Origin of the sequence: Streptomyces sp. NPDC088400 (genome assembly GCF_044753355.1) — a bacterium.
GTDB lineage: Bacteria > Actinomycetota > Actinomycetes > Streptomycetales > Streptomycetaceae > Streptomyces.
Map to the genome: position 1 here is coordinate 710,976 of NZ_JBIVMZ010000001.1, position 114,251 is coordinate 825,226.

At 70.3% G+C, this 114,251-nt stretch carries 97 protein-coding genes, 2 tRNA genes, 2 pseudogenes and 1 riboswitch (1 of these 102 only partly in view); of the genes and pseudogenes, 56 read left to right on the plus strand and 45 right to left on the minus strand.

Translation table 11 applies throughout. The annotated features are described in order from the left end of the window. Nucleotides 1-231: 231 nt before the first annotated feature. The 4 genes from ACIQD6_RS03270 (at nt 232) to moeZ (ending at nt 6,125) form a co-directional block, all read left to right on the plus strand. On the plus strand, nt 232-2,190 hold the full coding sequence (locus ACIQD6_RS03270) for a glycosyltransferase (RefSeq protein ID WP_401878099.1): 1,959 nt from the start codon (nt 232-234) through the stop codon (nt 2,188-2,190). 301 nt (nt 2,191-2,491) lie between these two features. After that, the gene (locus ACIQD6_RS03275) at nt 2,492-3,544 is read left to right on the plus strand and encodes a hypothetical protein (protein ID WP_401877450.1); all 1,053 of its coding nucleotides are present in this window, start codon (nt 2,492-2,494) and stop codon (nt 3,542-3,544) included. 199 nt (nt 3,545-3,743) lie between these two features. Next, nucleotides 3,744-4,718, plus strand: a complete 975-nt coding sequence (locus ACIQD6_RS03280; RefSeq protein ID WP_401877451.1) for an NAD-dependent epimerase/dehydratase family protein — start codon at nt 3,744-3,746, stop codon at nt 4,716-4,718. Between the two features lie 228 nt (nt 4,719-4,946). Then, on the plus strand, nt 4,947-6,125 hold the full coding sequence (gene moeZ, locus ACIQD6_RS03285; protein ID WP_401877452.1) for an adenylyltransferase/sulfurtransferase MoeZ: 1,179 nt from the start codon (nt 4,947-4,949) through the stop codon (nt 6,123-6,125). Nucleotides 6,126-6,240: 115 nt separating this feature from the next. On the opposite strand, the gene ACIQD6_RS03290 is transcribed toward moeZ, so the two are convergent. Together ACIQD6_RS03290 and ACIQD6_RS03295 are read right to left on the minus strand one after the other, a co-directional pair. Then, nucleotides 6,241-7,842, minus strand: a complete 1,602-nt coding sequence (locus ACIQD6_RS03290; protein ID WP_401877453.1) for an alpha/beta hydrolase — start codon at nt 7,840-7,842, stop codon at nt 6,241-6,243. Nucleotides 7,843-7,984: 142 nt separating this feature from the next. Beyond that, nucleotides 7,985-10,771: a lysylphosphatidylglycerol synthase domain-containing protein gene (locus ACIQD6_RS03295; protein WP_401877455.1), complete on the minus strand. Its 2,787-nt coding sequence runs from the start codon at nt 10,769-10,771 to the stop codon at nt 7,985-7,987. A gap of 230 nt (nt 10,772-11,001) precedes the next feature. Between ACIQD6_RS03295 and ACIQD6_RS03300 the strand changes: the two genes are divergently transcribed. From ACIQD6_RS03300 to nudC, 5 genes and pseudogenes are all read left to right on the plus strand, one after another. Beyond that, nucleotides 11,002-11,460 (plus strand): MGMT family protein, encoded by a 459-nt coding sequence (locus tag ACIQD6_RS03300; RefSeq protein WP_401877456.1) that lies wholly within the window; start codon nt 11,002-11,004, stop codon nt 11,458-11,460. Between the two features lie 437 nt (nt 11,461-11,897). After that, entirely contained in the window at nt 11,898-15,347 is a 3,450-nt protein-coding gene (locus ACIQD6_RS03305) for an ATP-dependent helicase (RefSeq protein ID WP_401877458.1), read from the plus strand. 175 nt (nt 15,348-15,522) lie between these two features. Further along, nucleotides 15,523-19,174: pseudogene (locus ACIQD6_RS03310) on the plus strand (UvrD-helicase domain-containing protein); the annotation flags it as partial. 243 nt (nt 19,175-19,417) lie between these two features. After that, nucleotides 19,418-20,845, plus strand: a complete 1,428-nt coding sequence (locus ACIQD6_RS03315) for a dipeptidase (RefSeq protein ID WP_401877459.1) — start codon at nt 19,418-19,420, stop codon at nt 20,843-20,845. Nucleotides 20,846-20,906: 61 nt separating this feature from the next. Continuing rightward, on the plus strand, nt 20,907-21,851 hold the full coding sequence (nudC, locus tag ACIQD6_RS03320) for an NAD(+) diphosphatase (protein ID WP_401877461.1): 945 nt from the start codon (nt 20,907-20,909) through the stop codon (nt 21,849-21,851). Between the two features lie 157 nt (nt 21,852-22,008). Here nudC and ACIQD6_RS03325 read toward each other — a convergent pair whose 3' ends face one another. Beyond that, on the minus strand, nt 22,009-22,257 hold the full coding sequence (locus tag ACIQD6_RS03325; protein WP_401877463.1) for a mycoredoxin: 249 nt from the start codon (nt 22,255-22,257) through the stop codon (nt 22,009-22,011). Between the two features lie 205 nt (nt 22,258-22,462). On the opposite strand from ACIQD6_RS03325, the gene ACIQD6_RS03330 reads away from it, so the two are divergent. From ACIQD6_RS03330 to ACIQD6_RS03345, 4 genes are all read left to right on the plus strand, one after another. Further along, a complete protein-coding gene (locus ACIQD6_RS03330; RefSeq protein WP_401877465.1) occupies nt 22,463-24,670 on the plus strand; it encodes an ATP-dependent DNA helicase UvrD2 in 2,208 nt (735 codons plus the stop codon). A 183-nt stretch (nt 24,671-24,853) separates the two neighbouring features. Further along, complete coding sequence (locus ACIQD6_RS03335; protein WP_401877467.1) at nt 24,854-25,207, plus strand: hypothetical protein; 354 nt, start codon at nt 24,854-24,856, stop codon at nt 25,205-25,207. Between the two features lie 171 nt (nt 25,208-25,378). Next, complete coding sequence (locus tag ACIQD6_RS03340) at nt 25,379-25,747, plus strand: WhiB family transcriptional regulator (protein ID WP_401877469.1); 369 nt, start codon at nt 25,379-25,381, stop codon at nt 25,745-25,747. After that, nucleotides 25,744-26,067, plus strand: coding sequence for a hypothetical protein (locus ACIQD6_RS03345; RefSeq protein ID WP_401877470.1), 324 nt, complete (start codon nt 25,744-25,746; stop codon nt 26,065-26,067). Before ACIQD6_RS03340 ends, ACIQD6_RS03345 begins: the two co-directional genes overlap by 4 nt. Before the next feature lie 184 nt (nt 26,068-26,251). On the opposite strand, the gene ACIQD6_RS03350 is transcribed toward ACIQD6_RS03345, so the two are convergent. Continuing rightward, nucleotides 26,252-27,646, minus strand: coding sequence for an ABC1 kinase family protein (locus ACIQD6_RS03350; protein ID WP_401877472.1), 1,395 nt, complete (start codon nt 27,644-27,646; stop codon nt 26,252-26,254). A gap of 148 nt (nt 27,647-27,794) precedes the next feature. Then, the gene (locus ACIQD6_RS03355) at nt 27,795-28,940 is read right to left on the minus strand and encodes a ThiF family adenylyltransferase (protein ID WP_401877474.1); all 1,146 of its coding nucleotides are present in this window, start codon (nt 28,938-28,940) and stop codon (nt 27,795-27,797) included. A 224-nt stretch (nt 28,941-29,164) separates the two neighbouring features. On the opposite strand from ACIQD6_RS03355, the gene ACIQD6_RS03360 reads away from it, so the two are divergent. The 4 genes from ACIQD6_RS03360 (at nt 29,165) to ACIQD6_RS03375 (ending at nt 33,015) form a co-directional block, all read left to right on the plus strand. After that, nucleotides 29,165-29,788, plus strand: coding sequence for a M48 family metallopeptidase (locus ACIQD6_RS03360; RefSeq protein ID WP_401877475.1), 624 nt, complete (start codon nt 29,165-29,167; stop codon nt 29,786-29,788). 108 nt (nt 29,789-29,896) lie between these two features. After that, the gene (locus tag ACIQD6_RS03365; RefSeq protein ID WP_401877476.1) at nt 29,897-31,543 is read left to right on the plus strand and encodes a TerD family protein; all 1,647 of its coding nucleotides are present in this window, start codon (nt 29,897-29,899) and stop codon (nt 31,541-31,543) included. 13 nt (nt 31,544-31,556) lie between these two features. Further along, nucleotides 31,557-32,237: an AIM24 family protein gene (locus tag ACIQD6_RS03370; RefSeq protein ID WP_401877478.1), complete on the plus strand. Its 681-nt coding sequence runs from the start codon at nt 31,557-31,559 to the stop codon at nt 32,235-32,237. A 19-nt stretch (nt 32,238-32,256) separates the two neighbouring features. After that, nucleotides 32,257-33,015, plus strand: a complete 759-nt coding sequence (locus tag ACIQD6_RS03375; RefSeq protein WP_401877480.1) for an AIM24 family protein — start codon at nt 32,257-32,259, stop codon at nt 33,013-33,015. 226 nt (nt 33,016-33,241) lie between these two features. On the opposite strand, the gene ACIQD6_RS03380 is transcribed toward ACIQD6_RS03375, so the two are convergent. Together ACIQD6_RS03380 and ACIQD6_RS03385 are read right to left on the minus strand one after the other, a co-directional pair. Continuing rightward, nucleotides 33,242-33,769, minus strand: coding sequence for an NUDIX hydrolase (locus ACIQD6_RS03380; protein WP_401877481.1), 528 nt, complete (start codon nt 33,767-33,769; stop codon nt 33,242-33,244). Continuing rightward, nucleotides 33,766-35,223 carry a zinc-dependent metalloprotease gene (locus ACIQD6_RS03385; RefSeq protein WP_401877483.1) on the minus strand — a complete coding sequence of 486 codons (1,458 nt, stop codon included), beginning with the start codon at nt 35,221-35,223 and terminating at the stop codon, nt 33,766-33,768. Before ACIQD6_RS03385 ends, ACIQD6_RS03380 begins: the two co-directional genes overlap by 4 nt. Before the next feature lie 311 nt (nt 35,224-35,534). Here ACIQD6_RS03385 and ACIQD6_RS03390 point away from each other — a divergent pair, with 311 nt between their 5' ends. The 4 genes from ACIQD6_RS03390 (at nt 35,535) to ACIQD6_RS03405 (ending at nt 38,810) form a co-directional block, all read left to right on the plus strand. Continuing rightward, nucleotides 35,535-36,647, plus strand: a complete 1,113-nt coding sequence (locus tag ACIQD6_RS03390; RefSeq protein ID WP_401877485.1) for an SDR family oxidoreductase — start codon at nt 35,535-35,537, stop codon at nt 36,645-36,647. Nucleotides 36,648-36,733: 86 nt separating this feature from the next. Next, entirely contained in the window at nt 36,734-37,192 is a 459-nt protein-coding gene (locus tag ACIQD6_RS03395; protein WP_401877487.1) for a molybdenum cofactor biosynthesis protein MoaE, read from the plus strand. A gap of 177 nt (nt 37,193-37,369) precedes the next feature. Continuing rightward, nucleotides 37,370-37,540, plus strand: coding sequence for a hypothetical protein (locus ACIQD6_RS03400; protein ID WP_401877489.1), 171 nt, complete (start codon nt 37,370-37,372; stop codon nt 37,538-37,540). 181 nt (nt 37,541-37,721) lie between these two features. Next, nucleotides 37,722-38,810 carry a PDZ domain-containing protein gene (locus tag ACIQD6_RS03405; RefSeq protein WP_401877491.1) on the plus strand — a complete coding sequence of 363 codons (1,089 nt, stop codon included), beginning with the start codon at nt 37,722-37,724 and terminating at the stop codon, nt 38,808-38,810. Nucleotides 38,811-38,866: 56 nt separating this feature from the next. Here the strand turns inward: ACIQD6_RS03405 and ACIQD6_RS03410 are convergent, their stop codons facing one another. Further along, nucleotides 38,867-39,424, minus strand: a complete 558-nt coding sequence (locus tag ACIQD6_RS03410) for a PPA1309 family protein (RefSeq protein ID WP_401877493.1) — start codon at nt 39,422-39,424, stop codon at nt 38,867-38,869. 150 nt (nt 39,425-39,574) lie between these two features. On the opposite strand from ACIQD6_RS03410, the gene ACIQD6_RS03415 reads away from it, so the two are divergent. The 4 genes from ACIQD6_RS03415 (at nt 39,575) to ACIQD6_RS03430 (ending at nt 45,167) form a co-directional block, all read left to right on the plus strand. Then, on the plus strand, nt 39,575-42,511 hold the full coding sequence (locus ACIQD6_RS03415; protein WP_401878101.1) for a UPF0182 family protein: 2,937 nt from the start codon (nt 39,575-39,577) through the stop codon (nt 42,509-42,511). A gap of 42 nt (nt 42,512-42,553) precedes the next feature. Continuing rightward, nucleotides 42,554-42,627: transfer RNA gene (locus ACIQD6_RS03420), tRNA-Met, on the plus strand. Between the two features lie 193 nt (nt 42,628-42,820). Continuing rightward, nucleotides 42,821-44,875, plus strand: a complete 2,055-nt coding sequence (locus tag ACIQD6_RS03425) for a tetratricopeptide repeat protein (RefSeq protein WP_401877495.1) — start codon at nt 42,821-42,823, stop codon at nt 44,873-44,875. Between the two features lie 218 nt (nt 44,876-45,093). Then, nucleotides 45,094-45,167 (plus strand) — tRNA-Met (locus tag ACIQD6_RS03430). Nucleotides 45,168-45,310: 143 nt separating this feature from the next. On the opposite strand, the gene ACIQD6_RS03435 is transcribed toward ACIQD6_RS03430, so the two are convergent. Continuing rightward, nucleotides 45,311-45,727 (minus strand): Fur family transcriptional regulator, encoded by a 417-nt coding sequence (locus ACIQD6_RS03435; protein WP_401877497.1) that lies wholly within the window; start codon nt 45,725-45,727, stop codon nt 45,311-45,313. A 145-nt stretch (nt 45,728-45,872) separates the two neighbouring features. On the opposite strand from ACIQD6_RS03435, the gene ACIQD6_RS03440 reads away from it, so the two are divergent. Beyond that, the gene (locus tag ACIQD6_RS03440; RefSeq protein ID WP_401877499.1) at nt 45,873-47,324 is read left to right on the plus strand and encodes a catalase; all 1,452 of its coding nucleotides are present in this window, start codon (nt 45,873-45,875) and stop codon (nt 47,322-47,324) included. 138 nt (nt 47,325-47,462) lie between these two features. Here the strand turns inward: ACIQD6_RS03440 and ACIQD6_RS03445 are convergent, their stop codons facing one another. Both ACIQD6_RS03445 and hisN read right to left on the minus strand, forming a co-directional pair. After that, complete coding sequence (locus tag ACIQD6_RS03445) at nt 47,463-47,864, minus strand: cyclic nucleotide-binding/CBS domain-containing protein (protein ID WP_401877500.1); 402 nt, start codon at nt 47,862-47,864, stop codon at nt 47,463-47,465. 426 nt (nt 47,865-48,290) lie between these two features. Then, nucleotides 48,291-49,091, minus strand: a complete 801-nt coding sequence (gene hisN / locus ACIQD6_RS03450; RefSeq protein WP_401877502.1) for a histidinol-phosphatase — start codon at nt 49,089-49,091, stop codon at nt 48,291-48,293. Nucleotides 49,092-49,224: 133 nt separating this feature from the next. On the opposite strand from hisN, the pseudogene ACIQD6_RS03455 reads away from it, so the two are divergent. Next, nucleotides 49,225-49,683: pseudogene (locus ACIQD6_RS03455) on the plus strand (TetR/AcrR family transcriptional regulator); the annotation flags it as partial. Nucleotides 49,684-50,002: 319 nt separating this feature from the next. Here the strand turns inward: ACIQD6_RS03455 and ACIQD6_RS03460 are convergent. From ACIQD6_RS03460 to ACIQD6_RS03475, 4 genes are all read right to left on the minus strand, one after another. After that, nucleotides 50,003-50,326 carry a DMT family transporter gene (locus ACIQD6_RS03460; RefSeq protein WP_401877503.1) on the minus strand — a complete coding sequence of 108 codons (324 nt, stop codon included), beginning with the start codon at nt 50,324-50,326 and terminating at the stop codon, nt 50,003-50,005. Between the two features lie 139 nt (nt 50,327-50,465). Next, nucleotides 50,466-51,476, minus strand: a complete 1,011-nt coding sequence (gene rsgA, locus ACIQD6_RS03465) for a ribosome small subunit-dependent GTPase A (protein WP_401877505.1) — start codon at nt 51,474-51,476, stop codon at nt 50,466-50,468. 4 nt (nt 51,477-51,480) lie between these two features. Then, nucleotides 51,481-52,845, minus strand: coding sequence for a 3-phosphoshikimate 1-carboxyvinyltransferase (aroA, locus tag ACIQD6_RS03470; RefSeq protein ID WP_401877507.1), 1,365 nt, complete (start codon nt 52,843-52,845; stop codon nt 51,481-51,483). 171 nt (nt 52,846-53,016) lie between these two features. Further along, nucleotides 53,017-53,739: a M50 family metallopeptidase gene (locus tag ACIQD6_RS03475; RefSeq protein WP_401877509.1), complete on the minus strand. Its 723-nt coding sequence runs from the start codon at nt 53,737-53,739 to the stop codon at nt 53,017-53,019. Nucleotides 53,740-54,003: 264 nt separating this feature from the next. Between ACIQD6_RS03475 and ACIQD6_RS03480 the strand changes: the two genes are divergently transcribed. The 8 genes from ACIQD6_RS03480 to def all read left to right on the plus strand — a co-directional run bounded on the left by ACIQD6_RS03480 (nt 54,004) and on the right by def (nt 61,878). After that, nucleotides 54,004-54,819 carry an SOS response-associated peptidase gene (locus ACIQD6_RS03480; protein ID WP_401877511.1) on the plus strand — a complete coding sequence of 272 codons (816 nt, stop codon included), beginning with the start codon at nt 54,004-54,006 and terminating at the stop codon, nt 54,817-54,819. Nucleotides 54,820-54,966: 147 nt separating this feature from the next. Then, nucleotides 54,967-55,623 (plus strand): alpha/beta family hydrolase, encoded by a 657-nt coding sequence (locus ACIQD6_RS03485; protein WP_401878103.1) that lies wholly within the window; start codon nt 54,967-54,969, stop codon nt 55,621-55,623. A 268-nt stretch (nt 55,624-55,891) separates the two neighbouring features. Next, nucleotides 55,892-56,551 carry a sigma-70 family RNA polymerase sigma factor gene (locus ACIQD6_RS03490; RefSeq protein WP_401877513.1) on the plus strand — a complete coding sequence of 220 codons (660 nt, stop codon included), beginning with the start codon at nt 55,892-55,894 and terminating at the stop codon, nt 56,549-56,551. Continuing rightward, nucleotides 56,548-56,871, plus strand: coding sequence for a mycothiol system anti-sigma-R factor (gene rsrA / locus ACIQD6_RS03495; RefSeq protein WP_401877515.1), 324 nt, complete (start codon nt 56,548-56,550; stop codon nt 56,869-56,871). The genes ACIQD6_RS03490 and rsrA overlap by 4 nt, the downstream gene beginning before the upstream one ends. Nucleotides 56,872-57,182: 311 nt before the next feature. Next, complete coding sequence (locus tag ACIQD6_RS03500; protein ID WP_401877517.1) at nt 57,183-58,679, plus strand: HD-GYP domain-containing protein; 1,497 nt, start codon at nt 57,183-57,185, stop codon at nt 58,677-58,679. Then, nucleotides 58,676-59,971, plus strand: a complete 1,296-nt coding sequence (locus tag ACIQD6_RS03505; RefSeq protein ID WP_401877519.1) for an HD-GYP domain-containing protein — start codon at nt 58,676-58,678, stop codon at nt 59,969-59,971. Before ACIQD6_RS03500 ends, ACIQD6_RS03505 begins: the two co-directional genes overlap by 4 nt. Nucleotides 59,972-60,067: 96 nt before the next feature. Continuing rightward, entirely contained in the window at nt 60,068-61,072 is a 1,005-nt protein-coding gene (locus ACIQD6_RS03510; protein WP_401877521.1) for a tetratricopeptide repeat protein, read from the plus strand. A 149-nt stretch (nt 61,073-61,221) separates the two neighbouring features. Next, on the plus strand, nt 61,222-61,878 hold the full coding sequence (def, locus tag ACIQD6_RS03515) for a peptide deformylase (protein WP_401877523.1): 657 nt from the start codon (nt 61,222-61,224) through the stop codon (nt 61,876-61,878). A 10-nt stretch (nt 61,879-61,888) separates the two neighbouring features. Here def and ACIQD6_RS03520 read toward each other — a convergent pair whose 3' ends face one another. Beyond that, entirely contained in the window at nt 61,889-63,886 is a 1,998-nt protein-coding gene (locus ACIQD6_RS03520) for a transglycosylase domain-containing protein (protein WP_401877525.1), read from the minus strand. Between the two features lie 114 nt (nt 63,887-64,000). Further along, nucleotides 64,001-66,808: an ATP-binding protein gene (locus ACIQD6_RS03525; RefSeq protein WP_401877527.1), complete on the minus strand. Its 2,808-nt coding sequence runs from the start codon at nt 66,806-66,808 to the stop codon at nt 64,001-64,003. A gap of 433 nt (nt 66,809-67,241) precedes the next feature. On the opposite strand from ACIQD6_RS03525, the gene ACIQD6_RS03530 reads away from it, so the two are divergent. After that, nucleotides 67,242-68,102 carry an MBL fold metallo-hydrolase gene (locus ACIQD6_RS03530; RefSeq protein ID WP_401878106.1) on the plus strand — a complete coding sequence of 287 codons (861 nt, stop codon included), beginning with the start codon at nt 67,242-67,244 and terminating at the stop codon, nt 68,100-68,102. Between the two features lie 71 nt (nt 68,103-68,173). Here the strand turns inward: ACIQD6_RS03530 and ACIQD6_RS03535 are convergent, their stop codons facing one another. The 4 genes from ACIQD6_RS03535 to ACIQD6_RS03550 form a co-directional block, all read right to left on the minus strand. Beyond that, on the minus strand, nt 68,174-69,139 hold the full coding sequence (locus tag ACIQD6_RS03535) for a helix-turn-helix domain-containing protein (RefSeq protein WP_401877529.1): 966 nt from the start codon (nt 69,137-69,139) through the stop codon (nt 68,174-68,176). Nucleotides 69,140-69,296: 157 nt separating this feature from the next. Continuing rightward, the gene (locus ACIQD6_RS03540) at nt 69,297-69,767 is read right to left on the minus strand and encodes a DUF2809 domain-containing protein (protein WP_401877530.1); all 471 of its coding nucleotides are present in this window, start codon (nt 69,765-69,767) and stop codon (nt 69,297-69,299) included. Nucleotides 69,768-69,857: 90 nt separating this feature from the next. Beyond that, nucleotides 69,858-70,133: a DUF397 domain-containing protein gene (locus ACIQD6_RS03545; RefSeq protein ID WP_401877532.1), complete on the minus strand. Its 276-nt coding sequence runs from the start codon at nt 70,131-70,133 to the stop codon at nt 69,858-69,860. Beyond that, entirely contained in the window at nt 70,130-70,969 is an 840-nt protein-coding gene (locus ACIQD6_RS03550; protein ID WP_401877534.1) for a Scr1 family TA system antitoxin-like transcriptional regulator, read from the minus strand. Before ACIQD6_RS03550 ends, ACIQD6_RS03545 begins: the two co-directional genes overlap by 4 nt. A 177-nt stretch (nt 70,970-71,146) precedes the next feature. On the opposite strand from ACIQD6_RS03550, the gene ACIQD6_RS03555 reads away from it, so the two are divergent. Continuing rightward, a complete protein-coding gene (locus ACIQD6_RS03555) occupies nt 71,147-71,653 on the plus strand; it encodes an ATP-binding protein (RefSeq protein WP_401877536.1) in 507 nt (168 codons plus the stop codon). 102 nt (nt 71,654-71,755) lie between these two features. Here the strand turns inward: ACIQD6_RS03555 and ACIQD6_RS03560 are convergent, their stop codons facing one another. The 3 genes from ACIQD6_RS03560 to ACIQD6_RS03570 form a co-directional block, all read right to left on the minus strand. Beyond that, on the minus strand, nt 71,756-72,352 hold the full coding sequence (locus ACIQD6_RS03560; protein ID WP_401877538.1) for a hypothetical protein: 597 nt from the start codon (nt 72,350-72,352) through the stop codon (nt 71,756-71,758). Nucleotides 72,353-72,499: 147 nt separating this feature from the next. Beyond that, nucleotides 72,500-73,537, minus strand: coding sequence for a ribonucleotide-diphosphate reductase subunit beta (locus ACIQD6_RS03565; RefSeq protein ID WP_401877540.1), 1,038 nt, complete (start codon nt 73,535-73,537; stop codon nt 72,500-72,502). Then, nucleotides 73,537-76,008, minus strand: coding sequence for a ribonucleoside-diphosphate reductase subunit alpha (locus ACIQD6_RS03570; RefSeq protein ID WP_401877542.1), 2,472 nt, complete (start codon nt 76,006-76,008; stop codon nt 73,537-73,539). The genes ACIQD6_RS03565 and ACIQD6_RS03570 overlap by 1 nt, the downstream gene beginning before the upstream one ends. A 145-nt stretch (nt 76,009-76,153) precedes the next feature. Continuing rightward, a riboswitch (cobalamin riboswitch) is annotated at nt 76,154-76,296 on the minus strand. Between the two features lie 92 nt (nt 76,297-76,388). Between ACIQD6_RS03570 and ACIQD6_RS03575 the strand changes: the two genes are divergently transcribed. Beyond that, nucleotides 76,389-76,973, plus strand: coding sequence for a Uma2 family endonuclease (locus tag ACIQD6_RS03575; protein WP_401877544.1), 585 nt, complete (start codon nt 76,389-76,391; stop codon nt 76,971-76,973). Between the two features lie 73 nt (nt 76,974-77,046). Here the strand turns inward: ACIQD6_RS03575 and mctP are convergent, their stop codons facing one another. The 3 genes from mctP to ACIQD6_RS03590 all read right to left on the minus strand — a co-directional run bounded on the left by mctP (nt 77,047) and on the right by ACIQD6_RS03590 (nt 79,939). Then, on the minus strand, nt 77,047-78,678 hold the full coding sequence (gene mctP / locus ACIQD6_RS03580; RefSeq protein ID WP_401877546.1) for a monocarboxylate uptake permease MctP: 1,632 nt from the start codon (nt 78,676-78,678) through the stop codon (nt 77,047-77,049). Beyond that, complete coding sequence (locus tag ACIQD6_RS03585) at nt 78,675-78,887, minus strand: DUF3311 domain-containing protein (protein WP_401877548.1); 213 nt, start codon at nt 78,885-78,887, stop codon at nt 78,675-78,677. The genes mctP and ACIQD6_RS03585 overlap by 4 nt, the downstream gene beginning before the upstream one ends. Before the next feature lie 278 nt (nt 78,888-79,165). Beyond that, the gene (locus ACIQD6_RS03590) at nt 79,166-79,939 is read right to left on the minus strand and encodes a GntR family transcriptional regulator (protein WP_401878108.1); all 774 of its coding nucleotides are present in this window, start codon (nt 79,937-79,939) and stop codon (nt 79,166-79,168) included. A gap of 519 nt (nt 79,940-80,458) precedes the next feature. Between ACIQD6_RS03590 and ACIQD6_RS03595 the strand changes: the two genes are divergently transcribed. The 4 genes from ACIQD6_RS03595 (at nt 80,459) to ACIQD6_RS03610 (ending at nt 85,472) form a co-directional block, all read left to right on the plus strand. Further along, complete coding sequence (locus tag ACIQD6_RS03595; protein ID WP_401877550.1) at nt 80,459-81,733, plus strand: extracellular solute-binding protein; 1,275 nt, start codon at nt 80,459-80,461, stop codon at nt 81,731-81,733. A gap of 375 nt (nt 81,734-82,108) precedes the next feature. Next, complete coding sequence (locus tag ACIQD6_RS03600) at nt 82,109-83,089, plus strand: carbohydrate ABC transporter permease (protein WP_401877552.1); 981 nt, start codon at nt 82,109-82,111, stop codon at nt 83,087-83,089. After that, complete coding sequence (locus ACIQD6_RS03605) at nt 83,086-83,916, plus strand: carbohydrate ABC transporter permease (protein WP_401877554.1); 831 nt, start codon at nt 83,086-83,088, stop codon at nt 83,914-83,916. The genes ACIQD6_RS03600 and ACIQD6_RS03605 overlap by 4 nt, the downstream gene beginning before the upstream one ends. 5 nt (nt 83,917-83,921) lie before the next feature. Next, nucleotides 83,922-85,472: a glycoside hydrolase family 3 protein gene (locus tag ACIQD6_RS03610; RefSeq protein ID WP_401877556.1), complete on the plus strand. Its 1,551-nt coding sequence runs from the start codon at nt 83,922-83,924 to the stop codon at nt 85,470-85,472. A gap of 112 nt (nt 85,473-85,584) precedes the next feature. Here ACIQD6_RS03610 and nagB read toward each other — a convergent pair whose 3' ends face one another. Beyond that, nucleotides 85,585-86,367 (minus strand): glucosamine-6-phosphate deaminase, encoded by a 783-nt coding sequence (gene nagB / locus ACIQD6_RS03615; protein ID WP_401877558.1) that lies wholly within the window; start codon nt 86,365-86,367, stop codon nt 85,585-85,587. Nucleotides 86,368-86,652: 285 nt separating this feature from the next. Between nagB and ACIQD6_RS03620 the strand changes: the two genes are divergently transcribed. Beyond that, nucleotides 86,653-87,723 (plus strand): SIS domain-containing protein, encoded by a 1,071-nt coding sequence (locus tag ACIQD6_RS03620; protein WP_401877560.1) that lies wholly within the window; start codon nt 86,653-86,655, stop codon nt 87,721-87,723. 329 nt (nt 87,724-88,052) lie between these two features. Then, nucleotides 88,053-89,546: a sensor histidine kinase gene (locus tag ACIQD6_RS03625; RefSeq protein ID WP_401877562.1), complete on the plus strand. Its 1,494-nt coding sequence runs from the start codon at nt 88,053-88,055 to the stop codon at nt 89,544-89,546. A 196-nt stretch (nt 89,547-89,742) separates the two neighbouring features. Here ACIQD6_RS03625 and ACIQD6_RS03630 read toward each other — a convergent pair whose 3' ends face one another. Both ACIQD6_RS03630 and ACIQD6_RS03635 read right to left on the minus strand, forming a co-directional pair. After that, entirely contained in the window at nt 89,743-90,000 is a 258-nt protein-coding gene (locus tag ACIQD6_RS03630; protein ID WP_004937597.1) for a WhiB family transcriptional regulator, read from the minus strand. 328 nt (nt 90,001-90,328) lie between these two features. Next, complete coding sequence (locus ACIQD6_RS03635; protein WP_401877563.1) at nt 90,329-91,297, minus strand: diacylglycerol/lipid kinase family protein; 969 nt, start codon at nt 91,295-91,297, stop codon at nt 90,329-90,331. Nucleotides 91,298-91,417: 120 nt separating this feature from the next. On the opposite strand from ACIQD6_RS03635, the gene ACIQD6_RS03640 reads away from it, so the two are divergent. After that, the gene (locus ACIQD6_RS03640; RefSeq protein ID WP_401877565.1) at nt 91,418-91,864 is read left to right on the plus strand and encodes a hypothetical protein; all 447 of its coding nucleotides are present in this window, start codon (nt 91,418-91,420) and stop codon (nt 91,862-91,864) included. A 143-nt stretch (nt 91,865-92,007) separates the two neighbouring features. Here the strand turns inward: ACIQD6_RS03640 and ACIQD6_RS03645 are convergent, their stop codons facing one another. The 3 genes from ACIQD6_RS03645 to ACIQD6_RS03655 all read right to left on the minus strand — a co-directional run bounded on the left by ACIQD6_RS03645 (nt 92,008) and on the right by ACIQD6_RS03655 (nt 94,099). Further along, a complete protein-coding gene (locus ACIQD6_RS03645; protein WP_401878110.1) occupies nt 92,008-92,940 on the minus strand; it encodes an RNA polymerase sigma factor SigF in 933 nt (310 codons plus the stop codon). Nucleotides 92,941-92,975: 35 nt separating this feature from the next. Further along, complete coding sequence (locus tag ACIQD6_RS03650) at nt 92,976-93,389, minus strand: anti-sigma regulatory factor (RefSeq protein ID WP_328536767.1); 414 nt, start codon at nt 93,387-93,389, stop codon at nt 92,976-92,978. Nucleotides 93,390-93,838: 449 nt separating this feature from the next. Beyond that, complete coding sequence (locus ACIQD6_RS03655; protein WP_401877567.1) at nt 93,839-94,099, minus strand: UBP-type zinc finger domain-containing protein; 261 nt, start codon at nt 94,097-94,099, stop codon at nt 93,839-93,841. Nucleotides 94,100-94,134: 35 nt separating this feature from the next. Between ACIQD6_RS03655 and ACIQD6_RS03660 the strand changes: the two genes are divergently transcribed. Further along, nucleotides 94,135-95,736 carry a Na+/H+ antiporter gene (locus ACIQD6_RS03660; RefSeq protein ID WP_401877569.1) on the plus strand — a complete coding sequence of 534 codons (1,602 nt, stop codon included), beginning with the start codon at nt 94,135-94,137 and terminating at the stop codon, nt 95,734-95,736. 42 nt (nt 95,737-95,778) lie between these two features. Here the strand turns inward: ACIQD6_RS03660 and ACIQD6_RS03665 are convergent, their stop codons facing one another. Then, a complete protein-coding gene (locus tag ACIQD6_RS03665; RefSeq protein ID WP_401878113.1) occupies nt 95,779-96,690 on the minus strand; it encodes a 1-aminocyclopropane-1-carboxylate deaminase/D-cysteine desulfhydrase in 912 nt (303 codons plus the stop codon). A gap of 103 nt (nt 96,691-96,793) precedes the next feature. Continuing rightward, nucleotides 96,794-97,384 (minus strand): N-acetylmuramoyl-L-alanine amidase, encoded by a 591-nt coding sequence (locus ACIQD6_RS03670; protein WP_401877571.1) that lies wholly within the window; start codon nt 97,382-97,384, stop codon nt 96,794-96,796. Nucleotides 97,385-97,644: 260 nt separating this feature from the next. Here ACIQD6_RS03670 and ACIQD6_RS03675 point away from each other — a divergent pair, with 260 nt between their 5' ends. The 4 genes from ACIQD6_RS03675 (at nt 97,645) to ACIQD6_RS03690 (ending at nt 101,927) form a co-directional block, all read left to right on the plus strand. Next, nucleotides 97,645-99,051, plus strand: a complete 1,407-nt coding sequence (locus ACIQD6_RS03675; RefSeq protein ID WP_401877573.1) for a family 2B encapsulin nanocompartment shell protein — start codon at nt 97,645-97,647, stop codon at nt 99,049-99,051. Between the two features lie 195 nt (nt 99,052-99,246). Further along, nucleotides 99,247-100,365 (plus strand): family 2 encapsulin nanocompartment cargo protein polyprenyl transferase, encoded by a 1,119-nt coding sequence (locus ACIQD6_RS03680; protein ID WP_401877575.1) that lies wholly within the window; start codon nt 99,247-99,249, stop codon nt 100,363-100,365. Between the two features lie 481 nt (nt 100,366-100,846). Continuing rightward, nucleotides 100,847-101,428, plus strand: coding sequence for a dihydrofolate reductase family protein (locus ACIQD6_RS03685; protein ID WP_401877576.1), 582 nt, complete (start codon nt 100,847-100,849; stop codon nt 101,426-101,428). A 46-nt stretch (nt 101,429-101,474) separates the two neighbouring features. Continuing rightward, complete coding sequence (locus ACIQD6_RS03690) at nt 101,475-101,927, plus strand: DUF6304 family protein (RefSeq protein WP_401877578.1); 453 nt, start codon at nt 101,475-101,477, stop codon at nt 101,925-101,927. 80 nt (nt 101,928-102,007) lie between these two features. On the opposite strand, the gene ACIQD6_RS03695 is transcribed toward ACIQD6_RS03690, so the two are convergent. Then, nucleotides 102,008-102,778, minus strand: a complete 771-nt coding sequence (locus tag ACIQD6_RS03695; RefSeq protein ID WP_401877580.1) for a hypothetical protein — start codon at nt 102,776-102,778, stop codon at nt 102,008-102,010. A 140-nt stretch (nt 102,779-102,918) separates the two neighbouring features. Continuing rightward, nucleotides 102,919-103,581: a snapalysin gene (snpA, locus tag ACIQD6_RS03700; protein WP_401877581.1), complete on the minus strand. Its 663-nt coding sequence runs from the start codon at nt 103,579-103,581 to the stop codon at nt 102,919-102,921. Between the two features lie 191 nt (nt 103,582-103,772). On the opposite strand from snpA, the gene ACIQD6_RS03705 reads away from it, so the two are divergent. Continuing rightward, complete coding sequence (locus tag ACIQD6_RS03705) at nt 103,773-104,759, plus strand: LysR family transcriptional regulator (RefSeq protein ID WP_401877583.1); 987 nt, start codon at nt 103,773-103,775, stop codon at nt 104,757-104,759. Between the two features lie 53 nt (nt 104,760-104,812). On the opposite strand, the gene ACIQD6_RS03710 is transcribed toward ACIQD6_RS03705, so the two are convergent. After that, nucleotides 104,813-106,159, minus strand: coding sequence for a diacylglycerol/lipid kinase family protein (locus ACIQD6_RS03710; RefSeq protein WP_401877585.1), 1,347 nt, complete (start codon nt 106,157-106,159; stop codon nt 104,813-104,815). A 206-nt stretch (nt 106,160-106,365) separates the two neighbouring features. On the opposite strand from ACIQD6_RS03710, the gene ACIQD6_RS03715 reads away from it, so the two are divergent. Continuing rightward, on the plus strand, nt 106,366-106,764 hold the full coding sequence (locus ACIQD6_RS03715) for a RidA family protein (protein WP_401877587.1): 399 nt from the start codon (nt 106,366-106,368) through the stop codon (nt 106,762-106,764). Between the two features lie 77 nt (nt 106,765-106,841). Here the strand turns inward: ACIQD6_RS03715 and ACIQD6_RS03720 are convergent, their stop codons facing one another. The 3 genes from ACIQD6_RS03720 to ACIQD6_RS03730 all read right to left on the minus strand — a co-directional run bounded on the left by ACIQD6_RS03720 (nt 106,842) and on the right by ACIQD6_RS03730 (nt 109,402). Further along, a complete protein-coding gene (locus tag ACIQD6_RS03720) occupies nt 106,842-107,405 on the minus strand; it encodes an adenine phosphoribosyltransferase (protein ID WP_401877589.1) in 564 nt (187 codons plus the stop codon). A gap of 319 nt (nt 107,406-107,724) precedes the next feature. Beyond that, a complete protein-coding gene (locus ACIQD6_RS03725; protein ID WP_401877590.1) occupies nt 107,725-108,366 on the minus strand; it encodes a bifunctional 4-hydroxy-2-oxoglutarate aldolase/2-dehydro-3-deoxy-phosphogluconate aldolase in 642 nt (213 codons plus the stop codon). Nucleotides 108,367-108,436: 70 nt separating this feature from the next. After that, on the minus strand, nt 108,437-109,402 hold the full coding sequence (locus ACIQD6_RS03730) for a sugar kinase (RefSeq protein ID WP_401877591.1): 966 nt from the start codon (nt 109,400-109,402) through the stop codon (nt 108,437-108,439). Nucleotides 109,403-109,822: 420 nt separating this feature from the next. Between ACIQD6_RS03730 and ACIQD6_RS03735 the strand changes: the two genes are divergently transcribed. Continuing rightward, entirely contained in the window at nt 109,823-110,020 is a 198-nt protein-coding gene (locus ACIQD6_RS03735) for a hypothetical protein (RefSeq protein ID WP_401877593.1), read from the plus strand. Then, nucleotides 110,017-110,835, plus strand: a complete 819-nt coding sequence (locus ACIQD6_RS03740; RefSeq protein WP_401877595.1) for a class I SAM-dependent methyltransferase — start codon at nt 110,017-110,019, stop codon at nt 110,833-110,835. The genes ACIQD6_RS03735 and ACIQD6_RS03740 overlap by 4 nt, the downstream gene beginning before the upstream one ends. Nucleotides 110,836-110,973: 138 nt before the next feature. Here the strand turns inward: ACIQD6_RS03740 and sodN are convergent, their stop codons facing one another. Then, complete coding sequence (sodN, locus tag ACIQD6_RS03745; RefSeq protein ID WP_401877596.1) at nt 110,974-111,369, minus strand: superoxide dismutase, Ni; 396 nt, start codon at nt 111,367-111,369, stop codon at nt 110,974-110,976. A 150-nt stretch (nt 111,370-111,519) separates the two neighbouring features. On the opposite strand from sodN, the gene sodX reads away from it, so the two are divergent. Next, a complete protein-coding gene (gene sodX / locus ACIQD6_RS03750) occupies nt 111,520-111,936 on the plus strand; it encodes a nickel-type superoxide dismutase maturation protease (protein ID WP_401877598.1) in 417 nt (138 codons plus the stop codon). On the opposite strand, the gene ACIQD6_RS03755 is transcribed toward sodX, so the two are convergent. Next, nucleotides 111,840-112,469 (minus strand): CGNR zinc finger domain-containing protein, encoded by a 630-nt coding sequence (locus tag ACIQD6_RS03755; protein WP_401877600.1) that lies wholly within the window; start codon nt 112,467-112,469, stop codon nt 111,840-111,842. The two genes, sodX and ACIQD6_RS03755, sit on opposite strands and share 97 nt — an antisense overlap. 88 nt (nt 112,470-112,557) lie before the next feature. Between ACIQD6_RS03755 and ACIQD6_RS03760 the strand changes: the two genes are divergently transcribed. After that, a complete protein-coding gene (locus tag ACIQD6_RS03760) occupies nt 112,558-113,358 on the plus strand; it encodes a class I SAM-dependent methyltransferase (protein ID WP_401877601.1) in 801 nt (266 codons plus the stop codon). Nucleotides 113,359-113,468: 110 nt separating this feature from the next. Here the strand turns inward: ACIQD6_RS03760 and ACIQD6_RS03765 are convergent, their stop codons facing one another. Further along, a complete protein-coding gene (locus ACIQD6_RS03765; RefSeq protein WP_401878115.1) occupies nt 113,469-114,221 on the minus strand; it encodes an amino acid ABC transporter ATP-binding protein in 753 nt (250 codons plus the stop codon). Nucleotides 114,222-114,226: 5 nt separating this feature from the next. Beyond that, nucleotides 114,227-114,251: the end of an amino acid ABC transporter permease gene (locus tag ACIQD6_RS03770; protein WP_401878118.1), read on the minus strand. It continues 854 nt past the right edge of the window; the window shows 25 of its 879 coding nt (coding positions 855-879); its start codon lies beyond the right edge, outside the window; the stop codon is at nt 114,227-114,229.

A 114,251-nucleotide genomic window follows, 5' to 3' on the forward strand; every position in this document is an offset into this window, starting at 1 on the left:
CCACCCCCCTTGTTGGGGGGGTTTTTTCCACGCCCCTTACCCCCCCCGGTCGCCCCCCCCACACCCCCCCCCCCGCGGTTTATTTACCCGGCACCCCCCCCCCCCCCCCCCCGGGGGGGGGGCCCCCCCCACCCCCCCCCCCCCCACCACCGTCATGTCCGCTTACGGTCGTCCCGCAGCGAGTCGCCGGACCAACGGCGGCTGCCCACAAGGGAGATCGGGGGTGTGCTCGTGCGGATCGGACTGCTTACGGACGGTGGGTATCCGTATGCGACGGGTGAGTCCAGGCTGTGGTGCGACCGGCTCGTACGCGGGCTCGCGCAGCATGAGTTCGACGTCTACGCGCTGAGCCGCAGCGCCCGGCAGGAGGAGCGCGGCTGGATACAACTGCCGAGCCAGGTCGGACGGGTGCGCACCGCGCCGCTCTGGGGGCCGGCGGACGAGCTTCGTGGCCGGTGCCGTGACAGTGATGGCTGTGATGATCGTGGTGGTGACGGCGGTGGATGGGGTGGCGGTGACCGTGGCCGGGGCTACGGACGTCGTGATCGGCGCAGGTTCGCGGAGCACTTCAGGGAACTGACCTCGGCCATCTGCTCCGACGGGGCGGCGCACGCGGGGGGCTCGCCGGGGAGCGCGGGCGCCGGTGTCTTCGCGGCGGGGCTCTACGGACTCGCCGATCTGGCACGGGAGCGCGGTGGCCTGTACGCGGCGCTGCGGTCCGAAGCTGCCGTACGGATCCTGGAATCCGCCTGCCGCACCCCCGGCGCGCGCCGGAGTGTGCACACCGCGACCGTCCCCGACTTCCTGACGTTCGCCGATCAGCTGGAGCGCGTTCTGCGCCCCCTCTCGCTCGACTGGTACGGCGACGACGGTCTCGCTGCGGCCGATCTCTGCCATGCCGCGTCCGGTGGATGCGCGGCGTTGCCCGGACTGCTGGCCAAACGCTTCTTCGGGGTACCGCTGCTGGTCACGGAGTACGGCGTACAGCTGCGCGCGCACTTCCTCGCCACCGGCGGCGCCCCACGGGCGGACGAGTCGGCGGGCGCGGGCGCGGAAAGCGCGCCGGTGGATCCGGAACACGCGCCGGTGGATGACGTCTTCGACGCGCCGGTGCGCGCGCTGCTCGCCGCCTTCCACGGACGGCTGGCCGCCGAGGTCTACCGGCAGGCGGACGTCATCACTCCCGGCAACACCCACGCCAGGCGCTGGCAGGAGAAGTGCGGAGCCGACCGCGCCAAGCTGGTCACCGTCTACCCCGGGATGGAGGCGGAGCGTTTCTCCACGGAGCGTTTCTCCACGGAGCGTTTCTCCACGGAGCGTTTCTCCACGGTGGGGGACGCTGTGGGAATCACCGAGATCGACGGAGACGGACATGGCGACGAAGCCTGCGGCCGTGACCCGAGCACTCTCGTCTGGGTCGGCCGGATCGAACCCGCCAAGGACCTGATCTCGCTCCTGCACGCCTTCGCCGAGGTCCGCAGGGCGCAGCCGGACGCGCGGCTGCGGATCGTGGGCGCACCCGCGCGGTCGCCGGGGGCGTCCGCGTATCTCGCGCACTGCCAGGGCCTCGCGGCCCAGCTCTTCCCCGACGAGGCGGTCGACGCGTACGCCGTCGGCGAGAACCCGGTCTCCTTCGAGGAGATCGGCAGTCCCGAGGCACCCCACCTTCCCGACGCGTATGCGGCGGGCGACCTGGTCGTCCTCTCCAGAGTGGTCGAGGGCTTCCCGATCAGCCTGGTCGAGGCGATGTCCTGCGGCCGTGCCACCGTCTCCACGGATGTCGGCGCGGTGGTCGAGGTCATCGGCGGTACGGGGCTGGTCGTGCCCCCGCGCAATCCGCGGGCGCTCGCGGATGCCTGCGTCACGCTGCTGCGCGACCCCTGGCGCCGCGAACGACTGGGCGCCGCGGCGCGCGCCCGCGCACTGGAGCTCTTCACCGTTGAGCAGAACCTCGCGGCCTTCCGCGCCCTCTACCTGGAACTTGTCTCGCACGCTCCCGTACGACGCATGGCGGACGCCGTGGGCGCCGACGGAGAACCGCTGCCCTTCGCCGCCCCCGCCGAGATGTACGTCCCCGGCCGCTGGACCGCACGACGCCCGGCGGCTCCCAGGAGCACGCCGAGCTGGGCCCCCATGGCCGAGCGGGCCGGAGCGGGAGCCGGATCCGGAGCGGGGGAGAGCGATGTCTGACGGAGGCACCCCACCGATGACCACCCCGGCCCCCACCAGCCCCGGCCCTTGGGACCCCCGTTCCCAGGCCCTGCTGCCGGAGGAGGCCCCGGCCGCGACGCCCACGTCGGAGCCGCCGGCCGCGCCCTCGCCGACGCCGACTGTTCCACCTGCGGTGTGCACCCCGTCTGCCGCCGCTCGGAAACCCCTAGCCGGGAAACCCCTAGCCGGGAAACCCCTTGCCCGGCAACCTCTCGCCGGGAAGCCTCTCGCCCGGAAAGCCGCCGCCCGCCGGGGGCCCGCCGACCCCGTCAAGGCGCTGATGCACCGGCACCGGCGGTTGTGCGAACGGGCCGTCGATCCGCTGGAGATCGCCGCCGGTCTTGAGGCCCATGGCATCACCGACCGGACCGCCGCCCGCTTCCGGCACCGGGATGTCTTCTCCCTTGCCGAAGAGTTGTACGCGCGCGTCCCGGAGAGTACGGACGGGACCACCGCCGAGCGCCCGGCGCGGACACCGGCGACAACGCACGCCGGGCGCGTCGGATGGACCGGCCGGCCCGACTGGACCGGATGGGCGGCCCTCGCGTTGCTGCCCGGCGCCGTCGGCTCCCTCACCCTCGTCGGCCTGGGGCACAGTGGACAGCGGCAGCTCGTGACGGGCCTGGCGGGCGCCCTCGCGCTCTCCGGCGCGCTGTCCGCCTGTCTCCGGCGCGGACCGCTGCGCGCCGAGGGGCGCCCGGTCTCCGCCGGGGGCCTCTGGGCGTACTGGCTGCTGGCCTATCTGCTCTGCGGCGACGGACTGCTGGAGCAACTCGTCAGCGGCGGGCCCGACGGGCCGTGGCCCACGACCCTGACCCCCCTCGTCGCGCTGGCCTTCGCCATGGTCCCCGGCGCCTGGTGCGCCCACCTCTTCTCCGTACTGGCACGGCGCAGACTCGCCGGCAGCCGTGGACTCGCCGACTTCTCCGCCGGCGTGCGCCCCCTGCTGCTCACCCTCGTAGGGCTGTACGCCTGCGCCCTGACCGGACTGTCGCTGCTGGCGGCCCTCGCGTTCGAGGACGAGGACGGAGGCGGAACCGCCACCACCGTCACCCTCGGCACCTTGTTCCTGCTCGCCCGGCTGCTCACGGTCTACGGCCGCCCAGCGGCGGCGGTCATCGGGCTCGCCGGGGCCTGCGCGGTGGAAGCCCTGTCCTGTCTGACCGTCCTGGCGGGCCGCCTGCCCGGCTGCGAGGTCCTCGCCGCCCCCGTCGAGGCCGTGGTCCGGACATGGGGCGTCGGCGGTGTTCCCGCCCTCGCCTGCGGAGCCGCCTCGCTCGGACTCCTCATCCATGCCGCCGTCGCACTCTCCCGAGCCTCGGCGCACACCTGACCGCCTGACCACCTGATCACCTGACATACGACGAGCCGCCCGCGTACGCGCCTATGTACGCGCGCTCCCGCAACCGCCCCCGTAAGCCGTAACACACACCACAGCCGTAACTCGCACCACCTGCAACACCCCTTAAGGAGACGACGGACATGACCCCGCAACGCCCCGCACAACCCCGACGGCACAGAAGGGACGCGCGATGAGGGTCCTGCTGCTCGGTGCCAATGGTTTCCTCGGCCGTTTCGTGGCCGACCGGCTGCTCGCCGACCCCGCTGTGCACCTCACCGCGCTCGGGCGCGGCGACGACGCCGACGTACGGTTCGATCTCGCGGGCGGCAGCCCGGGAGCGCTCACCCGCTTCCTGGACGCCGTCCACCCCGGGGTCGTCATCAACTGCGCCGGAGCCACCCGTGGCGGCGCGCGCGAGCTGACCCGCCACAACACGGTCGCCGTCGCCACGGTCTGCGAGGCCCTGCGCCGCAGCCGCTGCGGGGCCCGGCTCGTACAGCTCGGCTGCGCCTCCGAGTACGGCCCGTCCCAGCACGGTTCGTCGACCGCCGAGGACGCCGTGCCGCGCCCCGGCGGGCCGTACGGGGTGAGCAAGCTCGCCGCGTCCGAGCTGGTGCTGGGCTCGGGACTGGACGCCCTGGTGCTCCGGGTGTTCTCGCCCGTGGGGCCCGGCACCCCCGCCGGTTCCCCGCTCGGCCGGCTCGCGGAGGCGATGCGCCGTGCCATGCAGTCCGGGGACGGTGAGCTGAAGCTCGGCGGGCTCGGGGTGCAGCGCGACTTCGTGGACGTACGCGACGTGGCGCGCGCCGTGCACGCCGCCTCGCTCTCCGCCGCGCAGGGCATCGTCAACATCGGCACCGGACGCGCCGTACGGCTCAGGGACGCCGCCGCCGTCCTGGCGCGGGTCGCCGGGTACGCGGGCGCCCTGCACGAACTCGACCTGCCCTCGGGACCGCTGCGCTCCGGCCATGGCGGTATCGGCGCGCCCCGGGGCGAGTCGATCGCGGAACATCTGGCCGCGGGCCCGTTCCCGTACCCCGACGGGTGCGGCAGCTGGCAGCAGGCGGACGTACGCACGGCCCGTGACCGGCTCGGCTGGCGGCCCCGGATCAATCTGGAGGAATCACTCGCCGACATCTGGATGGAGGCGGCGTGCCGCATCTGACCACCAGGGGCGACCGGCTCTCCACCATGGGAGAGCCGGCTCGGCTTCGGTGGTTCCGGCGGGGAGCAGCGAGCGGGACGTAACGCCGCATTCTGGGCGCTGCCCGGCTTCTGGGACGAAAACGTCTCGCGAGTCGGACCAGGTGTCTCGGAATGAGAAGGGCCGTGGCAGTGTTACAGGCAGAACAACCGTACTGAATGACCGACCAACCCCCTTGTTGAGGTCTCTGTGTCGCTGCCACCCTTGGTCGAGCCCGCTGCCGAGCTCACCGTCGACGAGGTCCGCAGGTACTCCCGTCACCTGATCATCCCGGACGTCGGGATGGACGGGCAGAAGCGGCTGAAGAACGCGAAGGTGCTGTGTGTGGGAGCCGGTGGCCTCGGCTCCCCGGCTCTGATGTACCTGGCCGCGGCCGGTGTCGGCACGCTCGGCATCGTGGAGTTCGACGAGGTCGACGAGTCGAACCTGCAGCGTCAGATCATCCACAGCCAGGCCGACATCGGCCGGCCCAAGGCCGAGTCCGCGCGTGACTCCGTCCTCGGTATCAACCCGTACGTGAATGTGATCCTTCACCAAGAGCGGCTCGAAGCCGAGAACGTGATGGACATCTTCTCGCAGTACGACCTGATCGTGGACGGGACGGACAACTTCGCCACCCGCTACCTGGTCAACGACGCCTGCGTACTGCTGAACAAGCCGTACGTCTGGGGCTCGATCTACCGTTTCGACGGCCAGGCCAGCGTGTTCTGGTCCGAGCACGGCCCGTGCTACCGCTGCCTCTACCCGGAGCCCCCGCCGCCGGGCATGGTCCCCTCCTGCGCCGAGGGCGGCGTGCTGGGCGTGCTCTGCGCGTCCATCGGCTCCATCCAGGTCACCGAGGCGATCAAGGTGCTGGCCGGTGTGGGCGACCCGCTGGTCGGCCGGCTGATGATCTACGACGCGCTGGAGATGCAGTACCGCCAGGTCAAGATCCGCAAGGACCCCGACTGCGCGGTCTGCGGCCCGAACGCCACCGTTACCGAGCTCATCGACTACGAGGCCTTCTGCGGCGTCGTGTCCGAGGAGGCCCAGGAGGCGGCGGCCGGCTCGACGATCACTCCCAAGCAGCTCAAGGAGTGGATCGACGAGAAGGAGAACATCGAGATCATCGATGTCCGGGAGCCGAACGAGTACGAGATCGTCTCGATCCCCGGCGCCAAGCTGATCCCCAAGAACGAGTTCCTGATGGGCACGGCCCTTCAGGCCCTGCCGCAGGACAAGAAGATCGTCTTGCACTGCAAGACGGGTGTCCGCAGTGCGGAAGTCCTCGCGGTGCTGAAGTCCGCGGGCTTCTCGGACGCGGTGCATGTCGGCGGCGGCGTGATCGGCTGGGTCAACCAGATCGAGCCGGAGAAGCCGATCTACTGAGATTCCGCGGGTCTCGCGCGTCTTTGACGCTGCGAGGTGAGGGGCCGGTCCACGGTGTGACGGTGTGGACCGGCCCTTCTTTGCTTCGCTGGTCTCTCTGACTGGCGGGTCCCTCCTACCGGCAGACCGTGCCCGCCGCCGGCACCTTGCCGTTCAGCAGAAAGTTGTTCACGGCCTTCTGCACGCACGGATTGCCGCTGTCGTACGAACCATGGCCCTGGCCGCGGTACGTGAGCTCGACTCCGACACCCTTGCCCAGCGCGTTGGCCATCGCCTTGGCGCCCGCGTACGGAGTCGCCGGGTCACCGGTGTTGCCGATGATCAGGATCGGGGCCGAGCCCGGTGCGCTGACCTGGGGGTGGCTCCACTTCCCCGGCACCGGCCACTTGGAGCAGGCCATCATGCCCCAGCCGAGGTAGTCCCCGAAGACGGGTGACGCCTTGCGGAACTCCGGGAGCTTCGCCTTGGTCTGCGCCAGCGTGTAACGCTCTTTGGAGTCGACGCAGTTGATCGCCGCGTTCGCCGCCTGGATGTTGCTGTACTGGCCCTTCTCGTTCCGTCCGTTCATCGCGTCGGACAGCGCGAGGAGCAGCCCGCCGTTGCCGCCGTCCGCCTCGTCGAGGCCCTGTTCCAGCAGCGGCCAGTAGTCCTTCGAATACAGCGACTGGGCAATGCCGTTGAGAGCCTGGCTCTGGGTCAGCTTGCGGGCGCCGATGCCCGTGATCGGCTGCTTGTCGATCCTGCCGAGCAGCCCGGTGATGAACGACTCGATCTCCTTCGGGGTGCTGCCGGGCAGTTTGCAGGCGTCGCCCCGGGCCACACAGGCCTTCGAGAAGTTGTCGAGGGCGAGCTGGAAGCCCTTCGCCTGGCCGAGCGAGCCCTGTTCGGAGTTCTGGGTCGGGTCCACGACGGCGTCGAAGACCGCCCGGCCGACGGACTTCGGATACAGGTGCGCGTAGACGCCGCCCAGTTCGGTGCCGTACGAGATCCCGAAGTAGTTGAGCTTGTCGTCACCGAGGACCTTGCGCATCAGTTCCATGTCCCGGGCGGCGTTGACCGTACCGACGTAGGGGAGCGCCTGGCCGGACCTCTTCTCGCAGGCCGAGGAGTAGGTCCCGATTCCCTTGACGAAGGACTGCTCCTCGGCGGGTGTGTCCGGGGTGGAGTCCTGTGCGTAGTAGGCGTCGAGCTGCTTGTTGCTCTCGCACTCCACGGGGTCGCTGCGTCCTACCCCGCGCGGGTCGAAGCTGACCAGGTCGTAGCGGGACCGGAGCTTCTCGTAGTCGCCGGCGAAGGACGGCAGCCCGGTGACCCCGGAGCCGCCGGGACCGCCGAAGTTGAAGACGAGTGATCCGATCCGCTTGGCCTGGTTGGCTGCCTTGGCTCGGATGAGGGCCAGCTCGATCGTGTCGCCGTTCGGCTTGGCGTAGTCGAGCGGGGCCTTCATGGAGGCGCACTCCCATGTGGCGCCGCCGGGCAGCGGGGACGGCGACGGACCGCCGCCCTCGGCGACCGACGGGGTCGGGCAGGCCTTCCAGTCCAGCCGCTGGGATGCCAGGTCCGAGGGCGTGTCCCGGCTGTTGGAATTCCCGCTGTTGGAGTGTCCGCTGTCGGGGCTCCCGCTGTCCGAGCATCCGGTGGCGGCCAGCAGTGCGGCGGCGGCGGTGACGGCGGCGAGGGCGTGGGCCGTGCCGCGCCGGGCGGAAGAGGTTGGCATGGCCCCATCGTGCGCCCCGGTGGCGCGGGCCGCGCGGGGCCGCGGGCCATGCGGGTGGTGGGGTTCCTGGCGCGTACGCGCCAGGAACGCTCCCGTACGCGCTACAACGCCGCCGTACCGGCTGCAAACGCCCCCGTACCCGCTACAGCGCTCCCTTGCGCGTGAGGTGACTGAAGCTCAGCCAGCCCGGGAGCACCGGCAGCCACAGCGTCAGCAGCCGGTACAGCAGCACGGCGGGCGCGGCGACCTCCTTCGGCAGCCCCACCGCGAGCAGGCCGAGCGTCAGCGCGCCCTCGACCGCGCCCACACCGCCCGGGGTCGGCGCCGCCGAGCCCAGTGCGTTGCCCGCCAGGAAGACCACCGCGATGCTCGCGTAGCTCAGCTGCTGGTTGCCGTTGTCGAAGGCCCGGATCGAGGCGTCCAGGCACATCACGAACACGCCCGTCAGCAGCAGCATCCCGCCGATGCCGGTGAGCAGTTTCAGCGGCCGCTGGAGTACGTCCAGCATGCGCGGCACCACGCCGGCGAACAGCGAGCGCAGCCGGGTCACGACGAACTTCCTCAGGAAGGGGATCGCGGTGACGACCAGGACCAGTACGGCGACCGTCAGAAGTCCCGCGATCACCGTCCTGGACGGGGTGAGCGACGCGGTCTTCTCCGTGCCGGTGAGATAGCCGAAGGACAGCAGCAGGAGGATGTGAGCGCCGAGTCCGAAGAGCTGGGAGGCGCCCACGCTGGCGACGGCGAGCCCGGGGCGTACGCCCGAGCGCTGGAGGAAGCGAGTGTTCAGCGCAACCCCGCCGACCGCCGCCGGAGCGACGATCTTCACGAAGGATCCGGCGACCTGTGCGACCACGGTCCGCCCGAACGGCACCCGCTCGGGAACGAAGCCCAGCAGGCTCATCGCCGCCGCGACATAGCTGAGCGCGGAGAACGCGGCTGCCGCGGCGACCCAGCCCCAGTGCGCGTCGCTGATGACCGTGCCGAAGTCCACCTGCGTGATCTGGGTGAGCAGGAAGTACGCGGCGACGGCGCCGGCGATGAAGCTGATGAGCGTACGTGGCTTGATGCGCTCCAGCCGGACCGGTTCGACGGGCGCCTGCGGCCTGATCAGCAGCACCTGCTGGCGCATCTGGGAGAGCAGATCCTCCTCGCGGGCCTCGTCGAGCGCCTCGTCTATAGCCCGTTTCTCCGCCTGTTTCTCCGCGCGCAACGACTTGCGGGCGGCCTTGCGGTCACCGTCTGAGGCGGCGGACTCGGCCACCTTGGCGCGCTTGTTGGTCTCGGACGCGGCGAGCACGGCTTCGCGCTCGCGCTGCGACCGCTCACGGGCGAGCCGTCGCAGCGTCGCGCGCGAGGAGCGGCTCAGCGCGATCGGCTGGAGCAGCGGCAGGGAGTCGGCGATGGAGTCGGGGCCGAGTACCTCGACCGCGGCGGCGACGGAGCGTTCCGCGCCCACGCGCAGGCCCATCGTGGTGAGCATCTGCGCGGTGTCCATGCGCAGCACGAGATCGCCCGCCGCGATCTCGCCGCCGCGCAACTCGGTGAGGATGACCTTGCCGGAACGATCCACCACGAGCGCGTCGCCGGTGAGCCTGCGGTGTGCGATGCGCCGTGACTGGAGCGCCTTCACCTGGCGCCAGGCGCTCCGTACGAGCTCGTCCGTGATCTCCGAGTCCGGCAGCGAGTCCAGCGACCTGGCGCCCAGGTGCTCGTACACGAGCATGACGGCGTCGGGCCCCAGCTCCGAGGTGGCGATCAGCTTGGGGGCGTTGGCCCCGGCGGCGATCGCCGCGTACGCGAGCAGCGCTTCCTGTTCGAGGGCCTGGCGCAGGGAGGGGATGGAGCTGCGGGTGGTGATGGAGCGCAGTGTCAGCTGCCGCCAGAGCCGGTAGAAGAAGCCCTGCGCCTGTTGTTCGCGGTCGACGACGGTGACATCGAGCGGTGGCCCGTTCTCCAGCGTGACCATATAGCGGCGGCCCCGGTCGCCCTGCTCGGCGGCGTCGGCGACGTCCTCGGCGCGCATCGCGCTGACCGGGCGGAAACCGACATGGCGTAGACCCGCCATCAAAGTCTGCCCGGTGGGCCGTACGTTGGGCGAACCGACCGTGTAGAGCGTGCCGTACGCGACGGTCCAGCCGATCAGCACGGTCAGCATGATCGAGAACGGTGTGGTGTAGCCGGCGACCAGCATCGCGAAGGCGTCGAGCAGCAGCACCACCCAGAGCACCACGCGCCATCGGGGTCTGCGGGCCATCCCCACGGCCGTCATATAGGCGATGACGGGGGCGAGATAGCCGTGTACGGGGTCGGTGAGCCCGGAACCGGCCTGCGGGCGGGTCAGGGCGTCCTGGATCGTGCCGGGGGCGGATCTGGCGACCCAGAGATCGGTGGCGAGGGTGACGCCGTGGGCCAGTACGGCGGCGAGCACGCCGTCCGCGATCCGCAGCCCGTCACGTTTGATCAGCCGCTCGATCGCGAACGCGACCGGGACGAGGAGCACGGCGATGCTGGACACCAGACCGGCCAGCTTGACGATCAGGTCGGGGGCCTGGCCCGTGCCCTTGCTGATGTCCTGTTCGAGGCCGGAGGTGGTGCCGTGGGCGAAGGCGGAGAGTCCGAGGACGACAGCGATGGCCAGGACACCGATGAGCAGACGCAGCAGGTCGGAGGGGCGGTGGACGCGGGCCGCGAGCAGCGGTTCGTCGCCGGAGACCCGGTCGGCGCGGGTCGAGCCGTCGCTGTTGTTGCCGGTGTGGCCGTCGCCTTCGTGTTCTCCGTCGTAGGGCTCGTCGGTGGCCGGTGGGGTGCCGTTCGGGGGCGGCCTGCCGCCCGAGTCCTGTTCCGGATCGTCGTCCCGCGGCCGGCCGGGGCCGGTGTCCGGGCGCGACTCAGCGCCAGAGGTACTCGCCGCCGCGGAAGGCCGCACGACCCGCTCCTCTGCCGAACCCGTCTCTTCTTGATCTCGTATCACCAGTCACCGCCGGGACGATGGTGGCACGAGCCGATGACAGAGGGGGGCATCAGGGTGCATTGCGGGGGCATCGGGCCGGTGAGGCGCCCTTCTCCGCAGATGTGTGTACGCAGGGTGAGTCGGCGGATGCGCTGCGATGCGGGGAGCCGGTCCGACTGTCCGTGGCGTGCGGCAGGATGGATCGGATGAGGGATGACGAGTCGACCGGGGAGCCGGTCACGGGGCCGGCCGGGGAGCAGTCGGCCGGAGAGCCGCCTGCCGGAGAGCAGTCGGCCGGAGAGCCGCCCGTCGGTGGGGACTCGCGGCTGCCCGAGTACGCGGAGCGGGTGCTGGACGTGGCCGAATTGATCCCGCCGGGCCGGGTGATGACGTACGGCGATGTCGCGGAGTGGCTCGGCGACGGCGGACCGCGGCAGGTGGGCCGTGCCATGGCGCTCTACGGCGGAGCCGTGCCGTGGTGGCGCGTGGTCCGTTCCGACGGTGTGCTGCTGGCGGGCCATGAGCTGCGGGCCCTGGACCACTACCGCGAGGAGGGCACCCCGCTGCGCGAGGCGGCGCGCGGCGCCGACGGCCATCTCCCGCGCCTCGACATGAAGCGGGCGCGGTGGGACGGCTCGGGCGCGGGCGATACGGCTCACATATGACAGCTTCCGCCATCCGGCCACGCTCCGGGAGGTCCGGCGGCGCCGCTGGGGACCGTACGGACGACGAGGCGGCGTCCGGAACACCGGACGCGGCGTGGTGCGTGGTGCCGTGCGGGACGGCGCGGCGCCTGGCGCCGTACAGCAGGCGGTGTCCGACGCCGTACGGGAAGCGGCGCGTGGGGGCGTATGGAGCGGAGCGTCTCGCGGACCGGCGTGCCGAAAGGCGTACGGACCGGCGTGCGGACCGGCACCCGGTGGGCGAGGCCGATGGTCTCCGTCGCGGCGGCCTCGGTCCCGACGGCAGCCACCTCGGCCGTCTCCGTCCCGACCGCTCGACGGCGTCCGGCCGCTCGACGGCGTAGCGTCGGCGGCGCGCGCCGCACGCGCCCAAGACAGCCCCGTCACCACCAGCACCCCTTCCAGGACCGGCGATCCACGTGAGCTCCTCCTCTTTCACCGGGCGTACCCCGCACCGTCGGGTACGGCAGCGGACCCCGGGCGCGTACCGACTGGTGCGTACTCCGCCGGTCCCGGTGGGTCCTCCTCTGCTGGACGCAGCGCAGCGCGCGGTGGTTGACCACGACGGCGGGCCGCTGCTGGTGCTGGCGGGCCCCGGTACGGGAAAGACCACGACGCTCGTGGAATCCGTCGCCGAACGGGTCGCCCAGGGGACGGACCCCGAACGGATCCTGGTCCTCACCTTCAGCCGTAAGGCGGCCGTGGAGCTGCGCGACCGGACGGCCGTCCGGCTCGGCGGCACGCGCGGGCCGCAGGCGACCACCTTCCACTCCTTCTGCTACGCCCTGATCCGCGCGCACCAGGAGGCCGAGCTCTTCACCGAACCGCTGCGGCTGCTCTCCGGCCCCGAACAGGACGTCGCCGTACGTGATCTCCTCGCGGGCCAGCTCGACCTGGAGCGCGAGGGGCGGGGGCGCGTGCGGTGGCCGGACGAGCTGCGGGCGTGTCTCACGACGCGCGGTTTCGCCGACGAGGTACGGGCCGTGCTCGCCCGCAGCCGCGAACTGGGCCTCGGGCCCGATTCGCTGGCGGCGTTCGCGCGGCGCACCGGCCGCCCCGACTGGTCGGCCGCCGCGTCCTTCCTCGCCGAGTATCTGGACGTCCTGGACATGCAAGGGGTGCTCGACTACGCGGAGCTGGTCCACCGGGCGGTGCTGCTCGCCCGGCGTCCGGAGGTCGCGGAGCGCCTCGCGGAGCGGTACGACGCGGTGTTCGTGGACGAGTACCAGGACACCGACCCGGCGCAGGTCCGGCTGCTGCAAGCACTCGCGGGCCGGGGGCGCACGCTGGTCGCGTTCGGCGACCCGGACCAGTCGATCTACGCCTTCCGGGGCGCCGATGTGAACGGCATCCTCGAATTCCCGTACGCCTTTCCCCGGGCGGACGGCCGTCCGGGCCCGGTCCGGGTCCTCACCACCTCCCGCCGCTCCGGAGCGCGCCTGCTGGCGGCGACGCGGCTGCTGACCCGCCGTATGCCGCTGCCCCGGCTGCCGGCCGAGAAGGTACGGGAACACCGGGATCTGGCGGCGGTACGTGAGGGCGGCCGGGTCGAGACGTACACCTTCCCGACCCCGTCGACGGAGCTCGACAACATCGCCGACATCCTGCGCCGCGCGCACTTGGAGGACGGCGTCCCGTGGAACGACATGGCGGTGCTGGTCCGCGCGGGAGGCCGCACGCTCCCCTCGATCCGCCGCGCTCTGACCTCGGCGGGCGTCCCGTTGGAGGTGGACGGCGACGATGTCCCGCTGCGCCATGAACCGGCGGTGTCCCCGCTGCTGACGGCGCTCCGCTCGGTGGCGGAGGCGGCCCTCGGACAGCCGTCCCGGGAACGGGTCCGAACTGCCGGAGACCGACCCGCCGGAGACCGTCCCGCCGGGGACCGTTCCGTCGAGGAAGACGCGTCGGCCGGGAGCGCCACCCCGGTCTCCGCGCCCCCTGCCACCTCGGTCTCCCCGCCTCCTTCCGGCCCGGCACCCGCGCCTCCTTCCGGCCCGACGCCCGACGTCGAGACCGCACTCACCCTCCTCACCTCCCCCCTCGGCGGCATGGACGCCGCTGACCTGCGGCGGCTCGGGCGGGCGCTGCGCGACGAGGAGCGGGCCGGGGGAAACCGGGTGCCGGAGGCGTCCGACGTACTGCTCGCCCGCGCGCTCGCGGAGCCCGAGCGGCTGGTGGCGCACGACCCGGCGTACGCCCGTGGCGCGCAGCGGCTCAGCGCGCTGTTGCGCAAGGCGCGCGAGCTGCTCGAAGGCGGCGGCACCGCCGAAGAGGCCCTCTGGGAGCTGTGGAGCGGCACCACCTGGCCGGGCCGGCTCGAACGCTCCGCTCTGCGCGGCGGCGCGGCCGGCCGTAACGCCGACCGCGACCTCGACGCCGTATGCGCCCTGTTCGATGCCGCAGCCCGAGCCGAGGCGCGTACCGGCGGCCGGGGCGCGCTGAACTTCCTTGAGGAACTCGACGCCCAGGACATCGCCGCCGACACCCTCAGCCGGCGGGCGGTACGCCCCGATGCCGTACGCCTGATGACGGCGCACCGTTCCAAGGGCCTGGAATGGCGGCTGGTCGTCGTCGCGGGTGTGCAGGAGGGCCTCTGGCCCGACCTGCGGCGCCGGGGCTCCCTCCTGGAGGCGGACAGGATCGGCCGCGACGGCCTCGCCGAACCCCTCACTCCTGGCGCCCTCCTTACGGAGGAGCGCAGGCTCTTCTACGTAGCGGCGACCCGCGCGCGCGAGCGCCTCGTCGTGACCGCCGTCAAGGCCCCCGCCGACGACGGCGACCAGCCCTCCCGCCTCCTCGCCGAACTCGGCGTCGAGCCCCGGGACATCACCGGCCGTCCCCGCCGCCCGCTCGCCGTCGCCGCGCTCGTCGCCGAACTGCGCGCCACCACGGTCGACCCGGAGGCGACCCCCGCCCTCCGCGACGCCGCGGCCCGGCGCCTCGCCCGGCTCGCCGCGCTCAGCGACGAGGACGGCCAGGCGCTCGTCCCCTCCGCGCATCCGCACCGCTGGTGGGGCCTGTACGAGCCGACCCGCAGCGCCGTCCCGCTGCGCGACCGGGACCAGCCCGTCGCGCTCTCCGGCAGCGCCCTGGACCAGCTGGCCAACACCTGCGCACTCCAGTGGTTCCTGGGGCGTGAGGTGAAGGCGGACGAACCCGCCACGGCCGCCCAGGGGTTCGGCAACGTCGTACACGTCCTCGCTGACGAAGTGGCCTCCGGCCGCACCCCCGCCGACCTCGACGTCCTGATGGAACGCCTGGACTCCGTATGGGACGCGCTCGCCTTCGACGCCCCCTGGAAGTCCCAGCAGGAGAAGGACCACGCGCGCGTGGCGCTCGAACGCTTCCTGCGCTGGCACGTGATGGACCGTGGCGGCCGCACGCCCGCCGCCACGGAGCACGGCTTCGACGTCACGCTCGCGGCGGGCGCGTACGAGGTGCGGATCCGGGGCTCCATGGACCGCGTCGAACAGGACGGGGAAGGCCGCGCGTACGTCGTCGACTTCAAGACCGGCAAGCACGCCCCCACCAAGGACGAGGTCGCCCACCACCCCCAGCTCGCCGTCTACCAGCTCGCCGTCCGTGAGGGGGCGCTGGACGAGGTCTTCGACGGCCACCGACCGGAACCCGGCGGCGCCGAACTCGTACAGCTGCGCCAGCCCGCGCCCAAGAAGGAGGGCGGCGAGGAACTGCCCAGGATCCAGGCCCAGGAGGCGCTCGCGGGGGAGTGGGTGGGCGATCTCCTGACCACCGCCGCCGGACGCGTCCTGGACGAGCGCTTCACCCCCACCACGGGTCAGCACTGCGTGAACTGTGCCTTCCGCGCGTCATGCAGCGCGCAGCCGGAGGGCCGCCAGGTCGTGGAGTGAGCGGGGCGGGTGGCGTGAGCCGGGGTGCGCGGAGTGCCTGGAGCCGGAGGGCGGCCGTAGCCCGCAGAGCGCCGGAACATGACGGGTGCCCGGCGTCTGTGGATCAGATGTCCGTGGATCCCGCCGCCGCGCCCGTGCCCCGCCGCTGTCAGTGGTGGCGGATAGCCTCTCTGAGGTGTCCGTACACCTCACCGATCCCGAGCAGCTCAAGGAGCTTCTCGGGATCCCCTTCACCCCAGAGCAGATGGCCTGCGTCACAGCGCCGCCCGCCCCGCAGGTCATCGTGGCCGGAGCCGGGTCGGGGAAGACGACGGTGATGGCGGCCCGGGTGGTCTGGCTGGTGGGCAGCGGGCAGGTTGCCCCCGAGCAGGTCCTCGGGCTCACGTTCACCAACAAGGCGGCGGGCGAGCTGGCCGAGCGGGTCCGCAAGGCGCTCGTACGGGCCGGGGTCACGGACCCCGACGCCTTCGACCCGGCCCACCCGTCACCCGGCGCCGACCTCTCGGCCGCGGCCCGGGGCGCCGACCCTTCCGACTCGCCGGGTGAGCCCCGCATCTCCACGTACCACGCCTTCGCCGGGCGGCTGCTGACCGACCACGGCCTGCGGATCGGGCTCGAACCGACCGCCCGGCTGCTCGCCGACGCCACCCGCTTCCAGCTCGCCGCGCGGGTGCTGCGGGAGGCGCCGGGACCGTATCCCGCCCTCACCAAGACGCTCCCCGCGCTGGTCAGCGATCTGCTCGCGCTCGACGCCGAGCTGGCCGAGCATCTCGTACGGCCCGGCCGCCTCGGGGCGTACGACACGGAGCTGCTGCGCACCCTGGACGGCGTGACGCTCAGCAACGCCGAGCTGCGCAAGGTTCCCGAGACCGTCGCCGCCCGCCATGAGCTGCTCGAACTGGTGGGGCGTTACCGCGAAGCCAAGAGCGCCCGCGGCCTCCTCGACTTCGGCGACCAGATCGCCCTCTCCGCCGAGCTCGCCTCCACCAGACCCGAGGTCGGCTCCCTCCTCCGGGACGAATTCCGGGTCGTCCTGCTCGACGAGTACCAGGACACGTCGGTTGCCCAGCGGCTCCTCCTCTCCGGACTCTTCGGCGGCGGCACCGGCCATGCCGTCACGGCCGTCGGCGACCCCTGCCAGGCGATCTACGGCTGGCGCGGCGCCTCCGTCGCCAACCTGGACGACTTCCCGTCCCACTTCCCGCACGCCGACGGCGCCCCCGCCGCCCGCTTCTCCCTCAGCGAGAACCGCCGCAGCGGTGGCCGTCTCCTCGACCTCGCCAACGGCCTGGCCGAGCCCCTGCGCGCGATGCACGAAGGGGTCGAGGCGCTGCGGCCCGCGCCCGGAGCGGAGCGCGACGGCAGCGTGCGCTGCGCCCTGCTCCCTACGCACGCGGAAGAGATCGAGTGGCTCGCCGACTCGATCTCCCACCTGGTGCGCACGGGCAAGGAGCCGGGCGAGATCGCCGTCCTGTGCCGTACGGCCGGGGACTTCCCGGAGATCCAGGGCGCCCTGGTGGCCCGCGATGTGCCCGTCGAGGTCGTCGGCCTGTCCGGACTGCTCCATCTCCCCGAGGTGGCCGACCTCGTCGCGATGTGCGAGGTCCTCCAGGACTCCGGCGCCAACGCCTCGCTCGTACGGCTCCTCACCGGACCCCGCTGGCGCATCGGCCCACGCGACCTGGCACTGCTGGGCCGCCGCGCCCGGCTGCTCGTCCACCGGGACACGGGCTCCGACACGGACGACCCCGACGCGCGGCTCGCCGCCGCGGTCGAGGGCACCGACCCCGCCGAGGTGATCTCGCTCGCCGACGCTCTCGACACCTTCCTGGAGTCGGCCGGCACCCCGGAGGACGGGCTGCCCTTCTCCGCCGCCGCCCGGGTCCGTTTCGCCCGTCTCGCCACCGAACTGCGCGAACTGCGCAGGTCCCTGGCCGACCCCCTGATGGACGTCCTGCACCGCGTCCTGTCCACCACCGGCCTCGAAGTGGAACTCTCCGCGTCACCGCACGCGCTGGCCGCCCGCCGCCGCGAGACGCTCAGCAATTTCCTCGACATAGCGGCCTCCTTCGCCGCGCTCGACGGCGAGGCCGGCCTGCTGGCCTTCCTGGGGTTCCTGCGTACGGCCGCGCAGTACGAGAAAGGCCTGGACAACGCCCTGCCGGGCGGCGAGAACACGGTGAAGGTGCTCACCGCACACAAGTCCAAGGGACTGGAGTGGGACGTGGTCGCCGTCCCCGGCCTGGTCACGGGCCAGTTCCCGAACGGCAAGGCGCGCGAGGCCTGGACGTCCCAGCCGAAGGTCCTGCCGCACGCGCTGCGCGGTGACGCACCGACGCTTCCGGAGATCACGGCCTGGGACGCGAAAGGGCTCAAGACCTTCAAAGCGGCGATGAAGGAACACCAGCACACCGAAGAGCTGCGCCTCGGCTATGTCACCTTCACGCGCCCCCGCTCCCTGCTGCTCGGTTCGGGCCACTGGTGGGGCCCGAGCCAGAAGCGCCCCCGTGGCCCGTCGGACTTTCTGCACGCCCTGTACGACCACTGCGCGGCCGGTCACGGCGAGATCGAGGCCTGGGCGGACGAACCGGAGGAAACGGAGGAGAACCCGTCCCTGCGGGCCCCGTCCACGCCCCATGCCTGGCCTCTTCCTTTGGACGCGCCGTCCCTGGCCCGTCGCAGGGAGGCCGCGGACACCGTTCTGGCCCACCTGGAAGAGCTGAGGGCGGGGGACGGCGGGGAGACGGTTCCGGACGCACAGGACGGCGTAAGAGCCCTGGACACCGTAGGAGCCCCGGACGCCACGGATACGGTCGCCGCGACCGACGCGGTGGTGGACGACGGGGTCGTCTGGGACGACCTGTTCGAGCCGGACGGTGATCTGGACCCCGGGGACGTTCCGGATGACTGGGACGACGGAGAGGACGGGGAGGACGGAGAGGACGGGGACGACGGGGAGGACGGGGACGACGGGGACGACGGGGACGACGAGTTCGGCGGGGTGACCGCGCGGACCGGGGGGAGCCTCCACGCGGCCGTCCCCGGCCCCCGGAAGCCGTCCCCGCCCCCGCCCCTGCTCCTGCCTCCGGCTCCGGCTCCGGCAGAGGAGGAAGAAGCACACCTCACCCCCGAGGAGACCCGCACTCTCGCCTCCTGGGACCGCGATCTCGACGCCCTCGCCGGTGAGCTGCGGCGGGCCCGTGCCACCGTCCGTGACGTATCCGTACCGCTGTCCCTCTCCGCCTCCCAGCTGCTGCGCCTCGCCGCCGATCCCGACGGCTTCGCCCAGGAGCTGGCGCGCCCCATGCCGCGTCCCCCGCAGCCCGCCGCCCGCCGAGGGACCCGGTTCCACGCCTGGGTCGAGTCGAGGTTCGAGGAACTGCCGCTGCCCATGCTCGGCCCCGACGAGCTGCCGGGAGGGTACGAGGACGAGCCGGAGATCGCGGACGAGCGCGACCTGGCCGCGCTCAAGGCGGCGTTCGAGCGCACCCCGTACGCCCGGCGCACGCCGTACCGTCTGGAGGCGCCGTTCCACCTGACCCTCGCGGGCCGGATGATCCGGGGCCGTATCGACGCCGTCTACCGCCAGGTCCGCCGCGATCCGGCGACGGGCGAGGAGACGTACACGTACGAGATCGTCGACTGGAAGACCAACCGGTCACGTACCGCCGACCCCCTCCAGCTCGCCGTCTACCGCCTCGCCTGGGCCGAGCAGCACGGCCTCCCGACGACGGCGGTCACGGCCGCGTTCCTGTACGTACGCACGGGCGAGGTCGTCCGCCCCGGCCGCCTCCCCGGCCGCGCGGAGCTGGAACGTGTCCTCACCGGCGACGAGGCCGAGGACAGCGCGGAAGCGGAAGACAGGCCGGACGAGGGGGACGCCCCGGAAACGCCGGGCGGCACGCAGCCGGAAGGCAGCGCGGAGGCCGGGGACGGCACGGAAACGGAGGGCGGCACGGAGGCGCGGGCCGCCGGCGGCGTCGGCAACGACAGCGGGGACTCACCCACGGACGAGCGGTCCATGGAACCGGCAGACGAGACCACTCCCCGAGCCCGTTAGGCTCGATGTCATGAGCGACATCCCGGACAGCGTCGTCCGTACGTACATCCAGACCCACCGCGCCGCCTTCCTCGACGACCTCGCCGCCTGGCTGCGCATCCCTTCCGTATCCGCCCACCCTCACCACGACGCTGACGTGCGGCGCAGTGCCGACTGGCTCGCCGCCAAACTCAAGGAGACCGGCTTCCCGGTCACCGAGATCTGGGACACACCCGGCGCCCCCGCCGTCTTCGCCGAATGGCCCTCCGAGGACCCGGACGCCCCGACCGTACTGGTCTACGGGCACCACGACGTCCAGCCCGCCGCCCGCGAGGACGGCTGGCACACCGACCCCTTCGAACCGGTCGTACGGGACGGCCGGATGTACGCGCGAGGCGCCGCCGACGACAAGGGGCAGGTGTTCTTCCACACGCTCGGTGTACGGGCCCACCTGGCCGCCACCGGCCGTACCACCCCTGCCGTCCACCTCAAGCTCCTCGTCGAGGGCGAGGAGGAGTCGGGCTCCCCGCACTTCCGCGCCCTGGCCGAGGAGCACGTGGAGCGCCTGGCCGCGGACGTGGTGATCGTCTCGGACACCGGCATGTGGTCGCGGGACACCCCGACCGTCTGCACCGGCATGCGCGGGCTCGCGGACTGCGAGATCGAGCTGTACGGCCCCGACCAGGACATCCACTCCGGTTCCTTCGGCGGTGCCGTCCCGAACCCGGCCACGGTCGCCGCCCGCCTTGTCGCGGCCCTGCACGACGAGCACGAACGGGTCACGATCCCCGGCTTCTACGACGATGTCGCCGAACTCACCGACGCCGAGCGCGCCCTGATCGCCGAGCTGCCGTTCGACGAGGAGGAGTGGCTGCGTACGGCGAAGTCCCACGGCACCCTCGGCGAGGCCGGACACACCACCCTGGAGCGCGTCTGGGCCCGCCCGACGGCCGAGGTCAACGGCATCGGAGGCGGCTACCAGGGCCCCGGCGGAAAGACGGTCATTCCATCCTCCGCCCAGCTGAAGCTCTCGTTCCGCCTGGTCGCCGGGCAGGACCCGGAGCGTATCGAGCGGTCCGTACGGGACTGGGCCGAGGCCCGGATCCCGGCCGGAATCAGGGCCAAGATCAGCTTCGGCGGGGCCACCCGCCCCTGTCTGACCCCACTGGACCATCCCGCGCTCCAGTCGGTCGTACGGTCCATGGGCCGGGCCTTCGGCCAGAAGATCCGCTTCACCCGTGAGGGTGGTTCGGGACCGGCCGCCGATCTCCAGGACGTACTGGGTGCGCCGGTGCTCTTCCTGGGTATCTCCGTACCGTCCGACGGCTGGCACGCGCCGAACGAGAAGGTCGAACTGGACCTCCTCATGAAGGGTGTGGAAACCACCGCCTACCTCTGGGGTGATCTGGCCGCCGCCGCTCCACAGAGCAGACAGAGCGGCTCGCCAGAGCGCCCCTGAATACCCCGTTGAACACTCCGCTGAACAGAAACCCTTCACCCGGGGGAGTTGGAAAGTACCTGTGAGCACCCTCAGCAGTCACGCCACCGCACACCGACCCATCGGTCTCACCGCACACAGCGGTATCGACCGCGCGGCGCACCACCGTCTCGACGAGGCCTGGCTGGCGGCGGCCTGGAGTCACCCGACGACCAGGGTCTTCGTGGTGTCGGGCGGGCAGGTGCTGATCGACGACACCCCTGACGGCCGTACCGAACTGGTCATGACCCCGACCTTCGAGGCACCCGTCACCGAGACTCACCGCTACTTCCTCGGTACGGACGAGGGCGGCGTCCGCTATTTCGCCCTCCAGAAGGACACGCTCCCCGGCCGCATGGACCAGTCGGCGCGGCCCGCGGGCCTGCGCGAGGCCGGAGTGCTGCTCTCGGCGCGCGACGCGGGCCTGATGGTGCATGCCGTGGCGCTGGAGAACTGGCAGCGGCTGCACCGCTTCTGCTCCCGTTGCGGCGAGCGCACGGTGATCGCGGCGGCCGGCCATATCCGCCGCTGCCAGGCCTGTGGCGCCGAGCACTACCCCCGGACCGACCCCGCGGTGATCATGCTGGTCACCGACGAGGAGGACCGCGCGCTCCTGGGCCGCCAGGTGCACTGGCCCGAGGGCCGGTTCTCCACGCTCGCGGGCTTCGTGGAGCCGGGCGAGTCGATCGAGCAGTCGGTGGTCCGCGAGGTCTTCGAGGAAGCGGGTGTCACGGTCGGCGACGTCGAGTACATCGCCAGCCAGCCCTGGCCGTTCCCGTCGAGCCTGATGCTGGGCTTCATGGCCCGCGCCACGTCCTCGGAGATCACGGTGGACGGCGAGGAGATCGAGGAGGCGCGCTGGTTCTCCCGCGAGGATCTGCGTACCGCGATCGAGACGGGCGAGATCCTTCCCCCGGCGGGCATCTCCATCGCCGCACGCCTGGTGGAGCTCTGGTACGGCAAGCCCTTGCCGAAGCCGATCACCTGAGGCGTGCGTCGGCCCTCCTGAGCCTCTACGCCGGTGGCCCGGTGCCGGCCGATTCGATCCGTACGCCGGTCGCGTGACGTGAGACGTATGACAGAGCCCCCGCCGAGCTTTGCCGGGCGGGGGCTCGCGTCACTCGCGGCAGGTGCGGTCCGCGCCCTCAGGCGCCCACGCCGACCTTCTGCTTGACCTGGGCCAGCGAGGGATTCGTCAGCGTCGAGCCGTCCTCGAACAGCACGGTCGGCACCGTCTGGTTGCCGCCGTTCGCCTTTTCGACGAAGGCCGCCGACTCCGGGTCGTGCTCGATGTTGATCTCCGTGTACCCGATGCCCTCGCGGTCCATCTGGCCCTTCAGCCGACGGCAGTATCCGCACCACGTGGTGCTGTACATCGTCACAGTGCCCGGCATCTTCTCGCGCTCCTTTGTCTGACCGAATGCGTCGCCTGAAGCGTCGCCGCATTCTCTCGAACGTACGTGACCCGGTCACCATTCCCGCCGGGTCCCAGGCCCCGCCGGGCGGTGCCCGCGCCGAAGCACCGTATTCGTATGACCAATGAGGCTCCCCTGTGGACAACCACCGCAGCCGTCCCGGGGGACCTGGCAGCATGGCGGGGTGACAGCAGCAACGCACTCCCCACTGTTCTCGCGGGAATCCGAAGGCAGCCAGATCGTGGCTCCGCCGCGCGACGCCGACGCGGTGCTCGACGGGCTCGACCCCGAGCAGCGCGAGGTCGCGACGGCCCTGCACGGGCCGGTGTGCGTGCTGGCGGGAGCCGGCACGGGCAAGACCCGCGCCATCACCCACCGGATCGCCTACGGGGTGCGCGCCGGGATACTCCCACCCGCCGGAGTGCTCGCCGTCACCTTCACCAACCGCGCCGCGGGCGAGATGCGCGGGCGGCTGCGGCAGCTCGGCGCGGGGGGAGTTCAGGCGCGTACGTTCCACGCGGCGGCGCTCCGCCAGCTCCAGTTCTTCTGGCCCAAGGCGGTCGGCGGTGAGCTGCCGAGGCTGCTGGACCGCAAGGTCCAGCTGGTCGCCGAGGCCGCGGCCCGCTGCCGGATCCGGCTCGACCGCAATGAACTGCGGGACGTCACCAGCGAGATCGAGTGGTCGAAGGTCACCCAGACCGTGCCGGCCGACTATCCGGCCGCCGTCGCCAAGTCCCACCGCGACGCCCCGCGCGACCCGGCGGAGATCGGCCAGATCTACGGGATGTACGAGCAGCTGAAGCGCGAGCGCTCGGTGATCGACTTCGAGGACGTCCTGCTGCTCACGGTCGGCATCCTCCAGGACCGGCACGACATCGCCGACCAGATCCGCCGTCAGTACCAGCACTTCGTGGTGGACGAGTATCAGGACGTCAGCCCGCTCCAGCAGCGGCTGCTCGATCTCTGGCTGGGGGACAGGGAAAGCCTCTGCGTCGTCGGCGACGCCAGCCAGACCATCTACTCCTTCACCGGAGCCACCCCCGACCACCTGCTGAACTTCCGCGCCCGGCATCCCAACGCCACGGTGGTGAAGCTGATCCGTGACTACCGCTCCACCCCCCAGGTGGTCCATCTGGCCAACGGCCTGCTGAACCAGGCGAGCGGCCGGGCCGCCGAGCACCGCCTGGAGCTGATCTCGCAGCGCGATCCGGGCCCCGAGCCGGTCTGCATGGAGTACGGGGACGAGCCCACCGAGGCCGAGGGCACCGCTCGCCGGATCCGCGATCTGATCGCCGCGGGCGTTCCGGCCGGTGAGATCGCCGTCCTCTACCGCATCAACGCCCAGTCGGAGGTCTACGAACAGGCCCTCGCCGACGCGGGAGTCCCGTATCAGCTGCGCGGCGCCGAGCGGTTCTTCGAACGCCAGGAGGTACGGGAAGCGGGCGCCGCGCTGCGCGGAGCGGCCAGGTTCGGGGGCAACGACTCTCTGCTGGACGATGTCGTCGAACTGCCCTCGCAGGTGCGGGCGGTGCTCTCCACCAAGGGATGGACCACCGAACCCCCGACCGGATCGGGCGCGGTCCGGGACCGCTGGGAGTCTCTGGCCGCCCTGGTCCGTCTCGCCGAGGACTTCGTACGGGCCAAGCCGACGGCGACGCTGGCCGATCTGGTGGCGGAGCTGGACGAGCGCGCGGCCGCGCAGCACGCGCCCACCGTGCAGGGCGTCACGCTCGCCTCGCTCCACGCGGCGAAGGGCCTGGAGTGGGACGCGGTGTTCCTCGTCGGGCTCACCGAGGGCATGATGCCGATCACCTACGCCAAGACCGATGAGCAGGTCGAGGAGGAGCGCAGGCTGCTCTACGTGGGAGTCACCCGCGCGCGGCTGCACCTCTCCCTCTCCTGGGCGCTCTCCCGCTCGCCCGGCGGCCGGGCCTCCCGGCGTCCCACCCGCTTCCTGAACGGGCTGCGTCCCGGCTCCACGGCCCCCGGCGCCCGGAGCACGGCGACGGGCGCGGGGAGCTCCGTCGAGCGCGGCAGCACGATCCGGCGCAAGCAGCGGGGCCCGGCGCGCTGCCGGGTGTGCGGCAGGACGCTCACCGACGCCGGTGAGATGAAGCTCATGCGCTGCGAGGACTGCCCCTCCGACATGGATGAGGCGCTGTACGAGCGGCTGCGTGACTGGCGCGCCGAGCAGGCCCAGCAGCTGAGCCAGCCCACGTACTGCGTGTTCACCGACAAGACGCTGATGGCGATCGCGGAGGCCGTACCGGGCAGCGCGGGCGAGCTGGCCGGGATCTCCGGAGTCGGCCGCCGCAAGCTGGACCGGTTCGGAGCCGATGTGCTGGCCATCTGTGCTGGTGAGGAGCTTGCGGTAGACGACGAGGACAGCTGATGCAAACTCGTCGAAAAAATAGTTTGCGCCCGCCCCGGGAATCCCCATAGGTTCTTAACAACGGAAACAACGGCTTCTCCGAAGCCCGGTTTCCGTGCTCTACTTAGCACAAGCAGTACATGTCCATACACATGTGACTGGCCTTCGGGCCGGTCCTCGAGACGCCGAGAGGAGGCGATTCCAGTGATCAGCATCAACAGCAGCTTCGTCAGCACCGTCAAAATGACCGATCGCTCGGTCGTCTCCGCATGCATGCTCGGCTCCTCCGGTTCCGAACTGAATGCCAGTGGTCTGTCCGCCGCCCTCCCCGTGCGCCCCGTCATTCTGTCGGGTCTGTCTCTGTCGGGTCTGCCCGTCCGAGAGCGCGCTGTCCCGGAGTGCGACGAGCGACCGACCAAGGCACTGGAAGCGGGAGTAGCGGCGGCAGAGGCCAAGGCCTATGCCTTCGCGGCGACCGGTGCCGGAACCAAGACGCAGACGCAGCATCACACGATGTGGGCCTTCCGTGGGCTCGAACCCTGGAGCGATCCAGCCTGATCGAGAATCAGGCCGGCGCCTTCAGGGCCGCGGAACCCCACCCGGGATCCGCGGCCCTTCTGTTTGTCCCGAACGGGAGAGACGGAGCGAAGGGGCCTCGGGACATGAACACCCGGTACCAGCCGACACCCGGCCAACAGGCCGGACCGACCAGACGAGGAACGACACCCCGTGCAACTCGAAGCGCACGCCCCGTCCGTACCGCCTTCCGAAGCGATCGACCCGCCCAGTTCCACGGAGGACTCCACCTTGACCCCGCTGACCGCGCTCACCGCGCTCGACGACGCCATCGAGAACCTCGGCGTACCCGTTCCGTGCCGTGCCTACGACCCGGAGGTCTTCTTCGCCGAGTCCCCGGCCGACGTCGAGTACGCGAAGTCCCTCTGTCGTAGCTGCCCGTTGGTCGAGGCCTGCCTCGCCGGTGCCAAAGACCGCCGTGAGCCGTGGGGCGTCTGGGGCGGCGAACTCTTCGTCCAGGGTGTGGTCGTGGCCCGCAAGCGGCCGCGTGGCCGTCCGCGCAAGAACCCGGTCGCGGCATGAACGCGTCCGGAACCATCGACAGTCCCTTTACGCACGATCCCCAGAAGCAGGCTCCGATGACCTCTTCCACGAGCGAGCCGTCCGGCTCCGCCACCCCAGCCGTCACCACCACGGGCGCGAACGACACGCGTCAGAACAGGACCCGCGAGATGCAACTCATCCCAGAAGCCCTGGCTCGCGCGCATATGGATGAACGAATGCGCCAAGCCGAAACGGAACGCCGGGCCTCGCGCCTGGTCGCCGCCCGGCGGATGCAGCGCCGTGCCGAGCGCGTGTCGCTGCGTGCCCGCCGCGCGCTGGCCATGGCCGTCATGCAGTAGCAGGTGAGCAAGGAAGTCGGCCGAACGGTCGGCGAGTTCCACTCCGCGGGGGCCGGTCCGGAAGGACCGGCCCCCGCAGCGCGCTTCTCTGAGGCTGTGCCTGGGGCTGCGCCTGTGCCCCTGCCCGGCGCGCCTGTGCCCTTGCTCGGCGGCTCGCCGCGCCGGACCCCGTGCCGCGCTCTCCTCAAGCGTCCGGCTCGGCTCCCGTCTCGTCGTCGGGCTCATCTGCCGGCTCCTCCAGAAACCCGGGCAGCCAGGCCTCCAACTCGTCCCGGAGTCGTACCGTCGCACTCAGCTGGCAGAGCACACCGATCGTGCTCAGCGTGACGCGGTGTATCAGCAGATACGCCGGCGGCAGATTCAGCTGCCTGCCCAACTGGTGGGCGGGGGAGCGCGGATCGGCGATCCGGGCCGCCTGGTCACGCATCCAGCCGCGGGTGAAGGTGAACTCCTCGACCGCCGCAGGCTCGATGATCGGCAGCAGATAGTCCTGCACCGCGTCCGGGTCGAGATCGATGGAATCCTTGACGAATCCCTCGCCCCGCAGCCGGTCGTACACCGCCTCGGCGTTGCCCTCCAGCGTCATCCGCAGTGCCTCACCGATGGTGTCGGGCAGTCCACCACCCGGCAGTCGGTCCACCGTGCCGAAGTCCAGTACACCCAGCCGGAATTCGCCTTCCGGGCCGTTCTCCCCTTCGTCCAGGGGCGGCAGCAGCCGGAAGTTCCCCGGATGCGGATCCGCGTGCAGCAGACCGGTGCGCGCCGGACCCGAGAACAGGAACCGGGCCAGCAACTGCCCCGCCCGGTCCCGCTGCTCGGGCGTCCCGCCGGAGATCACCTCCGCCAGCGGCATGCCGTCCATCCACTCGGTCACCAGCACCTGCTCGCCCTGATGCACGACGTCCGGCACCATCACATCCGGATCGTCCGCGAACTCCACCGCGTGGGCCCGCTGTGCCTCGGCCTCCAGGCCGTAGTCCAGCTCCTCGGACACCCGGTCGCGCAACTCGGTGATCAGCGGCTTGATGTCCATCCCCGGGATCAGCGGCCCCAACAGCCTGGCGAACCGGCTCAGCTGCGTCAGATCGGACAGCAGCGCCTCGCCGGCTCCCGGATATTGCACCTTGACCGCGACCTCGCGCCCGTCGTGCCACACCCCTCGGTGCACCTGGCCGATCGAGGCGGCGGCCGCCGGCTTGTCCTCGAACTCCGAGAACAGCTCGCGCCACTCCTCGCCCAACCGCTCCGCCAGCACCGCGTGAACCGTGCGGGTCGGCATCGGCGGCGCCGCTTCCTGAAGCTTGGTGAGCGCTGCCCGGTAGGGCCCGGCGACCTCCTCCGGCAACGCGGATTCGAAGACGGACAGCGCCTGCCCGAACTTCATGGCGCCGCCCTTGAGCTCCCCGAGCACCTTGAAGAGCTGTTCGGCCGTGCGTTGTTGCAATTCCCGGGAGACGATCTCCGCGGATCTCCCGCCGATACGTTTGCCAAGGCCCCAGGTGGCCCGCCCCGCGAAGCCCAGTGGCAACGTGGCCAGCTTCGCGGTGCGGGTGACCGCCTTCCGGGGAAGATCAGACATTGTGCCCCTCCTTTAGGGTTCCTCGCGGAATGGGCGCCCGGCTCGCGATGCCGCGCCGGGCCGCACCTCGCACCAGACGCCCCGAGCCGATCGTCCGCCCCTGCAACGAGGACCTCTTCATCCCAGACAGCCATGCCGCGTACGGCGGTTACCCCGCCATTGTGTCGTGCGGCGCATCTCCTTCCGTGATGCGCTCCCCCTCTCTGCTTCCGGCCGCCCCGCACGGGCAGCCCGGATGGGGCTCGATCCGCTCCGAGCGCCAGTCCAGCAACGGCAATGACGCCTCCCATCGTGCACCCGTACTGGCGGGCAGCTCCCCGTCCAGGAACGACAGAGCATGGGCCGCCGCCAGCCCGGCCACCGTGGTGGCCAGCCCCAGATCGCACGCCGGTACGGACGATGTCCCGCGCCCGGAAAGCCACTGCGCCAGCATGCGTGGCCAGGTCGGATCCCGGTCCGCCCGCGCTCGCGCGATACAACCCGCACAGGCCGTGCCACCGGGCAGCACCAGAGGTCCGACCAGCCCCGTGGCCTCGATCACTCCCGTATAGAGATGAGGAGTGCCCGTGACGACCCAGGGCTGGGCCGCGGCCGGATCGGGTACATAGGCGGCGAGTCCGTCGCGGGGAGCGAGGATCACCAGGGAGAGGCCCGGCTCACCGTCGCCGCGCGACCCGGTGTCCTCCGCCCTCGGCCCACGCCCCGGGGCGGACCGCCGGACCAGCTGTCGGGCCGCCGCGTCCCGCCGCTCGCCGACGGACTCCGCGGGCAGCCCGGCGGGTGTCACGTCCCAGGCCTGCGCGCACCCGCCGTCCAGCACATCGACCTGCCCCACCCCGGACGCCGAGAGCACCGCGGCGACGGCCGACCCGACCCGGCCGGCACCCCGGACCTGGACCCGCATCTCCCGTCGCGCCGCCAGTCGCCTCATCCCCGCCCCCGGCTCCCGGTGAATGACGGAGAGCGAGGCGAGATCGGGCCGCAACCGGTCGACATCCTTCGTCCGTTTCCTGAATGCCTCGGCCGCCCGGCCGCCCGCGCCCGGTGCGTCGATCAGCCCCGCCGCGGCCAACCGCGCCACCAGCGAGTCGGCCAGGCCGTCCGGCAACCCCATCGCGCGGGCCTCCTCCCGCAGCAGAGGCAGCCCCCGCGTCCCGTCGAGCAACTCCATGAAACTGCCCGTGGCCGTATCGACCGGGCCGACCCGGACCGCGTGCGCGGGGGTCACCCCGAACTGCACCGTCTGCCGCTCCCGCCAGGCGCGCCGCAGTGCCGGCTTCATCATCGGACGCATATCGCCCTCCCCCGTTTTCTCGCTCGCCGATCTCCGTGATCTCCGTGATCTTCGCGATCTCCGCGATCCCGAGTTCTCAGAATGCAGGGAAGTGGCAGATGGTGTGGAAAGTTATCCACAGCTGCGGGTATTAGTCGTTCAAATGGTGCATGCCGGAGAGTGGATCAAGATCGAACCATCCCGGAGGCGGGACTTCCCCCACACGCAGCGGGTAACGTCGGGGCGTGTCCGCCGATCCTTCTCCTCGCCTGGCAGGGGAGACCTCATCGCGCAGCGCCGAAGGTGAATCGAGTGGCGTGACAGACCGTCCGCCCCGCGCCTCGGCGACGAGCGCTGTCGAGGTTCGCCGCAGCGCCCGCCGCAGCAGAACGGTCTCGGCCTACCGCGAGGGCGACCGGACCATCGTGCTCATCCCCGCCCGGATGTCGGAGGCGGAGGAACAGCGCTGGGTGTCGGTGATGCTCGACAAACTCGCCGCGCAGGAGTCCAAGCGCCTCCTCGGCGACAGCGACCTGACCGAGCGGGCCGAGCGTCTCTCCGCCCAGTATTTCGGAGGCAGGCCCCGGCCCGCCTCCGTCCGGTGGGTGACCAACCAGAACACCCGCTGGGGCTCCTGCACCCCGGCGGAGGGCAGCATCAGGCTCTCGCACCGGCTCCAGGGTATGCCGGAGTACGTCGTCGACTACGTACTCGTCCACGAGCTGGCCCATCTGCTGGTGCCGGGCCACGGTCCGCGGTTCTGGCGGCTGCTGGAGGCGTATCCCCGTACCGAGCGGGCCCGTGGTTATCTCGAAGGCGTCGTCGCCGCCGACCGCTTGCCGCAGTTGCCGGCCGTGGGCGAAGAGTGACGATTCGCTGATCCTGTACCGAGTGTGTACCGGCTTGGTCCGATGTCCGACCCAGCCGTTAGCCTGGCGCGACGTATTCACCATCGGGATGGGGGACGGTCGTTACGTATGGCCAGGGAATTCCAGCGCGGCCACAAGGCCAAGATCAGTGATCTCACGCCAGGGACGGATCTGTACGTAGGCGTGCAGATCGCGGCTCCCGGGCTGACCTTCGACATCAGCTGTTTCGGCCTCGACGCCAATGAGCAGCTCTCGGACGACCGCTATTTCATCTTCTTCAATCAGCCGAAGTCGCCTGAGGAATCGGTCCAGTTGCTGGGAGCCCAGGCGGGGGACACCGAGTCCTTCAGGGTGACCCTGGACCGTATACCGGCGAATATCCACAAACTCTCGTTCACCGCCACCATCGACGGTGCCGGTCAGATGTCCCAGGTCGGCCCCGGATACATCCGTATCGTCGCGGGCGGCGAGGAAGTCGTCAGATACGCCTTCACCGGCTCGGAGTTCACCACCGAGCGTGCCGTGATGCTCGGCGACTTCTACCTGAAGGACGTATGGCGGTTCGCCGCTGTCGGTCAGGGCTTCGACGGTGGACTCGACGCGCTGCTCAGGAACTTCGGCGGCGAGGTCGCCGAGGAGGAGCCGGCCCCGCCGCAGCCGCAGGTCGGGGGCCAGGTCCCGGCCTTCGCCCCGCCCACGCAGACCGCCGCTCCCGCACCGGCCTTCGGTGCACCGGCGCCCCCACAGGTACCTCAAGCTCCACAGGCGCCGCAGGTGTCACAAGCACCTCAGGCACCACAAGCACCTCAGGCTCCGCAGCCGGTGCATGCCGCGCCGACTATCGAGGCGCCGATGGCCCCGCCGGGCGGTGCCACTCCGCCGCCGCCACCACCGTCCCCGTACGGGCAGCCGCCCCAGCCGCCCCAGTTCGGCCAGGCTCCCGGCCAGTTCCCGGGCCAGGTTCCCGGACAGTCCACGCCGCCCGCCGCGCCGTTCCCGTACGGTCAGCCCGTCCCGGCTCCGTACGGACAGCAGCCGCCCGGTCCGCCCCAGGGCGCCACGCACGGCGTGCCGCAAGGTGTTCCCCAGGGCGGCGGCGGTCTCCAGGCAGCCCTTCAGCCGTACAAGGAACTGCCCACGGGCCAGCGCTGGACCGCGCAGAACGGCCAGTTGGTGCGGGTGGACCTCGGTGCGGATGGCACACCCGTCCTCGCCCGCCAGGGCAGCATGGTGATGTACCAGGGCAAGGTCGACTTCGGCTACAAGGGAGCCGGTTTCGCCGGCCGTGTCGTCGGTAATGCCACCGGCCAGGAGATGCAGCTGATGCGCTGCACCGGCCGTGGCCAGGTGTTCCTCGCCGAGGAAGGGGCACATCTGCATCCCGTCGAACTCCAGGGTGACGGCATCTGCGTCTCCGCCGAGAACGTCCTCGCCTTCGACGAGACTCTCCAGTACGAGGTCCGCCGTATCGAGGGCCACGGCATCCCCGGCGGCGCCCTGTTCACCATGCAGTTCCACGGCACGGGAACCGTCGTCGTCAAGACACACGGCACTCCGGTGGTCCTGCCCGTCACGCCCACGACCTTCGCCGACTGCAATGCCGTCGTCGCCTGGTCGGCCGCGTCCCAGGTGATCATCTCCAGCCAGGTCAGCCTGCGCCGTAACGCGTATCCCGGCCACAGCGGAGAGACCGTGAACCTCCAGTTCCGGGGAGCCCCCGGGAACTTCATCGTCGTCCAGCCGTACGAGGTCTGAGGGAGCCCGGACAATGAACCAGCAGCTCGCGGGCTTCGCCCCCACCCCCGTCACGGCCCGGATGGAGAACCACGGCCGCTCGATGCTCAAGGTCGCCATGGCCTCCGGCCAGGACCTGTTCGCACGCACCGGCTCGATGGTCTCCTACGAGGGCTTCATCCAGTACGAACCGAATCCGCCCGCCCTGCGCCAGGTCGCCTCCCAATGGGCGACCGGTGAGGGCATGCCTCTCATGAAGTGCGCCGGTGACGGACTGCTCTACCTCGCCGACTACGGCGCGGATGTGGTCGTCATCAACCTCAACGACGACGCGATCTCCGTCAACGGCACCAACCTGCTGGCCTTCGACGCGCACCTCCAGATGGGCGTCGAGCGTGTGAAGGGCCTGGCCAAGTTCACCGGTCAGGGGCTGTGGAACGTACAGATCGCAGGGACGGGCTGGGTCGCCCTGACCTCGCGCGGTACACCGATCGTGGTCGACTGCGGACGCGGCGAGGACGAGACCTACGTCGACCCCGACGCGCTCGTCGCCTGGTCACCGTCGCTCAAGGTGAAGGGCAAGCGCAGCTTCAAGGCCTCCGCGCTGATCGGGCGGGGCAGCGGTGAGGCGTATCAGATGGCCTTCTCGGGCCAGGGCATCGTCGTCGTACAGCCCAGCGAGGACAGCACCGACCGCCTGCGGGTCCGGGGCTGAGGGGGAGCGGGAACACATCATGCAGAGTCCACTTTTCGCCCATACGGAACAGCAGTCCCAGGACCGGTACGTTGTCCAGAACCCGCAGCTGCTGCGGGTCTCGCTCACCGGCCACGACGATCTCCTCGCCCGCAAGGGCGCGATGGTCGCCTACCAGGGGCTGATCGACTTCGACGGTGAGTACCGGTCGAACAACCAGCGGCGCGCCCGCGCGAACACCGGCGAGGGGCTGGACCTCATGCGCTGCCACGGGCAGGGCACGGTCTATCTCGCCAATCTCGCCCAGTACATCCATGTCATCGAGGTCGACCACGACGGTATGACGGTGGACAGCGCGTATGTCCTCGCGCTCGACTCCACGCTGCACACCGACGTCATCGCGGTCGACAGCCAGTACGGCATCTCCGGCTCCGGCAAGTACCAGCTGAACATCTCCGGCCGGGGCAAGGTCGCGCTGATGACCTCGGGCCAGCCGCTGATGATGCAGGTCACGCCGGACAAGTACGTCAACGCCGACTCCGACGCCGTCGTCGCGTGGTCCTCCGCGCTGCGGGTGCAGATGCAGGCGCAGACACACTCCTCGGGGGTGCGGCGCCGGCGCGGCAACACCGGCGAGGGCTGGGAACTCAGCTTCCTCGGGCAGGGTTTCGCGCTCGTACAGCCCAGCGAGGTCATGCCGCCGCAGAACGCGGAGATCGGGCAGGGGCTGGCCGCGCAGTTCGGCGCCGGTCAGCACGGAGCCCACGGCCAGAACCAGGGCAACGCCTGGAGCAGGTGACCCCGAGCTGAAGGGGCGCTCTCCACGGAGGGCGCCCCTGCTCGGCTGGTCTTCGCAACACGCCCTAGGGTCTTTCGTTTGGATCAGGCCGGATCAGGGAGCGGGGTCTGGTGCCGTGGATCGCAAGGCGGAGGAGTGAGGCGACGCGGAGCGTCGTGGAGTGACGACAACGCGGCGAGGCGCGGTGCCAGGGCACGCGAGCCCGGCAAGATCCAAACGAGAGGCCCTAGCTGCCCAGCGCGGCGCGCGTACGCCGCACCAGGCTCGCGACCGAGCTGTCGGCCACCTCCGCGGCCTCGTCGTAGGAGAACCAGCGCAGGTCCAGCGACTCCTCGCTGATCTCCTCGACCGCTTCGGTCGGCGCCAGCGCCGCGTACTGGACATCGAGATGCCAGTGGCAGGGCGCCGGAATGGCGTGACGGTCCAGTTGGACGGGACCGACGGGTAGCAGCGTCAGCCCCGGGATGCCGGACTCCTCCGTGGCCTCCCGCAGCGCCGCGCGCTCCAGTGACGGGTCACCGGGCTCGCAGTGGCCGCCCATCTGGAGCCACATGCCGAGCTTCTTGTGGAGGGTCAGCAGGACGCGGCCCCGCTCCGGATCGATCACCAGCGCGCTCGCCGTCAGATGCCCGGCCTCGCAGGCCTTCCACATTCCGTCCGGGTGGGCCGCCAGATGGTCCAGGTAGAGCCCGCGCAGCTCCGGCTGGTCCTCGTACCTCTTCAGTACGAGGACGGCGTCGTCGTGCAGGCTCACTTGTCGGTGTCGTCCTTGTCGTCCTTGCCGGTGTCCTGGCCACCGGTGTCGTCCTTCCGGAGATTCGGCTTGCTGCCGTCCGCCGCCTCGCCGAGCATCTTGTCCAGCTCGGAGAAGTCCGGCTGCTCGTGGTGGACGAAGCCGTCCGGGTCATCGAGGTCGGAAGCCGTCGGCAGCATGTCCGGGTGCTCCCACAGACCGTCGCGCCCGTCGACACCCCGCGCGTCCGTGAGCGAGGCCCACAGCCGGGATGCGTCCCGCAGCCGGCGTGGCCGCAGCTGGAGCCCGATGAGCGTGGCGAAGGTCTGCTCGGCGGGGCCGCCGGACGCCCGGCGCCTGCGCAGCGTCTCGCGCAACGCGTCCGCCCCCGTGAGCCTGCTCTTCGCGGCTTCGTGCACCACCGCGTCCACCCAGCCCTCGACCAGCGCGAGTGCCGTTTCGAGACGGGCCAGCGCGGTCTTCTGCTCGGGCGTGTCCTCCGGCTGGAACATGCCCTGCTGGAGCGCGTCCTGAAGCTCCTCGGGGTGTGTGGGGTCGAACTGGCCGACCACGTCCTCCAGCTTGCTGGTGTCGACCTTGATGCCGCGGGCGTAGCCCTCGACCGCCCCGAACATGTGCGACCGCAGCCACGGCACATGGGCGAAGAGCCGCTGATGAGCGGCCTCGCGCAGGGCCAGATAGAGCCGGATCTCGTCCTTGGGCACCCCGAGGTCCTTGCTGAACGCCTCGACGTTCAGCGGCAGCAGCGCGGCCTTGCCGGCCGGGCCCAGCGGCAGCCCGATGTCCGTCGAGCCGACCACCTCGCCCGCCAGCACCCCCACGGCCTGCCCGATCTGCTGGCCGAACATGGCGCCGCCCATGGAGCGCATCATGCCGATCAGCGGACCCGCTACGGACTGCATCTCTTCGGGCAGCACTTCGCTCATGGCCGTACCGACCCGCTCCGCGACCGGGTCGACGAGCTGCTGCCACGCCGGCAGTGTCGCCTCGACCCACTCGGCGCGGCTCCACGCCACCGCCGTGTTCGCGCCGGAAGGCAGTGAGGTCACGCCGTCCAGCCAGAGATCGGCCAGCCGGATCGCCTCGTCGACCGAGGCACGCTCGGCGGGCCCGACGCTCGCGTCCTTCGTGCCGTCGGGCGTGCCCTGCGAGACGGTCTGCCGGGCGATCTGCTTGGCCATGTCCCAGTTCACGGGACCGCCCTCGTAGCTGAGCATCTGCCCGAGCTGCTGGAAGGCGGCGCCCAGATCGTTGGGGTTCAGCGAGCCGAACATCGCGGCGAACGGATTGTCCGCACCGCCCGCGCCGCCCGGCAGCCCGAATCCTGCGAAGGGATTGCCGGGACCGCCTTGGCCACCGGCACCCTGACCACCTCCGGCAGGGTCCTTCTTCTTGCCGTCGCCGTCCTCCGGCTCCTCCGGCGGAAGGCCGAATCCGAATGGGGTGTCACTCACGGGGTTCCTCGGCTCGTAGGGCCGCCGGCTTCCTGCCGGCGGCTGCTGCCCGACTACACCACCCAGCCTAAGCGGCGGCGGGCGGCCGGGGTGGCGTCGCGGGCCGCCGGTCTGGCGAGCCCGTCCGGCCGGACTCCGCGCCGCCTTCGGTCCGCGCCCTCTCCCGCCTCCGCCGGTCGGCTACGGCTCCGACACCCGGGCGGCTTCCGGGCTCGGTGCTCCGTCGGACGATGGCCTGCGGCAGGATGGACGTCACCTGGTACGTACGCGTCATTCACGTACGTATTGAAGACAACCGCTGGAGACGCCCGGTGAGTTCCCGAGATCCGAAGGTTCGCGCAGCGCGAAACCGCTCAACCACGACCCCGTCCCGCGGCCCCGTCGTCGCGGTCACCGGCGCCGCTTCCGGCGTCGGTGACCTGCTCACCCGGCGCCTGGCGGCGTCCGAGGAGATCAAGCAGGTCATCGCCATCGACGAGCGCCGAGGGGAGGTCTCCGAGGCGCAGTGGCACATCCTCGACGTCCGTGACCCGGCCATCGCGGAGAAGCTGCGCGGCGCCGATGTCGTGGTCCATCTCGCGCTCGATCTCGACCTGGAGAGCGACGCCGCCGCCCGTACCGCCTACAACGTGCGCGGCACCCAGACCGTGCTCACGGCGGCAGCCGCCGCTGGGGTCCACCGCGTCGTGCTGTGCACGTCGGCCATGGTCTACGGCGCGTTGCCCGACAACGACATCCCTCTTTCCGAGGACGCCGAGCTGCGGGCGACCGCCGAGGCCACCGGCGTCGGCGATCTGCTGGAGATCGAGCGCCTCGGCCGCCGGGCGCCCCGCGCCCACCCCGGCCTCAATGTGACGGTCGTACGGCCCGCCGTCCTGGTCGGCGGTACGGACACGGCCCTCACCCGCTACTTCGAGTCGCCCCGGCTGCTCGTCGTCGCGGGATCCCGCCCCACCTGGCAGTTCTGCCATGTCGAGGACCTGGTCAGCGCGCTGGAGTACGCCGCGCTCGAAAAGGCCGACGGAGAGTTCGTGGTCGGCTGCGACGGCTGGCTGGAGCAGGAGGAGGTCGAGGAGCTGAGCGGAATCCGCCGGATGGAACTGCCCTCCGCGGTCGCTCTGGGGGCCGCGGCCCGGCTGCACCGGATCGGTCTGACTCCCTCGCCGGCCGGGGATCTCGCGTACACCATGCATCCCTGGGTGGTGAGCGTCAGCAGGCTGCACGACGCCGGCTGGCGGCCCCGGTGGACGAACGAGGAGGTGCTCGCGGCGCTGCTGGAGGAGGTGGAGGGCCGCCACACGGTCGCGGGCCGCCGCCTCGGCCGTAAGGACGCCACCGCGGCGGGCGCGGCGGGCGCGACCGTGGCACTGCTCGGTACGGCGGCGCTGGTGCGGCGGGCGCGTAAGGCGCGGCGTCGTCTGTAGGAGGCGCAGGGTCCCGAGTCGGTACGCCCCCCAGAGGGGGCGAGCGCCGTTCTGTGATGTCGGTGCCGTACGGCACGATGGGCGGTATGGCGAGCACGTATTCCCACCCGGGCGAGCAGTCGGCACAGGATCCGATCCGGCTGCTGGCGATCCGCGACACCCCGATCACCGTCGACGAGGTCTTCCGCGCGGTCGGGGACGACGCCGCGGGTGGCACGGCTCTCTTCGTCGGCACGGTGCGTAACCACGACGGGGGCGCTGACGTCGAGGCACTCGGCTACTCGTGCCACCCGTCGGCGGAGGCCGAGCTGCGGCGGGTCGCGGAGAAGGTGGTCGCCGGACATCCGGTGCGGGCGCTGGCCGCCGTCCACCGTGTGGGTGATCTGGCGGTCGGTGATCTGGCGGTCGTCGTCGCGGTCTCCTGCCCGCACCGGGCGGAGGCGTTCGAGGCCTGCCGGAAACTGATCGACGACCTCAAGCACGAGGTCCCGATCTGGAAACATCAGAAGTTCTCCGACGGGACAGAAGAGTGGGTGGGGGCGTAGAGCCCTCCGGAGCTGTGGGTGGGGGCGCAGTGCCTTTGCGAAGATCTGGCTGAAACCCGGTCAGTACCCATACGGCCCGATTTGCGTAACCGCCCCCCTGCCAGCAGCGTTGGTTCAGCAGATGGTTAATCTGCTGATCGGTCAGTTGCAGGCGCTCATTGAGGTCCGGAGGTCGGTATGGCCGCACTTGCTTGGCTGCTGATTCCGCTTTTCGCCGCGATTGGCGCGGCGATATGGGGAAGTTGGGCCGCGCGAGACCGCACGACCGGTGACATAGCCGAACTCAACGGCTATGCCCGGTTCCGTGACGCGATGGAGAAAGAACATTCCGGTTCGGACGTCGCCTGAGGCGGCGGCGGACCGTTCGCAGCCGCACGGCTGATCGAACAGGTCCTGTCCGGCCGGTCTTCGCCTGCTGATCCACGAAGATCAGCAGGCTGATCGACGAAGATCGAGGGACAGGACCTGCCGGCCTCGGACGGACCGGCCCCAGGGGTGGACTGACAGACCCTTCCCGTACTGTCGTTCCATGCCACGCCGCACCGCGACGATGCTCGCTTCCACCCTCGTCCTCATCGCGCTGCTCTGCGCGGGCGTGCTCATCAAAGTTCCGTATTCCGAGATGAGCCCCGGTCCGACGGTGAACACGCTCGGTGACGCAGGTGGCGAGCCGGTGCTGCGGATCTCCGGTCGCAAGACCTATGCGACGTCCGGCAACCTCAATATGACCACGGTCAGGGTCACCGGCGCGGACTACAACATGAATATCGTGGAAGCTGTCTACGGCTGGCTCGCTCACGACAACATCGTCGTACCGCACGACACGTTGTATCCGGACGGCAAGACGGAAGAGCAGTCCACACAGGAGAACGCCGAGGAGTTCAGCCAGTCCCAGGAGAGCGCCAAGGTCGCCGCCCTGAAGGAGCTCGGCATTCCGGTGTCCTCGCGCACCATCGTGTCCTCCGTGCTCAAGGACAGCCCCGCCGAGGGCACGCTGCACGCCGGAGACGTGATCGAGGCCGTGGACGGATCGCCGGTCAAGGCACCGGAGGACGTCGCGAAGCTCGTCACCAAGCACAAGCCCGGCCAGGACGTCGTCTTCACCATCATCCCCGCCAAGGAAGCGAAGGCGGCGGAGAAGGCGGGCAGGAAGCCCGAGGGCGCCGAGAAGACGACGATCACCACGGGGAAGTCCGACAAGGGCGACCGGGCGATCGTCGGCATCCAGGCGGGGACCGACCACACCTTCCCGTTCACCGTGGACATCAAGCTGGCCGACGTGGGCGGTCCGAGCGCCGGGCTGATGTTCTCTCTCGGCATTGTCGACAAGCTGACACCCGGTCCGCTGACGGGCGGCAAGTTCGTCGCCGGTACGGGCACCATCGACGACGCGGGCAAGGTCGGCCCGATCGGTGGCATCCAGATGAAGCTGGTGGGCGCGCGCCAGGCGGGCGCCAGGTACTTCCTCACGCCGGACGACAACTGCGCCACGGCGGCCTCGGACGTCCCCGACGGCCTCACCCTGATCAGGGTGAAGACCATCGACGACGCCAAGAAGTCGCTGGACAAGATCCGTGCGGGGAAGACGACCGGCCTGCCGAGCTGTTCGGCAAGCTGACCGGCCGCAGACCGGACCCTCCGGGCGGAGGGCCGGTCGCTACGCCTTCACGACCCTTACGCCTCGAAGGTCGCCGAGAGGGCCTCGGCCAGCCCCGGGACCAGACCGGAGCCCGTGAGGACCTCGTTGGGCGAGTCCTTCTCGCGCAGCCGCAGCGCCGACTCCCGGGCGCCGTCACGCAGCACGGCCACCGTCATCCGCACTTCCTGACGTTCCGGGTGGGCCGCGACCCACTCGGCCAGCCCGGACTCGTCGAGACCGTCCGGTACGGACGCCTCCGCGGACGGCGGCAGCATCAGCCGCTCCACCGTCATCGCGCAGCCCGCCACCGCCCCGGGCCACGCGATGGTGCCGAGGAACTCGTCCAGCGGGGTGCCGGACGGGATCTCGTCCTGTTCGACAGGGGTCAACGGAGCGACGGACCCGCCGTCGTCGAGGCCCAGCTGGGCCGCCAGCTCCGGCTCGTCGGTGCGCAGCCGTGTGGTGTCGACCAGCGCGAAGAGCCGGGCCGGCTGGTCCCAGCCGAGCCCCGACGCGTACTCGTCGATTTCGAGCACCGCGCGGGTCAGCGGGCTCGCGGCCATGGGTGTGCCTGAGGGAGAAACATTGGACATGCTCAATATCCTGCCTCCTTCGGACCCCGGTGCGGGAACTAGGTAAAGCCTCAGTAAGTTGCATGAGTGGGCCCTACGATCGCGGGGCCCGCTTTTTACACGCAGAATCACACGACCGCGAACTTCGAGGTGCGCACGTTGGCTTTCCAGATGCCGGACCGCGGCGGAGGCCCGACCGGGCCACGGATCAGAGTGGGCCGGCCGTCCCGCCGGGTCCGGACCCTGCTCATGACGTTGGGTGTGCTGGCCGTACTGGCCATGCTGTTCGTCATGTTCGCCGGGTTCTGGACCGACTGGCTCTGGTACCGCTCGGTGAAGTACTCATCGGTTTTCACCACCACTCTCTGGACCAAGGTCGGGCTGTTCGCGGTCTTCGGACTGCTGATGTCCCTCGCCGTCGGTCTGAACATCTGGCTCGCGCACCGGCTCCGGCCGCCGCTGAGCGCGATGTCGATGGAGCAGCAGAACCTCGACCGGTACCGGATGGGGATCGCCCCCTTCAAGAAGTGGGTGCTCCTGGCGATCACCGCCCTGGTCGGGCTGATCGCCGGCGCCTCGGCCGCCGGCCAGTGGCGCACCTGGCTGATGTGGATGAACGGGGTGCCCTTCGGCCAGAAGGACCCCCAGTTCAAGATGGACGTGGCCTTCTACGCGTTCGATCTGCCCTGGTACCGGTTCCTGCTGGCGTTCGGTTTCGCGACGGTCGTGCTGTCGCTGATCGCCACCGCGCTGACCCACTATCTGTACGGGGGGCTGCGCGTCACGAGTCCGGGCGCGCGCGCGACGGGCGCGGCCACCGGCCATCTCTCGGTGCTGTTCGGTGTCTTCGTCTCGCTGAAGGCCGTGGCGTACTGGCTCGACCGGTATGGACTGGCCGTGAAGTCCAGCGACTTCAAGGCGGCGGGCAACTGGACCGGACTGCGGTACGTGGACGCCAACGCCTATCTCCCGGCGAAGACGATCCTGTTCTGCATCGCCGTCATCTGCGCCCTGCTGTTCTTCGCGACGCTCTGGCGCCGCACCTGGCAGCTGCCGGTGATCGGCTTCGGCCTGATGGTGCTCTCGGCGATCCTGATCGGCGGGCTCTACCCGGCGATCGTGCAGAAGTTCCAGGTCCAGCCGAACGAGCAGGCCAAGGAATCGCCGTACATCAAGAAGAACATCGATGCCACGCGCGCCTCGTACGGCATCGACGGCGCCAGTGTGCAGGACTACGGCGGCAAGGGTGACCCGGACCGGAAGCCCGAGCAGCGCAAGGCGGCGGATTCCGCCGCCAGTTACCGCCTGGTCGACCCGAACGTGGTCTCGCCCGCGTTCCAGCAGCTTCAGCAGGAGCGGAAGTACTACCAGTTCCCCTCCACGCTGGACGTCGACCGGTACAAGGGCCCCGACGGCAAGCCGCAGGACACGGTCGTCGGTCTGCGCGAGCTGAACATCACGGGTATCCCGAAGCGCAACTGGATCAACGATCACTTCACGTACACCCACGGCTACGGCATGATCGCGGCCAAGGGCTCGAACACGGTGACGGACGAGAACGAGGGCACCATCGGCGCCCCCGACTTCACCGAGTCCGGTCTGCCGACGACCGGGCAGCTGCCGACGTACCAGCAGCGGATCTACTACGGCGAGAAGACCGAGCAGTACTCGATCGTGGGCGGCCCCCAGAAGGAGCTCGACTACGAGAAGAACGGCGAGCGGACGACGAGCTATCAGGGCAAGAGCGGCGTCAACCTCTCGAACCCGCTGAACCGCGCGGCGTACGCCGTGGCCTTCAGCGAGCCCCAGATGCTCTACTCCGGTGCCATCGGCGACGGTTCGCGGATTGTCTACAACCGCACGCCCAAGGAGCGCGTCGAGGCGGTCGCGCCCTGGCTGACCATCGACGGCGACGCCTATCCCGCCGTGGTCGACGGCCGTATCAAGTGGATCGTCGACGCGTACACCACGACGAACGGCTATCCGTACGCGTCCCGTACGACGCTCGGTGACACCACGGCCGACTCGCTGACCGACAACCAGCGCGCGGTCGTGGCGCAGCAGAACCAGGTCAACTACATCCGGAATTCGGTGAAGGCCACCGTCGACGCCTACGACGGCTCGGTCAGCCTGTACCAGTGGGACGAGAAGGACCCGGTCCTCAAGACCTGGATGAAGGCCTTCCCCGGCACGGTGAAGCCGAAGAGCGACATCAAGTCCGAGCTGATGGACCACCTGCGGTACCCGCAGGACATGTTCAAGGTGCAGCGCGAGCTTCTCACCCGCTACCACGTCACGAACCCCGCGCAGTTCTACAGCGGCAGTGACGCGTGGCAGGTGCCGGACGACCCGACCAACAAGGACAGCAATTCGGTCCCGCCGTACTACCTGAGCCTCAAGATGCCGGGCCAGGATGATCAGAAGTTCTCGCTGACGACGACCTTCACGCCCAACGGGCGCCCCAACCTGGGCGCGTTCATGGCCGTGGACGCCGATGCCACCAGCAAGGACTACGGCAAGATCAGAGTCCTGAGAGTCACGTCGACCGTGCAAGGGCCCCAGCAGGTACAGAGTGAGCTGAACGGTGTGCCCGAAGTCGCCGAGTTCGTCAGGAACCTGAGAGGCACGGACTCGGACATCGAGTACGGCAACCTGCTGACGGTGCCGCTCGACCAGGGCTTCCTGTACATCGAGCCGGTGTACGCGCGCGGTGGCAGCGCCAACTACCCACTGCTGAAGAAGGTGGCCGTCTCCTACGGAGGCAAGCCCGTCTTCAAGGACAGCCTGCCCGAGGCGCTGAACGCGGTGTTCGGGGCGGAGGGTTCCGACTCGTCGACGACACCACCGGGTGACACCACGAAGCCACCCGCCACCGGTGACCGGGCCCAGGCGCTCCAACAGGCCATCTCGGACGCCCAGAAGGCGTACGAGGCGGGCGAGACGGCGCTGGGGAAGCAGGACTGGACCGCGTACGGCAAGGCCCAGAAGGACCTCCAGGACGCTCTGGAACGGGCTGCCGCGGCGGACTCCGCGTCCTCCGGCGGGGACAAATCCGGCGACAAGGCCGGCGACAAGGCAGGGGACAAGGCCGGCGACAACAGCAGCTGAGCAGGCATCACTCCGCGCCGTGGTACGGTTGAAACACAACGGCGCGGGGTGGAGCAGCTCGGTAGCTCGCTGGGCTCATAACCCAGAGGTCGCAGGTTCAAATCCTGTCCCCGCTACTGAAGTTGGAGGCCCGGATCTCGAAAGAGATCCGGGCCTTTGACGTGTGTCGGTGCCAAGTGCGTTTCAGGTCGTGAGAGTTGCCCCTGAGCGTGTTTGACTTGTCTCTCTGTGGGCATGTCGACAAAACGCTGAAGTGATGTCGCGGGGGCGCGGTATACCAGCTGTACGTGGGTAGCAGGTGGTGCGACGATGGAAAATATGGGGGATAGGGCAACTCTGTTGGAGACAGGGCGGTATGTGCAGCGGTACGCAGACGACACTGTCGATGCTGCTGACGCTGCCGACACCGCCAACGACTCCGCGGACGCCGAGGACGAGGCGCGTCACCGGCGCGCCGCCGATGCCGGTGACACCGCGTCGATGAGCGTTCTCGGCGCCCTGCTGCTGCGCCGTGGTGATCTCGATGCCGCCGAGCCGTATCTGCGCGCCGCGACCGCCGAGGGCGAGCGCGCCGCCGCCAACAATCTGGGTGTCCTCCTCCATCAGCGCGGTTATGTGGACGAGGCGGCGGGCTGGTGGCGTATCGCCGCCGTCGCCGGGTCCGCTGCCGCTGCCCACGCGCTGGGGCGCCACTACCGCGAGCTGGGCGACGAACCGGCCGCCGAGTACTGGCTGCGCCAGTCCGCCGAGCAGGGGCACGCCCTCGGTGCCTACGCCCTCGCCGATCTGCTGGAGCACCGCAGCGACGTCGGGGCCGAGCGCTGGCTGCGCGCCGCGGCCGAGCAGGGGCACCGTGAGGCGGCGTACAGGCTTGCCCGGACGCTGGAGCGGCGGGCCCGCGAGAGCGCTCGTACGGGCGCCGACGCGGTCTACAGCACTGCCACGGGCAGTGCCACCCAGGGCGGTGGCGGTACGGGCGCCGGGCGTACGGGTCCGGCCACCTCGGGCGGCAGCCGTACGGGCAGCCATCGGGTCGCGGGCCCGGACACCGGCACCGGTTGGGCCAGCGGCACCAGCTGGGCCACCGGCACGGGCAGGGCGGCGGACGGTGGCAGGGCCACGGCCACCGGCGTCACCGGCACTGCCGCGTCCTCGCTCATCAGCGAGGCGGCGCAGTGGTACCGGCAGGCCGCCGCCCGTGGCCACCGCCGGGCCGCTCTGCATCTCGGCGCGATCCTGGAGAAGCGTGGCGAGCTCAAGGAGGCCGGCCGCTGGTATCTGACCTCCGCCAAGGAGGGCGAGTCGCGGGCCGCATGCGCCCTCGGCTTCCTGCTGCGCGACGCCGGTGACGAGGAGAGCGCCGCCGTCTGGTGGCTGCGCGCCGCGCAGGACGGCGATGGCAACGCTGCCAACGCCCTCGGCGCGCTCCATGCCGCCCGGGGCGAGCAGCAGACCGCCGAACGCTGGTACCGCGCCGCGATGGACGCGGGCGACGTCAACGGCGCGTACAACCTGGGGCTGCTCTGCGCTGCCCAGGACCGTACGGCCCAGGCCGAGCAGTGGTACCGCCGCGCCGCCTACGCGGGTCACCGCGAGGCCGCCAACGCGCTCGCCGTCCTGCTGTTGCAGGCCGACGACCCGACCGGTGCCGAGCCCTGGTTCTCCAAGGCCGCAGAGGCGGGCAGCGTGGACGCCGCGTTCAATCTCGGCATCCTCTACGCGGGTCGCGACGACGACCGCTCGGCCCTGCGGTGGTACGAGCGCGCGGCGGCGGCCGGACACACGGAGGCGGCCCTCCAGGTGGGCATCGCCTGCCTGCGGGACGGTGACGAGCAGTCGGCCGAGCGTCATCTGCGCTGCGCCGCCGGCGGTGGCAGCGCCGAGGCCGCCTTCCGGCTCGCCACGGTGCTGGACTCGCGTCAGCCGCCGCCCGGTCCGACGGCGCTCGGGGAGCCGCACGCGGTGAAGAGCGAGTGCGAGCAGTGGTACGAGCGCGCCGCCGAGCAGGGGCACCGCCGTGCCCAGGTGCGGGTCGGCATGCTCGCCGCCGCGCGCGGTGACATCGCCGACGCCGGACGCTGGTACCGGGAGGCCGCAGAGGCGGGCAGCCGTAACGGCGCCTTCAACCTCGGACTGCTGCTCGCGCGTGAGGGCGGCGAGCGGGAGGCCGCCCTGTGGTGGACCCGGGCCGCGCAGGCCGGGCACGGCCGGGCCGCGCTGCGGCTGGCGCTGCTCGCCGCCCGCAGGGGTGAGCTGACCGAGGGGCAGTGCTGGTGTGCGCGCGCGGTCGAGCTGGGGCCGGCCGAAGTGGCCGAGCGCGCGGCGCGACTGCGTGAGGCGCTCCACCAGGAGCTCACCGCGTGACCCACCGGGATCGCTTCATGCGAATCCACCGCGAGCCCGCTGCGTGACCCACCGGGAACGTGCCACGTGACGCCACCAGGAGCTCACCGCGGCCCGTGAGGGGCTCGCGGCGGGTCGGCGCTCGGGTCCGCGGTGGGTGCGTCTCGCGCGCGGCCTCGCGGGGCCGCCTGAAGGGATTTGCACTGGCCGACACCGTCACGTAGTGTTCCATTCAACGGCGCGGGGTGGAGCAGCTCGGTAGCTCGCTGGGCTCATAACCCAGAGGTCGCAGGTTCAAATCCTGTCCCCGCTACTGAAATCGAAGGCCCGGATCTCGAAAGAGATCCGGGCCTTCGGTGTTTTCGTGTCATCCGGCAGACGGGCGGCAGATGGAACAGACGAAGGAGGCCCCGGTGCCATGCACCGGGGCCTCCTTCGTCACGTGGGCGTCGCCGCCTACGCGGATCCGCAGTTCGGGCAGGTGCCGCGGTAGGTCACTTCCACGCTGGAGATCGTGAAGCCGAAGCGCTCCCCGGCGGGCAGATCCGACAGCGGGTCCCCGGTGGGGTGGACATCACGGATGGCACCGCACTGCGCGCACACCAGGTGGTGGTGCGGGCGGTGCGCGTTCGGGTCGTAACGTTTCGCCCGGCGGTCCGTGGAGACCTCGATCACCTCACCCAGCGTGACCATCTCGCCCAGTGTGTTATAGACGGTCGCCCGGGAAATCTCCGGAAGCCTGGCGACGGCGCGCGCGTGCACCTCGTCGGCGGTCAGGTGTACGTGGTCCCCGTCGAGGACCTCGGCCACGACACGCCGCTGGGCAGTCATGCGCCAGCCGCGTCCGCGTAGTCGTTCCAACAGGTCACTCATACGAACCAGCCTAGCAGTGAGGGGACCCTTGTCCCGAATGAGTGTGACTTTGGATGTTCACTTGACTTAGACAAAGTCCATCGTAGGATCGGAACCGGCATACGCCAAGAGACAGGACTCGCAGTACATGACGCAGGAGGCGCACGTGACGCAGGGACCGCTCACCACGGAGGCCGGAGCTCCGGTAGCCGACAACCAGAACAGCGAGACGGCGGGCGTCGGTGGTCCCGTTCTGGTCCAGGACCAGGCTCTGCTGGAGAAGCTCGCGCACTTCAACCGTGAGCGCATCCCGGAGCGCATCGTGCACGCCCGTGGCGCCGGTGCGTACGGCACCTTCACGCTGACCCGTGACGTGTCCGAGTGGACGCGTGCGAAGTTCCTCTCCGAGGTCGGCAAGCAGACCGAGACGTTCCTGCGGTTCTCCACCGTCGCCGGAAACCTCGGCTCGGCCGACGCGGTGCGCGACCCGCGCGGCTTCGCGCTGAAGTTCTACACCGAAGAGGGCAACTACGACCTCGTCGGCAACAACACCCCGGTGTTCTTCATCAAGGACGCCATCAAGTTCCCCGACTTCATCCACACCCAGAAGCGCGACCCGTACACCGGCTCGCAGGAGGCGGACAACGTCTGGGACTTCTGGGGTCTGTCGCCCGAGTCCACCCACCAGGTGACCTGGCTGTTCGGTGACCGCGGTATCCCGGCGACGCTGCGCCACATGAACGGGTACGGCTCGCACACGTACCAGTGGAACAACGAGGCCGGCGAGGTCTTCTGGGTCAAGTACCACTTCAAGACCGACCAGGGCATCAAGAACCTGACCTCGGAAGATGCCGCGGTGCTCGCGGGCGAGGACCCGGACTCCCACCAGCGTGACCTGCGTGAGGCCATCGAGCGGGGCGAATTCCCGTCCTGGACCGTGCAGGTGCAGATCATGCCGGTGGCCGAGGCGGCCGACTACCGCTTCAACCCGTTCGACCTGACCAAGGTCTGGCCGCACGAGGACTACCCGCCGATCGAGATCGGCAAGCTGGAGCTCAACCGCAACCCGGAGAACATCTTCGCCGAGGTCGAGCAGTCCATCTTCTCGCCGGCGCACTTCGTGCCGGGCATCGGTCCGTCCCCGGACAAGATGCTCCAGGGCCGTCTCTTCGCGTACGGCGACGCCCACCGCTACCGCGTCGGCATCAACGCCGACCACCTGCCGGTGAACCGTCCGCACGCCACGGAGGCGCGCACCAACAGCCGTGACGGCTTCCTGTACGACGGCCGTCACAAGGGCGCCAAGAACTACGAGCCGAACAGCTTCGGCGGCCCGTTCCAGACGGACAAGCCGCTGTGGCAGTCGGTCCCCGTCGCCGGTGCCACCGGCAACCACGAGGCCCCGAGCCACTCCGAGGACAACGACTTCGTGCAGGCGGGCAACCTGTACCGCCAGATGTCCGAGGACGAGAAGGAGCGGCTGGTCGGGAACCTCGCCGGGTTCATCTCCCAGGTCTCGCGCGACGACATCGCCGAGCGCGCGGTGAACAACTTCCGCCAGGCGGACGGTGACTTCGGCAAGCGACTGGAGGCCGCGGTCCAGGCCCTTCGCGGCTGACAGCCCTCGCCGAGACGAATGGGGCCGGGTCCTTCGGGATCCGGCCCCATTCGCCGTTCGTGCCGCATGGGGGTTCGGCACGCGGGGGTGCGTGGGTGTGGGGGCGGCCGGTGCGGGAGAGCCGGGCGCGGGCGGGTCTCAGCCGGTCAGGACCGCCGCCTCGCGCCTGGCCGGGGCCCAGCAGCGGATGATGTCGCGTACGGAGACGATGCCGACCGGCTCGCGTTCGTTGAGCACGATCAGGTGGCGGAATCCGCCGTGCGACATGGCCGCGGCGGCCTCCTCCAGCGTCCATGACGGTGCGGCGAAGACGACATCGGTCGTGGTGTGGGTGTCGGCGGTCTCGGAGTCGGGGTTCTGGCCCGCACCGAGCGAGTTCAGGATGTCGCGTTCGGTCAGTATGCCGATGCCGCAGTGGTCGGTGTCGAGGACGACCGCCGCGCCGATACGGCGGGCCGACATCAGCCGGGCGGCCTGGCGGAGCGTATGCGTGGGTCCGATGGTCAGAACCACCGAGCTCATGGCGTCACGGACAAGCATGGGGTCGAGCCACCTCCTCGGTGAACCGTCTGTCTCCCTGGGACACCCCGGGGGACGAGGGAAGCCCCTGGAGAAACGATTCACAAGTTCACAAGTGGGGGGACTCTCAGAGTGACACCGTTGCGCGGAGTCAACAAGGGGGCGGTAGGGGCTGAGCGTGGGGCGTGCAAAAAAACGACAAACGCCCCACGCCTGTCCCTCCTCTTTCAGTGAGGTCTTTCAGTGAGGCGGGCGCTGGGGCGCGGAGGACTTGCGCGGTACGCCCTAGGGCCTCTCGTTTGGATCTTGCCGGGCTCGCGTGCCCTGGCACCGCGCCTCGCCGCGTTGTCGTCACTCCACGACGCTCCGCGTCGCCTCACTCCTCCGCCTTGCGATCCACGGCACCAGACCCCGCTCCCTGATCCGGCCTGATCCAAACGAAAGACCCTAGTAGCGCTGGTTCAGGTAGCCGAGCAGCTCTTCGTGGAGCACGCCGTTCGAGGCCGCCGCGTTGCCGCTGTGCGGTCCCGGGCGTCCGTCGAGGCCGGTGAAGTTGCCGCCCGCCTCCTGTACGACGATCGCGGGCGCCGCCATGTCCCACAGCGACAGCTCGGGCTCCGCGCAGATGTCCACCGAACCTTCGGCGACCATCATGTAGGGCCAGAAGTCGCCGTAACCGCGCGTGCGCCAGCAGGCCCGGCTCAGGTCGAGGAAGCCGTCCAGCCGCCCCTGCTCCTCCCAGCCGCTCAGCGAGGAGTACGCGAACGACGCGTCCTTGACGTGCGAGACCTTCGAGACGTTCAGCCGGGTCGCGGAGGACAGGCTGCGGCCCGTGTAGGCGCCACCGCCCTTCGCGGCCCACCAGCGCCGGGACAGCGCCGGCGCGGAGACCACGCCGACGACCGGCTCGTAACCGCCTTCGCCGGCCACCATCAGCGAGATCAGCGTCGCCCAGACCGGCACCCCGCGGACGTAGTTCTTGGTGCCGTCGATGGGGTCGATGACCCAGCGGCGCGGGCCGGTGCCCTCGACGCCGTACTCCTCGCCCAGGATCGCGTCACGTGGCCGCGCCCGTTGGAGATTGCCACGGATCAGTTCCTCGGCCGCCTTGTCGGCCTCGCTCACCGGGGTCATGTCCGGTTTGGTCTCGACCTTGAGGTCCAGAGCCTTGAACCGGTCCATCGTCGCGGCGTCGGCGGCGTCCGCGAGAACATGGGCAAGACGCAGATCATCGTGGTAGTCGGGCATGGTCGTCACAGTATCGATCGTCACGACGCCGGGGCCACGCGGTCCGCCCCTGACGGGAAGCCGCCGGTGGCCTTGACAGTGCGCGACAGCGCGTCAACTCTGAGCGCAGAGCCGAACGGCCACGGAGGCGACGATGCCTACAGCGCGTGAAGCTTTACTCAATGCCGCACTCTCGGCGCTCACCGATCTGCCCTGGTCCACGGTCAGGATGGTCGATGTGGCGTCGGCCGCCGGAGTGTCCCGGCAGACCCTCTACAACGAATTCGGAAGCAAGGACGGTCTCGCCCGCGCGCTGGCGCGCCGCGAGGCCGATCTCTATCTGCACGGTGTGGAACGGTTGTTGGGTGAACGGGCGGATCCTGTTGACCGGCTGGTGGCCGTCGCCGAGTGGACCGTCGGCCGGGCCGCGGCGAGACCACTGCTGCGGGCCCTGCTCACCGGCTGCTGGGGGGAGTGGCTTCCGGCGCCGCAGCCGGTACGGGCCACCGCCGCCCCGGCCGGCGTCCCGGCCCAGCGCCGGGCCGACGCCGGGCCGCCCGCGACCACCGAGCTGGTCGCGCTCGTACGGGACAGATCGGCCGCGGCGCTGTACCGGAGCCGTGTGGAAGCGGACCGGAAGGAGGCGGACCGCACGAAGGCGGACGGTAAGGAGCCGAGGCGTACGGATGTCATGCGCGTGGCCCCGGACCGTACGGGCGTAGGGCTCCGGCTCGACGGTTCGGGCCGTACTGACCCCGGCCGTACCGACCCCACGCGGCCCGCTCAAGGCGGTGCCGAGCTGCTCTACCGCTGTGAGCTGGCCGTACGACTCGCGCTCGCCCATCTGATCGCGCCCGGCGGCGAGTCCGTGGGACGGCTGGTCCGTACGGCCGTCTCCGCGCCCCTCACCGTCCCGCCGCCCGCCACGGCCGTCAGTGCGCCGAGCCCGAGAGCTGGAGCCCGATGACCCCGATGACCACCAGGGAGATGGAGACGAGCTTGAGGACGGACACCACGTCGTCGAGGAAGACCATCCCGTAGATCGCGGTGCCCGCGGCGCCGATGCCCGTCCACACCGCGTACGCCGGACCGACGTCGAGCTTCTTCAGCGAGAGGGTCAGGAGGCCGAAGCTGCCGAGCGCGAAGGCCGCGAACGCGATCGTCGGCCACAGCCGGGTGAATCCGTGGGAGAGCTTCAGACAGACGGCGAAACCCGTCTCCAGGATCCCGGCGACCACCACCAGCAGCCACGCCATTTCAAGAGCCTCCCCGCATCAGTGACGTGCCGCGACCGCCGTGTCACGCCTGGTCTGATCCTGGTGTGATTATGCCCTTGCCGATGTGGACGGAGCGCAAACGCGTAAGGGTCGGACCGCCCCCAATCGCCGGTCGGTCTCAGTCACCCTCGCGTCGCTCCCGGGTGGCGAGAAGACGCCGGAGCGAGTAGAGGCGGGCCGGGTCGGCGTGGCCCTCGGCGACCCAGGCGTCGAGCGCGCAGTCCGGTTCGTCGTGGCTGCACGCCCGAGGGCAGCCCTCCGTGCCGGGCACCAGGTCCGGGAAGGCCAGGATGACCCGCGACGGATCGACGTGGTGCAGCCCGAAGGAGCGGATGCCGGGGGTGTCGATCACCCAGCCCTCCGCCTTGGCCAGTGGCAGCGCGAGCGCCGAGGTGGTGGTGTGCCGGCCGCGGCCCGTGACCGCGTTGACCAGGCCGGTGATCCGCTGGCGGTCCTCCGGGACCAGGGCGTTGACCAGCGTCGTCTTGCCGACGCCCGAGTGGCCGACGAAGGCGGTGACCCGGCCGTCGAGGTACTCGCGTACGAGGTCCGCCGCGTACCCGCTCTCCAACTCGTCGCGCCGGGTGACGACATAGCGGATGCCGAGGGTCCGGTAGGTCTCCAGCAGTTCGTCCGGCGGGGCCAGGTCCGACTTCGTCAGCACCAGCAGAGGCTCAAGTCCCCCGTCGTACGCGGCGACCAGACAGCGGTCGATCAGCCGGGGCCGGGGCTCCGGATCGGCGAGCGCGGTGACCACGGCCAGCTGATCGGCGTTGGCGACGACCACACGCTCGTACGGGTCGTCGTCGTCGGCCGTGCGCCGCAGGACGGAACGGCGCTTCTCGATCCGTACGATGCGCGCCAGCGTGTCCTTCTTGCCCGACAGATCGCCGACCAGGAAGACCTGGTCGCCCACCACGGCCGCCTTGCGGCCCAGTTCGCGGGCCTTCATCGCCAGGACGACACGGTCATCGACGAGGCAGGTGATCCGGCCGCGGTCGACGGTCAGGACCATGCCCTCCGAGGCATCCTCGTGCTTGGGCCGGATATGCGTACGCGGCCGGTTCCCCTTGGGGTTGGGGCGGAAGCGGATGTCGTCCTCGTCGGGGTTCTTGCCGTAGCGACGCATTCCGTCAGGCTCCCGCTCCCGCGAGCATGTCGGTCCACATCCGGGGGAAGTCGGGCAGGGTCTTGGCGGTCGTACCGACGTTCTCGATCTCCACGCCGTCCACGACGAGGCCGATGATCGAGCCGGCCGTGGCCATGCGGTGGTCGTCGTACGTGTGGAACACACCGCCGTGCAGCGGGCGCGGGCGGATGTGCAGACCGTCCGCGGTCTCCGTGACGTCACCGCCCAGTTCGTTGATCTCCTTGGTGAGCGCGGCCAGCCGGTCCGTCTCGTGGAGCCGCAGATGGGCGACGCCCCGCAGTGTGGACGGCGAGTCGGCGAGCGCGGCGACCGCCGCGATACCGGGCGTCAGCTCGCCGACCTCGCTCAGATCGACGTCGATGCCATGGATCCGGCCCGTACCCGAGAAGGTGAGGCTGCTGCCGTCGGCCGTCACGCTGAACTCGCAGGAACCGCCCATCTCGGTGAAGATCTCGCGCAGCGCGTCACCCGGCTGAGTGGTCCGCTCGGGCCAGTCGGGGACGGTGACCCGGCCACCGGTCACCAGCGCGGCGGCGAGGAACGGCTGGGCGTTGGAGAGATCCGGCTCCACGGTCAGATCACGGCCGAGCAGCGCGCTGGGGGAGACCCGCCAGACGTTCGGCTCGCCGCCGGTCTCCGGCTCGTCCACCTGGGCACCGACGCCGCGCAGCATGTCGACGGTCATCCGGATGTGCGGCATGGAGGGGAGGACGGAGCCCACGTGCCGTACCTCCACGCCCTGGTTGAAGCGGGGGCCCGAGAGCAGGAGCGCGGAGACGAACTGGGAGGACGCGGACGCGTCGATCTCCACCGGGCCGCCCTCCAGAGCCCCACCGCCGTGCACGGTCAGCGGGAGCGCGCCGCGGTTGTCGTCGTCGATACGGGCGCCGAGGGCGCGCAGGGCGTGGATGACGCTGTGCAGCGGGCGCTCGTACGAACGGGGATCGCCGTCGAAGCGGATGGGACCGTCGGCGAGCGTCGCGACGGGCGGCAGGAAACGCATCACCGTGCCGGCGTTGCCGACGTCGACGGTCGCCGGACCGTGCAGACCCGAGGGGATCACCCGCCAGGCCTCACCCGTGGTGGTGGCGGGAATTCCGGCGGCGGCGGAACTGGAGGACACCGTCTCCTCGATGCCGACGCCCATGGCACGCAGCGCCTCGGCCATCAGCAGGGTGTCGCGGGAGCGCAGGGGGCGGCGCAGCCAGCCGGGCTCGGCGGCCAGCGCGGCGAGGACGAGACCGCGGTTGGTGACCGATTTGGATCCGGGCACGGTGACCGTCGCTTCGACGGCCCCGCTTGCGTAGGGGGCGGGCCAGAGGGCGGGCTGCACGGAGCTTTCGGTCATGGCCTTCACTTTAGTGGTTCTTGACGGGCCCTGATTCCGATCAAATACGCGGAAACCAGGGCGTAACGAGGGGGTGGTAGGAGGCCGGGGCGTGCGGAACGCCTCCCTTGTCCTGTCCTCACGGGCGCCGGAGTGGCGCCGGGGTGCCAGGGCGCCGACGGCGCGGCGTCGTCACAGGCCCAGCAGCCAGCGCCCGCCGCCTATCAGCGAGCAGACCGAGACGGCGTGGAAGAGGAACAGCCAGAGCATCGGCGGCACATGCGTCAGCCGGCCCAGCTGGTCCGCGTCCGAGTCGCCGGCGCCGCCGTGACGGCGCTTGGACTGGAGCTCGAACGCCGGGCGCACGCCGCCGAGGAGCAGGAACCAGACCGCGGCGTACGCGAACGCCGCCTGGACATCGGGGCCGGTCAGCCAGGAGATGAGCAGGAAGGCCGCCCCGGTGAGGATCACGGTGAGCGCGCCGTACGCGTTGCGGATCATCACCAGCATCGCGATCAGCAGGACCGTCGCCAGCCAGAGCAGCAGGGTGATGTGGTGCGCGGCGAGCAGCCAGGCGCCGCCGAGGCCGAGCAGCGGCGGGGCGGTGTAGCCGGCGGCCGCGGTGAGGATCATGCCGAGCCCGGTCGGCTTGCCCCTGCTGACGGTCAGTCCCGAGGTGTCCGAGTGCAGCCGGATGCCGTCGAGACGGCGTCCGGTGACCAGGGCTATGAGGCCGTGGCCGCCCTCGTGCGCGATGGTGATCGCATTGCGGGAGAGCCGCCAGAGCGGGTGCGGTACGACGGCTATGAGCGCGACGACGGCGGTCACGGCCACGAGCCAGTCGTCGGGGGCGGGCTGGGTGCCGAAGACGCGATCCCAGAGATCGCCGATCGAGGCGGGGTCGAAGCTGGCCATGGCTCGGGCGTCTCCTGAACTGGGTGTCCGTCGGGGCAGTGCAGTGTCGCACCCGGGTTGGTGTCCTCGTGCGGTACGTAGGAACCTTGGTGCGGTACGTAGGGAAACGTCGGCACACCGTCATCGGTTCCGCGCGTCAACCGTCGGCGGCGCTTGTCACTCTTCCCTCCCGGATCCCTCCCGGACCGGAGGAGTGGTAGCCGGGCCGGAAGAACGGTTGCCGGGCCATGAGGAGTGGTCGCCGGGCCATAGGAGTGGTTGAGGATGTGCGGCAGGTACGCGGCGAGCCGGCGGCCCGAAGACCTCCAGGGGGTCTTCGGGATAGAGAAGTGGGAGCCCGAAGAGAGCCTCGCCCCCGACTGGAACGTGGCCCCGACCAAAGAGGTCTACGCGGTTCTGGACCGTCCCGTGAAGGACGCGCCGAGCCCCCGCCCGGTCCGTCAGCTGCGCAAACTCACCTGGGGCCTCGTACCGTCCTGGTCGAAGACGCCCGAGGGCGCGGCGCGGATGATCAACGCGCGGGCCGAGACCGTGCACGAGAAGCCGTCGTTCCGGCGGCCCTTCCTCTCGCGGCGCTGCATCCTGCCCGCCGACGGCTACTACGAGTGGGTCACGGGCCCCGACGAACGGCAGTTGGAGGAGCAGGGCAAGAAGAAGCGGTCGCGAAAACAGCCGTACTTCGTCATTCCGGCCGACGGCTCGGTGATGGCGATGGCCGGGCTGTACGAGTTCTGGCGCGACCGGACCCTGCCGGACGATCACCCGCGGGCCTGGTGGGTGACCTGCTCGGTGATCACCACCGAGGCGGAGGCGACACCGCTGGGCGTGGCCCCGGCCGAGGGCCCCGCATCGCTGGCCGACATCCACCCCCGGATGCCGCTGATGCTCACGCCGGACCGCTGGGACGCCTGGCTGGATCCGGCCCGTACGGACCCCGACGAGCTGCTGGAACTGCTCGCCCCGCCGCCGGGCGGGCTGATGCGGGCCTATCCGGTGACGACCGCCGTCAGCAATGTCCGTAACAACGGGCCCGAGCTGCTGGAGGAGCTGGCGGCGCCGGAGGAGAGCACGCTCTTCTGAACGGATGGAGCACGCTCCCCCCGACGGCGGTCCGCGGCGACGGCTCCACCGGTCGCACGGCAGGATGGCGGTGTGACCGGTAACACCAGCAAGGCGAGCGCCGCGAGCGATGTACGTGGCGCGAGCAGCGGGACAGGCAGGAACGGGGTGGGCAAGGTGGCCGACAAGCCCAGGCAGCAGACCGTCGAGACCCCCGCCGGAGACGCCCGGATCATCTGGCACTCCGCGCGGCGGCCCCGGTTCGTCCTCGCTCTCGGCCATGGCGCCGGAGGCGGGATCGAGGCGCGCGATCTTCAGGCACTCGCCGTGGCGCTGCCTCCGCTCGGGGTGACGGTGGCCCTGGTCGAGCAGCCCTGGCGGGTGGCCGGCAAGAAAGTGGCGCCCGCGCCCAAGACGCTCGACACCGGCTGGCGGGCGCTGTGGCCCGAGCTGGAGCGGCCGGGGCCGCCGGTCGTCGCGGGCGGCCGCAGCGCCGGGGCGCGCGTGGCCTGCCGCACGGCGCGCGAGCTGGGCGCACACGCCGTACTCGCCCTGAGCTTCCCGTTGCACCCGCCGGGCAGGCCCGAGAAGTCCCGGGCCGCCGAGCTGCTGGAATCGGGGGTCCCGACCCTGGTCGTCCAGGGCGGGAACGACCCGTTCGGCAAACCGGCCGAGTACCCCGGGGGCGCGTACGAACTCCTTGAGGTGCCGCACGGCGATCATGGCTTCGCCGTACCGAAGAAGGCGCCTCTCACGCAGGACGAGGCCCTGGAAATCATCACCGCGGGCGTGGCGGCCTGGCTCGACGCGGCGGACCGTGCTTAGGAGCTCTCCGGCGGGAATGCCGACGGCCGGATCGATGTTGTGAGGGGCATCGGAAGACAGCGCACGAGAGGGAGTCCGTCGTATGGGTTCGACCATCTGCCCGCGCCGCTCAGAGGGTACTGACCTGGAGTGGACGGTGCTTTCCGCGGGGAAGACCACTTCCGCCCGGGCGGCCGGCGGTACGGACCGGCAGGCCGCGTCGGCACAAGGTCGACTATTCTCCGACTCACGTGGGTCCGGTTTCGGCCCCACCACAGCGTTGGAGGAGGTGGGTCCGGTCACTGGGACCGACGGAGCGACCGACGACGGCCACATCGAAGAGACGACCGCCGAGCGCAACGCCCGTTTCGAGCGGGACGCCCTGGGCTATCTCGACCAGATGTACTCGGCCGCGCTGCGCATGACGCGCAATCCGGCCGACGCCGAGGACCTCGTGCAGGAGACCTATGCCAAGGCGTACGCCTCCTTCCACCAGTTCCGCGAAGGCACCAACCTCAAGGCGTGGATGTACCGCATCCTCACCAATACCTTCATCAACTCCTACCGCAAGAAGCAGCGCGAACCCCAGCGCAGTGCCGCCGAGGAGATCGAGGACTGGCAGCTGGCGCGGGCCGAGTCGCACATGTCGACCGGGCTGCGGTCCGCGGAGTCGCAGGCGCTCGACCATCTCCCGGACTCCGATGTGAAGGAAGCGCTCCAGGCGATTCCTGAGGAATTCCGAATCGCCGTGTATCTGGCGGACGTTGAGGGGTTTGCGTACAAGGAGATCGCGGACATCATGGGAACCCCCATCGGTACGGTGATGTCGCGACTGCACCGGGGCCGCCGTCAGCTGCGCGGCATGCTGGAGGACTATGCCCGTGACCGCGGGCTCGCCCCCGCGGGTGCGGGAGAGTCGTCGAACGATCGGAAAGGCTCGGGCTCATGAGCTGCGGAGAGCCGCATGAGACGGATTGCGCCGAGGTTCTCGATCATCTCTACGAGTTCCTCGACCGCGAGATGCCTGACAGTGACTGCACCAAGTTCGAGGTGCACTTCGAGGAGTGCTCGCCGTGCCTGGAGAAGTACGGTCTTGAGCAGGCCGTGAAGAAGCTGGTCAAACGGTGCTGCGGGCACGACGACGTACCGGCCGACCTGCGGTCCAAGGTGATGGGGCGGATCGACCTGATCAGGTCGGGACAGGCCGTCCCCGATCACGACGTGACGACGACGGCGGGTGCGGATCTGCCGGGCGCCGCCAAGGAGTGACGTAAGCAGATAAGCAGAGACGTGACGAGGGCGTACCGCGCACGGCGGGGCACGCCCTCAGGCATGTCCGGGGTGCGGGCGCGCCCGGTGCGGGGCACGTCCGCTGGAACGCGCCCGCGCTGAACGCGGCCCGTACCGGACGCGCCCGTATCGGACGCGCCCGCGCGCATGTTCGCGCCCCCGTCATTCGCGCTCCGCTTATAGCACCGCTTGTCACCCGAAGGTGCTAATCGGGGGTATCCGCCCGTTCCCGGCCGCTCAACTCGCTAGCCTGACCGTCTGTTTGGGCCGGGGCGAGGGGGCGAGGACGCGTGAGGGCCATTCCGAGTGCGGCGCGCGCGTACGTCCTGGGCACAGCGCTGTGTGCCGCCGCCTGTGTCCAGCCCGCGCTGCGCCCCGGCACTCCCTGGCGGGTGGTCGCGCTGCTCACGGTGGTGTACGCGTGCTGCGAGATGCCCGCGTACTGCCGCTTTCCGGCCCGCTCGGTGAGCGGCTCCGTACCGGTCGCCGCCGGATCGTTCCTTCCCGTCCTGCTCGCCGCTGCCCTGCTGCTGCCGGCCGGCGCCGCCGCGCTGGTCGCGGTGCCGGGCGCGCTGATCGGGCGGGTCGAACAGCGGCCGAGGAGCACTCGGCGGATCTGGCGCGCCGCCCAGCTCACCGTCGCCACCTGGGCGGCGGCGCGGGCGCAGGAGTTCTTCGGCGGGCCTGTCGCGCTCGGCGGCGGCGGGTACGGGCCGAAGGCGCCCGACTTCCCGTACGTCCTGCTGCCGGCGGGCGCCGCCGCCCTCGCCTTCTGCCTGGTGCTGACGGCGCTGGACGGTGGCATCCTCCACACCGCCGAGCGGCTGCCGCCCCGCACCGCCTGGCGCGGACTGCTGCCCCGCTCGCTCGCCCCGGCCGGTGCGCACGGGCTCGCCGGGCTGATGATGGCGGTGCTCTGGCGCAGTCCGTACGGGCCGCTGTCCGCGCTCTTCGTGCTGCTGCCCATGTACATCTCGTGCTGGGTCTTCGCCCAGTACCACCGCGAGCGCGCCGCCCACCAGGCCACCATCAGGGCGCTCGTCCAGGCGGTCGACATCAAGGACACGTACACCCGCGGCCACAGCGAGCGGGTCGGGCACGCCTCCGTGCTGATCGCCCGCGAGATGGGCATGGAACAGGACCGGATCGAGGTGCTCCGCTTCGCCGGGATCCTGCACGACGTCGGCAAACTCGGCGTCCCGACCCGGGTGTTGCGCAAGGACGGGCCGCTGACGCCCGAGGAGCGGCGGGTGATCGAACTGCATCCCGAGTACGGGCACGAGATGGTGCGCGGCATCGGCTTCCTGGGGGAGGCGCGGGCCGCGATCCTGCACCACCACGAGCGGCTGGACGGCACCGGCTATCCGTACGGCCTCGCCGGGAGCCGGATTCCCGAGTTCGCCCGGGTGGTGGCCGTGGCCGACGCCTTCGACGCGATGACGTCGACCCGTTCGTACCGTCGGGGGCGCCCGGTGCGCACCGCCGTGGCGGAGCTGGAGCGGTGCGCCGGGACGCAGTTCGACCCGGAGATGGTCCGCGCGCTGGTCAGGGCCCTGGACCGGCACGGCTGGCAGACCGCGGTCACGGCGGACGAGGACAACACCCCGCCGCCGCACCCGGGGGAGGGCAGCGGCTCCGCGCCGCCGGACCCCGCGCCCGGCCCGTGCGGAAACGTCCCGCCAACGCGTAGGCCGACCGGTCCGCGAGCTCCCGGCGAAGGCCGGGCGTCCACCACGGACCACACAGGCGACATCAAGCCCACCGCCCGCCACGGCGGCCCCCGGTGACGGCGGCCGCCTCCCTCGGGGCCGTACCCGCCAGGAGACGCCGTACGGCCTCCCACACCGTCGTCGCGGTGTACGGCGCCGCCGGTCTGCTGACCGCCGCCGGGCTCTGCCGGACGCTCTGGTACGGGGTCGCCGAACCCCGTACCGCGCTGGCCTTCGGCGTGCTCATCGCCGTCGGCGAACTCGCCCGCTGGGGCGCGCTGCCCGGTGAGCGGGAGCCCGCGCCGCTCGGGGCCGCCGGAGCGTTGGCGTACGCCCTGCTCGGCGAGAACGCCGGACGGCCGACCGGCCACGGCGTGCTCCAGACCATCGCCGTCGTCCTCGCGGCCGGGCTCGCCGGCGCCGTACCGCATGTGGCCCGGGGGCACGGGCCCGGACTCGACCACATCGTCCGCCGGATCCTCGCCGTCGGCTTCGCCGCCGCCTGCTTCCAGCCGCTCTACGGCGTGATCCACCTGCGGGAACGGTTCGGGGAGGGCCCCGGCTACGCGGTTCTGCTCCTCCTCCTGCTGGTCCTCACCGCGCTCTGCGACGCCGTACTGGCCGCGCTCCTGCTGCGCGCCCGCACCCGCCACCCCTTCGGCCCGCTGCTCCGCGAAGAGCTGCGCGCCATGCTGCACATCGGCTCCGCCGTGTGCGCCACCGGGGCGGTGATCGCGCTCGGCGTCGCCGTCGCGGGGCTGTGGGCGCTCCCGGTGTTCTGTGTGCCGCTGCTGCTGGCCCAGCTGTCCTTCCGGCGGTATGCCGCCGTACGTACGACCTACACCCAGACCATCGCCTCCCTCGCGCGGGCCACCGAGATCGCCGGATACACCCCCCACGGGCATGCCCGCAGAGTCGCCGAGCTCAGCTGCGCCGTCGGCCGCGAGCTGGGACTCTCGGGCCCCGAACTGACCGTTCTGGAGTACGCCGCCCTGATGCACGACATCGGACAGCTGTCCCTCGTCGACCCGGTGCCCGACGGGGCCACCGCCCGGCTGCCGGTCGTCGAGCAGCGCCGTATCGCACTGCTCGGCGGCGCGGTCGTCCGGCAGACGGGAGTCCCCTCGGCCGTCGCGCTGGTGGTGGAGCGGCAGGCCGATCCGTACCGGGAACAGCCGCTGTCCGCACGAATCGTCCGCGCTGTCAATGCGTACGACGACCTGGCCGGGGAATGTGCCACAGCGAGCGGCCCGCTCGGGGCGCTGGAGCGGCTGCGGCTCGGAACGGCGTACGACTACCAGCCGGAGGTGGTGGAATCCTTGGCGCGTGTCCTGTCCCGGGGCGCTCCGAACCCAGGTCGGGCGGGGTAACCCATGAGTAATGAGCGGGCGTCGCACCGGGCATGGTTGGATGCCAAGAAGAGGGTGCCCGGGGGCACTGACCCGAGCGACCGGCAGGCGGGAATCGTGAGGATCTTCGGGAAGGTACGGCATCGGCCCTCCGCCTCGTGGCGGCAGGCCACCGACCGCGCGTTCACGCTGATCGGTGACGGCCGGTACGAGGACGCGGGGGCGCTGCTGACACGCGCGGCGGATCTGGAGCCCTGGCTCTCGGAGTCCTGGTTCAATCTGGCGCTGCTGCACAAATTCCGGCACGACTGGGAGCAGGCGCGCGCCGCCGGCCTGCGCGCCGTCGCACTGCTGGACAAGGAGACCGGCGCTCCCGACTGGTGGAACGTCGGGATCGCCGCCACCGCGCTCCAGGACTGGCCACTGGCCCGCCGCGCCTGGCAGGCGTACGGACTGAAGGTGCCGGGCAACCAGCACAGCGTCCAGGCCAACGCCGAGCCGGACGGCATGGGACTGGGCAGCGCGGCCGTGCGCCTCTCGCCCGAGGGCGAGGCCGAGGTCGTCTGGGGCCGCAGGCTCGATCCGGCCAGGATCGAGATCCAGTCGATCCCGCTGCCGTCCTCCGGGCGGCGCTGGGGCGAGGTCGTCCTGCACGACGGCGTACCGAACGGTGAGCGCACGACGGCCGCGAGCCCGGACGGCGCCACGCGCGCCTACCCCGTCTTCGACGAGATCGAGCTGTGGGCCCCCTCGCCCGTGCCCACCTGGGTGGTGCTGCTGGAGGCGGCCACCGAGGAGGACAGGGACGCCCTGGAGCAGCTGGCCGCCGACGCCGGATTCGCCGCCGAGGACTGGTCGTCCTCCGTGCGGCTGCTCTGCCGTTCCTGTTCCGAGAGCCGGATGCCGAGCGCGGAGGGCGACGGCGAGCACCTCGACCCGCACGATCACAGCGAGCCGGGCCACCCGGGACCGCTGGGACACCGCACGGCCGGTGAGCTGTGGGCGCCGGAGCGCGAGTGCGGGATCGCGGCGCCGCCGGGGCTGGTGCGCGGACTGCTCGACGGCTGGGTCGCGGACAGCCCGGAGACCCGTGAGTGGCGCGATCTCGAAGAAGTGTGCTGAGAACCCGGAAGAGGTCCGCCTCGGACGTGGTCCGCTGGTCCGCCTCGGAAGAGGTCTACTGAGAGCGGTGAGGCTGCCCGTAGGCTGTATGGGCACATCGCACCGATCGTGCAGGCAGCATCGGGTACCGAGGAAGGCGTACTGCGGACATGGCGCAGCAGGAGACGGACCAGCGGATGAACAATGAGGCCGCTGTGGCCGAGCCCGGGGACGGGTTCGTCGTGGACACGGAGGACGCCGAGGCGCGCGAGCTGGCACACCGCGAGCGCGGCACGTCCCGCCCGATCACCGTGGTCGGGAATCCGGTGCTCCACAAGGAGTGCCAGGACGTCACGGAGTTCGACGACAAGCTCGCCGCGCTGATCGACGACATGTTCGCCAGCCAGCGCACGGCCGAGGGCGTCGGACTCGCCGCCAACCAGATCGGTGTGGACCTGAAGGTCTTCGTCTACGACTGCCCGGACGACGACGGCGTACGGCACGTCGGCGCCGTCTGCAACCCGGTGCTGGAGGAACTGCCCCCGGAGGAGCGCCGGTTGGACGACTCCAACGAGGGCTGCCTGTCCGTACCGACCGCGTACGCCTCGCTGCCGCGCCCCGACTACGCGGTGGTCCGGGGCCAGGACGCCCAGGGCAACCCGATCAAGGTGCGCGGCAGCGGCTACTTCGCGCGCTGCCTCCAGCACGAGACCGACCACCTGTACGGATACCTGTACATCGACCGTCTGTCGAAGCGCGACCGCAAGGACGCGCTCCGGCAGATGGAGGAGAACACGCCGCGCTACGAGGTCGTCTCCAACGGCTGAGTACCCCGCGCTACGAGGTCGTTTCGAACGGCTGAGGCACCGTCACCGCCTCCCGGACCGGTCCCGGAGACGCCGTCTCCGGCCGCACGGGTGACGGCCACGCCTTCTTCAACGAGTCGGGTGCCACGGCGAGTTGGTAGTAGGTCCACATCAGGGGCGGGAAGACACCGCCCCGTTCGGAGTCGCCGCCGCCCACACCCTGCATGCCCAACAGCTGCGGGGTGTCGGGCTTGGTGCGGAACATCGTGACGGCGGTGCTCAGTTCGGGTGTGGTGCCGATGAACCAGGCTGATTTCATCCGGTCGTTGACACCTGTCTTCGCCGCCCGGACGAAGGCGTCGGACCACGACTTGCCGTGCCGGGCGATGCTGTCCCGGCCCACGCCGAGGAGCGCTTCGGACACGACCTGGGCCACTTCCGGATCCAACGCCCTTACGGTCCCGGGCCGGTCGAGGCCATCGAGCGCGACGCCGTTCCGCTCCACCTTCGTCACCGAGTACGGGTCGCGCCGTTCGCCGTCGTTGACGAAGGTCGTGTAGGCACCGGCCATGCGCACCGCGCTGGGTGTCGAGGTGCCGATGGAGAAGGTCGGCTCCAGCTTCGCCATGCTCTCCTTCCGCAGCCCGAGGGCGATGGCCGTGTCCCTGACCTTGTCCAGTCCGAGCTTCTTGCCCGTCTGGACGTACAGCGAGTTCTCGGATTTCAGCAGGGACACGGCCAGGCTCGTACCCGCCCGCGCGCGCTGCTCGGCGGCTTTGGCGGGGAATGCCCCCTGGCGCTTCAGGGCGGCGGCGTACACGAACGGCTTGAACGCCGAGCCCACCGGTACGCCCGAGGTGTCCGCGTTGTTGCTGAAGTGCTTGATGGCGTCGGAACCGCCGTAGACCGCGACGATCGCGCCGTCCTCCGGCCGTACCGAGGCCGCGCCCACCTCCACATGCCGGTCCGCCTCACGCTTCGCCGGGTCGAGCTTCTCCGCGCGTACCTTCTCCACCGCCTTGGCCAGGGCGTCCACCTTGTCCTTCTCGAAGGTCGTGTGGATGCGGTAGCCGCCCAGGGCCAGTTCCTTGCCGGTGAGCCCGATGCGGCTCTTCAGGTACTTGTTGGTGATGTCCATCAGATAGCCGATCTGCCCGGCCTGGCTGGTCGGCTTGGTGGGCTTCTTCGGCTCGGGGAAGTCCTTGTATGTGGCGCGCTCCTGGGCGCTCATGACGCCTGTCTCGACCTGACGGTCCAGTACCCACTCCCAACGGTCCACGGCTCGTTCACGGTTGGCGGGGCCGAGCGCCGGATCGTAGCTGTCCGCGCCCTTGAGGAGCGTGGCGAGGAACGCGCCCTGGCTGGGATTCAGGTCGTCGGCGGGGATGCCGTAGTACGCGTACGAAGCGGCCTGGATGCCGTACGAATCGCGGCCGAACCAGGAGGTGTTGAGGTAGCCCTGAAGGATGTCCTCCTTGCTCATACGGCTGTTGACCTTGAGCGCGAGGACGAATTCCTTGCCCTTGCGGGTGACCGTCTGGTCCTGGCTCAGGTAGGTGTTCTTCACGTACTGCTGGGTGATGGTCGAACCACCCTGGGTTTCCCCGCCCTTGAACATGGCGACGACGGCGCGGGCGATGCCCGTCACCGAGACGCCCGAGTCGCTGTAGAAGTCGGCGTTCTCGGCCGCCACGGCGGCGCGCTCCACGGCGTCGGGCACCTGGTCGAGCGCGACGTCCTGCCTGTTCACATCGCCCACGCTCACCATGCGGCTGCCGTCGGCCCAGTAGTAGACGGTGGCCTGGCGGCGGGCATCGACGTTCTCGCCCGGTATGTCGACCATCTGATAGACGACGGCGAACGCGCCCGCGACGGAGCCGACGGTCAGGACGGCGAGACCGGAGACCAGCTTCCAGGACGGCACCCAGCGCCGACGGCCCGTCCGGCCTTTCCGGCCCTTCTGGCCCTGGCTCTGGCCTTTCCTGCGGGAGCCGATGCGACGAAGCCGGGGTGTGGGGGGCAGCCTCATGGTGCGGACCTGGACCTCTCCTGGGGGCATGAACCACCGCGAACCGCGGTGCGGACACACACCAGACGTCCTGGCGGCCGGATGAGGTTGTCGTTCTCCGTGGAATCGCGCGGATCAGCCGGAAGCGGTATCGGTGTTGACGGCCTCGACCACATCTCTCAGCTGGGAGCGCACGGTGATGCCCAGCTTGGGGAACGCCCGGTAGAGGTGCGACGCGACGGTACGGGGAGACAGATACAGCTTCTCCGCCACCTCACGGTTGGTCAGGCCCAGAGCCGCGAGCCGTACGATCTGCTGCTGTTGGGGCGTGAGGACGGCGAACGCGTCCGGTTCCGCCGGGCCGCTGTGGGCGCCGGCGGCCCGGAGCTCGGCCTGGGCTCGCACCACCCAGGGCCGAGCCCCCAGCCGCCGGAAAGCGGCCTCGGCCTCGGCCAGCGGAGGACGCGCCTCGGCGATGCGGCGCCGGCGGCGCAGCCACTCCCCGTACGTCAGAAGCGCCTGCGCCCGCTCCAGAGGCCTCCGGGCGAGTGCCGGAGTCGCCAGTGCCCGGGTGAAGTGGCGCTCGGCCTCGTCGGGAGGGGCGAGTATCGCCCGGCTCAGGTGGACCAGGGCCGCCCTGCGGGGAGCGAGGCGGCCCGCGTCCGCGAGGGAGCGCTCGGCCGCGTCCACGGCCCGCGCCGCCTCCTCGTGCCGGCCGCAGCGCGCCGCGGCCGACGCGAGGTCCGGCAGCGCCGGATAGGAGAGGTGATAGTGCACGGGATCGCCCTGGCCGTCGAAGAGCGCGCGGTGGTGGAGGTACGCCGTTTCGGGATCGCCTTCCGCGGCGGCGGCGGTTCCCAGCGCCCGGTGGGCGGTGACCAGGACCGAACGGCTCTCCAGGGGGTCGACGAGCGACAGAGCGTGCCGGGCCTGCGTACGCGCTCCGGCCGGGTCTCCTCGCAGGGCACGCAGCAGCGCGTCGGTGGCCGTGGCGCAGGCAGCGGCGTGGTCGAGACCGGCGGACGCCGCGACGGCCGAGAGTTCGGCGCACGCCGCCTGGGCACGGGCCCACCTGCCGTGCTCCAGATAGGCCCAGGCCGCGATCCCGCCCAGGCCGTCGGGAAGCGGCCCCCGGGACGTCCATGAGGTGAAGGCCGTGTCGAAGGCGCGTACGGCCAGATCCGTCTCGTCGAGCAGCCAGGCGGCGACGGCGAGCAGCGTCAGGGTCTCCGGCCGGTCCCCCGCCGCCGCGACCAGAGCGGGCAGCCGCAGGGGCAGATCCCGGCCGGCCGCCTCGGGACGCGCGACGACCCTGGCCCACTCGACCAGGAGAGCGTCCTCCTCACCGATCCGTCGGGCCGCGGAATCGGACGTGGCCGTGACGGGCAGAAGACGTTCGATCTCCCGCAGTTGGGACGGGTCGCCCGAGTAGAAGCGGACCACGGCGGCCGCGGCCAGGGCCTCCACGGCGGCCGTGGGGGCGGTGTCCGCCAGCGCCAGGGCCGCACGCGTCAGCTGTCCGAACGCGGCGCTGTGCGAGGTGGTCAGCGTCATGAGCCGTCCCACGTGGAGGGCCGCCAGCGCCGCGGCGGTCGGATCGTCCGTGCCGGCGCGGGTACGGGCGGCCAGCCGCTCGACGGAGTGGAGCCGACCGGTCAAGACCGCCGTACTGGTGGCGGCGGCGAGCAGCCGGGTGCTCTCGCCCCGGTCGGGGTGCAGATCGGCGGCGCGTTCCAGCAGGTGCGCGGCGGCCGCGTACCCGCTGCGGTGTCGCGCCCGGTCCGCGCTGCTCTCCAGCTCGGCGGACACGCGCGCGCTCAGGCCGGACGTGGCGGCGGCGAGGTGCCAGGCGTACCGGTCGGGATCCTGCCCGCGGAACAGCTCGGCCAGCTCCAGGTGCGCCGCCCGGCGCTCTTCGGCCGGGGCCGCCTGGTAGATCGCGATGCGCGACAAGGCGTGGCCGCAGCGCAGCCGTCCCCCGGTCCGGCGGACGAGTCCGGCTTCCTCGGCGGGCGCCCACACAGGGTCGCCGATGTCCGGGAGCCAGGACAGCACCGCGCGCGGGGGATCCTCGGTGTCCGCCGTGGCCAGGCGTACCACCGCGCGCCGGGTCCCGGCCGGCAGTGCTGTCAGACGGTCCGCGTAGACCCGCTCCAGTCGGTCCGTGACCGGGAGCGGGCCGACGGTGCCGCGGATCGTGTCGATCGTGTGCGCGTGTTCCGCTGCGGCTCTCGCCAGTTCCACCAGGGCCAGGGGGTTGCCCTCCGCCTGGTCGAGGATCCGCTCGCGGGTGAGCCCGTCGGGCACCCGCGGCTGCTGGTCGAGCAGCCGGTTCGCCGCGTCCCGGGGCAGTGGGCCCAGGTCGAGGGTCCGCTGCCGCGCCGCGAGATCCGGTAGTACCCCGTCGCGGGCGGCCAACAGCATCGTCACCGGCTCGTCGGCCAGTCGGCGGGCCGCGAAGGAGAGCACGTCCAGCGAGGCGCGGTCGGTCCACTGGGCGTCGTCGACGACCAGCATGAGGGGCCGGTCGACGGCGAGGTCCGACAACAGGGTGAGGACGCCTGACCCGATGAGCATCGGATCGGGTGCCTCGCTCTGCTCGGCCAGTCCGAACGCGGTGTGCAGAGCCCTCCGCTGCCTGGGCGGCAGTCTGCCGATGTCCCGGCGGACCGGCCGCAGAAGCTGGTGGAGGCCCGAGAACGCCAGGTCGGTCTCGGACTGGCTGCTGTCGGCTCTCAGCACCCGGCCGCCCGCCGCGCCGAAGCGGAACGCGGCCTGTCCCACCAGCGTGGTCTTGCCCGCTCCGGGAGCTCCCGTCACCGTCAGCAGTCCGCCCGTGGGCCGCGCCGGGTCGACGGCTCCGAGGAGCTCGTCCAGTTCCGCTTGCCTGACCGCGCGGATGTCGTCCTCGGCGGCGGAGGCTCCCGCCGCATGCTCGTCCACCAGATCTCCAGACGCTGCGGAATTCTCCTGAACCCGGTGACTCCGGTGACCACATCCCGCATATCGACGCTACCAGGGCAGTCCGGGCGGACGGCCGCTGCCGGCCGGGGTGCCCGCCGCCTCACAGCCCCCCGCCTCACAGCCCCCCGCCTCACAGCCCACCGCCTCACAGCCCCGCGCCTCACAGCCCCGCGCAGGCAAGTGCAGTCAGGTGACCGATACCGCCGAGACCGTACTCGATCCCAAGCTGGGAAGCGTCCGACGCCTTCGTCCGACGCCTTCGTCCGACGCCTTGGTCCGACACCTTCGAAGGAGAACCATGTCCGCCCCTTCCTCCCATGAATCCGTGAACCGGCAGAGCGCGCGGCCGGACGGCGCCGGGACGCCGACGGTCAGCACCATCGAGCTCGGTGATGTGCGGATCCACCGCGTCATGGAGTTCTCCGACACGACGCCGATGACGACGGACGTCTTCTTCCCCAACAGCAAGCCCGAGGAGTGGCAGCGCCACACCGAACTGCTGGCGCCCCACCACTGGGATCCGGAGACCGACCTCACCCGCGCCGCCACCCAGTCCTGGGTACTGCGCAGCGAGGGCAGGATCATCCTTGTCGACACAGGCGCGGGTAACGGCAAGTACCGCCCGTACCAGTCGATCTGGTCCTACCTGAACACCGACTACCTGGCGAACCTCGCCGCCGTCGGCGTGCGGCCCGAGGATGTCGACCTGGTCATCAACACCCATCTCCACGACGACCACGTCGGCTGGAACACCCGGCTGGAGGGCAAGGACTGGGTGCCGACCTTCCCCAACGCCACGTACCTCATGCCACAGCGCGACTTCGAGTACTGGAAGCCCGAGAACCTCCACAACACGGTGTTCGGGCGGGGTAACCAGAACGTCTACGAGGACAGCGTCACCCCGGTCGTCGAGGCCGGCCTGGTGGAGGTCTGGGACGAGTCGTACACCATTGACTCCCACCTCCGCCTGGAACTGACCCCCGGGCACACACCCGGCGCGTCGATCATCCACCTGGAGTCCGCGGGCGACCGCGCCATCTTCGCCGGAGACCTGCTGCACGGCGCGATCCAGGTCCACGAGCCGCACATCAACAGCTGCTTCGAGGAGGACGAGGACGGTGCCCGCGCCAGTCGTGCGCGGATATTCGCCCACGCGGCCGACAACAACGCCCTCATGCTGCCGGCTCACCTGCCCGGCCACGGCGCCTTCGAACTGCGCCGGCGCGGCTCCGGCTTCGAACTCTCCAACTGGGCGCCCTTCTCCCGGACTTGATTCCGGCGCCCGCCACGCGAAGAGAAACCTCATGTCCACCCAGGGAGCCCGCGTGGGTGGCCGGCCGGGCCTCACGCCGCGTGCGAGGGACCCCGGAACGTACGGCGGTACGTGTTCGGGGTCGTCCCGAGCGTCCGCAGGAAGTGATGGCGCAGCCCCGCCGCGTTCCCGAAGCCGGCCCGGCCCGCGACGCTGTCCACCGTCTCGTCCGTTCCCTCCAGCAACTCCTGTGCCAGCAGCACTCGTTGGCGTAGCAGCCAGCGGTACGGCGTGGTCCCCGTCTCCTGCTGGAAGCGGCGGGCGAACGTACGCGGCGACATGTGCGCCCGCGCGGCCAGCTGCTCGACGGTCATCTCGCGGTCCAGATGCCGCTCCATCCAGCCGAGGACGTCACCGACCGTGTCACAGCGGTCGCGGGGCAGCGGGCGCTCGATGAACTGGGCCTGCCCGCCGTCCCGGTGCGGCGGGACCACCATGCGGCGGGCGATCGCGTTGGCGACCTCGGGGCCGTGTTCCTTGCGCACGATGTGCAGACAGGCGTCGATCCCGGCGGAGGTGCCCGCCGAGGTGACGACGGCGCCCTCGTCCACGTACAGCACATCCGGCTCGACGACGGTCCGCGGAAAGGCGCGGGCCAGCTCCGCCGCGTGCCGCCAGTGACCGGCGCACCGGCGCCCGTCCAGCAGGCCGGCTGCGCCCAGCACGAAGACCCCGGAGCACACGCTGAACACGCGTGTGCCACGGTCGACGGCGCGCCGCAGGGCGTCCAGCAGCTCCGGCGGGAAGTCGCGGTTCATGTACGACTCGCCCGCCGGTACGGCGATCAGATCGGCCTCCTCCAGCCGCTCCATGCCGTGCAGATCACTGATCGTGAACCCGGCATGGGTCCGCAGTACCGGCCCCTCGGCGGAGACCACGGCGAAATCCATGACGGGCAGTCCCTGCTCGCTGCGGTCGAGTCCGAAGACCTCGCAGACCACGCCGAGTTCGAAGGGATGCACACCGTCGAGAAGGACAACCGCCACGTTTGTCAGCATGGAATCAGTGTGGCAGTAATTCGATGGTTGGTGACAGTCCTGCCACTGCTTTCCGGCGAGGGGAACGGCGACAGTAGGGCCATGGACACCTTCCTGACAGTTCTCGCCCTTATCGCCCTGTTCGTCCTGCTGGGTCTGCCGCCGCTGATCTGGCACCTCAAGGACCGGGCGATCGACCGCCAACTGCGCCGCGCCGAGCACCCGGATCCACCGGAAGATCCCCGGCCGGCCGCCGGGGACCTCCACCGGCCCGCCGCCGGGCCATCGCCGCGTGCGCGAGCCCCGCGCACGCCGCACCGACCGCGTACCACAGCAGGTCAGGCGCATTGAAGGTCGAGCCGAGCACCAGCCGCGCGAGCACGCTCCGCGCGGCCAGCTCGGCCGGGACGGCGGTCAGCTGGAGCAACTCGACCGCGCAGCTGAACGCCAGTGCGCCCGCCGCGGCCGTCAAGGGCCGTACCCGCGGAGCGGCCAGCACGACCAGCGTATGGACCAGCACGGTGTAGAGCGCGTCGCCGCCGTACTTGGCGACGTCGCCGACCCCGACCGCCCTGATCCCCAGGCCCGCGGCGACGGTCAGCACGGCCGCACCACACGCCACCAGGCGCGTACGCGCGAGAGTCCCCATGGGGGTGAACTCTATGCGGCGGTACGCGCCTGGTGGGTGCCCGGTCTTGTCGCGCCCGGCCGAACCGGGCGAAGCCATCGCTGAAGGGGGTCAGGCCGGTACGTCTGCGTGGCCGCTCGCGTACGAGACGAATGCGCGCCAGCCGTCGGCCGGGACCTGGAGTACGGGGCCTTGTGCGTTCTTCGAGTCGCGGAGGTGGACTGTGCTGGGGGAGACTGCGACTTCTACGCAGTCTCCGCCGTCCGAACCGCTGTAGCTGCTCTTGAACCAGGCCACCTCTACGCAGTTACCGCCGCCTGAACCGCTGTAGCTGCTCTTGAACCAGCGCAGTTGGGCGGGCCCGGCTGCAACCTGCTCAGTGCTCATGCTTCTCCTGCCACCCGCTCGATCAGACGCGCGGACTCCTCCGCGTTCAGGGCCTGTGTCCGCAGCTTGCCATAGCGCAGCCCGAAGGCACTGACATTTGCGGCGTCGGTGATCACCAATCCCACGTCCTGGGACTCGATATAGCCCACCCGGCGATGCTCCAGGGTCTCCAGAATCACCATAGGTCCGTTGAGACCGGGGTGGAAGCCACGATCCGAAGGCATGACCTGGATCTCGACGTTGCGCTTCGCCCCCTGCGTCAGAAGGTGTTGACGCTGCCCCCTCATCACTTCGTCGCTGCCCACCATGCTGGTCAGGGCCGATTCGCCGATGATGAAGCATGTCTCCACCATGGGTGTGCGCGTCAGCAACTTCTGCCGACTGAGCCTCGCTTCGAGATGCTGCTCAATGATCTCCTCGCTGAGGGGCGGGCAGTGCGCCGAGAACAGTGCCCGTGCGTACTCCTCTGTCTGGAGCAGCCCGGGGATGAGTAGGGGGTCGAAGTCGTATCTGCTCACCGCCTCCGTCTCGATCAAGGCGAAGTCCTGGAAGAACGCGGGGAGTTTGGCCAGGTCCACGTCGTCCTGCAACACCGCCAGCGTCCCGCCCGCGTTCAACGTGGTCTCCGCCGAGTCCGTGAACGCGGACTTCGCCGGCCTCCGGCCCTGCTCGATCGAGGCGACCTGCTCGTACGAGTAGCCCACTGCCTCGGCCAGTTGCTGTTGCGTCAGTCCGGCCCGCTCGCGGTGGAGCTTGACCAGTTTGCCGTAGCCGACCCAGATGCCAGGTCGGTCGTCGTCCTTGGGCCGCTGCTTCTTCTGACGGCTGGTTCCCATACGCCTCACACCCCAACGTGTGTGCCGATGCGCGAAATGCTCTTCTCAGGGCAACGCCCGACGCTTCGGCGCCGTCACGGGACGTGACCCGTACAAACAGGGACCCGGCCCGTACACGGGCTGCCGGTACGGTCGTTCGCCCTGGTCACGCTATACGCGCAACGGGACCGTAACCGTATGAAGTCGGAAATTCCCCCCGCCGCCGTCTCCACCGGCCCGGCTGCCCCCGCCGAACTTGTCGCCCCGCCGCCGCGTTCGCCGCTGTATCCGCCCTCCCGGGTCAAGCTCAGCTCCAGCCACCGGGGTGCCCGCCTGGCTCGGTTGCTCGCCGGGCAGCAGCTCGAAGAGTGGGGGATTCCGCGTACCGGCTCAGTTTCCGCCGTGGTCGTCGCCATCGTCGCGGAGCTGGCCGCGAACGCCGTGACTCATGGCCGTACGCCTGGGCGGGACTTCGAGCTGCGTTTGACTCTCACCTGCGCCGCCGTACGGGTGGAGGTCATCGACACCCGACCCGACCGTTTTCCGCGCGCACCCGGTGTGTCGGCGCCGCCTCCGCCGGACTCGACCCACGGGCGCGGCCTGCTTCTTGTCGCCGCCTACGCGGACCGTTGGGGCTGGGCCCTTCGCGACGCGCGGACCAAGACCGTCTGGGCCGAAGTGGACGCGGAAGCAGGGACCGTATGAGAGAAGCAGGCGGCGGCCCCGTCTCCCGTACCCGTCTCCCGTACCGGAATTCCCGTGACGTGGGAATTCCGGTACAGGAGAGGGGAAACAGGAACGCGCGTATCAGGAGGTCGCGTTCCAGGAGTGCGCGACGTCGACGATCAGCTGGCCGCCCGACTGCGTCACCCGGAACGGCAGCCGCGCGCGCACGCCGACCCCTACCAGCACGTCGTCCTCAAGGGCATCGATGTAGCGGGTGTCCTTGAACGTGTCGTAGCCCGTGACGTCCACTCCGGGCAGCGGCCTCCCGTGCTGCGCCGGGTACGAATCCGAGCCCGTCGACGGGTCGAAGTTCGGGCCCACGGCGACCTGAAGTGTCGCCCCGCCGGACAGCGGGGGCAGGTCCGGCGAACCGGGCACTGTCAGCTTGTCGACATACTTGACGCGGTAACCGAGCGCCCCCTCCGCCGAGCCGCCCCTGAAGTCGAAGACCATGCGGTCGAAGCACTCGTGCCGGCTGGTCTTGACGTTCGTCAGCGGCGGCTTGTAGTTCTCCGACGGGCGCACGAGCTTCTCCGCGCTTCCCCAACCGGTCTCACACGCCGCCGAAGTCGACGCCGACGCCGACGTGGCCGAGTCGGCCTGCGCCGTGCCCATCGCTCCCGCCGTTCCGGCTCCCGCCAGCACGAGCACCGCCAGCGTGGTTCCGAATCTCCGCATGCTTGCTCCCATTGATCGAGTTGATCGAGTTCACAAGATCGAGTGGATCTCATGAGCTTGAACAGCCTGGTGTGGCAAGGAGGTTGCCTGCTTTTCCGGCGAGTTCGGGTGGCGGGATCCGGCGGGATCCGGCGGGATCGGCGGGACTCAGAACTCGTCGTCGAAGCCGACCGTGCCCTCCACCGCTACCTGGTACGCCGACGGGCGGCGCTCGAAGAAGTTCGTCAGCTCCTGGACGCCCTGGAGCTCCATGAAGGAGAACGGGTTCTCCGAGCCGTACACCGTGGGGAAGCCCAGCCGATCGAGGCGCTGGTCGGCGACGCACTCCAGGTACTGGCGCATCGACTCCGTGTTCATGCCCGGCAGGCCCTCGCCGCACAGGTCGCGGCCGAACTGGAGCTCCGCCTCCACCGCCTCCTTCAGCATGTCCGTGACCTGCTGCTGGAGGGCGTCGTCGAACAGCTCCGGCTCCTCCTTGCGGACCGTGTCCACGACCTCGAAGGCGAAGTTCATGTGCATGGTCTCGTCGCGGAAGACCCAGTTCGTACCGGTGGCCAGACCGTGCAGCAGGCCGCGCGAGCGGAACCAGTAGACGTAAGCGAAGGCGCCGTAGAAGAACAGGCCCTCGATGCAGGCCGCGAAGCAGATCAGGTTCAGCAGGAAGCGCCGGCGGTCCGCCTTCGACTCCAGCCGGTCGATCGTCTCGACCGAGTCCATCCACCGGAAGCAGAACTGCGCCTTCTCGCGGATCGACGGGATCTCCTCCACCGCGTCGAAGGCCGCCGCGCGGTCCCCGGGATCGGGCAGATACGTGTCCAGCAGCGTCAGATAGAACTGGACGTGCACCGCTTCCTCGAAGAGCTGGCGGGAGAGATACAGCCGCGCCTCGGGGGAGTTGATGTGCTTGTAGAGCGTCAGCACCAGGTTGTTCGACACGATCGAGTCGCCCGTCGCGAAGAACGCGACCAGCCGGCCGATCATGTGCTGCTCACCGGGGGAGAGCTTGGCGAGGTCGGTGACGTCGGAGTGCAGGTCGACCTCCTCCACCGTCCAGGTGTTCTTGATCGCGTCGCGGTAGCGCTCGTAGAAGTCCGGGTAGCGCATGGGGCGCAGGGTCAGTTCGAAGCCCGGGTCGAGCAGGTTCTTCTCGGTTGTCACGGTCGCGTCTGTCGGGTCGGTGGTCATTACTGGCAGGCCTCGCAGGACTCGGGGTTTTCCAGGGAGCAGGCGATCGCCTCGTCATCAGGCGTCACCTGCGCGGGTACGGGTACGGGGGCGGACGCGGGTGAGGGCGCCGCCTTCGACGCCTGCGACCCAGCCGCCTGCGACCCGGCTGCCCTCGCGATCCGCGTCGCCGGGCGCGAGCGCAGGTAGTACGTCGTCTTCAGCCCCTTCTTCCAGGCGTACGCGTACATCGAGCTGAGCTTCCCGATGGTCGGCGTCTCCAGGAACAGGTTCAGCGACTGGCTCTGGTCGAGGAACGGCGTACGGGCCGCGGCCATGTCGATCAGGGCGCGCTGCGGGATCTCCCACGCCGTGCGGTACAGGTCCCGGATCTCCGCCGGGACCCGGGGCAGGTCCGCCACCGAGCCGTTGGACTCGCGCAGCGCCTCACGCGTCGGTCCGTCCCAGATGCCGAGCCTCTTCAGGTCCTGCACCAGGTACGAGTTGACCTGGAGGAACTCCCCGGAGAGCGTCTCGCGCTTGAAGAGGTTGGAGACCTGCGGCTCGATGCACTCGTACACGCCCGCGATCGAGGCGATCGTCGCCGTCGGGGCGATCGCCAGGAGCAGGGAGTTGCGCATGCCCGTCGTCGCGATCCGGGCGCGCAGCGCGGCCCAGCGCTCCGGCCAGTTCAGCTCCACGTCGTAGTGGTCGGGGTGCAGCACCCCGCGCGCGGCGCGCGTCTTCGACCAGGCGGGCAGCGGTCCCGACCGCTCGGCGAGGCCGCAGGACGCCTCGTACGCGGCGAGCATGATCCGCTCGGCGATCCGGGTGGAGAGCGCGGCGGCCTCGGGGGAGTCGAAGGCCAGCCGCTTCTTGAAGAAGACGTCCTGGAGGCCCATCGCGCCCAGGCCCACCGGACGCCATTTCGCGTTGGAGTTGCCGGCCTGCTCGGTCGGGTAGAAATTGATGTCGACGACCCGGTCGAGGAAGGTCACGGCGGTGACCACGGTCTCGTCGAGCCGCTCCCAGTCGATCTCGCCGGTGGCCGCGTCCACGAACGCGCCGAGGTTGACCGACCCGAGGTTGCAGACGGCCGTCTCGCCGTCGTCCGTGACCTCCAGGATCTCCGTGCAGAGATTGGAGGAGTGGACGGTGTGGCCGGGCTCGGCGGTCTGGTTGGCCGTACGGTTCGAGGCGTCCTTGAAGGTCATCCAGCCGTTGCCGGTCTGGGCGAGCGTACGCATCATCCGGCCGTACAACTCCCGGGCGGGGATGGCCTTCCGGGCCAGACCGGCCGCCTCCGCCTCGCGGTACCTCGCGTCGAACTCGTCGCCCCACAGGTCGACCAGCTCCGGCACATCGGCGGGCGAGAACAGCGACCAGACGCCGTCCGCCTCGACCCGGCGCATGAACTCGTCGGGGATCCAGTGCGCGAGGTTCAGATTGTGTGTACGGCGGGCTTCCTCACCGGTGTTGTCCCGCAGCTCCAGGAACTCCTCCAGGTCCGCGTGCCAGGTCTCCAGGTAGACACAGGCCGCGCCCTTGCGCCGGCCGCCCTGGTTGACGGCCGCGACCGAGGAGTCGAGGGTGCGCAGGAACGGCACGATGCCGTTGGAGTGCCCGTTCGTGCCCCGGATCAGTGAACCGCGCGAGCGGATACGGGAGTACGGGAGGCCGATGCCGCCCGCGTGCTTCGAGAGCCGCGCCACCTGGTGGTAGCGGTCGTAGATGGAGTCCAGCTCGTCCAGCGGGGAGTCCAGCAGATAGCAGGACGACATCTGCGGGTGGCGCGTACCGGAGTTGAAGAGCGTCGGCGAGGACGGCAGGTAGTCCAGGCGGCTCATCAGCCGGTACAGCGCGGCGACTTCGTCCAGCGCGCGGACGCTCGCGCTGTGTGCCGCGTCCGCCGCGCCGGAGTCCGTCGGCTCCTCGGCCAGCCCGGCGGCGACGCGCAGCATGAAGTGCTGCGGGGTCTCGATCACCTGGCGGGTGATCGGGTGCCGGAGCAGATAGCGGCTGTAGAGCGTCCGCAGCCCGAAGTAGCCGAAGCGGTCGTCCCCGGCCGGGTCGATCAGCCGGTCCAGACGGTCCGCGTGGCGCGTGACGAACGCGGCCGTACGGTCCGCGATCAGGCCCTCGCGGTGGCCCGTCGCGACGGACCCGGAGAACGACACCACGCCCTGCCCCGCCGCCTCGTCGGCGATGGTGCGGGTCAGCAGCCGGGCGGCGAGCCGGGAGTAGGCCGGGTCCTCGGAGATCAGCCCCGCGGCCGCCTCGGTGGCGAGCCCCCGCAACTCGGCCTCGTCCGACCGGGCGTTACGGCCGCGCAGCGCGGCGGCCGCGACCCTGCCCGGGTCGGTGTCCGGCAGATCGGCGGTCAGGTCCGTCAGGGTCCGCAGCAACGCGGTCCCGGGGCCGTCGGTCACCTGCGCGGCGACCTCGGAGATGTCGGAAAGGCCTGAAGCCGGATCGGCTGGCGCGATGGTCACGTGGTGCTCTCCCTCGCTCGGCTCTGGGCCGTCGGGAGGGAAACGGGGGTCGCGGCACGACCGTACGGCCCGGAAACGGGCAGCGCGGCGCGCGGCGTCCACCGGCCCAACCGCGAGGCCCGGACGTCTGGGCATCCGGATCGGTCGAACCGGATGCGCCGTCAGCAGGTGTTCGGACTCGCGGGTATGACAAAGCACACCACAGCACACCGTTGCGGGACAGTTCCGGATTCGCACCGGATTCCCCTGCGGTGACAGCGAGGTCGAGCATACATCTGGGGTGTGGCTGCTGTGTCACCCCCCAGATGTTGTGTCGTGAGCTCACGGTCACTGACTGTCACACCGCCCCGCTATCGTCGTCAGGACAAGGAGGTCTCCCCATGACGGCCATCGATTACGAGAGTCAGGTCCTCTCCGAGGAGTTCGACGAGGCCACCCGGATACTCGCCCGCGCGACGCGCGGCATCCGGCTCGAACTCATCGACGGGAGGGTCAGGAGCAGGGTGATGCCGGACGGGGACCACGGACGGATCATCCAGTGGCTGACGCGAATCTGTACGCAGTCCCGTCCCGAGCTCTGGCTCCACCCCGAACAAGGACTCAAGGTGCAGGAGTGCCGGAAGGGCCGCGCCCGCCCCGACGGCTCGCTCGCGCCGAGTGAAGCCTTCGTCGGCCAGGGCGAATGGGCAGATCCCGCGCCGGTCTTGATGGCCGTCGAGGTGACGACGTACGACTCCGGCACCGACCACGGGCACCGGGCGGAGAAGCCGCGCGCGTACGCCCGGACCGGCATCCCGGTGTATCTGCTGATCGACCGGGAGCACCGTCAGGTGACGGTCCACAGCGCGCCGTCCGGGGCTCGGTACGGCATCGTCCTCACGGTGCCGTTCGGCAAGGAGATCACTCTCCCCGATCCCGTCGGCATCACGCTGGAGACCGAGCAGCTCAAGAACTGGGTGCGCTGACAGCCGAGTCCTGACAGCCGAGTGGGCCGCCGGAACAGTCCGGCGGCCCACCGAGTCGTACGGTACGGAACGGTCAGCGGGTCGGGGCGCTCTCCGTCGGGGTCGGCAGCTCGACCCGCACGCCCGCGTCACCGGCGTCCGCCGTGTAGTCGGACGGGCTCGTCTCGTCGATGCCCTCCGGTGCCTTGGCCGCCCGCAGGACGAAGGTCAGCACGACCGTGACGACCACATTGAGGACGAACGCGGTGAGGCCGATGTAGCCGATCTCACCGAGCCCGGGGATCTCGGCGGACGAGCCGCCGAAGTGCTTCTGCGTGGGGCTGGCCACGCCGTACGCCGCCGCCGTGCCGTACACCATGCCGACCGCCCAGCCGCCGAGCAGCGCCCAGCGGTGGAACCAGCGGGTGAACAGGCCGCCGACCAGCGCCGGCATCGTCTGGAGGATCCAGATGCCGCCCAGCAGCTGGAAGTTGATCGCCACCGTCTTGTCCATGGTCAGGACGAAGGCCAGCGCGCCCACCTTCACCAGCAGCGAGACCAGCTTCGAGACCTTGGTCTCCTGCGCCGGAGTCGCGTCCGGTTTGATGAAGTCCTTGTAGATGTTGCGGGTGAAGAGGTTCGCGGCGGCGATCGACATGATCGCGGCGGGCACCAGCGCGCCGATGCCGATGGCCGCGAAGGCCACGCCCGCGAACCAGTCGGGGAACATGTTCTCGAAGAGCTGCGGGATCGCCAGCTGGCCGTTGTCCACCTTGATCCCGGCGGCGATCGCCATGAACCCGAGCAGCGCCAGCAGACCCAGCATCAGGGAGTACAGCGGCAGGATCGTGGTGTTGCGCCGGATCACCTCGCGGCTGCGGCTGGAGAGCGTCGCCGTGATGGAGTGCGGATACATGAAGAGCGCCAGCGCGGAGCCGAGCGCCAGCGTGGCGTAGCCCCACTGCCCGGCCTCGCCCGGTGTGAGGGCGCCCCTGGGCTGGCCGGTCGCCGGGTTCTCCTGCGAGAACGCCTCGCCCGCCTTGGCGAAGATGTCGTCGAAGCCGCCCAGCTTGATCGGGATGTAGATGATCGCGACGACGATCACGAGGTAGATCAGACCGTCCTTGACGAACGCGATCAGCGCGGGCGCCCGCAGCCCCGACGAGTAGGTGTACGCGGCGAGCACGCCGAAGGCGATCAGCAGCGGCAGGTCCTTGATGAACCAGTGCGTGGTCTCGCCGCCGCCGACGCCCATCACGTCCAGTACGGCCTGGATGCCGACGAGCTGGAGCGCGATGTACGGCATCGTGGCGAGGATGCCGGTGACGGCGACCGCCAGCGACAGCCCCTTCGAGCCGAACCGGCCGCGGACGAAGTCCGAGGTGGTCACGTACCCGTGCTTGTGCGACACCGACCAGAGCCGGGGCAGGAAGGTGAAGATCAGCGGGTAGACGAGGATGGTGTACGGCACGGCGAAGAAGCCGGCCGCGCCCGCCGCGTAGATCGCCGCCGGGACGGCCACGAAGGTGTACGCCGTGTAGAGGTCGCCGCCGAGCAGGAACCAGGTGACCCAGGTGCCGAACGACCGGCCGCCCAGGCCCCATTCGTCGAGGCTGTTCTCGTTCTCGGCCTTGCGCCACCGCGCGGCCAGGAAGCCCATGGCCGTGACGGCCACGAAGAAGAAGATGAAGACGGCGAGTGCCACGCCGTTCACGCCGTCGTTCATCGCGACGCACCTCCCTTGCGGGAGCGCTGGTCACGCTTCCACAGCTGGAACGCCGTCATGGTCAGCGCGGTCGAGATCAGGACCCAGAGCATCTGGTACCAGTAGAAGAACGGGATGCCGATAAAGGTCGGATCGATCTTCGCGTACGAACCCACCCAGAGCATCGCCACGAATGGCGCGAGGAGGCAGAGACCGATCACCACTCGCATCGGTGTGACCGTGGGTGGCCGTTTCTCTTCACGGACTTCTGACACGGCGGCTCCGTCCCCTCGTGATCGCCCTATTGATCGCCATTGATCGTCACGTTGTGACGCGCTGGAAATCTAGGCGAGAGATTCGGCCACCGTCACCCCCGGTCCGCATATCGGTACGACAACGGTATGTACGCGGGGCCGGCGGAACGGCCGGAACCGGGCCCCCGAGGCCCGGTTCCTGGTCGCTCACCCGTTATGCCGCTGTGCCGATTACGCCGCCGTACCGATATGCGTCAGCGAGCCGGGCGCTTCAGCCGCGCCACGAACTTGTAGCGGTCGCCGCGGTACACCGACCGTACCCACTCCACCGGCTCACCGGCGCCGTCCAGCGAGTGCCGCGAGAGCATCAGCATCGGCAGGCCCACGTCCGTACCGAGCAGCCCGGCCTCACGCGGAGTGGCCAGCGAGGTCTCGATCGTCTCCTCGGCCTCGGCCAGACGCACGTCGTACACCTCGGCCAACGCCGTATAGAGGGACGTGTACTTGACCAGCGAACGGCGCAGCGCGGGGAAGCGTTTCGCCGACAGGTGCGTGGTCTCGATGGCCATCGGTTCGCCGCTGGCCAGCCGCAGCCGCTCGATCCGCAGCACGCGCCCGCCCGTGCTGATGTCGAGCAGACCGGCGAGCGAGTCGTCGGCGGTGACATAGCCGATGTCCAGCAGCTGCGAGGTCGGCTCCAGGCCCTGGGCCCGCATGTCCTCGGTGTACGAGGTCAGCTGGAGGGCCTGGGAGACCTTGGGTTTGGCGACGAAGGTGCCCTTGCCCTGGATGCGTTCGAGGCGGCCCTCGACGACCAGCTCCTGGAGGGCCTGGCGCACGGTGGTGCGCGAGGTGTCGAACTCGGAGGCGAGGGTACGCTCGGGAGGCACCGGCGTACCGGGCGGCAGCGTCTCCGTCATATCGAGCAAGTGCCGCTTCAGGCGGTAGTACTTGGGCACGCGTGCGGTGCGGGTGAGGGGTCCGCCGTCGGTCTCCGTGCCGCGAGTACCGCCCCCGTCCGTGGCCATGGCCTGCCTTCCCGACTCCTGCGCTGCTGCCGTCACCGGCTCCTCCGTCTGTCGCGGCTCACATGGTGGCACGGTCCGGCCACGGGTCGTCGTCCTCCTTCGGTGCTGGACCGACAACGGACGTCCGATAACGGACACGACTGTCCTTCTTATACACCGTTCCTGGTCGGTGGCCCCGACCGATTCCCGCGCCGTCGTGGCCGCCGTGCCGGCATGGCATCGCGGTGACCCCACCGTAGGCTGGTCTAAACCATTAAAGCGGAGGGGTGGCGTCAGGGGCGGTCATGGGCGCGTTCTACCGTGCTCCATCCGGGAGTTGTGGTGATTTCGAGGCCGTCCAGATGTCGGTCCGATAACGGACACGTGGGGCTCCTTGTCAAGCCTTGACACCCCATAAAAGTCTAGGCCAAGCTCCCCGTACTGGTCTAAACCATTATTGGCCAGGTCTCAGCCCCGGCAGTACTCGTCGTAAGTCTTCACGGTGAGCAGGGGGTTGCGGGAATCCCTGAGGAGGATGGCGTGAAGCGCAAGCTCATAGCGGCGGTCGGCGTCGCGGGCATGCTGGTCGGTGTTGCCGCGTGTGGTTCCGACGACAGTGACGGCAAGGGGGCGGGAGCCGACGGGTTCAAGGGCCAGACGCTGACGGTCTGGGCCATGGACGGCTCCACACCGGACGGTTGGACGAAGGACCTCACCGCCGAGTTCGAGAAGAAGACCGGTGCCAAACTGAAGATCGAGGTCCAGCAGTGGAACGGCATCCAGCAGAAGCTGACCACGGCGCTCTCCGAGACGGACCCGCCTGACGTCTTCGAGATCGGCAACACCCAGACCCCCGCCTACGCCGAGACCGGAGGCCTCGCCGACCTCTCCGATCTCAAGGAGGGGATGGGCGCCGACTGGACGGAGTCCCTCAACAAGTCCGCGGTCGTCGACGGCCGGCAGTACGCCGCGCCCTGGTACTTCGCCAACCGCGTCGTCATCTACAACAAGTCGGTCTTCAAGGAGGCGGGCGTCACCACCCCGCCGAAGACCCGTGACGAGTTCTTCAAGGCGCTCGACGCGATCAAGGCCAAGGGCAAGGCCGAGCCGATCTATCTCCCCGGCCAGAACTGGTACTTCTTCGACGGTCTGCTGATCGGCAAGGACGCCGACCTGGTGAAGAAGGACGGCGACACGTGGGTGTCCAACCTGGCCGACCCCAAGGTCGGCGAGGCGATGGCGCTCTACAAGAAGTACGCCGGCTACTCCAAGGCGCCCAAGGACAAGGACGAGGCCACCCCGCAGCAGGCCGACGTCTTCGCCAAGGGCAAGGTCGGCGCCTTCGTCGGGATGGGCTGGGAGGCCGCCACCGCCATCAAGGCGAACCCGGCCATCGAGAAGGAGATCGGCTACTTCACCATCCCCGGTGAGACCGCCGACAAGCCCGAGGGCGTCTTCCTCGGCGGCTCCAACCTCGCCGTCGCCGAGGGCAGTGAGAAGAAGGAACTCGCCAAGGAATTCCTGAAGATGGCGCTCTCCGACAAGTTCGAGGGACAGCTCGCCAAGGAAGGCGGCGTCATCCCGAACAAGGAAGCCCTCCAGTCGAATCTGAAGGGCAATGCCGCCGCCGAGGCCGCCGCTCCGGCCGTCAAGGGCGGTGACACCACCCCGCTCATCCCGGAGTGGGCCGCGGTCGAGAACGCCCCCAACCCGATCAAGACCTATATGACGGCCGTGATGAACGGCAAGTCCCACGCGGACGCGGCCAAGCAGGTCGAGGCCGAGTTCAACAAGCGCCTCGCGCAGAAGCAGTAGCGGTAGCAGTGCGGTAGCCGTAGCGGCAGGCGCACGAGGCACGGCAGCGGGACACCAGAAGCGCGGTACGGCACCACCGGTGCGGTACGGCAACGAAGTACGGCAGAAGAAGTGAGGACGCGCCGCCTGGGGCCGGATGCCCGACTCCGACAGGAGCCCGGCCCCAGGCGGCCGTTTTCGTCACCTGGCAGGCCTAGGGTCTTTCGTTTGGATCAGGCCGGATCAGGGAGCGGGGTCTGGTGCCGTGGATCGCAAGGCGGAGGAGTGAGGCGACGCGGAGCGTCGTGGAGTGACGACAACGCGGCGAGGCGCGGTGCCAGGGCACGCGAGCCCGGCAAGATCCAAACGAGAGGCCCTAGTGAAGAGATGGCGAGCATGACCGTGCAGACCGAACGGCCGCCCCACCGGCCGACGGAGCTATCGAAGCGGACCGACGACGGGCCGGACAGGCCCGCGGCGCGGGGGAGATCCGCGGCCCTCGCGCCGTACCTGCTGCTGCTCCCCGCCGTGGTGGCCACCCTGTTGCTCCTCGGCTGGCCGCTGATCAAGAACGGGATGCTGTCGTTCCAGAACCTCAACATGAGGCAGCTGATCCAGCACCTCACCGAGTGGAACGGCACAGCCAACTACACCGAAGTCCTCGGCAATCCCGACTTCTGGCGGGTCACCGGACGGTCGCTGCTCTTCGCCGCCACCAATGTCGTCCTGATCATGGTGCTCGGCACCCTCGTCGGACTGCTGCTCGCCCGGCTCGGCCGGCGGATGCGGGTCACCCTGCTGATCGCCCTCGTACTCGCCTGGGCCATGCCGGTCATCGCGGCCACCACCGTCTACCAGTGGCTCTTCGCCCAGCGGTACGGCGTCGTCAACTGGGTGCTGGACAAGGTCGGCTTCCACTCCATGGCGGACTACAACTGGACCGGCGGACAGTTCTCCACCTTCTTCGTGATCACGGTCCTGATCGTCTGGCAGTCGATACCGTTCGTCGCGATCAACCTGTACGCCGCCACCACGACCATCCCCAAGGAGCTGTACGAGGCGGCCTCCCTCGACGGGGCCGGCGCCTGGCAGAGCTTCACCTCGGTCACCCTGCCGTTCCTGCGGCCCTTCCTCTACGCGACCACGTTCCTTGAAGTCATCTGGGTCTTCAAGGCGTTCGCCCAGGTCTTCGCCATCAACCAGGGCGGCCCCGACCGGCTCACGGAGATCCTTCCCGTGTACGCCTACATCGAGGGCATCGGCAACCAGCACTTCGGCATGGGCTCGGCGATCGCGCTGCTCACCATCGTGATCCTGCTCGCGATCACCTCGTTCCACCTCCGTATCGTTCTCAAGCAAGGGGAGGACGAGCTGTGAACCGCTCACGCCTCGGCCGTATCTGGCCCAACGCGACGGCCCTCGTACTCGTCGTCGGATTCGTCTTCCCGGTCTACTGGATGTTCGCGACGGCCTTCAAGCCGACTCCGGACATCGTGTCCGAGGACCCGGTCTGGTTCCCGACGGACATCACCTTCGAGCACTTCACGACGGCGGTGAACGCCGACAACTTCTGGACGCTGGTCGGCAACTCGCTCACCGTCACCGTCCTCGCGGTGGTCTTCTCCCTGATGCTGGCGCTCGCCGGTTCGTTCGCGCTCGCCCGGATGCGCTTCAAGGGGCGCCGGGGCTTCGTCATCGGCTTCATGATCGCCCAGATGGCTCCCTGGGAGGTCATGGTGATCGCGATCTACATGATCGTCCGCGACACGGACATGCTGAACAGCCTCGTACCGCTGACCCTCTTCTACATGGTCATGGTGCTTCCTTTCACCCTGCTCACGCTGCGCGGATTCGTCGCCGCGGTGCCCCGGGAGCTGGAGGAGTCCGCCATGGTCGACGGCTGCACCCGCCCCCAGGCGTTCGTCAAGGTGATCCTGCCGCTGCTCGCGCCCGGCCTGATGTCGACCTCGCTGTTCGGCTTCATCACCGCCTGGAACGAGTTCCCCCTGGTCCTGGTCCTCAACAAGGACGCGGAGGCCCAGACGCTGCCGCTCTGGCTGTCCCAGTTCCAGACCGCGTTCGGCGACGACTGGGGCGCCACGATGGCCGCGTCCTCGCTCTTCGCGATCCCGATCCTGATCCTCTTCGTCTTCCTCCAGCGCAAGGCCGTCGGCGGCCTGACCGACGGCGCAGTGAAGGGATAGGCGACATGTCGACACTCGTACGCAGTGCGGACACCCTGACCCGCGACGCTCTCGCCGTCCTCCAGCCCGGCTTCCTCGGCACGACCGCCCCGGACTGGCTGCTGCGGCGCATCGGCGAGGGACTCGCCTCCGTCGGCCTGTTCGGCCGCAACGTGGCCTCGCCCGAACAGCTCGCCGCGCTCACCGAACGGCTGCGCGCCGAGCGGGACGACATCCTCGTCGCCATCGACGAGGAGGGCGGCGACGTCACCCGTCTGGAGGTACGGCACGGCTCCTCCTTCCCGGGCAACCACGCCCTGGGCGCGGTGGACGACCTGGACCTCACCCGGGCCGTCTCCGAAGAGCTCGGCAGACGGCTCGCCGCGTGCGGCGTCACCCTCGACTGGGCCCCGTCCGCCGACGTCAACTCCAACCGGCACAACCCCGTCATCGGCGTACGGTCCTTCGGCGCCGAGCCGGAGCTGGTGGCCCGGCACACCGCCGCGTTCGTCACAGGCCTCCAGAGCGCCGGGGTCGCCGCCTGCGTCAAGCACTTCCCCGGGCACGGCGACACCGCCGTGGACTCCCACCACGCGGTGCCCCGTATCGACGTGGACCTGGACACCGTGCACGCCCGCGACCTGCTGCCGTTCCGGGCGGCGATCGCGGCGGGCACCAAGTCCGTGATGAGCGCGCACATCCTGCTGCCCGCGCTCGACCCGGACCGCCCGGCGACCCTGAGCCGGCGGATCCTCACCGGACTGCTGCGCGAGGAGATGGGCTTCGACGGCCTGATCGTCACCGACGGCATGGAGATGCGGGCCATCGGGGCGAAGTACGGGATCGAACGCGGCTCCGTCCTCGCGATCGCCGCGGGCGCCGACGCCATCTGCGTCGGCGGCGGACTGGCGGACGAGGGCACCGTACTGCGGCTGCGCGACGCGCTGGTCCAGGCGGTACGGGACGGTGAACTGCCCGAGGAGCGGCTGGCCGACGCGGCCACGCGGGTGCGCGCACTCGCCGACTGGACGCTACGGGCGAGGGCGTCAGCGGCGCCGGGGACGGCCTCACCGGAGGACACGGCCTCGCCGCAGGGGACCGAGCCCGGCCCGCCGGTCGGTCTGGTCGCGGCCCGCCGCGCGGTACGGGTGACGGGCACGGCCGAGCCGCTCACCACCGCGCCGTACGTCGCCGCCTTCACCCCCGTCGCGAACATCGCGGTGGGGGACGAGACCCCCTGGGGTATCGCCACCGAGCTGGAGCGCCTCCTGCCGGGTACGGAGACGGGCTCGTACAGCGACGCGGCCGTCGCGGACACGGACACGGCAACCCTGGCCGCGCGGGTGCTCGCGGCGGCGGGCGGGCGCACGGTCGTCGCCGTCGTACGGGACGCCCACCGGCATCCCTGGATGTCCGACGTCCTGGACGCCCTGCTCGCCGCCCGTCCGCAGACGCTGGTGGTGGAGATGGGCCTGAACGGGGCGGAGCCCAGGGGAGCCCTGCACATCGCCACGCACGGCGCGGCGCGCGTCTGCGGACGGGCCGCGGCGGAGGTCATCGCGGGCCGCGAGGAGTAGCCGGGACCGCGCCGCGATCCCCGGCACCGTCATGCCGCGGAGCCGGGAATCGCGGCGCGGTCCGTCAGATGCCCTGCCCCGCAGATGCCCTGCCCCTCAGCTGTCCTGCCCGTCAGATGCCCTGCCAGTCCGGCTTCGAGGCGAAGGTGGCCCGGAAGTAGTCGGCGAGCTTCAGTCGCGCCGCCGCAGCCTCGTCCACCACGACCGTGGCGTGCGGGTGGAGCTGGAGCGCGGACGCGGGCACCAGCGCGGCGACCGGCCCCTCGACGGCCTGCGCGACCGCCTCGGCCTTGCCCTCGCCCGTGGCCAGCAGCACCAGGTGGCGGGCCTCCAGGATGGTCCCGATGCCTTGCGTGATGACGTGATGCGGCACCTCTTCGGGCCGGTCGAAGAAGCGCGCGTTGTCCTCGCGGGTCTGCCGTGTCAGCGTCTTGATCCGGGTACGGGAAGCCAGCGAGGAGCAGGGCTCGTTGAACCCGATATGGCCGTCCGTGCCTATCCCGAGCAGCTGGAGGTCCACCCCGCCGGCCTCGGCGAGCGCACGGTCGTACGCCTCGCAGGCCGCCTGGACGTCCTCGGCGTTGCCGTCGGGGCCGAGGAAGGAACGTTCACTCAGACCCAGCGGCTCGACCACCTCACGCAGCACCACCGAGCGGTACGACTCAGGATGGCCGGACGGCAGCCCCACGTACTCGTCCAGCTGGGCGATGCGCGCGCCCGAGACGTCCAGGGCGCCGGAGCGGACCTTCGCCGCCAGCGCCTGGTAGATGGGCAGCGGAGTGGATCCCGTGGCCACGCCGAGCAGGGCGTCGCGCTTACGGCGCAGCAGACCGGCGATGCTGTCGGCGATGAGCTCGCCACCTGCCGCGGCGTCCTGGACGATGACAACTTCCACGCTGGCCTGCCGATCTGTGGTGAGACGGTAATGACGCTCTTGTGGTATAGACCAATTCTATCAGAGGGGGTGCTCTGTCAGGGGAGTCGCGACGGTTCCCCGGGCAGCCGGGAACGTCCCGGTGGCGGGTGCCCGGCGGACCGTGGTCGACTGAGTCGTGTCGCGAGAGTCCGCCCGACGCCCTGCCCGCGACACCCGACCCGTGACGCCCGATGACGCCCGATGCGCGACGCGACGCCCGGCACGCGCACCCGCGGCGTTGCCGGCGACTTGGAGGCACCCAGCATGTCTGCCGCGTTCCCGGCCGGGCTGAGTGAGCAGCCCGGCGGCATCCTCTCCGCCGAGGTGGCGGAGCAGCCCGCCGTGCTGCGACGCGTGCTGCGGGACGGTGCGCCGCGCATCCGTGAGACTGCGGCGGCGATCGCCGCCAAGAAGCCGCGCTTCGTCCTGCTCACCGCACGCGGTACGTCCGACAACGCGGCGCTCTACGCCAAGTACCTGCTGGAGATCAAGCGCGGCCTGCCCTGCGGTCTGACCTCCATGTCCACGACGACGGCGTACGGGGCGAAGCCCGATCTCACCGATGTGCTGGTCGTCGGGGTCAGCCAGTGGGGCGGCTCGCCGGACCTGGTGACCTCGACCTGGGCCGCCCGGGACGCCGGGGCGACCACTCTCGCGGTGACGAACGACCCGGACTCGGCGCTGGCCGCGGTCGCCGAGTTCCACATCGACGTCCTGGCGGGCCGGGAGAGGGCGCTCCCCGCCACCAAGTCGTACACCGCCTCGCTGCTCTCCCTCTACCTCTTCGTGGAGGGGCTCGGCGGCGGCGACGGCGCGGCGGCCGGTGTCCTGCCGGACCTCGCCGACCAGATCCTGGCCCGCCGGGACGAGGTGCGGACGCTGGCCGACCGCTACCGGTTCGCCGACCGGATGGTCGTCATCTCCCGGGGGTACGGCTACCCCACGGCCAGAGAGATGGCGCTGAAGCTGCAGGAGACGAGCTACATCCCCGCTCTCTCGTACTCCGGCGCGGATCTGCTGCACGGCCCGCTGGCGATGATCGACTCGCTCTCGCCGGTGATCGTGATCGTCCCCGACGGCAAGGGCGGTGAGGCCCTCCAGCCGGTCCTGGGGCGGCTGCGCGGCAGGGGCGCGGATCTGTTCGTGGTCGGAGCCAGGTCCGAGGTGGAGAAGGCGTCGGCGGGTTTCGTCCTCCCCACGGACGAGGTCCCGGAGGAGTTGCAGCCGATCCTGGAGATTCTGCCGCTGCATCTGCTGGCCCGTGAGATCGGCGTCGCCCGGGGCCAGGATCCGGATGTGCCGCGCACCATGGCCAAGACTCCCGAGTCCCGCTGATTTCAGGGAAGGAGTCCGGCCCACCCGCGGGCCGCGGCGCCGCGACGGGACCCTCAGCCCGCCCGGCACCGCAGCCCGGAGCTGCTACGGCCGACGGGTGTGCGGTCCCGCACGGCCGTGGGAGAGGTTCCGCCGCAGTCAGGGCAGAGAGCGCCGGTACCTCGGTCCACCCTCCTGTGCGGGGAAGGTGGAGGTCTCTGTGAAACATTGTGGACTAGACCATTTCGGCTTGTCCACGGTTCGGTAAAGCCTATGTCTCACCTACCGTCCAGTACAGACCGCGGACGGACCGTCTTTCCGCCGCGGGTACGCTCGCAGGTGTGCCCTCCATGAACGACCTCGTCGCCCAGCACACAGCCCTGAGTGAGTCCGACCTCGAGTGGCTGCATCTGCTGGTCTCGGAGTGGCAGTTGCTCTCCGACCTCTCCTTCGCCGACCTTGTGCTCTGGGTCCCCACCCGGGACGGCACCCGCTATGTGTCCGTCGCCCAGATGCGGCCCAACACCGGCCCGACCTCCTACCAGGACGACATGGTCGGCCATCTCGTCCCGCGCGGACGCCGGCCGCTGCTGGACGCGGCGCTGGACGAGGGCCGGATCGTCCGGGAGGGCGACCCCGAGTGGCGCGAGGAGGTGCCGGTACGGGTCGAGTCCATCCCCGTACGGCGCGAGGGCCGGGTCCTCGGCGTGATCGCCCGCAACACCAACCTCCTCACCGTGCGCACCCCCAGCCGGCTGGAGCTGACCTACCTCCAGTCCGCCTCCGACCTGGCCCAGATGATCGCCGCCGGGTCCTTCCCGTTCCCCGGCCAGCAGGTCGACATGGACGCCTCGCCGCGCGTCGGCGACGGGCTGATCCGGCTCGACGCCGACGGGATCGTCCAGTACGCGAGCCCCAACGCGCTGTCCGCGTATCACCGGTTGGGACTCGCGTCCGACCTGGTGGGACACCACCTCGGCCGGACCACCGACGAGTTGGCCCCCGCCCGCGGCCCGGTCGACGAGGCCATGGTCAAACTGGCCAGCGGCTACGCCCCCAGGGAGGCCGAGGTCGAGGGCAGCGGCGGAGTCATCCAGCTGCGCGCCATCCCGCTCAAGCCCAAGGGCACCCGGATCGGCTCACTGGTGCTGCTCCGCGACGTCACGGAACTCCGCCGCCGCGAGCGTGAGTTGATCACCAAGGACGCCACCATCCGGGAGATCCACCACCGGGTGAAGAACAACCTCCAGACGGTCGCGGCGCTGCTCCGCCTCCAGGCCCGGCGGATGGACTCCGAGCGGGCCAGGGAAGCCCTCAACGAGGCGGTACGGCGCGTCGGTTCCATCGCGATCGTGCATGAGACGCTGTCTCAGAATCTGGATGAGCGAGTCGATTTCGACGAGATCGCCGACCGCGTGCTGGCGATGGTCGCGGAGATCGCGCCGGGCCAGATTCTCTGCCGCCGCACCGGAAAGTTCGGCATCCTCGACGCCGAAGTGGCCACCCCGCTCTCGATGGTGCTCACCGAAATCGTCCAGAACGCCCTGGAACACGCCTTCGAACCGGGGGCGCAGGGCCGGGTTGATGTCTCCGCGGTCCACAGCGGGGAAGCGCGGACGAAGCGCGGGAAGGGCGTCCGTACGGAGACGCGGCTGCTGATCACCGTCCAGGACGACGGGCGCGGTCTGCCCGAGGGGTTCGATCCGCAGCGGGGCGGCAACCTGGGGCTCCAGATCGTACGGACCCTGGTGGAGGGGGAGTTGGGCGGCAGCTTCGACATGGTGCCCGCCCCGGTGCGCGGTACGCGCGTGATCCTGGACATTCCGGTGAAACCGCAGAAGTAGCCAGGGAAGCGGGCCCCGTGCGGCAACGCGACCCGGCCCCGCACAGCAGCGAGCCCCGGACCGTGATGACGGTCCGGGGCTCGGCTCGAAGCTCACTTTGCGATGCGCATCGGGGGGTACTGCGCGCTGCGGTTCAAGGGCGGGGCTGTGCGTACACGCTGTACGCTCCGCCGGCTGAGGCTCGTGGCAGGGGGCTTCAGGCGGTCGCGTTACGCGCCCGGTTGCGAGCGGCCCGGCGCTTCATGGCGCGGCGCTCGTCCTCACTGAGGCCACCCCAGACACCCGAGTCCTGGCCGGACTCGAGCGCCCACTGCAGGCACTGCTCCATAACGGGGCAGCGACGGCAGACGGCCTTGGCTTCCTCGATCTGCAGCAGCGCAGGACCGGTGTTGCCGATGGGGAAGAACAGCTCGGGGTCTTCCTCGCGGCAAACGGCGTTGTGACGCCAGTCCATGGCTGCTACCTCTCTTGGTATGACGTGCATATGTCGTGCAGATTGCTTGTGAATGTGAACGCTTTCACGAATCCCCCGACAAGGGAAGGGTCGTCCGTCAGCCGGAACCGACGAAGCCTTGTGTTCGCAGAGGGGTTCTGGTTCTCAGGGAGGCCGATGTTGCGGGCCGTCCCGATCGCCATGTAGAGATTCGCAAACCTCGGCGGCGGATACAACCCCTTCTGGAAAGTTTTTTTTGATTCCTCGGTGTCGACTAGGTCACAGCCGTACTTCCATGGGGTGGATCCCAGCCTAAACGTTCGAGTGAAAGGACTTTTACCCCTTCCACTCACACAATCACACGCAGTGCCCGGCGTACGCCTGTGAACGTCACGCTCGTACGCAGTCCCAGATGGTCGCCGTCCATCTGGAAGGGGAGGGGTGCCTTGGAATGCAAGGTGAAGTCCGCCAGGTCATGAAGAGACACCGCGTGGCGTCCGTGAGGGCCCCGATCGGGGGTCGAAGTGAGCAATTGGGTCGCGTAACGGGCCACGGCCGGCGGGGACAATCTGGTCAGTCCGAGAACGTCCAGGGCCGAGTCGAAGGAGGCCCCGGGGGACGCGTACACCGGACGATTGCCCAGGTAGGTCCAGGGAGCGGTGTTGCACACTATCGAGACGACAAGGTCCTTGACCGGGTCCTTCCCCGCGCGCTCCAGACTGATCATTCCCTGCCGCCGGTGCGGCTCCTGGAAGAACTGGCGCACCACCTGGCGCACATAGAGCGCGTGGGTCGAGCGTTTCCCGCGTTCCCTCTGTTGTTCGACCCGCCCGATCACTCCGGCGTCGAAACCGAAGCCGGCGCAGAAGGTGAACCAGCGGGCGGGCACCGCCTCGTCGTCCGTACCCGGAGTTCCGGCCGCCAGTCCCAGACCGACCGTACGTTCGCTCTTCTGAGCCAGCGCGTCCAGGATCGCGCCGGTCGCCTCCACCGCGTCGTTGGGCAGTCCGAGCGCGCGGGCGAACACATTGGTCGAGCCGCCGGGGACGACCGCGAGGCGTGGCAACAGGTCGGGATCGGGGCCGTTGTGCAGCAGACCGTTGACGACCTCGTTGACGGTGCCGTCACCGCCGAGGGCGACGACCAGGTCTATGTCGTCGGACTCCGCGGCCCGTCTGGCCAGGTCGCGGGCGTGCCCCCGGTACTCCGTCGTCACCGCCTCCAGCTTCATCTCGCTGGCGAGCGCGTGGATGAGTACGTCGCGGGTGCGGGCACTGGTCGTCGTTGCTGCCGGGTTGACCACGAGGAGTGCGCGCATGCTCAGCAGGTTACCGGCCGGGCGCCGGAGGCTCGCCTCCGGGCAGCGGGGGTCAGGGGGCCGCGGATTCGGCCGTCCGGAGTTCTGGGCCCGTGCGTGCGCTGTGGTTACCCTGCAGGGGTGAGCAGCAGCGAGCGGATCAGCCCCGCGCCGACCCCGAACCCTCCGCGTCCCCCGCGCCTGACCGTGGCGGCCGCCATCTGCGGGCTCGAAGCCCTGACCCTGATCGCCGGCGGTGTGTATCTGCTGGTGATGGGGGTACTCGGACAGCCCGACAGTCCGGAGCAGGCGGAGATGGGCGGGGTCACCCTGATCGTGCTCGGCGTCATCCCGCTGCTCGCCGCACGAGGGCTGCTGCTGTGCCGCGCCTGGAGCCGGGGGCCCGCGGTGATCACCCAGGTCATGGCGCTGCCGGTCGCCTATACGTTGCTGACCTCCATCGGCGGGATGATCCCGGCCGGGATCGCGCTCGCGGTGGCCGCGGTGACGGGCCTGGTCCTGATCGTCAGCGCGTCGGCCAACGAAGCCCTGGGTATTACCGACCCGGCCCGCGACTCGCAGTCGTAACGGCTGTCACGGCTGTCACGGCAGTAACTGGATAACAGCCGTAACGGCAGCAACTGGCATAACCGCGGTGTCCCGCCCCGCCCCGGGTTCCCGGACCTCGGGGCGGGGTGACCCGGCCGCGTGGGCCGGGTCCGTACCGCCGTCTACTCCTCCACCAGCAGCCGCTCGCGCAACTGCGCCAGCGTCCGGGCCAGCAGCCGCGAGACATGCATCTGGGAGATGCCGACCTCCTGCGCGATCTGCGACTGGGTCATGTTGCCGAAGAAGCGAAGCAGCAGAATCCGCTTCTCGCGCGGGGGCAGGTCCTCAAGAAGCGGCTTGAGCGACTCGCGGTACTCGACCCCCTCCAGCGCCTCGTCCTCCGAGCCGAGCGTGTCCGCGACCGCCGGGGACTCGTCGTCCGTGTCCGGGACGTCCAGCGACAGCGTGGAGTACGCGTTGGCGGACTCCAGGCCCTCCAGGACCTCTTCCTCCGAGATGGCCAGCCGCTCCGCCAACTCGTGGACCGTGGGCGAACGGCCGTGCTGCTGCGACAGTTCGGCCGTGGCCGTCGTCAGGGCGAGCCGCAGCTCCTGGAGCCGGCGCGGCACCCGCACCGCCCAGCCCTTGTCGCGGAAGTGCCGCTTGATCTCGCCGACGACCGTCGGCGTCGCGTACGTCGAGAACTCGACTCCGCGCTCCGGGTCGAACCGGTCCACCGACTTGATCAGACCGATGGTCGCGACCTGCGTCAGATCGTCCAGCGGCTCGCCCCGGTTACGGAAGCGTCTTGCCAGATGCTCGACCAGCGGCAGATGCATCCGCACCAGCTTGTTGCGGAGTTCGGCACGCTCGGGCGAGCCGTCCGGCAGCTTGCGCAGCTCGATGAACATCGCCCGCGCCCCGCTGCGGTCATGTGGATCGTGGTGTTGCTCGCTCATAAAGGCCGCCCGCTCTGCCTGCGCCTGTTCCGCCGCGGCCGTCTGGCCGTCAGGTCCGTCCTCCGGGTGGGGACGGGCCTGCTGCTCGGGGATGCCCGCGGGGGCGAGCACCGGCTCAGCCGGAGCCTGGTGCCCTCCCCGCGATTCCCGTGGGATGCGCCCCTCGTCACGCACCGGACCGTCCCCGTTCCTCACGCCGGCCCGGGTCCCGCGCCGCGCTGTTTGTAGAGGCTGATGGAGACCGTACGGTCATCCGCGACCGTCGAGTCGACCTTGCCCGCCAGTGCGGAGAGCACCGTCCAGGCGAAGGTGTCGCGCTCCGGCGCGCGCCCGTCGGTGGTGGGGGCCGAGACGGTCACCTCGAGTGAGTCCTCGATCAGTCGGAACACACAGCTGAGTACGGAGCCGGGGACGGCCTGCTGAAGCAGGATCGCGCAGGCCTCGTCCACCGCGATGCGGAGGTCCTCGATCTCGTCGAGGGTGAAGTCCAAGCGCGCCGCGAGGCCGGCCGTGGCCGTACGCAGCACGGACAGGTAGGCACCCGCAGCGGGCAGCCGGACTTCCACGAAGTCCTGGGTCCCGGGCTCGCCTGCGATCTGGGACACCCTCACCTCCAAGGTGGCACAAGCTCTTCAGGGCTCCGGGACGGGGAATGTCCCGGGGCCTCGCGGTACGTGTTGGTACGTAGCCGGTCTGGACTGGCGACGCTATCGCGATCGACGGTGTTGTGTCGCCGGGACCCCCGTCAGACGACTGTCACTCATGGTAAGCATATGGGCACAGAAAGTGGCTAGGGGTCTGCGGGGCCCAATTGCGAAGAACCGGCGGAGGGTTGACGTACCCAGTCGCCAGGGGGTCGAACCGTCGCCCCGGTCCTCGGTGACCGACTTCGGACGGCCGGACCCGTCCTGCGGACGTCGGACGCTCGAACCGCCCGGCGCCACATGACCGAACCGCCCACCTCGGACGCTCGAACCGCCCACCGCCAGGCGACCGAACCGCCCACCGCCAGGCGACCGAACCGCCCACCGCCAGGCGCTCGAACCGCCCACCGTCAGACGATCGAACCGTCCACGAAGCACCAGCGCCAGCTCTCACCGGGCTCGAAGCTCCGCATCACCGCGTGCCCCGTCTCCTTGAAGTGCTGGGTGGCGTGTTGATACGGCGAGGAGTCGCAGCAGCCGACCTCGCCGCAGACCAGGCAGAGCCGCAACTGGACGGGGTGGCTGCCGGCCGCCAGACAGGCGGGACAGGTGGCACCGCGCGGTGCGGGCTCGGGGCGCGGCAGTTCCGCGATGTGTGAACACTCGCTCATGATGACCAGGTTACGACGCGTGTGAGGACGGTGGGATGGACGTATTGCCGCTGGTGGCACTGGTGGCGGGCAGCGCGGCGATCGCCGGGGCGGCCCGCAGGACACCGGTGGCGGCGCCGTTGCTGCTGGTGACCGTGGGGCTGGGTGCCGCGTATGTGCCGGGCGTACCGGACTACACACTCGATCCGCACATCGTGCTGCCGCTGATCCTGCCGCCGCTGCTCTACACGGCGGCGGTGGACAGTTCGTACCTCGATCTGCGGGCCAACATCCGGCCCGTGGCCCTGCTGTCGGTGGGGTATGTCCTGTTCGCGACCCTCGCGGTCGGAGGGTTGGCGCATCTGCTGGTGCCCGATCTTCCGTTGACCGCGGCTCTGGTGCTGGGCGCGGTCGTCGCGCCGCCGGACGCGGTGGCGGCCACGGCCATCGCCCGCAAACTGGGACTGCCGAGCCGGATCACCACCATCCTCCAGGGCGAGTCGCTGGTGAACGACGCGACCGCGATCACCGCGTTCAAGGTGGCGCTGGCCGCGGCTGTCGGTGAGGGCGCGACCTGGGCCGGTGGGATCGCGGAGTTCGCGCTGGCGTCCCTCGGCGGTGTCGGCATCGGGCTCGTGCTGATGGTGCCGCTGCACTGGCTGCGTACGCATCTGACCGAGCCCCTGCTCCAGAACACCCTGTCGCTGCTCATCCCGTTCGTTGCGTACGCGCTGGCCGAACAGGCGGGGGCGTCGGGGGTGCTGGCGGTCGTGGTGGTCGCGCTCTACGTCGGACACCACGCCTGGCAGGTGGACTTCGCGACCCGGCTCCAGGAGGCCGCGGTGTGGAAGATGGTCGCGTTCGTCCTGGAGTCGGCGGTCTTCGCGCTGATCGGACTCCAGCTGCCGTTCGTCCTCAAGGGGCTCGGGGAGTACGGGGTCGGGGAGTCGCTGGCGTACGCCGTGGGGGTCTTCGCGGCGGTCGTGGCGGCCCGGTTCATCTGGGTCTTTCCGGCGACCTTCCTGCCGCGCGCGCTGTTCCCGAAGATCAGGGAGCGAGAACCGGACACCGACTGGACCGCGCCGCTGATCGTCGGCTGGGCCGGGATGCGTGGAGTGGTCTCGCTGGCGATCGCGTTCTCGATTCCGCTCACACTGCACGACGACCGGCCGTTCCCGGGCCGCAATCTCATCCTGTTCCTGACCTTCACGACGGTCATCGGCACGCTGGTCGTACAGGGGCTCACGCTGCCGCCCCTGATCCGGCTCCTGAAGGTGCCGGGCCGGGACCGGCAGGCCGAGACCCTGGCCGAGGCGCAGGCCCAGAGCGAGGCGTCCGCGGCGGCGGAACAGCTGCTGGACGAGCTGCTGGCCGATGAGCGCAACGCACTGCCGCCGCCGCTCGCACAGCGGCTCCGTACGGTCATGGAGCGCCGCCGCAACGCGGTCTGGGAGCGGCTCGGGACGGTCAACGAAGTGACGGGGGAGTCGGCCGACGACACCTACCGGCGGCTGTCGGGGGAGATGATCGCGGCGGAGCGCGCGGTGTTCGTGGACCTGCGGGACCGGCGGAGCATCGACGACGAGATGCTGCGGACGCTGCTGCGCAGGCTGGATCTGGAGGAGGCGGCGGCGTACCGGGAGGAGGGTACGGACTGAGCCGGCCCACGAGGTTGGCGGCTCGCGCCGCTCAGGGGGGCGTTACGGGGACGACGGCTCGGGCTGTCCCGTGATGACGGCGGCGACACTCGTGCCCGGCCGGAAAGCGCCCTCCTCCACCAGAGCCGTGAGGCCGTAAAGCATTTTGGCGACATAGAGACGTTCCACCGGGAGCCCGTGCCGGTCCTCGAAGTCGTCGGCGAAGGCGTCGAGGACGGGGGAGGTACGGGCGAAGCCGCCGAAGTGGAAGCGGCCGTCCAGGCGCCAGTCACCGGCCGGGCCGCCGAACGCGGCGAGTTGGAGGTCCCGTACCTCCCGGTCGAGGAAGTCCCCCTTGAGTACGGGGAATCCCAGGGCCCGCTGCCCCGCGCCGAGTCCGGCGGCGAGCCCCGCGAGCGTCCCGCCGGTGCCACAGGCGACGGCCACGGCCTCGGCCGTGCCGCGCAGCTCCCGGCCCAGCTCCGCGCACCCTCGTGCGGCGAGCGCGTTGCTGCCGCCCTCGGGGATCACGTACACGGACTCGGGCTCGGACTCGCGCTCCAGCCCGGCGCGCGCGAGGACGGCGGACACGACCGCGGGTTCGGTCTTGCGGCGGTATGTCGAGCGGTCCACGAAGCACAGCCGCATCCCGTCCGCCGCGCACCGGGCGAGGGAGGGGTTGAGCGGGCGATCGGCCAGTTCCTGCCCCCGTACGATCCCGACGGTGGCGAAGCCGAGCAGCCGGCCGGCGGCGGCGGTCGCGCGCAGATGGTTGGAGTACGCGCCGCCGAACGTCACCAGCGTGCGTAGGCCTCCGGCCGCCGCGGAGCGCAGATTCGGCGCCAGTTTGCGCCACTTGTTGCCGGGCAGTTCGGGGTGGATCAGGTCGTCGCGCTTGAGCAGCAGCCGTACGCCATGACGGGCGAAGCGTTCGTCCTCGGCCGGCCGCAGCGGCGACGGAAGCCGCGGCCGCAGACCGGCGAGGTCGAACGCTTCGGAGCCGGAGCCGGAGCCGGAGCCGGAGCCGGGCCCCGGGGCGGCGTCGGCGTCGGGGGCGGGGGAGGTCACCCCCTCATTGTCACTTCAGACGGTCGTGGACGCGTTCGCGCATCTCCGTCATCGAGAAACCCCGGGGGTCGACCTTGCCCGGCTGCCACTCCAGGTGGCCGATCACCGACCGGGCGCCCCAGCCGTGGTAGCGGCAGATCGCCGCCGCGGCCTTCTCGATGGCCTCCAACTGGACCTCGGGCCACGGGTCTTTGCCGTCGCCGAGGTTCTCGCACTCGAAGCCGTAGAAGTGCCGGTTCCCGTCGGTGTTGGCCTCGTTGTCCCGCGGAAGGCCCTTCTCGGCGATCACGGCCCGCAGGACCTCGTCGTCGCCGAGCCCGGCGTGATTGGCCCGTCCGTAGCCGACGAGATGGACCTTTCCGTCCTTGGCGATGACGCCGTGGCACAGCGGGCCGGGCAGGGACTCGTGGCCGTCCCGGCAGAGGCGGACGGTGGCATCGGTGCCCTTGGTGACGGTGTGATGGATCATCACGCCGTTGACCGGGCCCCAGGCGCCTTTGTCGTTCCGGTTGTGGGTGCGCCAGTCACCGACCTGAACGACCGTCAGACCTTCGTCCTTCAGTGCGTCGAGGAAACTGCTGGCGGACATGGGCGGGGCCATGACCGGCTCCTAACTGCTCGTGACCTGTGCGTGGGGAATTGGCGGTGGGTATCGGCGGTGGGGATCGGCTGCGGGGCTCGGCGACGCGACGCGGGCCGACCTGGACAGTGTGCCGTCACGAGGGGCCATCGGGGGGAATTTCGCGTGTCGTACCCAGTAGAACGCGATCCAGTCCCACTCGTTTGTGTAATGGCGGACTCTCGTGACGTGCTGGAAGTGTTTCCCCTCGCAGGTCAGCACATGATCGAAGGGGAGAATTCATGTCGGTCGGTAACGAGGTCCGCGAAGGTCAGCCGCCACCCCAGCAGAGTCTGGGAACGGCCGCCGCGCGGAACCTGGCGACCACCACCAAGTCCGTACCGCAGATGCAGGAGATAACCTCCCGCTGGCTGCTGCGGATGCTTCCGTGGGTTCAGGTACAGGGCGGTACGTACCGGGTGAACCGCCGGCTCACTTACGCGGTCGGCGACGGCCGCGTGACGTTCGTGCAGACCGGGGACCGGGTGTCGGTCATCCCCGCGGAGCTGGGCGAGTTGCCCGCGCTGCGTGAGTACGGTGACGAAGAGGTGCTGGCCGAGCTGGCACGCCGTTGTGAGCAGCGGGAGTTCACGGCGGGCCAGGTCCTCGCCGCTTCCGGCGACTCGGCGGACCAGGTCTTCCTGCTGGCGCACGGCAGGGTCGAGAAGGTGGGTACGGGCCCCTACGGGGACGACGCGATCCTCGGAGTCCTCGCGGACGGCGCGTACTTCGGAGAACAGGCCCTGGTGGACGGGGAGGCCACCTGGGACTTCACGGCGCGCGCGGCGACGGCGTGCACCGTGCTGGTGCTGACACGGAACGACGTACAGAACCTCGCGGAACGTGCGGAGTCGCTGCGCGGCCATCTGGACGCGCTGGCGTCCGTACCGCATCAGCGGACCAACAAGTACGGCGAGGCCGCGATCGATCTGTCCGCCGGCCATGTCGGCGAGGCGGTCGTGCCCCACACGTTCGTGGACTACGAGGGGGCGCCGCGCGAGTACGAACTGAGCGTCGCGCAGACCGTGCTGAAGGTGCACAGCAGGGTCGCGGACCTCTACAACCAGCCCATGAACCAGACCGAGCAGCAGTTGCGGCTCACGGTCGAGGCGCTGCGTGAGCGCCAGGAGCACGAGCTGATCAACAACCGCGAGTTCGGTCTGCTGAGCAACTGCGACTACGGACAGCGGCTCCAGCCCCACGAGGGCGGCCCCACCCCGGACGACATGGACGAGCTGCTCTCGCGCCGCCGAGGCTCGAAGCTCTTCCTGGCGCATCCGCGTGCGATCGCCGCCTTCGGGCGCGAGTGCAACAAGCGGGGGCTGTACCCGGACAGCGTGGAGGTCTCGGGCCACCATGTGCCCGCCTGGCGCGGGGTTCCGATCTTCCCGTGCAACAAGATCCCGATCTCCGACGCGCGGACGACCTCGATCATCTGTATGCGTACGGGCGAGACCGAGCAGGGAGTCGTCGGGCTTCAGCAGAGCGGCATCCCGGACGAGATCGAGCCGAGCCTGTCGGTCCGCTTCATGGGCATCGACGACCAGGCGATCATCTCGTACCTGGTCACGGCCTACTACTCGGCGGCCGTCCTCGTGCCGGACGCCCTCGGTGTCCTGGAGAACGTCGAAGTGGGGCGTTGGAGCTGAGGTGACCGACCCGGGCGGGCCGGCCGACCGACCGCGCGACCGTACGGGCGTGATGGCCGGGTCGGTCGGCCCGCCCGGGGACGGGGGCCGGGCTCCGGGCCCGGTGTCCGGGCGATCCCCGGGCTCCGGGCCGGTCTCGGACTCACTCGGCCGGAGGCCGCGACAGGATGTGAGAAGACGCCGGAGGAAGTGACCATGACCGTGACCAGCAGCACGGATGCCGCCGCCGAGGGGCATGAGGCCGTGGCTCTCCTGGAGCGCACCCGCACCGCCGTCCATCCCGAATTACGCTCCGCCGTCGAGTCGTTGCCCGGTTCCGTGCGGCGGGTCGCGATGTACCACTTCGGCTGGGAGCACGCGGACGGTACCCAGGCTGCCGGGCCGGCGGGCAAGGCGATCAGGCCCGCGCTGGTCCTCGCGGCGGAGCGGGCTCTGGCCTGGGATCCGGCCGGGGAGCCGACCCGGGATCAGCAACACGCGGCAGCAGGACGGCAGTCCGCCGGGGCAGGCCCGCGCCAGTCGGCCGTACGGGCCGCTGTCGCGGTCGAGCTCGCCCACAACTTCACGCTGCTCCACGACGATGTGATCGACGAGGACCCGACCCGACGGCACCGCGCCACCGCCTGGACGGTCTTCGGCACCCCGGACGCCATCATCGCGGGCGACGCGATGATGGCCCTCGCGCTGAGGCTCTTCGCGGAGGACCCGCATCCGGCGTCGGCCGCCGCCTCGGCCCGGCTGGCGACCTGTGTCATAGAACTGTGCGCGGGACAGCAGGCGGACTGCGCCTTCGAGCAACGTGGTCCGCACGAGGTCTCGTTGGACGAGTGTGTCGCCATGGCCATGTCCAAGACAGGTGCCCTGCTCGGTGCGTCGTGCGCGCTCGGGGCGCTGTACGCGGGCGCGGAGGAGGAACAGGTCGCCGCACTGGACGCCTTCGGCCGGGAGGCGGGGCTGGCGTTCCAGCTCATCGACGATCTGATCGGGATCTGGGGAGACCCCGACCGCACGGGCAAACCGGCCGGCGCCGATCTGGCCGCCCACAAGAAGTCCCTGCCGGTGGTGGCGGCCCTGGCGTCCGGCACCCCGGCCGCCGAGGAGCTGGCCGAGCTGTACCGGAGCCCGATGGACGACGCGGCGGTCCGGCGGGCGGCCGACGCGGTCGAACGGGCGGGCGGGCGCGACTGGGCACAGTTCGAGGCGGCCGACCGGATGTCCAGGGCGGTCCACCAGCTGTCCCGGGCGGTCCCCGATCTCTCCGCCGGCGACGATCTGCTGGCGCTCGCGGAGTTCGTCACGCGCCGAAACCGCTGAGCGGCGGGGCACGATCGTCTTCCGGCACTCAGGCAACCGCAGGCACGTTCCCGGCCGCACGACGGCGATTCCAGTACGCGACGGTCAGTACGGCCGGCAACGACCCCCACAGGGCCGGCGGCACCTAGCAGAAAGAGAACCAGGCAACCTCCCGGCCGCCGGCCCGGCTCGGGGCGTCGGCCGACAGGGCGTCGCCCCGGATCGTGGCCCCGATGGTGGCCGGGACGACCGCCGCCTTCACCGGGACCCGGCGGCCGCGTGGGAACGGAATCCAGGGTGGACTCGGCTCCGCAGTTCGATTTACGGAGAGGTGCGACCGAAGGATGAGGGCAGGCAGCGTGGAGTCGTCGGGCAGACAGCGTGGAAGTCACTTGCATAACCACTACGGCTGGAGCACTGTGGTTGGAGTGGTCAAGCCCCCCCCATGGGTGCACCCGGCCGTTCCGTCCGTTTCCTGTCGTTCAGTGCCCCGGAGGTCCGCTTGCGCAAGCTCACTTACTACATGGCCGCGTCGATCGACGGATTCATCGGAGATCCCACCGGGGACGGGACGTCCTTCCTGCGGTACGTGGACGATGAGTTCTTCGCGTTCCTGAAGGCGGAGTACCCGGAGACCATGCCGACCCACGGTCGTCGGTCCTTCGGTATCGACCATCTGGAGAACCGTCACTTCGACACGATCATCCAGGGCAGGGTCAGCTACGACATCGCCCTGGAGGCCGGTGTCCCCAGCCCGTACGCGCACCTGCGGCAGTACGTCGTGTCGCGGAGCATCAAGGAGAGTCCGGATCCCGCGGTCGAGATCGTCTCCGGCGATGTGGTGCGGAAGGTCCGGGAACTCAAGGCGGAGGAGGGTGAGTTGGGGATCTATCTCTGCGGCGGCGCCGATCTGGCCGGGCAGTTGGCCGGTGAGGTCGATGAGCTGATCATCAAGACCTACCCGTCGGTCCTCCGCTCGGGAATGCCCATGTTCGCGGCGGACTTCCATATCGACGAGTTCGTGCTGGGCTCCGTGCAGGCCTTCGGGAATGGCGTGATCGTCACCACGTACGGCCGCAAGTAGTGACCCCTGCTGCGGCGGAAGATCTCGTACCGCTACAGTCCGCGCCATGACAGCGGAGTCGGCGGAGTCGACGGATACATGGGCGGGTTGGTACCGGGACGGCCGGGGGGCCGAAGCGATCACCCTCACCGCGGGTGGGCAGCAAGTGCGTACCCAAATAAGGGGAGTTGAGTACCGAGGGGCGGATTTCGCCACCCTGGCGGCGGTGGAGGCGGGCGAGGCTCTGGCGGCCTGCGTCATGGAGTGGGACATCCCGCTGCCCGTCAACGCGGACGGTACGGCCGAACAGGCCACGCTCAGCTGCCTGCTGGCGCTCGGTGAGCGGGAGTCCGAAGGGCCGGTCGGGCGGGCCGAGCTGAGCCTGACGCTGCACTTCGGCGGGGCGGCCTACGCGTCGGGCATCGCCGGGGGCGGTTTCGAGGAGGCGCTGGGGCGTATCCGGCGCCAGCTGCCGGCCGGTACGGAACTGGGCGGGAAGCAGCTGGTGGAGGCTTCCTGAGGAGCTCTGCCGGGAGACCGGACCATGCTGGCGATCCCTCCGGTCCGGTTGTGCCCTGCCGGGCGCCCGGACACCGAGGGTCACTTGTCCGGCTGCGATCCGTCCGACCGTGCCCCGTCCGACCGTGATCCGTCCGGCTTTGCCTCGTCCTGTCGGTCCTCCGGCCGCTGCACGGACTCCTCCGTCCAGCCGTTGTCCACGGTCGGATTGTCGTCGTGGAGGACGAACTCCTCCCTGAGGTCGACCGGCCGGTAGCCCGCCGCGATCAGGCCGTCCAGCAGCGCGTCCACCCGGGCGCGCGCCACCGGGCGGCCGACGCCCCGGGCGAGTTGGGTCACGTAACGCTCCTGGACGCCGCCGGGCAGGATGTGGCGCGCGGTACGTGAGACATGCGCGGAGTGCCGTTCGGCGACGGCGGCCAGCCGTTTCGTGTCGTACGGGATCGGCAGCCGCAGCTTGAGGCGGTGCTCGAAGTGGCAGTGCGCGGGGAACGTCGCGGCCTCCGCGTCGGTCTGCGGTACGCCCTCGTTCCACGGCGCCGCCTCGATCTTGGTCCGTACGACGGTGAACCCGGCCTCCGCGAGGCGCGCGGCGCACTGCTCGGCGGCGCGTAACTGTTCTTCGAGGCTGCCTGTGCCGTACAGCGTGAGCGTCGGGCGGGAGGGCGTCCGGCCGCGGTCCAGGACGGTAGCGGTGAATGCGAGGCCGTGGACGACGGCCCAGTCGCGGAGCGACACGACCGTGTCCGGGCGGTGGTCGGCCCGTACCGTCATATGTGTTTCGAAGTCGCCCTCGATGGTGCGACAGAGAGCGCGGCGGGGCGATGCGCCGGGGTCCGTACTGAAGTCCACCGAGAGACGTTACCAAGGGGGACAAGGGAAGGGGCGCCCCCGTGGTGCGTTTTCGGGGCGCCCCTGTCGAGCGTCTGACGTGACCTGACCCCGGACTCGGATCCCCGGAGCCGGATCCTCGGAGGTCAGGTCCCGGGAGGTCAGGAAAGCTTGGCCAGGGCGGCCGCGAGGCCGTTCGCCCACAGGGTGTTCACGCGGGCGCGCTCCGCCGAGTTCGGCTGGGCGTTCTGGCAGGAGGTGCCGGGGCCGCCGCCGGACATCAGCTCGCTGCACGGACCGGTGTAGTGGTCCGGGAGGCCGAGCACGTGCCCGGTCTCGTGCGCGGTGACGCGGGTCGAGTTGTACCGCTGGTTCTGCGCGTAGTCCAGGAAGATGTAGCCCGAACCGTGGCCGTCGGTGCTCGCGTACGAGCCGCGGGAGTCATTGCCCTCGCGGTAGGTGAAGTCGGCGTTGCTGCCCGACTGGAGCTTCACATTGGAGACGGCGCTGTTCCAGATGGAGGTGCTGCTGGCTATCTGGCCGGCGAACGTGGGAGCGGCCGAGGCGTTGTAGACCACGGTGACGGCCTGCACGCCCGGGTTCGCGGCGCGCTTCTCGGCGACCGACTTCAGGACGGCGTCGAAGAACGCCTTGTTCGCGGCGGCCTCCGCCTTCGAGCCGTTGTAGGCGGCGTACGAGGAGGTGGCGTCGGCGCTGGTGGGGGCAGCGGTCGTGGTGGCGGAAGCCGGGGCGACACTGAACGCGGTCGCGAACGCCAGGCCGAATCCGAAGATGGCGGAGACGGCGGTCTTGGGGTGTCTCATGTGGGGGGCTCCTGCTCGTCCGGTTGAACGGATGGGGATACCGGAGAGTCTCGGGGAGTTCACCTCTGCGCGGATGATGCCAAAAGCCGATAGCACCAACGCATCACTTGGCCGATTTTCTACGAATGAGGGGCCAATTACTGCGTTTTGGGGATCTGGTGCGGCTCAAGAGGCGGCTCTACTCTCTGGGCATGGAGCTGGAGGTGAGGCACCTGCGTGCCCTGTGCGCCATCGCCGATACGGGCAGTCTGCACAAAGCGGCCAGGCAGCTGGGGATGAGCCAGCCGTCCCTGACGACCCAGCTGCGGCGCATCGAGAACTCCCTGGGCGCGGAGCTCTTCTCCCGTGAACGCACCGGCTGTCGGCCCACCCCGCTGGGCCTCTCGGTGGTGAGCCGGGCCCGTCCGCTCGTCTCCGAACTGGCCGCGCTGGTCGCCGAGGCGCGGTCGGCGGCCGACGGGGCCGACGGTCCGAGGCTACGGATCGGCTCCACCGCGAGCCGGGCCCTGGTGGGCTGGCTGCGGCGGCTGAGACGCCGGCTGCCCGGTACGGACATCTCGCTCCATATGGACGCCTCCGCCAACGCGTTGCTGCGGGCGGTCGCCTCGGGCCGGCTCGATGTGGCCTTCGTGCACGAGGTGGAGGGCTGCCCGCTGACCGTCCCGGACGGGCTGGAGAGACGCGTACTGGTCGACAGGGAACCGCAGTTCATCTGCATGTCGCCGGACCACCCGGCCGCCGCGCACCCGGTCGTGGAACTCGCGGACCTCGCCGAGGACCGCTGGATGGTCGACCCCACGGTGGACGGTGAATGGGACGCGCTGCGCCGCGTACTGGGTGCGGCGGGGCTCAACCCGTCGGTGCTGCACGGCGATTACCAGACGGCGGCCTCCCTGATCGCGGTCGGAGAGGCGGTGGCCCCGTGCCAGCCCACCTCGGGGCCGCGCGACGACATAGCGATCAGGCCGCTGCGGGACGACCCGCTGGCCGTGCGGCTGCTGTTGTTCTCGCGGATGGGCGGGGGCACCGGGGACGAGCCGACGAGCGGGGGGCTCATCGAGGCCGGTGTGTTCGCGGACCTGACGGAGGCGTACCGGGAGGCGGCGCTGCGGGCGGTCGGCTACCGGCAGTGGCTGACCCGCAACAAGAGCCCGCTGCTGCACGCTCCGGCGGCGTAAGCGGCGTAAGCGGCGTAAGCGGCCCAGGTGAACAGGTCGGCCCCCGAATCCACTCAGTGCCCGTGGCGGCTCACCGCGGTGCGGCCCACCGTCGCGGCCAGTTTGCGCAGCCGCCGCCACTCCAGGGGCGGCTTCACCGCCGGGATGCCGGGCCGGTCGCGGGGGACCCGTACCCGAAGGGCCCCGGGCTCGATGCGACAGCGTACGGGGGTGGGAAGAACCATTGCCTCTCCATCGACACCGACCTCGATCTCTCCCTGGTCGGCGTCCACGATTACCTGACGGGTAGTCAGGACCGTGAGCCCGGCTGCCTGCGGGCCCCGCAGCAGCCCGGCGGCCTCGGCCGCGCTGTCGACCTTGACGCCCAGGACGCCGAGTACGCCGAAGTCCAGTCGTTCGCGTCGGCCGAGCCCGGCCGGATCCTCCGTGCGGTACGGGTTGTTGCTCACCAGCAGGGCCTGGGGCCCGGTGATCGTGGTCTCCCCGGTGTCCGCGACGAGATGGGGCCCCTGCTGGCGCGTCAGCAGATCGGGCAGCAGATCCAGGGTGGTGCGCACCTTGTCGTCGCGGTAGGAGGGGCTCTGCACTACGGCGGCGTACGCGCCGAAAGAGGCGTTGTTCACGAAGGGGTGTTCACCGGCGAAACCGAGGTCGACATGGAGTTCGACACCGTCGGTGAGCGCGTCCAGGCAGGTCGAAGGGTCCTCCCGGTCGAGGCCGAGGTCCATCGCGAAGTGATTGCGGGTGCCCGAGGAGATCACCAGGAAGGGAGTTCCGGACTCCGCGGCGACGGCCGCGACAAGGGCCTGTGTCCCGTCTCCGCCGGCGACGCCCAGCAGGTCGGCACCCTCGGCCACGGCCGTACGGGCCAGTTCGGCGACGTCCTGCCGGTGGTCCGGGTCGAGCAGCACGACCTTCGCGCCGAGCCGTTCCGCCTTCTCCCGGAGACCGAACCTCGCCACCTTTCCGCCCCCGGACCGGGGATTCATGATGAGGAAGGGGCGTTGGGGCGGCGGTACGTGATGCTCCGTCATCCCGGCCGGACGCGCGCCGGTGCTGCTGAGCGCGGCCCGGCCGCTCCAGACGGCCACCGCCCACAGCCCGCAGCAGACCAGCACCAGCCACAGCAGATTCGCTGCGTCGAAGAATCCGATCACGCAGACCGGTGCCGCCACGGCCAGTACCGCCGCCGCCACCCGGGCGGCCCCCCGCCGCGTCAGCACCCACCAGACGGCGGCTGCCGCGACGGCCATCCCGGCCAGTCCCGCGGCGACCAGGATCAGACTGCCGGTCCCCGCGAACACCAGCGGCAGCAGCACGGCCAGAGCGGCGGAAGCCAACGACACCCGCGCCGACCAGCGTTGCGCCGCGTGGGCCCGCTCACCGAAATCCACAACCACGGCTTCTCCCGCCGATCACGCAGCCCAGGTGGCCCCCGCGGTCGGCCCACGTGATCACACACCCAACAGCCCGACATGGTAGGGCCGCCGGCCGCCCCGCGGCCATCGGCGTCGCGGACCGAGACGTACGGATGTGTACGTTGTACGGCTGAGCGCGCGGGGCTCCGCGGCCGTACTCAAGGACAGACAGCTGAAGGAGCGATGAGATGGCTCACCGTATGACCGTGCCCGGTCTGTTTCCGCCACCCGACTACGCGCATACGGCCATAGTCGAGACGGACCGGCGCCTGGCCTTCCTGGCCGGGGCCGTACCTCTCGACGAGGACGGCAAGCTCGTGGGACCCGGCGACTTCGTCGCCCAGACCGAACAGGTCCTGGTGAATCTGGAGACCGCGCTGGCCGCCATCGGCTGCGGGTTGACGCACGTCGTCAGCACAGCGGTGTACGTGACCACGCCGGATCCGGCGGATCTCAGCCGCGTCTGGGAGGTGGTCCGCGCGGGTGGCCTCACCCTCGGCCCGCACACCTCCACGCTGTTGGGTGTCTCGTGCCTCGGGTACACGGGCCAGCTCGTCGAGATCACCGCGGTGGCGGAGGTCCCGTGAGCGTCCGGCCCGTCACATCCACCATCACATCCGGCCGTCACATAGGGCCGTCACATCCGGCCGTCACATAGGGCCCGTCACATGGGGAGCAGCGTGGTCAGCGGGGCGCCGCCCAGCGCCGGGGCGAGCCTCTCGCGGCCCTTCAGGAACCGTAATTCGATGAGCACGGCCAGGCCGACCACGGTGGCACCCGAGGGCCGTATAAGGTCGAGCACCGCCTCCGCGGAGCCGCCACTGGCCAGCACGTCGTCGATGACGAGCACACGGTCACTCGTGCAGAGCGCGTCCTCCTTGAGCTCCACCGTGTCGGTTCCGTAGGCCAGTTGATAGGTACGGGAGCGGACGGCGCCGGGCAGCTTGCCCGCTTTGCGAGCCGGTACGAAGCCGACGCCGGCCCTCGCCGCGGCGGCGGCGCCGAGGATGAACCCCCGGGCCTCGATGCCGACCACCGTGGTCGCCTCGTACCGGTCGCACAGCGACGCGAAGATGTCGGTCAGCGCACCGAAGGCGACGGGGTCGCCCAGGAGCGGGGTGATGTCCCTGAACAGCACACCGGGGATGGGATATTCGGGTACTTCCTGGATCCGCTTACGCAGCAGATCGAGCGTGGCTTCCTCGAAAACGGGGTTCGTCGTGGTCATCACGGACTCCTGGTGAGGGAACGCTCCCCTCCGGCGGGGCCCCACGCGATGGCCTTGTGCGGTGGCCTTGTGCGGTGGCCCTAGGTGGTGGCCGGATGCGGAGGTGCGGTGGCCGGAAGGGAGGCGGAAAACGGCGTACGGGCGGGAAATCTCAGGGGCCCCTGAAACGCACGGGAATACAGGGGCTCAGTGGGACACCCGTTACTTCTCAAGGAAGTTACTCCGGTTCCTCACGAAGACCAGACCGCCGACGCTATTGACATGAGCGAGAATTCGTATAGGACGGTCCGTTCGCGGCGGGTCTCCAGCGCCACGATCTTCATCGATCCGCCCTCCCCGCGATGGCCTCGATGAGCTCGGGCAGCTGTGCGAACTGGGCGGGGTCCGCCAGTGCCGACCCGAGGGACACCGCCGCGGCCCCGGCGCCGAGGAATTCCATGGTGTTGGCGAGATTCATGCCGCCGGTCGCGACGAAGTGCGCCTGTGGGAACGGACCGTGCATCGAGGCGATCCAGCCCGGCCCGAGGTCGGCCGCGGGGAACGCTTTGAGCCAGCTGAACCCGAGGGCCTCGGCCTGCTGGATCTCCGACGCGGTCGCGACGCCCGGCAGGTGCGGCAGGCCCGCCGCGAGTGACGCCTCGGCGACTTCGCGCGAGAAGCCGGGAGCCACGGTGAACCCCGCGCCCGCCTCCACCGCTCGCTCGACCCGCTCCACGGTGGTCACCGTGCCGGCGCCCACCACGGCTCCGCGCTCCTCGCCGGCCTCGACCGCGGCGCGCAGCGCGGCCACCGCGGTCTCGCTCTGTACGGGCACCTCGACGAGCCGGATGCCGACGTCCCACGCCCGTCGGCTCACCTCCACCGTGCGTACGACGTCGAAGCCGCGCAGGATCGCCATGAGCGGGAGCGCGTCGAACGCGTCCTTGAACAGCTGTCCGGACGCGGTGTTCATTCGGTTCATCGGGTCCACCCGAGTGTGCGAGAGAAGGTCTGTGCGGGGTGCCCGACGGCCGGCGGATGTGCGTACGGGCTCACCGGGCCGTTCCGTCCGTTTCTTCCGGGTCGAGGGCCTGGCGGCGCAGGGATGTGGCATCGACATGGTCCTCGACGGAGCTGAGCGCGAACGCGGCGACGCGGTGTCCCAGACGCAGCCTCTCGGCCGGGGTTTCGTCCCGTAGCCACGCCGACAGGTAGCCCGCCGCGAACGCGTCTCCCGCCCCGACCGGCTCGACCACGTCGACCGGCTCGGCGGGGACGAACGTGCCCGGGTCCGCGCCCGTGTCCGTACCCGCTTCGAACAGCACCGCGCCGATCTCCGCGTTCTTCACCACCACGCTCACCGAAGGACCGATCAGGTCGCGTACGTCCTCAGCGGTCGTGGTGCCCCAGACCTGTGCCGCCTCGTCGAGCCCGACGAACACGACGTCGGCCTGCCGGGCCAGGGCGAGCAGCGGCGCGGCGGCATCTTCGGTACTCCAGAGCGCCGGACGGTAGTTGACGTCGAACGAGCGGAGGACCCCGGCCTCGCGCGCACGGTCGAACAGGGCCGTAGCGGTACGGGCGCAGCCGGCCGACAGCGCGGCGGTGATGCCGGACAGGTGCACCAGCCGCGCCGCGGCGATCGGGAGCGTGTCCAGGTACGCGGGGGTCAGCCAGGACGCCGCGGACCCTGTCCGGTAGTAGTGCACGCGGGTCCCGTCCTCGCCGGAGGGGTCCTTGAAGTAGACGCCCGTAGGAGCGGACGGATCCCGCTCGACATGGCGCACGTCCACCCCGGGCCGGGCGACCGCCGTGAGCACCCTGTCACCGAGCGGATCGCTGCCCACACGGCTCGCCCATGCCACCCGGTGGCCCAGATCGGCGAGGTACCGCGCGACGTTCGACTCGGCACCCGCGACCGAGAGGGCCACGTCGCGGGCCGTGGCGAGCAGCTGCCCCGGCCAGGGCGCCACCAGGACCATGGCCTCCCCGAGGCACAGGACTTCGTGATCCGGCACGTCTTCCACCCTCCGCGTATGCGCCGCCGATCGGGGCGCCGCCGTCACTGGCACCGGACTTGATCGCCTCACGGCGCACACGGGCGCCAGCGTGTCCTTCCGCGCCTCGGCTCACCTCAGCATCATCCCGCGCCTGCTTCACCCCGTCATGCATGTCTTCTCCAGGTCGGAGAGCATGGTGCGGTGCTCTACGGTGCCGCCCGGGTTGTGATCAGTTGCGATGGCGCCCGGCATGCCGGGCAGTCTGCTGAGCATGCCCAACAGCCAACTGTCGTCACTCGTTTGGGGCGGGAGCCAGCACGGGGTCCATGTCGGGGGCCAGAGTTCGCGTGCTGCGGGGAGCAGGGGAGCAGGGGAGAAGCGGATGGGCGAAATGGGGATCGGCGCGCTGCTCGTCCGACCGCGCGGTCCCGTGAGGTGATGCCCGGCTTCGTCCTCGGCTCCCCGCCGGAGTGCGTGTCGGCCGGTATCGTGCGGCGGCTCACCGCTCTCGGCCCGGAGTTGGGCGGGCCGCAGTACGGTGGAGCGGCGCAGACGGCACGCCTGCGCGAGCGACTTCAGCACACCGCCGTCCTCGCGGCGTTACCCGCCGCCCGCCCTCCGGAGCCGCCGACGTGACCGACCTGTCCGCCGCGCACGATGCCGCCGTCACCGACCGGGGCCGCCTCGCCGGGAGCGCTTACAGCAGTGACCGGGACCTGGCCGCGCGTCAGTCGCTCTATCAGTGGCAGACGCCCCGCCACGACCTGCCGGGCATCGTCGCCGGGCAACTGAGCGGTGTACGCGGGCGCGTGGTCGACACCGGCTGCGGCAACGGCAGGTTCATCCAGCGGCTTCGCGAGGAACGGCCCGATCTGGCCCTGTTGGGCCTGGACATCGCTCCAGGCATCCTCGCCGGTGTCCCAGGCCCGGTCGCCGTGGCGGACGCCACTCGCCTGCCCCTGGGCACGGAGAGCGTCGCCGCCGCTTTGGCGCTGCACATGCTCTACCACGTCCCCGACATCGCCCAGGCGGTCAGGGAACTGTCCCGAGTGGTTGCCCGCGACGGGCTGGTGATCGCCTCCACCAACAGCGACCGGGACAAGGCCGAACTCGACGACCTGTGGCAGCGGGCCGCCGACGATGTCCTCGGAACCGGACACGGCCCGGCACGCCTCTCGCTCAGCGCCCGCTTCTCCCTGGAGAAGGCCCCGGCCTTCCTCGGCGAGGAGTTCGGCCGCGTGGAGACGATCCCACTGATCGGCAGCATCACGGTCCACGATCCCGAACCGGTCATCGCGTACATGGCTTCCTACCGGGCGTGGGCGGACCAGCATGACGTGCCGTTCGACGCGACCATCGAGCGGGCCCGCACCCTCCTCGCCGACCACATTGCCCGGAACGGGGCATTCGAGATCAACTGCGAGAGCGGCATCCTGGTCTGCCGGCGCTGAGCGAAAGACCGCACCCGGCCCGTCCGAAACGACCGCACCCGGTCCCCATGGTCGCCGTGATCGGCGGCCCGTGGACCGGGTGCGGACAGATAGGCGTTCGCCCCGCGAGAGTGCGGGGCAGGCCGCCTGGGCCGGGGCTCAAGCCTTCTTGGTCTCCCAGAAGATGTCGGAGATCTGGCCGATGAGGTCCAGAGCCTTCTGGCCCGTCGCCGGGTCCGTTGAGCCCTTCGCCGCCGACAGCGCCTTCAGGGCGTCGTTGACCAGCTGGTGCAGCTCCGGGTACTTCTCGAAGTGCGGCGGCTTGAAGTAGTCGCTCCACAGCACCGAGACGTGGTGCTTGGCGAGCTCGGCGCGCTGCTCCTTGATGACTGTCGCGCGCGCCTGGAAGTGGGCGTCGTCGTTGCCCTGCATCTTCTCCTGGACGGCCTTGACCGACTCGGCCTCGATGCGGGCCTGGGCGGGGTCGTACACGCCGCAGGGGAGGTCGCAGTGAGCGCTGACCTTCACCTTGGGGGCAAACAGGCGGGAAAGCATGGAGCGGTCCTTCCTCGTGATCGTCTTCTCAGGTGGGACATTACTCCGTGAGAAGCCTGATTCCGCGAGTGCCCCCTAGGGCTTAGGGCAAAAGTCCGGGGTCGGGTGGGACTGCGGGCGGAACGTACCGTGGGATCGGGAGGGTGCCGGATGACGGAGCACGAGCGGGAGCCGAGAGTGCCGTTGGGGATCGCTGAAGTGATGGGTCCGTCCATGTACCCGACGCTCAAGCACGGGGATCAGCTTCTGGTGCACTACCGCGCCCCCGTGAAGCCGGGCGATGTGGCCGTGCTGAAACATCCGCTCCAGCAGGATCTGCTCATCGTGAAGCGGCTGGTGGAGCGGCGGGACGAGGGATGGTGGGTGCTCGGGGACAATCCGGGCGCCGAAGGGGACAGCCGGGTGTTCGGCGCGGTGCCCGAGGAACTGCTGTTGGGGCGGGTCAGGGCGCGTTACCGGCCGCTGGGTGATCAGCGGTCGGCGTGGGCGGTGGTCTCCTGGCTGGTGTCGGCGGTGCGTCCGGTGCTGGCGGAGCGTTCGGTCTCCAGGCGTTTGCGGGCGCGGTAGGCGGCGACGTTGGCGCGGGTCGCGCAGCGGTCCGAGCAGTAGCGGCGCGAGCGGTTGGTGGAGGTGTCGAGATAGGCGTTACGGCACGGCGCCGCCTGGCACAGGCCGAGCCGGTCGACGCCGTACTCCGTGAGATGGAACGCGAGGCCCATCGCGGCGGTCGCCGCGTATCCGGCGGTCGCGTTGGAGGGGTGGTCCGCCAGGTGCATGTGCCAGCGCGGGTGGCCCTCGTCGTCCAGGACGTCGTGCCCGGAGATCTGCGGGCTGACCGGGAATTCCAGCAGCAGTGAGTTGAGCAGGTCCACCGCCTGGGTGGCCTCGCCCGCGTCGGCGGCGGCGAAGACCCCGCGCAGCCGGGCCCGTACCGACCGGAAGCGGGTGACATCCGCGTCGGTGGCGCGGCGGGCCGCCTGGGAGCCGGCTCCGAAGAGCGAGCGGACCGCCTCGACCGAGGTCAGGGTGTCCGTGCCGCGGGCCGGTTCCTCGGTGTTGACCAGGCGTACGGCGGAGTCCGAGTAAGAGGCCAGTTCCACTTGTAGTCCTTACGGGGGAGCGCTAGGGTCGTTGTCGCGTCGAAGTAATGGCTGCTGATGCTTCTAGGGTATTACGGAGGAAGGTTTCATGACGGAGACGGGGACGGGGACGGAAGCGGGGGCCGAAGGCACGGGGACCGGGGGCGGTGCCGACTGGGCCGGCTGGCAGGAGAGCTGGGACCGTCAGCAGGAGTGGTACATGCCCGACCGCGAGGAGCGCTTCCGGGTCATGCTGGACATGGTCGAGGCGGCGGTGGGACCCGCACCGCGGGTGCTCGACCTCGCGTGCGGTACGGGGAGTATCACGGACCGGCTGCTGCGCCGGTTCCCGGATGCCACCAGCACCGGCGTCGACCTGGACCCCGCCCTGCTCGCCATCGCCCGCGGACACTTCGCCGGGGACGACCGTGTGAGCTTCGTGACCGCCGACCTGAAGGACCCGGACTGGCCGGGGCTGTTGCCGTACACCTCGTTCGACGCCGTGCTCACCGCCACCGCCCTGCACTGGCTCCACGACGGACCGCTGACCACGCTGTACGGGCAGGTCGCTGGGCTCGTCAGGGACGGCGGCGTGTTCATGAACGCCGATCATATGAAGGACGAGTCCACCCCTCGGATCAATGCGATCGAGCGTGCCCACCGGCACACCGTCATGGACCGTGCCAAGGCGGCCGGAGCCCTCGACTGGGCGGACTGGTGGGACCTCGCGGCCAAGGACCCGGTCCTCGCCGAGCCGACGGCCGAGCGCTACCGGATCTTCGGTGAACACGCCGACGGCGACACGCCCTCCGCCGACTGGCACGCGCGGACGCTGCGCGGAGCCGGTTTCGGAGAGGTCCGGGCCGTCTGGTCCTCGCCCTCCGACTCCCTCGTCCTCGCGCTCAAGTAGCAGCCGGACGGGCGACGCGGATATCCGGAAGAGCCGTACGGACAGCCGGACGAACGGTAGGGACAGCCGGAGGGGCGGTACGGACCTCTCCGTACCGCCCCGCACCGCGCCTACAGCACCTTCGACAGGAACGACTTCGTACGCTCGTGCCGCGGGTTCGTCAGCACGTCACGCGGGTGGCCCGACTCGACCACCACGCCGTCGTCCATGAAGACCAGCGCGTCGCCGACCTCGCGCGCGAACCCCATCTCGTGCGTGACCACGATCATCGTCATGCCGTCCTGCGCCAAGTCCCGCATGACATCGAGGACATCGCCCACCAGCTCGGGGTCGAGCGCCGACGTCGGCTCGTCGAAGAGCATCAGCTTCGGCTCCATCGCCAGCGCACGGGCGATCGCCACCCGCTGCTGCTGGCCGCCGGAGAGCTGCGACGGAAAGTTGGCGGCCTTGTCGGACAGGCCGACCCGGTCCAGCAGCCGCTCGGCGCGGGCGCGGGCCACCGCCTTCGCCTCGCCCCGTACCTGTACCGGCGCCTCCATGACGTTCTCGATCGCCGTCAGGTGCGGGAAGAGGTTGAAGCGCTGGAAGACCATGCCGATGTCCCGGCGCTTCCTGGCGACCTCGCTGTCCTTGAGCTCGTACAGCCGCTCGCCCCGCTGCCGGTAGCCGACCAGCTCGCCGTCGACCGAGAGCCGGCCGGCGTTGATCTTCTCCAGGTGGTTGATGCACCGCAGGAAGGTCGACTTGCCGGATCCGGAAGGACCGATCAGGCAGAAGACCTCCTGCGGGGCGACCTCCAGGTCTATGCCCTTGAGGATGTGCGCGGCGCCGAAGGACTTGTGGACGCCCTCGGCCTTGACCATGGCTGTCACTGGACACCTCCCGAGGGGCGG

Bases quoted from the DNA above. Each gene is read 5' to 3' on its own strand.
- hisN (WP_401877502.1), bottom strand. From the start codon at position 49,091: ATGCCCGACTACCACGATGATCTGCGTCTTGCCCATGTTCTCGCGGAC.
- rsrA (WP_401877515.1), top strand. From the start codon at position 56,548: ATGAGCTGCGGAGAGCCGCATGAGACGGATTGCGCCGAGGTTCTCGAT.
- ACIQD6_RS03415 (WP_401878101.1), top strand. From the start codon at position 39,575: ATGCCGGACCGCGGCGGAGGCCCGACCGGGCCACGGATCAGAGTGGGC.
- ACIQD6_RS03535 (WP_401877529.1), bottom strand. From the start codon at position 69,139: ATGCTGACAAACGTGGCGGTTGTCCTTCTCGACGGTGTGCATCCCTTC.
- ACIQD6_RS03765 (WP_401878115.1), bottom strand. From the start codon at position 114,221: ATGGTCAAGGCCGAGGGCGTCCACAAGTCCTTCGGCGCCGCGCACATC.
- aroA (WP_401877507.1), bottom strand. From the start codon at position 52,845: ATGACCGAAAGCTCCGTGCAGCCCGCCCTCTGGCCCGCCCCCTACGCA.
- sodX (WP_401877598.1), top strand. From the start codon at position 111,520: ATGACGGAGCACGAGCGGGAGCCGAGAGTGCCGTTGGGGATCGCTGAA.
- ACIQD6_RS03280 (WP_401877451.1), top strand. From the start codon at position 3,744: ATGAGGGTCCTGCTGCTCGGTGCCAATGGTTTCCTCGGCCGTTTCGTG.
- ACIQD6_RS03520 (WP_401877525.1), bottom strand. From the start codon at position 63,886: ATGAGGCTGCCCCCCACACCCCGGCTTCGTCGCATCGGCTCCCGCAGG.
- ACIQD6_RS03690 (WP_401877578.1), top strand. From the start codon at position 101,475: ATGACAGCGGAGTCGGCGGAGTCGACGGATACATGGGCGGGTTGGTAC.
- ACIQD6_RS03555 (WP_401877536.1), top strand. From the start codon at position 71,147: ATGAAGTCGGAAATTCCCCCCGCCGCCGTCTCCACCGGCCCGGCTGCC.
- ACIQD6_RS03635 (WP_401877563.1), bottom strand. From the start codon at position 91,297: ATGCGCGCACTCCTCGTGGTCAACCCGGCAGCAACGACGACCAGTGCC.
- ACIQD6_RS03545 (WP_401877532.1), bottom strand. From the start codon at position 70,133: ATGAGCACTGAGCAGGTTGCAGCCGGGCCCGCCCAACTGCGCTGGTTC.
- ACIQD6_RS03410 (WP_401877493.1), bottom strand. From the start codon at position 39,424: ATGTCCAATGTTTCTCCCTCAGGCACACCCATGGCCGCGAGCCCGCTG.
- ACIQD6_RS03370 (WP_401877478.1), top strand. From the start codon at position 31,557: ATGAACCAGCAGCTCGCGGGCTTCGCCCCCACCCCCGTCACGGCCCGG.
- ACIQD6_RS03575 (WP_401877544.1), top strand. From the start codon at position 76,389: ATGACGGCCATCGATTACGAGAGTCAGGTCCTCTCCGAGGAGTTCGAC.
- ACIQD6_RS03355 (WP_401877474.1), bottom strand. From the start codon at position 28,940: ATGCGTCCGATGATGAAGCCGGCACTGCGGCGCGCCTGGCGGGAGCGG.
- ACIQD6_RS03345 (WP_401877470.1), top strand. From the start codon at position 25,744: ATGAACGCGTCCGGAACCATCGACAGTCCCTTTACGCACGATCCCCAG.
- ACIQD6_RS03435 (WP_401877497.1), bottom strand. From the start codon at position 45,727: ATGAGTGACCTGTTGGAACGACTACGCGGACGCGGCTGGCGCATGACT.
- ACIQD6_RS03565 (WP_401877540.1), bottom strand. From the start codon at position 73,537: ATGACCACCGACCCGACAGACGCGACCGTGACAACCGAGAAGAACCTG.
- ACIQD6_RS03475 (WP_401877509.1), bottom strand. From the start codon at position 53,739: ATGGCCAGCTTCGACCCCGCCTCGATCGGCGATCTCTGGGATCGCGTC.
- ACIQD6_RS03655 (WP_401877567.1), bottom strand. From the start codon at position 94,099: ATGAGCGAGTGTTCACACATCGCGGAACTGCCGCGCCCCGAGCCCGCA.
- ACIQD6_RS03600 (WP_401877552.1), top strand. From the start codon at position 82,109: ATGACCGTGCAGACCGAACGGCCGCCCCACCGGCCGACGGAGCTATCG.
- ACIQD6_RS03725 (WP_401877590.1), bottom strand. From the start codon at position 108,366: ATGAACCGAATGAACACCGCGTCCGGACAGCTGTTCAAGGACGCGTTC.
- ACIQD6_RS03300 (WP_401877456.1), top strand. From the start codon at position 11,002: ATGAGGGATGACGAGTCGACCGGGGAGCCGGTCACGGGGCCGGCCGGG.
- ACIQD6_RS03610 (WP_401877556.1), top strand. From the start codon at position 83,922: ATGTCGACACTCGTACGCAGTGCGGACACCCTGACCCGCGACGCTCTC.
- ACIQD6_RS03715 (WP_401877587.1), top strand. From the start codon at position 106,366: ATGGCTCACCGTATGACCGTGCCCGGTCTGTTTCCGCCACCCGACTAC.
- ACIQD6_RS03720 (WP_401877589.1), bottom strand. From the start codon at position 107,405: ATGACCACGACGAACCCCGTTTTCGAGGAAGCCACGCTCGATCTGCTG.
- ACIQD6_RS03290 (WP_401877453.1), bottom strand. From the start codon at position 7,842: ATGCCAACCTCTTCCGCCCGGCGCGGCACGGCCCACGCCCTCGCCGCC.
- ACIQD6_RS03480 (WP_401877511.1), top strand. From the start codon at position 54,004: ATGTGCGGCAGGTACGCGGCGAGCCGGCGGCCCGAAGACCTCCAGGGG.
- snpA (WP_401877581.1), bottom strand. From the start codon at position 103,581: ATGAGACACCCCAAGACCGCCGTCTCCGCCATCTTCGGATTCGGCCTG.
- ACIQD6_RS03585 (WP_401877548.1), bottom strand. From the start codon at position 78,887: ATGCGAGTGGTGATCGGTCTCTGCCTCCTCGCGCCATTCGTGGCGATG.
- ACIQD6_RS03760 (WP_401877601.1), top strand. From the start codon at position 112,558: ATGACGGAGACGGGGACGGGGACGGAAGCGGGGGCCGAAGGCACGGGG.
- ACIQD6_RS03350 (WP_401877472.1), bottom strand. From the start codon at position 27,646: ATGTCTGATCTTCCCCGGAAGGCGGTCACCCGCACCGCGAAGCTGGCC.
- ACIQD6_RS03550 (WP_401877534.1), bottom strand. From the start codon at position 70,969: ATGGGAACCAGCCGTCAGAAGAAGCAGCGGCCCAAGGACGACGACCGA.
- ACIQD6_RS03445 (WP_401877500.1), bottom strand. From the start codon at position 47,864: ATGCTTGTCCGTGACGCCATGAGCTCGGTGGTTCTGACCATCGGACCC.
- ACIQD6_RS03540 (WP_401877530.1), bottom strand. From the start codon at position 69,767: ATGGGGACTCTCGCGCGTACGCGCCTGGTGGCGTGTGGTGCGGCCGTG.
- ACIQD6_RS03275 (WP_401877450.1), top strand. From the start codon at position 2,492: ATGCACCGGCACCGGCGGTTGTGCGAACGGGCCGTCGATCCGCTGGAG.
- ACIQD6_RS03670 (WP_401877571.1), bottom strand. From the start codon at position 97,384: ATGGCCCCGCCCATGTCCGCCAGCAGTTTCCTCGACGCACTGAAGGAC.
- mctP (WP_401877546.1), bottom strand. From the start codon at position 78,678: ATGAACGACGGCGTGAACGGCGTGGCACTCGCCGTCTTCATCTTCTTC.
- ACIQD6_RS03375 (WP_401877480.1), top strand. From the start codon at position 32,257: ATGCAGAGTCCACTTTTCGCCCATACGGAACAGCAGTCCCAGGACCGG.
- ACIQD6_RS03530 (WP_401878106.1), top strand. From the start codon at position 67,242: ATGGAGTTCTCCGACACGACGCCGATGACGACGGACGTCTTCTTCCCC.
- sodN (WP_401877596.1), bottom strand. From the start codon at position 111,369: ATGCTTTCCCGCCTGTTTGCCCCCAAGGTGAAGGTCAGCGCTCACTGC.
- ACIQD6_RS03660 (WP_401877569.1), top strand. From the start codon at position 94,135: ATGGACGTATTGCCGCTGGTGGCACTGGTGGCGGGCAGCGCGGCGATC.
- def (WP_401877523.1), top strand. From the start codon at position 61,222: ATGGCGCAGCAGGAGACGGACCAGCGGATGAACAATGAGGCCGCTGTG.
- ACIQD6_RS03460 (WP_401877503.1), bottom strand. From the start codon at position 50,326: ATGGCGTGGCTGCTGGTGGTGGTCGCCGGGATCCTGGAGACGGGTTTC.
- ACIQD6_RS03625 (WP_401877562.1), top strand. From the start codon at position 88,053: ATGAACGACCTCGTCGCCCAGCACACAGCCCTGAGTGAGTCCGACCTC.
- ACIQD6_RS03325 (WP_401877463.1), bottom strand. From the start codon at position 22,257: ATGCCGGGCACTGTGACGATGTACAGCACCACGTGGTGCGGATACTGC.
- ACIQD6_RS03620 (WP_401877560.1), top strand. From the start codon at position 86,653: ATGTCTGCCGCGTTCCCGGCCGGGCTGAGTGAGCAGCCCGGCGGCATC.
- ACIQD6_RS03590 (WP_401878108.1), bottom strand. From the start codon at position 79,939: ATGGCCACGGACGGGGGCGGTACTCGCGGCACGGAGACCGACGGCGGA.
- ACIQD6_RS03395 (WP_401877487.1), top strand. From the start codon at position 36,734: ATGGCGAGCACGTATTCCCACCCGGGCGAGCAGTCGGCACAGGATCCG.
- ACIQD6_RS03400 (WP_401877489.1), top strand. From the start codon at position 37,370: ATGGCCGCACTTGCTTGGCTGCTGATTCCGCTTTTCGCCGCGATTGGC.
- ACIQD6_RS03405 (WP_401877491.1), top strand. From the start codon at position 37,722: ATGCCACGCCGCACCGCGACGATGCTCGCTTCCACCCTCGTCCTCATC.
- ACIQD6_RS03705 (WP_401877583.1), top strand. From the start codon at position 103,773: ATGGAGCTGGAGGTGAGGCACCTGCGTGCCCTGTGCGCCATCGCCGAT.
- ACIQD6_RS03315 (WP_401877459.1), top strand. From the start codon at position 19,418: ATGAGCGACATCCCGGACAGCGTCGTCCGTACGTACATCCAGACCCAC.
- ACIQD6_RS03735 (WP_401877593.1), top strand. From the start codon at position 109,823: ATGCCCGGCTTCGTCCTCGGCTCCCCGCCGGAGTGCGTGTCGGCCGGT.
- ACIQD6_RS03365 (WP_401877476.1), top strand. From the start codon at position 29,897: ATGGCCAGGGAATTCCAGCGCGGCCACAAGGCCAAGATCAGTGATCTC.
- ACIQD6_RS03560 (WP_401877538.1), bottom strand. From the start codon at position 72,352: ATGCGGAGATTCGGAACCACGCTGGCGGTGCTCGTGCTGGCGGGAGCC.
- ACIQD6_RS03680 (WP_401877575.1), top strand. From the start codon at position 99,247: ATGACCGTGACCAGCAGCACGGATGCCGCCGCCGAGGGGCATGAGGCC.
- ACIQD6_RS03675 (WP_401877573.1), top strand. From the start codon at position 97,645: ATGTCGGTCGGTAACGAGGTCCGCGAAGGTCAGCCGCCACCCCAGCAG.
- ACIQD6_RS03425 (WP_401877495.1), top strand. From the start codon at position 42,821: ATGGAAAATATGGGGGATAGGGCAACTCTGTTGGAGACAGGGCGGTAT.
- ACIQD6_RS03630 (WP_004937597.1), bottom strand. From the start codon at position 90,000: ATGGACTGGCGTCACAACGCCGTTTGCCGCGAGGAAGACCCCGAGCTG.
- rsgA (WP_401877505.1), bottom strand. From the start codon at position 51,476: ATGCGTCGCTACGGCAAGAACCCCGACGAGGACGACATCCGCTTCCGC.